General features: G+C 65.9%; 108 protein-coding genes, 4 tRNA genes and 1 other RNA gene (1 of these 113 running past the window's edge). 70 read left to right on the forward strand and 43 right to left on the reverse strand.

What is annotated here, in order from left to right; all coding sequences use genetic code 11:
• Window positions 1–31: 31 nt before the first annotated feature.
• Window positions 32–1,423, reverse strand: a complete 1,392-nt coding sequence (locus QM618_RS00835) for an ABC transporter substrate-binding protein (protein WP_428093490.1) — start codon at window positions 1,421–1,423, stop codon at window positions 32–34.
• A gap of 28 nt (window positions 1,424–1,451) precedes the next feature.
• Entirely contained in the window at window positions 1,452–3,062 is a 1,611-nt protein-coding gene (locus QM618_RS00840) for a glycoside hydrolase family 13 protein (RefSeq protein ID WP_428094474.1), read from the reverse strand.
• Window positions 3,063–3,613: 551 nt separating this feature from the next.
• Here QM618_RS00840 and QM618_RS00845 point away from each other — a divergent pair.
• Window positions 3,614–3,739 carry a pentapeptide repeat-containing protein gene (locus QM618_RS00845; protein WP_428093493.1) on the forward strand — a complete coding sequence of 42 codons (126 nt, stop codon included), beginning with the start codon at window positions 3,614–3,616 and terminating at the stop codon, window positions 3,737–3,739.
• 91 nt (window positions 3,740–3,830) lie between these two features.
• Here QM618_RS00845 and QM618_RS00850 read toward each other — a convergent pair whose 3' ends face one another.
• Both QM618_RS00850 and upp read right to left on the reverse strand, forming a co-directional pair.
• On the reverse strand, window positions 3,831–4,838 hold the full coding sequence (locus QM618_RS00850) for a LacI family DNA-binding transcriptional regulator (protein ID WP_428093497.1): 1,008 nt from the start codon (window positions 4,836–4,838) through the stop codon (window positions 3,831–3,833).
• A 73-nt stretch (window positions 4,839–4,911) separates the two neighbouring features.
• A complete protein-coding gene (gene upp / locus QM618_RS00855; protein ID WP_428093500.1) occupies window positions 4,912–5,547 on the reverse strand; it encodes a uracil phosphoribosyltransferase in 636 nt (211 codons plus the stop codon).
• Between the two features lie 55 nt (window positions 5,548–5,602).
• Here upp and QM618_RS00860 point away from each other — a divergent pair, with 55 nt between their 5' ends.
• Complete coding sequence (locus tag QM618_RS00860; RefSeq protein ID WP_428093503.1) at window positions 5,603–6,055, forward strand: nucleoside deaminase; 453 nt, start codon at window positions 5,603–5,605, stop codon at window positions 6,053–6,055.
• Here QM618_RS00860 and QM618_RS00865 read toward each other — a convergent pair.
• Window positions 6,045–8,315 (reverse strand): glycoside hydrolase family 3 N-terminal domain-containing protein, encoded by a 2,271-nt coding sequence (locus QM618_RS00865; protein ID WP_428093506.1) that lies wholly within the window; start codon window positions 8,313–8,315, stop codon window positions 6,045–6,047. The two genes, QM618_RS00860 and QM618_RS00865, sit on opposite strands and share 11 nt — an antisense overlap.
• Window positions 8,316–8,443: 128 nt before the next feature.
• Between QM618_RS00865 and QM618_RS00870 the strand changes: the two genes are divergently transcribed.
• Window positions 8,444–8,533, forward strand: a tRNA-Ser gene (locus QM618_RS00870).
• Window positions 8,534–8,745: 212 nt separating this feature from the next.
• Here QM618_RS00870 and QM618_RS00875 read toward each other — a convergent pair.
• Window positions 8,746–9,345, reverse strand: coding sequence for a YdeI/OmpD-associated family protein (locus tag QM618_RS00875; protein ID WP_428093509.1), 600 nt, complete (start codon window positions 9,343–9,345; stop codon window positions 8,746–8,748).
• Window positions 9,346–9,402: 57 nt separating this feature from the next.
• Here QM618_RS00875 and QM618_RS00880 point away from each other — a divergent pair, with 57 nt between their 5' ends.
• Window positions 9,403–10,470 (forward strand): hypothetical protein, encoded by a 1,068-nt coding sequence (locus QM618_RS00880; protein WP_428093512.1) that lies wholly within the window; start codon window positions 9,403–9,405, stop codon window positions 10,468–10,470.
• 69 nt (window positions 10,471–10,539) lie between these two features.
• A complete protein-coding gene (locus QM618_RS00885; protein ID WP_428093515.1) occupies window positions 10,540–11,148 on the forward strand; it encodes an FMN-binding negative transcriptional regulator in 609 nt (202 codons plus the stop codon).
• Between the two features lie 8 nt (window positions 11,149–11,156).
• On the opposite strand, the gene QM618_RS00890 is transcribed toward QM618_RS00885, so the two are convergent.
• Window positions 11,157–12,131, reverse strand: coding sequence for a phosphotransferase enzyme family protein (locus QM618_RS00890; RefSeq protein WP_428093518.1), 975 nt, complete (start codon window positions 12,129–12,131; stop codon window positions 11,157–11,159).
• A 78-nt stretch (window positions 12,132–12,209) separates the two neighbouring features.
• Between QM618_RS00890 and QM618_RS00895 the strand changes: the two genes are divergently transcribed.
• Entirely contained in the window at window positions 12,210–13,352 is a 1,143-nt protein-coding gene (locus QM618_RS00895) for a peptidoglycan-binding domain-containing protein (RefSeq protein WP_428093521.1), read from the forward strand.
• Window positions 13,353–13,389: 37 nt separating this feature from the next.
• On the opposite strand, the gene QM618_RS00900 is transcribed toward QM618_RS00895, so the two are convergent.
• Entirely contained in the window at window positions 13,390–14,076 is a 687-nt protein-coding gene (locus QM618_RS00900) for a LytR C-terminal domain-containing protein (RefSeq protein WP_428093524.1), read from the reverse strand.
• A gap of 130 nt (window positions 14,077–14,206) precedes the next feature.
• On the opposite strand from QM618_RS00900, the gene QM618_RS00905 reads away from it, so the two are divergent.
• The 4 genes from QM618_RS00905 (at window position 14,207) to recR (ending at window position 16,894) form a co-directional block, all read left to right on the forward strand.
• Window positions 14,207–14,294: transfer RNA gene (locus QM618_RS00905), tRNA-Ser, on the forward strand.
• 14 nt (window positions 14,295–14,308) lie between these two features.
• Window positions 14,309–14,399: signal recognition particle sRNA small type (gene ffs / locus QM618_RS00910), an RNA gene on the forward strand.
• Window positions 14,400–14,463: 64 nt separating this feature from the next.
• On the forward strand, window positions 14,464–16,272 hold the full coding sequence (locus tag QM618_RS00915) for a DNA polymerase III subunit gamma and tau (RefSeq protein ID WP_428093527.1): 1,809 nt from the start codon (window positions 14,464–14,466) through the stop codon (window positions 16,270–16,272).
• Between the two features lie 25 nt (window positions 16,273–16,297).
• On the forward strand, window positions 16,298–16,894 hold the full coding sequence (recR, locus tag QM618_RS00920) for a recombination mediator RecR (protein ID WP_428093530.1): 597 nt from the start codon (window positions 16,298–16,300) through the stop codon (window positions 16,892–16,894).
• 16 nt (window positions 16,895–16,910) lie between these two features.
• On the opposite strand, the gene QM618_RS00925 is transcribed toward recR, so the two are convergent.
• From QM618_RS00925 to QM618_RS00940, 4 genes are all read right to left on the reverse strand, one after another.
• Window positions 16,911–18,020, reverse strand: coding sequence for an ABC transporter permease (locus QM618_RS00925; RefSeq protein WP_428093533.1), 1,110 nt, complete (start codon window positions 18,018–18,020; stop codon window positions 16,911–16,913).
• A complete protein-coding gene (locus QM618_RS00930; protein ID WP_428093537.1) occupies window positions 18,017–18,958 on the reverse strand; it encodes an ABC transporter ATP-binding protein in 942 nt (313 codons plus the stop codon). Before QM618_RS00930 ends, QM618_RS00925 begins: the two co-directional genes overlap by 4 nt.
• Before the next feature lie 63 nt (window positions 18,959–19,021).
• A complete protein-coding gene (locus QM618_RS00935) occupies window positions 19,022–20,164 on the reverse strand; it encodes an ABC transporter permease (RefSeq protein WP_428093541.1) in 1,143 nt (380 codons plus the stop codon).
• Window positions 20,161–21,090, reverse strand: a complete 930-nt coding sequence (locus QM618_RS00940; RefSeq protein ID WP_428093545.1) for an ABC transporter ATP-binding protein — start codon at window positions 21,088–21,090, stop codon at window positions 20,161–20,163. The genes QM618_RS00935 and QM618_RS00940 overlap by 4 nt, the downstream gene beginning before the upstream one ends.
• Window positions 21,091–21,222: 132 nt before the next feature.
• On the opposite strand from QM618_RS00940, the gene QM618_RS00945 reads away from it, so the two are divergent.
• Window positions 21,223–21,798 carry a TetR/AcrR family transcriptional regulator gene (locus QM618_RS00945; protein ID WP_428093548.1) on the forward strand — a complete coding sequence of 192 codons (576 nt, stop codon included), beginning with the start codon at window positions 21,223–21,225 and terminating at the stop codon, window positions 21,796–21,798.
• Here the strand turns inward: QM618_RS00945 and QM618_RS00950 are convergent.
• Window positions 21,756–23,258 carry a carboxylesterase/lipase family protein gene (locus QM618_RS00950; protein WP_428093551.1) on the reverse strand — a complete coding sequence of 501 codons (1,503 nt, stop codon included), beginning with the start codon at window positions 23,256–23,258 and terminating at the stop codon, window positions 21,756–21,758. The two genes, QM618_RS00945 and QM618_RS00950, sit on opposite strands and share 43 nt — an antisense overlap.
• Window positions 23,259–23,370: 112 nt before the next feature.
• Here QM618_RS00950 and QM618_RS00955 point away from each other — a divergent pair, with 112 nt between their 5' ends.
• From QM618_RS00955 to QM618_RS00980, 6 genes are all read left to right on the forward strand, one after another.
• Complete coding sequence (locus QM618_RS00955; RefSeq protein WP_428093554.1) at window positions 23,371–24,642, forward strand: aspartate kinase; 1,272 nt, start codon at window positions 23,371–23,373, stop codon at window positions 24,640–24,642.
• Window positions 24,639–25,661, forward strand: coding sequence for an aspartate-semialdehyde dehydrogenase (locus tag QM618_RS00960; RefSeq protein ID WP_428093558.1), 1,023 nt, complete (start codon window positions 24,639–24,641; stop codon window positions 25,659–25,661). The genes QM618_RS00955 and QM618_RS00960 overlap by 4 nt, the downstream gene beginning before the upstream one ends.
• Before the next feature lie 400 nt (window positions 25,662–26,061).
• A complete protein-coding gene (locus QM618_RS00965) occupies window positions 26,062–27,159 on the forward strand; it encodes a sugar ABC transporter substrate-binding protein (protein WP_428093563.1) in 1,098 nt (365 codons plus the stop codon).
• A 56-nt stretch (window positions 27,160–27,215) separates the two neighbouring features.
• Window positions 27,216–28,013 (forward strand): ATP-binding cassette domain-containing protein, encoded by a 798-nt coding sequence (locus QM618_RS00970; RefSeq protein ID WP_428093566.1) that lies wholly within the window; start codon window positions 27,216–27,218, stop codon window positions 28,011–28,013.
• Window positions 28,010–29,326 carry a sugar ABC transporter permease gene (locus QM618_RS00975; RefSeq protein WP_428093569.1) on the forward strand — a complete coding sequence of 439 codons (1,317 nt, stop codon included), beginning with the start codon at window positions 28,010–28,012 and terminating at the stop codon, window positions 29,324–29,326. Before QM618_RS00970 ends, QM618_RS00975 begins: the two co-directional genes overlap by 4 nt.
• 419 nt (window positions 29,327–29,745) lie before the next feature.
• Window positions 29,746–30,897, forward strand: a complete 1,152-nt coding sequence (locus tag QM618_RS00980) for an IS481 family transposase (protein ID WP_428093572.1) — start codon at window positions 29,746–29,748, stop codon at window positions 30,895–30,897.
• A gap of 64 nt (window positions 30,898–30,961) precedes the next feature.
• Here QM618_RS00980 and QM618_RS00985 read toward each other — a convergent pair.
• Window positions 30,962–31,035: transfer RNA gene (locus QM618_RS00985), tRNA-Leu, on the reverse strand.
• Between the two features lie 21 nt (window positions 31,036–31,056).
• On the opposite strand from QM618_RS00985, the gene QM618_RS00990 reads away from it, so the two are divergent.
• Window positions 31,057–31,665: an ANTAR domain-containing response regulator gene (locus QM618_RS00990; RefSeq protein WP_428093575.1), complete on the forward strand. Its 609-nt coding sequence runs from the start codon at window positions 31,057–31,059 to the stop codon at window positions 31,663–31,665.
• Window positions 31,666–31,821: 156 nt separating this feature from the next.
• Window positions 31,822–33,093: an ABC transporter substrate-binding protein gene (locus QM618_RS00995; RefSeq protein ID WP_428093580.1), complete on the forward strand. Its 1,272-nt coding sequence runs from the start codon at window positions 31,822–31,824 to the stop codon at window positions 33,091–33,093.
• A gap of 435 nt (window positions 33,094–33,528) precedes the next feature.
• On the opposite strand, the gene QM618_RS01000 is transcribed toward QM618_RS00995, so the two are convergent.
• The 5 genes from QM618_RS01000 to QM618_RS01020 are packed head-to-tail and all read right to left on the reverse strand — an operon-like array spanning window position 33,529 to window position 37,521.
• The gene (locus tag QM618_RS01000) at window positions 33,529–34,257 is read right to left on the reverse strand and encodes an ABC transporter ATP-binding protein (RefSeq protein ID WP_428093583.1); all 729 of its coding nucleotides are present in this window, start codon (window positions 34,255–34,257) and stop codon (window positions 33,529–33,531) included.
• Window positions 34,254–35,096, reverse strand: a complete 843-nt coding sequence (locus QM618_RS01005) for an ABC transporter ATP-binding protein (protein WP_428093586.1) — start codon at window positions 35,094–35,096, stop codon at window positions 34,254–34,256. Before QM618_RS01005 ends, QM618_RS01000 begins: the two co-directional genes overlap by 4 nt.
• On the reverse strand, window positions 35,089–36,054 hold the full coding sequence (locus QM618_RS01010) for a branched-chain amino acid ABC transporter permease (RefSeq protein WP_428093589.1): 966 nt from the start codon (window positions 36,052–36,054) through the stop codon (window positions 35,089–35,091). The genes QM618_RS01005 and QM618_RS01010 overlap by 8 nt, the downstream gene beginning before the upstream one ends.
• Window position 36,055: 1 nt before the next feature.
• Complete coding sequence (locus tag QM618_RS01015) at window positions 36,056–37,081, reverse strand: branched-chain amino acid ABC transporter permease (RefSeq protein WP_428093592.1); 1,026 nt, start codon at window positions 37,079–37,081, stop codon at window positions 36,056–36,058.
• A gap of 44 nt (window positions 37,082–37,125) precedes the next feature.
• The gene (locus QM618_RS01020; RefSeq protein ID WP_428093597.1) at window positions 37,126–37,521 is read right to left on the reverse strand and encodes a PaaI family thioesterase; all 396 of its coding nucleotides are present in this window, start codon (window positions 37,519–37,521) and stop codon (window positions 37,126–37,128) included.
• 18 nt (window positions 37,522–37,539) lie between these two features.
• Between QM618_RS01020 and polA the strand changes: the two genes are divergently transcribed.
• The 18 genes from polA (at window position 37,540) to QM618_RS01110 (ending at window position 59,133) form a co-directional block, all read left to right on the forward strand.
• Window positions 37,540–40,197, forward strand: coding sequence for a DNA polymerase I (gene polA, locus QM618_RS01025; protein WP_428093600.1), 2,658 nt, complete (start codon window positions 37,540–37,542; stop codon window positions 40,195–40,197).
• Window positions 40,198–40,207: 10 nt separating this feature from the next.
• Window positions 40,208–41,230, forward strand: coding sequence for a 6-phosphofructokinase (locus QM618_RS01030; RefSeq protein WP_428093603.1), 1,023 nt, complete (start codon window positions 40,208–40,210; stop codon window positions 41,228–41,230).
• Window positions 41,231–41,497: 267 nt separating this feature from the next.
• On the forward strand, window positions 41,498–42,985 hold the full coding sequence (rpsA, locus tag QM618_RS01035; protein WP_428093606.1) for a 30S ribosomal protein S1: 1,488 nt from the start codon (window positions 41,498–41,500) through the stop codon (window positions 42,983–42,985).
• Window positions 42,986–43,105: 120 nt separating this feature from the next.
• Window positions 43,106–43,699, forward strand: coding sequence for a dephospho-CoA kinase (gene coaE / locus QM618_RS01040; protein ID WP_428093609.1), 594 nt, complete (start codon window positions 43,106–43,108; stop codon window positions 43,697–43,699).
• A gap of 42 nt (window positions 43,700–43,741) precedes the next feature.
• Entirely contained in the window at window positions 43,742–45,796 is a 2,055-nt protein-coding gene (gene uvrB / locus QM618_RS01045) for an excinuclease ABC subunit UvrB (protein WP_428093612.1), read from the forward strand.
• 20 nt (window positions 45,797–45,816) lie between these two features.
• Window positions 45,817–46,812 carry a TerC family protein gene (locus tag QM618_RS01050; protein ID WP_428093615.1) on the forward strand — a complete coding sequence of 332 codons (996 nt, stop codon included), beginning with the start codon at window positions 45,817–45,819 and terminating at the stop codon, window positions 46,810–46,812.
• A 9-nt stretch (window positions 46,813–46,821) separates the two neighbouring features.
• The gene (locus tag QM618_RS01055; RefSeq protein ID WP_428093618.1) at window positions 46,822–47,121 is read left to right on the forward strand and encodes a hypothetical protein; all 300 of its coding nucleotides are present in this window, start codon (window positions 46,822–46,824) and stop codon (window positions 47,119–47,121) included.
• A 58-nt stretch (window positions 47,122–47,179) separates the two neighbouring features.
• Window positions 47,180–50,020: an excinuclease ABC subunit UvrA gene (gene uvrA / locus QM618_RS01060; RefSeq protein WP_428093621.1), complete on the forward strand. Its 2,841-nt coding sequence runs from the start codon at window positions 47,180–47,182 to the stop codon at window positions 50,018–50,020.
• Between the two features lie 101 nt (window positions 50,021–50,121).
• Window positions 50,122–52,017 carry an excinuclease ABC subunit UvrC gene (gene uvrC, locus QM618_RS01065; RefSeq protein WP_428093624.1) on the forward strand — a complete coding sequence of 632 codons (1,896 nt, stop codon included), beginning with the start codon at window positions 50,122–50,124 and terminating at the stop codon, window positions 52,015–52,017.
• A complete protein-coding gene (gene rapZ / locus QM618_RS01070; RefSeq protein WP_428093627.1) occupies window positions 52,014–52,931 on the forward strand; it encodes an RNase adapter RapZ in 918 nt (305 codons plus the stop codon). The genes uvrC and rapZ overlap by 4 nt, the downstream gene beginning before the upstream one ends.
• Window positions 52,931–53,884 carry a gluconeogenesis factor YvcK family protein gene (locus tag QM618_RS01075; RefSeq protein WP_428093630.1) on the forward strand — a complete coding sequence of 318 codons (954 nt, stop codon included), beginning with the start codon at window positions 52,931–52,933 and terminating at the stop codon, window positions 53,882–53,884. The genes rapZ and QM618_RS01075 overlap by 1 nt, the downstream gene beginning before the upstream one ends.
• A 16-nt stretch (window positions 53,885–53,900) precedes the next feature.
• A complete protein-coding gene (whiA, locus tag QM618_RS01080; protein ID WP_428093633.1) occupies window positions 53,901–54,881 on the forward strand; it encodes a DNA-binding protein WhiA in 981 nt (326 codons plus the stop codon).
• Window positions 54,882–55,037: 156 nt separating this feature from the next.
• A complete protein-coding gene (gene gap / locus QM618_RS01085; protein WP_428093637.1) occupies window positions 55,038–56,042 on the forward strand; it encodes a type I glyceraldehyde-3-phosphate dehydrogenase in 1,005 nt (334 codons plus the stop codon).
• Between the two features lie 73 nt (window positions 56,043–56,115).
• The gene (locus QM618_RS01090) at window positions 56,116–57,306 is read left to right on the forward strand and encodes a phosphoglycerate kinase (RefSeq protein WP_428094478.1); all 1,191 of its coding nucleotides are present in this window, start codon (window positions 56,116–56,118) and stop codon (window positions 57,304–57,306) included.
• A gap of 3 nt (window positions 57,307–57,309) precedes the next feature.
• Window positions 57,310–58,101, forward strand: coding sequence for a triose-phosphate isomerase (tpiA, locus tag QM618_RS01095; RefSeq protein ID WP_428093641.1), 792 nt, complete (start codon window positions 57,310–57,312; stop codon window positions 58,099–58,101).
• 79 nt (window positions 58,102–58,180) lie between these two features.
• Complete coding sequence (gene secG, locus QM618_RS01100; protein WP_428093644.1) at window positions 58,181–58,423, forward strand: preprotein translocase subunit SecG; 243 nt, start codon at window positions 58,181–58,183, stop codon at window positions 58,421–58,423.
• Between the two features lie 30 nt (window positions 58,424–58,453).
• Complete coding sequence (locus QM618_RS01105) at window positions 58,454–58,816, forward strand: RNA polymerase-binding protein RbpA (protein ID WP_428093647.1); 363 nt, start codon at window positions 58,454–58,456, stop codon at window positions 58,814–58,816.
• A 20-nt stretch (window positions 58,817–58,836) separates the two neighbouring features.
• The gene (locus QM618_RS01110) at window positions 58,837–59,133 is read left to right on the forward strand and encodes a SelT/SelW/SelH family protein (protein ID WP_428093651.1); all 297 of its coding nucleotides are present in this window, start codon (window positions 58,837–58,839) and stop codon (window positions 59,131–59,133) included.
• Window positions 59,134–59,139: 6 nt separating this feature from the next.
• On the opposite strand, the gene pgl is transcribed toward QM618_RS01110, so the two are convergent.
• Genes pgl through tkt form a run of 5 tightly spaced genes read right to left on the reverse strand, consistent with a single transcriptional unit; the run spans window position 59,140 to window position 65,982 of the window.
• Window positions 59,140–59,871 carry a 6-phosphogluconolactonase gene (gene pgl / locus QM618_RS01115; protein ID WP_428093655.1) on the reverse strand — a complete coding sequence of 244 codons (732 nt, stop codon included), beginning with the start codon at window positions 59,869–59,871 and terminating at the stop codon, window positions 59,140–59,142.
• Window positions 59,871–60,779 carry a glucose-6-phosphate dehydrogenase assembly protein OpcA gene (locus tag QM618_RS01120; protein ID WP_428093659.1) on the reverse strand — a complete coding sequence of 303 codons (909 nt, stop codon included), beginning with the start codon at window positions 60,777–60,779 and terminating at the stop codon, window positions 59,871–59,873. Before QM618_RS01120 ends, pgl begins: the two co-directional genes overlap by 1 nt.
• A complete protein-coding gene (gene zwf / locus QM618_RS01125; protein WP_428093662.1) occupies window positions 60,776–62,293 on the reverse strand; it encodes a glucose-6-phosphate dehydrogenase in 1,518 nt (505 codons plus the stop codon). The genes QM618_RS01120 and zwf overlap by 4 nt, the downstream gene beginning before the upstream one ends.
• Before the next feature lie 3 nt (window positions 62,294–62,296).
• Entirely contained in the window at window positions 62,297–63,925 is a 1,629-nt protein-coding gene (locus QM618_RS01130; protein ID WP_428093666.1) for a glucose-6-phosphate isomerase, read from the reverse strand.
• Complete coding sequence (gene tkt / locus QM618_RS01135; protein WP_428093669.1) at window positions 63,922–65,982, reverse strand: transketolase; 2,061 nt, start codon at window positions 65,980–65,982, stop codon at window positions 63,922–63,924. The genes QM618_RS01130 and tkt overlap by 4 nt, the downstream gene beginning before the upstream one ends.
• Window positions 65,983–66,142: 160 nt before the next feature.
• Between tkt and QM618_RS01140 the strand changes: the two genes are divergently transcribed.
• Together QM618_RS01140 and QM618_RS01145 are read left to right on the forward strand one after the other, a co-directional pair.
• Window positions 66,143–67,114 carry a heme o synthase gene (locus QM618_RS01140; RefSeq protein WP_428093672.1) on the forward strand — a complete coding sequence of 324 codons (972 nt, stop codon included), beginning with the start codon at window positions 66,143–66,145 and terminating at the stop codon, window positions 67,112–67,114.
• A 16-nt stretch (window positions 67,115–67,130) separates the two neighbouring features.
• A complete protein-coding gene (locus tag QM618_RS01145) occupies window positions 67,131–68,117 on the forward strand; it encodes a site-specific tyrosine recombinase XerD (protein WP_428093675.1) in 987 nt (328 codons plus the stop codon).
• Between the two features lie 131 nt (window positions 68,118–68,248).
• On the opposite strand, the gene QM618_RS01150 is transcribed toward QM618_RS01145, so the two are convergent.
• Window positions 68,249–69,583 carry a DUF222 domain-containing protein gene (locus QM618_RS01150; protein WP_428093678.1) on the reverse strand — a complete coding sequence of 445 codons (1,335 nt, stop codon included), beginning with the start codon at window positions 69,581–69,583 and terminating at the stop codon, window positions 68,249–68,251.
• A 210-nt stretch (window positions 69,584–69,793) separates the two neighbouring features.
• Between QM618_RS01150 and QM618_RS01155 the strand changes: the two genes are divergently transcribed.
• The 10 genes from QM618_RS01155 to der all read left to right on the forward strand — a co-directional run bounded on the left by QM618_RS01155 (window position 69,794) and on the right by der (window position 77,493).
• The gene (locus tag QM618_RS01155) at window positions 69,794–70,609 is read left to right on the forward strand and encodes a ParA family protein (protein ID WP_428093681.1); all 816 of its coding nucleotides are present in this window, start codon (window positions 69,794–69,796) and stop codon (window positions 70,607–70,609) included.
• A 5-nt stretch (window positions 70,610–70,614) separates the two neighbouring features.
• Window positions 70,615–71,445: a segregation and condensation protein A gene (locus QM618_RS01160; protein WP_428093684.1), complete on the forward strand. Its 831-nt coding sequence runs from the start codon at window positions 70,615–70,617 to the stop codon at window positions 71,443–71,445.
• Window positions 71,442–71,999 carry an SMC-Scp complex subunit ScpB gene (scpB, locus tag QM618_RS01165; protein ID WP_428093687.1) on the forward strand — a complete coding sequence of 186 codons (558 nt, stop codon included), beginning with the start codon at window positions 71,442–71,444 and terminating at the stop codon, window positions 71,997–71,999. The genes QM618_RS01160 and scpB overlap by 4 nt, the downstream gene beginning before the upstream one ends.
• On the forward strand, window positions 71,999–72,748 hold the full coding sequence (locus QM618_RS01170; protein ID WP_428093690.1) for a pseudouridine synthase: 750 nt from the start codon (window positions 71,999–72,001) through the stop codon (window positions 72,746–72,748). Before scpB ends, QM618_RS01170 begins: the two co-directional genes overlap by 1 nt.
• Before the next feature lie 112 nt (window positions 72,749–72,860).
• A complete protein-coding gene (locus tag QM618_RS01175; RefSeq protein ID WP_428093693.1) occupies window positions 72,861–73,172 on the forward strand; it encodes a hypothetical protein in 312 nt (103 codons plus the stop codon).
• A 71-nt stretch (window positions 73,173–73,243) separates the two neighbouring features.
• Window positions 73,244–73,606, forward strand: a complete 363-nt coding sequence (gene aroH, locus QM618_RS01180; RefSeq protein ID WP_428093697.1) for a chorismate mutase — start codon at window positions 73,244–73,246, stop codon at window positions 73,604–73,606.
• Between the two features lie 2 nt (window positions 73,607–73,608).
• Window positions 73,609–74,652, forward strand: a complete 1,044-nt coding sequence (locus QM618_RS01185; protein WP_428093701.1) for a prephenate dehydrogenase — start codon at window positions 73,609–73,611, stop codon at window positions 74,650–74,652.
• Entirely contained in the window at window positions 74,649–75,326 is a 678-nt protein-coding gene (gene cmk, locus QM618_RS01190) for a (d)CMP kinase (RefSeq protein ID WP_428093704.1), read from the forward strand. Before QM618_RS01185 ends, cmk begins: the two co-directional genes overlap by 4 nt.
• Window positions 75,323–76,018 (forward strand): lysophospholipid acyltransferase family protein, encoded by a 696-nt coding sequence (locus QM618_RS01195; RefSeq protein ID WP_428093708.1) that lies wholly within the window; start codon window positions 75,323–75,325, stop codon window positions 76,016–76,018. The genes cmk and QM618_RS01195 overlap by 4 nt, the downstream gene beginning before the upstream one ends.
• The gene (gene der / locus QM618_RS01200; protein WP_428093711.1) at window positions 76,015–77,493 is read left to right on the forward strand and encodes a ribosome biogenesis GTPase Der; all 1,479 of its coding nucleotides are present in this window, start codon (window positions 76,015–76,017) and stop codon (window positions 77,491–77,493) included. The genes QM618_RS01195 and der overlap by 4 nt, the downstream gene beginning before the upstream one ends.
• Here the strand turns inward: der and QM618_RS01205 are convergent.
• The 3 genes from QM618_RS01205 to pcp are packed head-to-tail and all read right to left on the reverse strand — an operon-like array spanning window position 77,490 to window position 79,095.
• Window positions 77,490–77,906, reverse strand: coding sequence for a DUF1801 domain-containing protein (locus tag QM618_RS01205; RefSeq protein WP_428093714.1), 417 nt, complete (start codon window positions 77,904–77,906; stop codon window positions 77,490–77,492). The two genes, der and QM618_RS01205, sit on opposite strands and share 4 nt — an antisense overlap.
• A gap of 23 nt (window positions 77,907–77,929) precedes the next feature.
• The gene (locus QM618_RS01210) at window positions 77,930–78,490 is read right to left on the reverse strand and encodes a DUF4865 family protein (protein WP_428093717.1); all 561 of its coding nucleotides are present in this window, start codon (window positions 78,488–78,490) and stop codon (window positions 77,930–77,932) included.
• Window positions 78,487–79,095 carry a pyroglutamyl-peptidase I gene (pcp, locus tag QM618_RS01215; protein WP_428093720.1) on the reverse strand — a complete coding sequence of 203 codons (609 nt, stop codon included), beginning with the start codon at window positions 79,093–79,095 and terminating at the stop codon, window positions 78,487–78,489. Before pcp ends, QM618_RS01210 begins: the two co-directional genes overlap by 4 nt.
• Before the next feature lie 42 nt (window positions 79,096–79,137).
• Between pcp and QM618_RS01220 the strand changes: the two genes are divergently transcribed.
• Both QM618_RS01220 and QM618_RS01225 read left to right on the forward strand, forming a co-directional pair.
• A complete protein-coding gene (locus tag QM618_RS01220; protein ID WP_428093723.1) occupies window positions 79,138–80,331 on the forward strand; it encodes a GGDEF domain-containing protein in 1,194 nt (397 codons plus the stop codon).
• A gap of 16 nt (window positions 80,332–80,347) precedes the next feature.
• Window positions 80,348–80,421: transfer RNA gene (locus tag QM618_RS01225), tRNA-Pro, on the forward strand.
• A gap of 49 nt (window positions 80,422–80,470) precedes the next feature.
• On the opposite strand, the gene QM618_RS01230 is transcribed toward QM618_RS01225, so the two are convergent.
• From QM618_RS01230 to QM618_RS01250, 5 genes are read right to left on the reverse strand one after another with little or no spacing between them, the layout of a single operon-like run.
• Window positions 80,471–81,217: an esterase/lipase family protein gene (locus QM618_RS01230; RefSeq protein ID WP_428093726.1), complete on the reverse strand. Its 747-nt coding sequence runs from the start codon at window positions 81,215–81,217 to the stop codon at window positions 80,471–80,473.
• Window positions 81,168–81,383, reverse strand: a complete 216-nt coding sequence (locus QM618_RS01235) for a hypothetical protein (RefSeq protein ID WP_428093730.1) — start codon at window positions 81,381–81,383, stop codon at window positions 81,168–81,170. The genes QM618_RS01230 and QM618_RS01235 overlap by 50 nt, the downstream gene beginning before the upstream one ends.
• A gap of 4 nt (window positions 81,384–81,387) precedes the next feature.
• On the reverse strand, window positions 81,388–82,710 hold the full coding sequence (locus QM618_RS01240; protein ID WP_428093733.1) for a flavin monoamine oxidase family protein: 1,323 nt from the start codon (window positions 82,708–82,710) through the stop codon (window positions 81,388–81,390).
• A complete protein-coding gene (locus QM618_RS01245; RefSeq protein ID WP_428093736.1) occupies window positions 82,707–83,423 on the reverse strand; it encodes a gamma-glutamyl-gamma-aminobutyrate hydrolase family protein in 717 nt (238 codons plus the stop codon). Before QM618_RS01245 ends, QM618_RS01240 begins: the two co-directional genes overlap by 4 nt.
• Window positions 83,420–85,153 carry a DEAD/DEAH box helicase gene (locus tag QM618_RS01250; protein ID WP_428093739.1) on the reverse strand — a complete coding sequence of 578 codons (1,734 nt, stop codon included), beginning with the start codon at window positions 85,151–85,153 and terminating at the stop codon, window positions 83,420–83,422. The genes QM618_RS01245 and QM618_RS01250 overlap by 4 nt, the downstream gene beginning before the upstream one ends.
• A gap of 48 nt (window positions 85,154–85,201) precedes the next feature.
• On the opposite strand from QM618_RS01250, the gene QM618_RS01255 reads away from it, so the two are divergent.
• The 4 genes from QM618_RS01255 to QM618_RS01270 all read left to right on the forward strand — a co-directional run bounded on the left by QM618_RS01255 (window position 85,202) and on the right by QM618_RS01270 (window position 88,957).
• Window positions 85,202–85,999 carry a transglutaminase-like domain-containing protein gene (locus QM618_RS01255; protein ID WP_428093742.1) on the forward strand — a complete coding sequence of 266 codons (798 nt, stop codon included), beginning with the start codon at window positions 85,202–85,204 and terminating at the stop codon, window positions 85,997–85,999.
• A 13-nt stretch (window positions 86,000–86,012) separates the two neighbouring features.
• The gene (locus tag QM618_RS01260) at window positions 86,013–86,606 is read left to right on the forward strand and encodes a thymidine kinase (RefSeq protein ID WP_428093745.1); all 594 of its coding nucleotides are present in this window, start codon (window positions 86,013–86,015) and stop codon (window positions 86,604–86,606) included.
• Window positions 86,607–86,693: 87 nt separating this feature from the next.
• A complete protein-coding gene (locus tag QM618_RS01265; protein ID WP_428093750.1) occupies window positions 86,694–87,245 on the forward strand; it encodes a PadR family transcriptional regulator in 552 nt (183 codons plus the stop codon).
• A gap of 38 nt (window positions 87,246–87,283) precedes the next feature.
• A complete protein-coding gene (locus QM618_RS01270) occupies window positions 87,284–88,957 on the forward strand; it encodes an ABC1 kinase family protein (RefSeq protein WP_428093753.1) in 1,674 nt (557 codons plus the stop codon).
• Here QM618_RS01270 and QM618_RS01275 read toward each other — a convergent pair.
• The 4 genes from QM618_RS01275 to QM618_RS01290 all read right to left on the reverse strand — a co-directional run bounded on the left by QM618_RS01275 (window position 88,954) and on the right by QM618_RS01290 (window position 92,411).
• Complete coding sequence (locus QM618_RS01275) at window positions 88,954–90,135, reverse strand: glycine C-acetyltransferase (RefSeq protein ID WP_428093756.1); 1,182 nt, start codon at window positions 90,133–90,135, stop codon at window positions 88,954–88,956. The two genes, QM618_RS01270 and QM618_RS01275, sit on opposite strands and share 4 nt — an antisense overlap.
• 21 nt (window positions 90,136–90,156) lie before the next feature.
• Window positions 90,157–91,206 (reverse strand): L-threonine 3-dehydrogenase, encoded by a 1,050-nt coding sequence (gene tdh / locus QM618_RS01280; protein WP_428093759.1) that lies wholly within the window; start codon window positions 91,204–91,206, stop codon window positions 90,157–90,159.
• Window positions 91,207–91,271: 65 nt separating this feature from the next.
• The gene (locus QM618_RS01285) at window positions 91,272–91,901 is read right to left on the reverse strand and encodes a Pr6Pr family membrane protein (protein WP_428093762.1); all 630 of its coding nucleotides are present in this window, start codon (window positions 91,899–91,901) and stop codon (window positions 91,272–91,274) included.
• An 81-nt stretch (window positions 91,902–91,982) separates the two neighbouring features.
• Window positions 91,983–92,411 (reverse strand): pyrimidine dimer DNA glycosylase/endonuclease V, encoded by a 429-nt coding sequence (locus QM618_RS01290; protein ID WP_428093765.1) that lies wholly within the window; start codon window positions 92,409–92,411, stop codon window positions 91,983–91,985.
• Window positions 92,412–92,504: 93 nt separating this feature from the next.
• Here QM618_RS01290 and QM618_RS01295 point away from each other — a divergent pair, with 93 nt between their 5' ends.
• A complete protein-coding gene (locus QM618_RS01295) occupies window positions 92,505–93,026 on the forward strand; it encodes a DUF4854 domain-containing protein (RefSeq protein ID WP_428093768.1) in 522 nt (173 codons plus the stop codon).
• A 6-nt stretch (window positions 93,027–93,032) separates the two neighbouring features.
• Here QM618_RS01295 and QM618_RS01300 read toward each other — a convergent pair whose 3' ends face one another.
• Window positions 93,033–94,508 (reverse strand): SDR family NAD(P)-dependent oxidoreductase, encoded by a 1,476-nt coding sequence (locus QM618_RS01300; RefSeq protein WP_428093771.1) that lies wholly within the window; start codon window positions 94,506–94,508, stop codon window positions 93,033–93,035.
• A gap of 98 nt (window positions 94,509–94,606) precedes the next feature.
• On the opposite strand from QM618_RS01300, the gene QM618_RS01305 reads away from it, so the two are divergent.
• Window positions 94,607–95,848, forward strand: coding sequence for a glycoside hydrolase family 32 protein (locus QM618_RS01305; RefSeq protein WP_428093774.1), 1,242 nt, complete (start codon window positions 94,607–94,609; stop codon window positions 95,846–95,848).
• A 6-nt stretch (window positions 95,849–95,854) separates the two neighbouring features.
• Here the strand turns inward: QM618_RS01305 and QM618_RS01310 are convergent, their stop codons facing one another.
• The gene (locus tag QM618_RS01310) at window positions 95,855–96,337 is read right to left on the reverse strand and encodes a glutathione peroxidase (protein ID WP_428093777.1); all 483 of its coding nucleotides are present in this window, start codon (window positions 96,335–96,337) and stop codon (window positions 95,855–95,857) included.
• A gap of 27 nt (window positions 96,338–96,364) precedes the next feature.
• Entirely contained in the window at window positions 96,365–96,985 is a 621-nt protein-coding gene (locus tag QM618_RS01315) for a flavin reductase family protein (RefSeq protein ID WP_428093780.1), read from the reverse strand.
• Between the two features lie 43 nt (window positions 96,986–97,028).
• Here QM618_RS01315 and QM618_RS01320 point away from each other — a divergent pair, with 43 nt between their 5' ends.
• The 3 genes from QM618_RS01320 (at window position 97,029) to QM618_RS01330 (ending at window position 99,404) form a co-directional block, all read left to right on the forward strand.
• Window positions 97,029–97,616, forward strand: coding sequence for a helix-turn-helix domain-containing protein (locus QM618_RS01320; protein WP_428093783.1), 588 nt, complete (start codon window positions 97,029–97,031; stop codon window positions 97,614–97,616).
• 118 nt (window positions 97,617–97,734) lie between these two features.
• Complete coding sequence (locus QM618_RS01325) at window positions 97,735–98,769, forward strand: NAD(P)H-dependent flavin oxidoreductase (RefSeq protein ID WP_428093786.1); 1,035 nt, start codon at window positions 97,735–97,737, stop codon at window positions 98,767–98,769.
• A 17-nt stretch (window positions 98,770–98,786) separates the two neighbouring features.
• On the forward strand, window positions 98,787–99,404 hold the full coding sequence (locus tag QM618_RS01330; RefSeq protein WP_428093789.1) for a YitT family protein: 618 nt from the start codon (window positions 98,787–98,789) through the stop codon (window positions 99,402–99,404).
• 11 nt (window positions 99,405–99,415) lie between these two features.
• Here the strand turns inward: QM618_RS01330 and QM618_RS01335 are convergent, their stop codons facing one another.
• The gene (locus QM618_RS01335) at window positions 99,416–99,799 is read right to left on the reverse strand and encodes a DUF1304 domain-containing protein (protein WP_428093792.1); all 384 of its coding nucleotides are present in this window, start codon (window positions 99,797–99,799) and stop codon (window positions 99,416–99,418) included.
• Between the two features lie 85 nt (window positions 99,800–99,884).
• Here QM618_RS01335 and QM618_RS01340 point away from each other — a divergent pair, with 85 nt between their 5' ends.
• Both QM618_RS01340 and QM618_RS01345 read left to right on the forward strand, forming a co-directional pair.
• Window positions 99,885–100,310, forward strand: a complete 426-nt coding sequence (locus QM618_RS01340; RefSeq protein ID WP_428093795.1) for an OsmC family peroxiredoxin — start codon at window positions 99,885–99,887, stop codon at window positions 100,308–100,310.
• Between the two features lie 9 nt (window positions 100,311–100,319).
• On the forward strand, window positions 100,320–101,108 hold the full coding sequence (locus tag QM618_RS01345) for an EI24 domain-containing protein (protein ID WP_428093798.1): 789 nt from the start codon (window positions 100,320–100,322) through the stop codon (window positions 101,106–101,108).
• Here QM618_RS01345 and QM618_RS01350 read toward each other — a convergent pair.
• A complete protein-coding gene (locus QM618_RS01350) occupies window positions 101,065–101,955 on the reverse strand; it encodes a LysR family transcriptional regulator (RefSeq protein WP_428093802.1) in 891 nt (296 codons plus the stop codon). The genes QM618_RS01345 and QM618_RS01350 overlap by 44 nt on opposite strands.
• Before the next feature lie 82 nt (window positions 101,956–102,037).
• Here QM618_RS01350 and QM618_RS01355 point away from each other — a divergent pair, with 82 nt between their 5' ends.
• Window positions 102,038–105,349: a proline dehydrogenase family protein gene (locus QM618_RS01355; RefSeq protein WP_428093805.1), complete on the forward strand. Its 3,312-nt coding sequence runs from the start codon at window positions 102,038–102,040 to the stop codon at window positions 105,347–105,349.
• Here QM618_RS01355 and QM618_RS01360 read toward each other — a convergent pair.
• The gene (locus QM618_RS01360; RefSeq protein ID WP_428093808.1) at window positions 105,301–106,443 is read right to left on the reverse strand and encodes an NAD(P)-binding domain-containing protein; all 1,143 of its coding nucleotides are present in this window, start codon (window positions 106,441–106,443) and stop codon (window positions 105,301–105,303) included. The two genes, QM618_RS01355 and QM618_RS01360, sit on opposite strands and share 49 nt — an antisense overlap.
• Before the next feature lie 85 nt (window positions 106,444–106,528).
• Here QM618_RS01360 and QM618_RS01365 point away from each other — a divergent pair, with 85 nt between their 5' ends.
• The 7 genes from QM618_RS01365 to QM618_RS01395 form a co-directional block, all read left to right on the forward strand.
• Entirely contained in the window at window positions 106,529–108,202 is a 1,674-nt protein-coding gene (locus QM618_RS01365) for an alpha/beta-hydrolase family protein (protein WP_428093811.1), read from the forward strand.
• 59 nt (window positions 108,203–108,261) lie between these two features.
• Window positions 108,262–108,408, forward strand: coding sequence for a hypothetical protein (locus QM618_RS01370; protein ID WP_428093815.1), 147 nt, complete (start codon window positions 108,262–108,264; stop codon window positions 108,406–108,408).
• A 20-nt stretch (window positions 108,409–108,428) separates the two neighbouring features.
• Window positions 108,429–109,079 (forward strand): CDP-alcohol phosphatidyltransferase family protein, encoded by a 651-nt coding sequence (locus QM618_RS01375; protein WP_428093818.1) that lies wholly within the window; start codon window positions 108,429–108,431, stop codon window positions 109,077–109,079.
• Window positions 109,076–109,495, forward strand: coding sequence for an FHA domain-containing protein (locus QM618_RS01380; RefSeq protein ID WP_428093821.1), 420 nt, complete (start codon window positions 109,076–109,078; stop codon window positions 109,493–109,495). Before QM618_RS01375 ends, QM618_RS01380 begins: the two co-directional genes overlap by 4 nt.
• The gene (locus QM618_RS01385) at window positions 109,492–110,238 is read left to right on the forward strand and encodes a MerR family transcriptional regulator (protein ID WP_428093824.1); all 747 of its coding nucleotides are present in this window, start codon (window positions 109,492–109,494) and stop codon (window positions 110,236–110,238) included. The genes QM618_RS01380 and QM618_RS01385 overlap by 4 nt, the downstream gene beginning before the upstream one ends.
• Window positions 110,239–110,367: 129 nt before the next feature.
• A complete protein-coding gene (locus QM618_RS01390; protein WP_428094482.1) occupies window positions 110,368–110,913 on the forward strand; it encodes a MerR family transcriptional regulator in 546 nt (181 codons plus the stop codon).
• Between the two features lie 156 nt (window positions 110,914–111,069).
• Window positions 111,070–114,026 carry the 5' portion of a pyruvate carboxylase gene (locus QM618_RS01395; protein ID WP_428093827.1) on the forward strand. Its footprint extends 460 nt past the window's final position, so the window shows 2,957 of its 3,417 coding nt (coding positions 1–2,957); its start codon is at window positions 111,070–111,072; its stop codon lies beyond the right edge, outside the window.

Below are 114,026 nucleotides of genomic sequence, written 5' to 3' on the forward strand. Positions count from 1 at the left end.
CGGGGCTCCCCGCGCCGGCCACCGGTGGGTATTACTGATCCAGCAGGGCCTGCGCGTCGGCGTCCGCCTTCGTGAGGAGCGCATCGATGTCTGCGCTCTCGTCGGTCAAGACCGACTGCACTACGGGATCGAGCAGAGCGTAGATCTCCTGAGTCTTGCCCTTGGGCTCACCAACAGGCGTCTGGTCCCAGATGTTGTCCGTGAAGGGCGTCATCTGGTCGCGAGGCACGTTGATGTAGGGCTCGATCCAGGTGAGCGACTGCTCGTAGAGCTCCCGGCTGAGGACGGGGAGCACGGGGGTGCCAACGGCCTGGCCCGCGTCGGACAGCGCCTTGGCGTCGGCCACGGCGGCGTCCTCGTTCATGAGCTTCTGCATGTAGTACCAGTCGATCCACTTGACGGCAGCGGCCTTGGTCGCGTCGTCAACTGTTGGCGAGACCACGGCGACGTCACCGCCACCAAGCGTGCCAGCGTCGGGCCCGTCAAGGGGCACAACGGTGAGACCGTACTGTGCCGAATCCATGCCGAAGTCCCGCACAAGGGCCGTGTAGACGTCGGAACCAGAGGTGTACATGCCGATATTGCCGGCCGCGAACTCCTGGTTGATCGTGCCCCAGTCGAGGTCCACCTTGGAGCCGAACGAGTCGTCAACGAAGCGGAGGTCGTGCAGGAACTGCAGGGCCGCCTTAGTACCGGGGTTGTTGATCGTCGACGTGTAGGTGCCGTCGCCGTTGTCGGTCTGGGTGCGGCCGCCGCGAGCGATCGTCGTTGCCGTGAGCTGCCAGCCTCCGGTGTTGTTGATCGCCATCTGGGCGTAGCCGGCCTTGCCGGTCTTCTCCGAGATGGTCTTGGCCGCCGCGCGAACCTCGTCCCACGTGGTGGGCGGGCTGTTGGGGTCAAGGCCCGCCTGCTCAAACAGGGCGCGGTTGTAGTGCAGACCCATTGCGTAAGCCTGGCGCGGGAAGCCGTAGTAGTGGCCGTCCGTGCCGGTGACGCCGTCGAGGATGATCGGGTTGAACTTGTCGGAGTAGCCCAACTCGTTCATCTCGTCCGTGACGTCCATGAGCTGGCCGTTCTCGAGCAGCGTCTTGGTGTCGGTGAACGGCACGGTGAACACGTCGGGGAGGCTTCCGCCCGCGAGCTGAACGGCGAACGTGGGGCCGGTCCACTCGTACTCGACACCGATGATGTCGATGTCGGGGTTGAGGTCCTCGAACTGCTTCTCCTGCACCGCAAACGCCTCGTAGGCGGCCTTGTCAGCACCGGGCGGGAACGTGGCGACGCGAAGCTCAACCTTCTTGCCGTCGCCCCCGGTTCCGGGGCTTGCGTTGTCGCTCTCGTCGGGCGTGCAGGCCGTCAGGAGCAGCGCCCCAGCGGCGAGCGCAACGCCCGCGATCGCGGTCTTGCGACCAATGGACATCATGGTCTTTCTCCTTTGTGTGGGGGCGCCGTCAGGCGCTTCCGACACCGTGCGGCGCTACCTCGAGCCATACGGTGCAGTCTGGTGGCAGCGCCCCGTCCACGAGCTCGGCACTCGCGGCAAGGACGCCAATGTGATCCGGCAACGCAACTGGAGAGTCGCCGAAGTTGGTGAGGGACACGGTGGTGACGCCACGCCGGAAGGCGAGCACAGCGTCGGGCATATCAAGCCATTCCAAACCGCCGTCCATGAGGTCCTCGCTGGCGCGGCGCGTCGCGAGCGCCGTGCGGTAGAGGCTGAGCATGGACGACGCTGTGGCGGCTTGCGCCTCGACGCTAAGCTCGCGCCACTCGCCTGGCTGGGGGAGCCAGGGGGCGGAGCCGGCGGAGGGGCCAAAGCCGAGGGAGATGCCGGTGGTTGACCAGGGCAGTGGGACGCGGCAGCCGTCGCGGCCGGGGTCCACGCCGCCGGAGCGGAAGTGCATGGGGTCTTCGATGAGGTCGTGGGGGACGTCGGCCTCGGGGAGGCCCAGCTCGTCGCCTTGGTAGATGTACAGGCAGCCGGGGAGAGCGGCGGTGAGGAGTGCGGCGGCGCGTGCTCGCCGGGTGCCCAACTCAAGGTCCGTTGGCGTGCCAAAGCGCTTGCGATCGAAGGCGAAGCTCGAGTCCTCGCGGCCGTACCGCGTCACGGGGCGTGTGATGTCGTGGTTACTCAGCACCCACGTGGCCGGCGCGCCGATGGGCTCATGCTCCGCGAGCGTGCGCTCGATGCTGCTCCGCATGGCGCGCGCGTCCCAGGGTTGGGTCATGAAGTCGAAGTTGAAGGCGGTGTGCATCTCGTCTTGGCGCAAGTACTGAGCGAAGCGGGCCGTGTCCTCGAGCCAGACTTCGCCCACGAGGATTCGCTTGGGCTCGTACTCGTCAGCCACTGCTCGCCAGCCGCGGTAGATGTCGTGGATCTCGTCGCGGTCGATGTGCGGGTGTTGGCCGGGCGCGTGGTTCTCTTGGAGAGGGCCGAGCGCCGGGTCCTTGATGATCATCGCTGCACTATCGATGCGGACGCCGGCCACGCCGCGGTCAAACCAGAAGCGCAAGATGTCCTCGTGCTCCTTGCGGACGTCCGGGTGGTTCCAGTTGAGGTCCGGCTGCTCCGCGGTGAACAGGTGGAGGTACCACTCGCCAGGCGTGCCGTCGGGGTTGGTGGTGCGGGACCAGGTGTCGCCTTGGAAGCTTGACACCCATGCTGTGGGCATCTGGTCGCCGTTCTCGCCCGCGCCCTCGTGGAACCAGAAGCGCTCGCGCTCCTTGCTTCCCGGGCCGGCGGCGAGGGCCGCCTGGAACCACGGGTGCTGGTCCGAGACGTGGTTGGGGACAATGTCCACGATGGTGCGGATGCCCAGCTGCTCCGCCTCGCTGATGAGAAGCTCTGCCTCCTCGAGCGTGCCGAACATGGGGTGGATGGCGCGGTAGTCGCTCACGTCGTAGCCGCCGTCGGCGAGCGGGCTCGCGTACCAAGGGTTGAACCAGATTGCGTCCACGCCCAGGTCCCTGAGGTACGGCAGGCGGCTGCGGACTCCCGCGAGGTCGCCCGTGCCGTCACCGTTGCCGTCCGCGAACGAGCGCACGTACACCTGGTAGATCACGGCCGAGCGCCACCAATCGTGGGTGGGGTGCTGCTGGGTCGCCGCGGGCTCCGGCTGGCCGTGGGCCGGTGTCGCCGCGCCATGCTGGCCTGACGCCGTGGCCTGCTGGCCCGACGCCGTGGTGACCTTCTCCTGCCCGGCCGCCGAAGCGTCGGGCTGGGTGAGGACTTCGCTGTCCACATCGCTCCTTTGATGACTCGATCTGGAGCCACCGTAACTTGCTGACAGTTTGCGCGCAAGTTTTTGCTAAGCGTAGGAAAGATTGCGATTTGGTAACGGGTCAGTTAGTAACGTTTCGACTGCGCCTTGCGCGGTTCGCATCCACCTCCCCGAATGCGCCCTGGCGGCACGTAACAGGTCGTAAGGGGCTTATGCGACGTGGTCTATGCCGCCAGCGCGCTTCCGGGGTGCGGCAGCACCGGGCACCCCCGTCCATCGCAGATTTCTGCGTGGCGCGCGTCCACCTCTGATCGCGGGCAGCGCGCGTCCACCTCCCCGAATGCGTCCTGGCGGCACGCAACAGGTCGTAAGGGGCTTATGCGACCTGGTCTGTGCCGCCAGCGCGCTTCCGGGGTGCGCGCTTCCGGGGTCCGCGCTTCCGGGGTGCGCGCTTCCGGGGTCCGCGCTTCCGGAATGCGACGGTGCCCGGGCGCGTCGACGGCAGACGCGCGAGCTAGCGCATACCCGTAGCCACCGCCCAACGCTGCGGCTCGGCACCGCCCGACGCTGGGGCTGGCTCGATCGCCGCCCTCGCCCTGCCGCGTGGGCTCAGTTCTTTGCGGGACCTGTGGATCCGCGGAGCACCAACTCCGGCTCAAACAGAAGTTCGTCACCAGGTGACATCGTGCCTGCTATTTGGCCCAGAAGAACGTCGATGACGGTGCGTCCCATCGCGTCGATGGGTTGCCGCACCGTGGTGAGAGGCGGCTCCGTGAAGCTCATGAGCACCGAGTCGTCGTAGCCCACGATTGACACATCGCGCGGCACCTCGAGGCCGGCCCGCTTCGCCGCGCGCACCGCGCCAAGCGCCAGCGGGTCAGAGGCACACACGATGCCCGTGGCCCCGGCAGCGAAGAGCCGCGAAGCCCCCGCCTGCCCGGACTCGATTGAGTACAGCCCGTTCACCACGAGCGCAGGATCCAGCGGTGAACCAAGCCGGGCCAACGTCCGCTCCGCCCCCTCACGCTTGCGACGCGAAGGCTGGTGGCCAACGGGCCCCAGTAACAGCCCGATGCGGCGGTGTCCCAACTGGTGCAAGTGGCTCACTGCCTGCTCGGCCGCAGAAGCGTCGTCGGTCGATACCGTCGCGAAGTCCATCCCCGGAATGGGGGCGCTTACCAGGACTGTTGGTAGGTTCACCTTGCGCAGGCGGTCGTAGTGCTCGTGAGGAGCGTCGGTCTCCGTGTAGTTGCCTCCAACGAAGATCACGCCACTCACCTGCTGGGCGAGCATCAGATCCACGTAGTCGGATTCGGTGATGCCGCCAGAGTTCTGCGTACACAGCAAGGGCGTGTAGCCGTTCTGCGTGAGCCCGCCGCTCACGATCTCCGCGAGCGCGGGGAAGATCGGGTTCTGGAGTTCCGGCAGCACAAGCGCCACGAGTCGCGCGCGTCCACCACGCAACTTGGACGGGCGCTCGTAGCCCATGACGTCGAGAGCCGTGAGTACCGCCTGGCGCGTGGCCTCGGAGACGCCGGGCTTACCGTTCAGGACGCGAGAGACAGTCGCTTCGGACACCCCAACCTTGGCAGCAACCTCTGCAAGACGCTTCGACATGGCGGCAATTCTACGCAAACTCTTGCGAGATTGCGCAAGTCCTTACGCAAGCCCGTCCACAGCGTCGGGCCGGCTACACCAGGCCGTACAACCGATCCCCAGCGTCCCCAAGCCCGGGCACGATGTACCCGTGCTCGTTGAGCCGCTCATCCACGCAGGCGACCACAACGGACACCTCGGCGCGATCGCCCACCCGGGAGCGCACGTGATCGATGCCCTCGGGCGCGGCAAGCAGGCACACGCACGTCACGTCGGTGGCACCACGCTCGAGCACGTAGTCGATCGCCGCAACGAGCGATCCACCGGTGGCGAGCATCGGATCCAGGATGAACACCTGCCTCCCGGTCAGATCCTCGGGCAGCCGGTTGGCGTACGTGATCGCCTCGAGAGTCTCCTCGTCGCGTTTGAGGCCCAAGAACCCCACCTCGGCAGACGGCACAACGCGCATGAGGCCCTCAAGCATGCCCAAACCCGCGCGCAGAATCGGCACGATCAGCGGCCGCGGGTCCGCAAGCCGCGTTCCCACCGTGGACGTCAGCGGCGTCTCCACCCGGTGATCCTCGACGCGAATGTGGCGCGTCGCCTCATACGCGAGCAGCGCAACCAGCTCCTCCACCAGCTGACGGAAGATCGGCGAGGTCGTGTTCTTGTCTCGCAGCACGGTGATCTTGTGACGGACGAGCGGGTGGTCGGCGACGTGCAGTTGCATGGCACCAACGTACCGCGCCCGCGGGCCACCCACCCGGCCCTATTAGCCTTGGAACATGAGCCGGTACGACGCTGTGATGGGCAGGGCGCTCGAGCTCGCCTTGGCGGCGGCGCAAGCAGGCGACGTGCCCGTCGGCGCCGTGGTACTCAACCCAGCGGGCGACGTCATCGGCGAGGGCCACAACCGGCGAGAACTTGCCCACGATCCCACCGCCCACGCGGAGGTGCTGGCACTACGCGAGGCGGCCACAGCGTCGGGCAGCTGGCGCCTGGATGGCTGCACGCTTGTGGTGACGCTGGAGCCCTGCCTCATGTGCGCGGGTGCGCTGCTCGCGGCGCGCATCCCGCGCCTCGTGATTGGCGCGTGGGATGAGAAGGCGGGGGCAACCGGGTCCCAGTGGGACGTGGTGCGGGACTCCCGGATCGGCTCCAAGGTTGAGGTGATCTCCGGAGTCAGGGCGGCCGAAGCGACCGCCCTGCTCCAAGAGTTCTTCGCCGCTAAGCGGTGACCTCAAACTCCGCGCCAAGCGATGCGGTCGAGTCGCCGCCCACCCACACATCAAAGGTGCTCGCCTCCTGGACAAAGCCGCGCGTGGCTGCGCTCCAGTAGGTGAGCTCGTCCGGCCCAAGAACAAACGTCACCGTCTGCGTCTCGCCGGGCGCGAACTCCACGCGGCGGAAGCCCTTGAGCTCGCGCACGGGCCGCGCCGTAGAGCCATAGCGCTGGTGGATGTAGAGCTGCACCACCTCATCGGCCTCGATCTGCGAGCGGTTGGTGACGTCCACGCTCACCTCGAGCGACTCGCCCACGCCGATCGACAGCGCAGAGACCCGCACATTCGCGTACTCGAACGTCGCGTACGAGAGCCCAAAGCCGAACGGGAACAGCGGCACCGACGCGTCGTCCCAGTACCGCTGGCTCGCGCCCTGCGGCTGGAACGTCGTGGAGTGCGCGTAGTACACCGGCACCTGGCCCACGTGCTGCGGCCACGAGAACGGCAGGCGCCCGGCAGGGCTGAACTCGCCAAGCAGGGCCGACGCTACCGCCTCGCCTCCGCGCGTGCCCGGGTGCCAGACGTCGACGATTGCGCTCACGTTCTCGCTCGCCCACCTCAAGTCCAAGGGCCGCGCGGACATCACCAAGAGCACCACCCGTGTGCCCGTCGCGGCGATCGCCTTGAGCTGCTCTACTTGCGCGGGCGGCAGCTCCAGGGTGGACCGCGACGCGAGCTCTCCGGACTGTGTCTGACGCTCGCCGACGACCACAATCGCCACGTCCGACTCGGCCGCGAGCGCCACGGCCTTCGCGGCCTCCGCCTCGTCGTCGTAGTCCTCCGGCGTGGTGTCGTTGGGGTGCGTCGAGTCGTCAAAGAAGGACTTGAACTTCTTCTCCGGGATGCTCGCGCCGGGAGCGAAGTTCACCTCAACATCCGGCCCGACGGCCTGGTTCAGGGCCTCAAGGATCGTCACCGTGTCTTCGGTTACGTGGTCGAACGACCACGAGCCGAGCGTGTCGCGTTTGCTCGCCGCAAGCTGGCCGATGACCGCCACCTTGGTGATCGCCGTGCGGTCCAGGGGCAGGACGCCGTCGTTCTTGAGCAGGACGAGCGAGTGCTCCGCCGCGCGGCGGGCGACCTCGCCATGCTCAGGCGCGCCGAGCACCTCGGCGCCAAGACCCTCGTCGGTGTACGGGTTCTCGAACAGGCCAAGGCGGAACTTGGCCGCGAGCACCCTGCGCACTGAAGCATCGAGCACGGCGACGTCCACGCGCCCGTCGGCCACAGCGTCGGGCAGGAAGGAATAGGCGGGGGTGAGCATGGTCATTTCCATGTCGAGGCCAGCGTTGAGGGCGCGCACGCCGGCGTCCGGCTGGTCCTTGGCGAAGTGCTGCGCCTCGAGCGAATGGGCGGCGTTCGCGTCCGAGACGACCCAGCCGGCGAAGCCCCACGTGTCGCGGAGCACCTCGGTGAGGAGCCACTTATTGCCCGTGGCGGGGACGCCGTTGAGTTCCATGTAGGCGCTCATGATGTTTCCCGCGCCCGCGTCGATCGCGGCCTTGAAGGGCGGGAGGTAGACGTTCCAGAGCTCGGAGTCCGAGATCTCCGCCTCCTCGTAGTCGCGGCCGCCAACCGCGGCGCCGTAGCCCGCAAAGTGCTTGGGACCAGCGATGATGTTCTCCGCGCCAAGGTCACCCTGGAAGCCACGGACCTGCGCCGCGGCCACCTTGCCGCCCAGGTAGGGGTCCTCGCCGGCGCCCTCGAACATGCGGCCCCAGCGGGGGTCGCGCGCGATGTCCACCATGGGCGCGAAGGTCCAGTGGATGCCGTTGGCGCGGGCCTCGCGGGCGGCGACGGCCTGAGCGGCCTCGATGGTCTCCGGGTCCCACGAGGCGGCGAGGCCGATGGGCGCGGGGAAGATCGTGCGCATGCCGTGAATGACGTCGAAGCCGAAGATGAGCGGGATGCCGAGGCGGCTCTCTTCAATGGCCCGACGCTGGATTCGGTTGGCATTAGCGGCGTCCCTCACGAAAAGGACAGAACCCGCGCGGCCTGCGGCTACCTCGTTCTCCACGATGTCAGGGGTGCGGATGTGCGCAAAGAAGGGGTTGGGTTCGCCGTCGCCGGTCTGGGGGGCGTCGCCGAACATCGAGCCGAAGTGGAAGTACTGGGTGAGCTGACCGGCCTTCTCCTCGACGGTCATGCGGCCAAGAAGGTCTGCGACGCGCTCCTCGATGGAGAGGGTGGTGTCGCGGTACGGCTCGGTGGTCATGGTGCTCCTTTGCGGTCTGATCCCCTGGTGCGTCCATGGTGACACAAAATCGCCGAGTTTTCTACCGAGTGGTAGGTAGATGCGGCGAGGTTTGGAGGGTGGTGCGCGCAGCGGGTACCCTTGTCGGCGGTGCCGTGTCCGAGCGGCCTAAGGAGCACGCCTCGAAAGCGTGTGTGGGTGAAAGTCCACCGTGGGTTCAAATCCCACCGGCACCGCCAAGAAAACCCCTGGGAGACCAGGGGTTCTCGCGTTTCTGCCTCCTAGGGGTGCATGAGGACCGGCTCAGGACGGCTCTAGCCTCCCATGGGTGCATCAGGTCCGGATGAGCGCGAGCTACGGCCACTCGATGAACACGCAGGTGCTCCGAACCTGATGCACCCATGAGAACCCGGCCCTTCGCGAAACCGGACCTGAGGTACCCGTACCGCGCTCAGCCCCTCGCGCGGCGCCCCTCCGCGGCCGCGGCCACGATCTGCGCAACCCGCTCCGCCCGCGTCTCGTCCCGCACGGCAGTCACCACCCAGTGCAGCATCTGCTTCTTCGCGCTCGCGGGGAACGCATCCCACGCCACCCGCGCAGCCGGCACGGCATCGAGCGCCGCCGCCAACTCCGCCCCCTCGTCAAGATCCTCCACGGAGTCGAGGATGGTCCACCACCCGTTCCCCTTAGCCACCGCGATGGCCGCGCGCCCAGCATCAGTCATCAGACCACGCGACTCCATCTCAGCAGCCCGGCGCCGGTTGAGCCTGGTCCACGAGCTCTTGCCCTTGCGCTTGGCATAGAGCTGCAACCCCCGGTGCTCGTCGAAGACCGTGGTGGTGGAGTCGATCCACCCAAAGCAGATGGCCTCTTCAACCGCTTCCGGATAGGGGCATCGCGGGCCGTGCGCATCGGAGCGCCACGACGCGAGCCACACTCCGCGCTCGCTATCGCCATTCTCGAGCAGCCACGCGCGCCACTCCGTGCGCGATTCAGCGTGCACCACGGGGTAGTCGAACTTCCAGGTTGCCGGGAGCGGAGCGAGTGCCACACCCCAAACAATGCCACCGCCCCCTGACACAGCACACGGTTCACCTACGCTAGAGCAGTGTCCGATGCTGAGCTCCAGTCTCCCCGCCAATTCCGCGGCCGCATGGTACGGACGCTCACGACCACTGCCCGAACCGCGACCGAGACCTTCTGGCTTGATGGCCTGGGCGAAGCAGAGTCGTGGTGGTCGCCCGCGAGCGTGATAGCGGAACGAGACGTCTCCGGTCCAGCAGAGGGTCCGATCCTCCTATGGGACGAAGTCGTCGGCAACGAGCCGCACGTCACCGCGCTCCTCGATGGATACTTCGCTGGCAACCTCGCGGCATGGTGTCCGCCCACGCAAACGGAGCGCGACACCACCGGTCTGAAGCCCGTTGATGACGACGAGTTCTGGGGCGTGATTGAGATCCTCGGCGGCAAGACGTGGGAGAAGACAATCGACGCCGCGGCGCGCTCGCTCGCCACACGCGATGAGGAGTTCGTGCTCCGCTGGCAGGAGACGACCGCGCTCAAGGCGGTGGCCCTCGACGAACAGTTCAGGAAGGTCGACGAGGACCATGCGGGTTTCCCGACGGCGCTGGCGGTGCTCGGCGCCACGATTGCGCGAGGCCCCGAGACGTACGAGTCGGTGCGGGCGGATCCCGATACCTTTGACGCAAAGTGGCTCAACGACGCAGCATCCGGCGTCCTCTTCGTTGGCTCACTGGCATTGAGGCGCAAACTCGGCGAGGACGTGCACGTCACCACATCGTTCACGCCGCTCCACATGCGCCTGCTGCGCGCATGGGAAGCAGAGATAGACGAGCGCGAGGCCGAGTCGCGGCGCCTGAGCCCAGACCCGGAGTCCTTGCGATGGAAGACGTTCCATGCGGGCCGCGCCCTAATCCGCGAGGGCGGCGACGTGCGGCTACGCATCGTCATCGCCGAAGACCTTCCGGGCGCCGGGGACCACCGCAACGGCCTTCGCGAGGCCCTCGAGTCTTTCGGAGGCAGCCTGTGCTCGCCTGTCGAGACCCAAGAAGGCGGCTTGTCGGGAATCGGGAGCGGGCCGGTGTTCGAGGTGAAGCGCAGGTTCACGGGTACCCGCGACGAGTACCTCGGCCGCTTCGTGCGACCCAGGCACTAACCTCAGGCGCGATCGCCGCAAAACCCAACCACAGCGTCGGGCCGCCACAAAACCAGCCACAATGAGCCCATGCGCCACACGCCCCGCTACATCGTCGAGGACCCCAACGAGGTCAAGCGCCTCATCCGCCGCAACGCGTGGGCCACGTTCGTTTCCCCGGCAACTAAGGGCCTGGTCGCAAGCCACTACCCGGTGATCCTCGACGAGCAAGACCAAGACGGCATCACCATCGTCAGCCACTTTGGCCGTCCGGACGAGGTTGCGCACGAGCTCGGCGAGCACGAGATCCTCGTCATCATCCAGGGCCCGCACGACTACATCTCATCCAGTTGGTACGCGGAAGGCGACATCATCCCCACCTGGAATCACGTCACGGCCCACCTGTATGGCACGCCGGAAATCCTCAGCGACGAGGAGAACTACGAGATGCTCAGCCTCCTCACCGACCACTTTGAGCGGCACTACCCCGGCGGCCGCTCCCTCAGCGAAGACGAAGAGGGCACGCGCCGCGTCGCCAAGGGCACGGTGGGGCTGCGCATGCGCGTGGACAGGTTTGATGCGAGGGCCAAGTTGAGTCAAAACAAGCAGCCCGACGTTCTGGACACCATCACCGGTCACCTCGCCACATCGAATCCCCAGTTGGCAGCGGAGATGGAGCGGGCGCGGCCTGCCCAGTAGGCGTGGCCTCAGTACCCAAGCAGGCCGAGCATGCTCGAAGACCAGTCGTGGACAACGTCGAGGCGCGCGGCAAATGCGGGATTTACCTGGGCCGTTCCCGTGTACCAGAGGTCAAACGCCACTTGTCGTACGGCGATGTAGTCGTCAAGCAACGTGTCGTCGATAGGGCGCACGCTGCGGTACCCGTCCAGCAGTGCCTCCCGAACCTGCGCAGACTCCGGCTCGTCCCGCTGCTCCCACAGCGCCACCGCGAGGTCGTAGATACGCGGCCCAAATCCGCTGTCGTCAAAGTCGATCAGCCCCACGGTGGTACCCCGGAACACCGCGTTGCCCATGTGGAGGTCGGCGTGGATGAGGCCGCTGTCGCTTTCGGCCGCCATCACCGCCGACATGCGCGAACCCACGGCCGCGAAGCGATCCCGCAGCGCCGAAGGCAGCAGCTCCCAACACTCCGCAGCGGACACGTTGCCGTAGACCATGGTGTTGCCAAAGAAGGCCTCGTGATCCCAGCGGATACGCGTGAAGTCGGCCGGTGGTGTCCACGAATCCGCATGCTGGTGCAGCACCGCCATCGCGGCCCCGAGGCGCCGGAAGTGCACGGCCCGCGCGGAGTCCTCCATAATCCGGCCATCGATCCACCGCAGCACGGACACCACTCGCGTGAGCCCGGCGGCGGTCGCGGTGACGGTCACGGCCCCATCCCGCGCGAACACCGGCTCCGGCACTGTCAGTGATGTCTCGGCGCGCAATGCCACCAGCCACGCGAGCTCTGACTCGATCGCCGTCACCGGGTCCGCGTCGCGCCCGTGCCGCAACGGCCGGTGCACTCTCACAAGGAACTTTCCGGCGGGGCCATCAAGCCGATACGTGGTGTTCTCGCCGTGCGTGACAAAGGTGAGCGGGCCGTCGGGCAGCGGGTACTCGGCAAGCGCGGCGGCAGCGACGGCGCGAAGCCGCCTGAGCTGCGAGAGCCGAGCCTCCATGTCCCAACTATGTGCGAGAGCCGTCCCGAATGCGCGGCATGCCGCGACAGCGTCGCGATGGCAGGCCAAGATGAACGCATGGAAATTCTTGGTAAGCGCGTAGCCGTCGCCGCGGCCGTCGCGGTGCTTGCCCTCGCTGGCTGCACGCAGAACATGACTGACCTCGAGAAGGCGCAGGCCCAAGTCACCGCCAAGCAGAAGGCGCTCGACGATGCCCAGGATGAGTTCGACGCCTCATCAACCGCCTTCTGCGACGCCACCACCGACTACATCCTCGCGCTCGATACCTACGGCGACGTGCTCACGGACACGGCCCCCACCGTGGGCGACGTGCGCAACGCGGGCGCATACCTCGCGGCGCCCAAAGTCCAGACCATCGATGCGGCCACGGCGGCGACGGACGCACGCGCACAGCTGACCATTGCCACGCAAGAACTGGCCGACGCTGAGGCCGCCTTGGCAGCTATCGAGGCGGGGCCGTCGGGAGGGCCGAGCATCATCGCGAGCGTGAGCGCCTCACCGGCACCTGTGGTGCCTGACGCCACAGTGGACCGCGTCAAGCAGGCCGAGGACGAGTTCGCGGACGTGCAGGGCGACATCAGCGACGACACACCCCTGCGCGAGGCGGCAGAGCCCTTCCACAGCGCCGCGCTCGCCTTGGAGTTGTCATGGATGAGGCTGTTCATGGACGCGGGCTGCGCCACCGACGAGCAGGCGGCCAACGCCAAAGAATCGGTAGCCGGGTACACCAAGGCCCTTCAGCAAGACCTCAAGACGCTTGGCTTCTACAAGGGCGAGATCGACGGCATCTACGGCCCTCAGACCACCCAGGCCGTGAGCGATCTGCAGAAGGATGCGGGACTCGCGCAAACCGGAACCGTGGACATCGCCACCGCGCAAGCGTTGCGTGATGCGATGGTCGCGGCGGAGCTCGCGAGCGCCACCGACCAGATCGCCTCCACGGCGGTGCTGCAGCAGCTGCTCGAGGTCCTTGGCTATTGGGACGGCCCCGTCGACGGTATCTGGACGGACGACCTCACCGACGCGGTCAAGGACTTCCAACGCGATCTAGGCGTGGATCCCAGCGGCGAGGTGGATGCGGCGACTGTCGCGGCCTTCCAGAAGGCCCTCGAGGAGGCCAAGGCAAGCCTTGTGCCCGACGACCAACCCACTGACCAACCGGAGCCTGCGCCAAGCCCCTCAGCCACAGCGTCGGACTAGTCGCGGCGCACCCCCCCCCCCCCCCGAGCCGCGAGCGTTACTCGTCTTCGCTCGGCGACGGCGATGGCGTGGGCGTGCTCTTTGGCGCGAGCGGATCCGCGGGGTAGATGCGCGGCGCGGGCTCGGGCTCGATCTGGCTCATGGGCAGGCACTCCACCGTTGCCGTGAGCGGGACGTCCTCGTCCAGCTGGGGATCGAGCGGATCCACGATGGACGTGAACTCGTCGCCCAGAACCACGTCAACCGTGGCGTTATCCCTGGTGTCGAGCACCATCTCGGTCGCGGGGAACTGGCGCGCAAGGGTGTATGCCTTCTGCAGGCCCGTCTCGCCAAACATGATGCGCGCTGTGCCCTCGTACTCGCGGCTCCAGTTGGTGGCCGCTAGGGGCACAAAGCCGCGGTTTTCCAGGTCATTCAAGGCGGTTCCCGCGAGCCCGGGCGTGTCCGTTCCGTTGAGCACGCGCACGGCCACTTCGCTGTTGTCGAGCGGCATGGATCCGGAGGGCGGGCACGGCGTGGTCACGCTCGAGGTGAACTCCGCTTGCGGCGTCACAAACGACGCGTTGAAGGGGCCGCGAATGGTGCCCTTGTAGACGCCCATGGAGATGAAGACGATGGCCGCGATGATGATCAGGATGATGCCGAAGACGAGCACCTGACGCTCGCGCCGGTGGCGGCGCACGGCCCGACGCCTGCTGTCGTGCGGCGTGCCGGATGCGGTCACGTGCACCCTCCTTGTGAGCGTCGGTCGAGCCTGAAATCGATGTGTAGTCTAACCCGCCTTGCGCCAAGCCCCTGTGGGTCTCGAGACCCCCGCGCGCTCCGGTAAGATATGCGGGTTCGCTCGCGGACAAGGTGACGTACTCAAGTGGCCGAAGAGGCACGCTTGGAAAGCGTGTGTTGTGCAAGCAACCGTGGGTTCGAATCCCACCGTCACCGCCAGCTAGACTTGAGGCAACCCCCCACGTGGCGTTACCTCGCCCAACTCCCCCAGGTCAGGAATGAAGCAAGGGTAAGCGGGCTCTGACGGGTGCGTGGGGGGCCTTTTTATGCCTGCCCGACGCTGTGGACAGCTTGGGCGCTTGTCTCACCTGCCGACTAGGCTCGCCTCGTGACTACCGCCCTGTATCGCCGCTACCGGCCAGACACCTTTGCCGATGTTGTTGGCCAAGAGCACGTCACCGTGCCGCTCATGCAGGCGCTGCGGGCAGACAAGGTCAACCACGCCTATTTGTTCTCGGGCCCGCGCGGGTGCGGAAAGACCACGTCTGCGCGCATCCTCGCGCGGTGCCTCAACTGCGCTGAGGGGCCAACGGACACCCCCTGTGGAACGTGCGACTCATGCGTGGAGCTGGCTCGCGGTGGTGCGGGCTCCGTGGATGTGGTGGAGATTGACGCGGCGTCACACAACGGCGTGGATGACGCGCGCGAGTTGCGGGAGCGCGCGGCGTTCGCGCCCGCGCGCGATCGCTACAAGATCTTCATCCTCGACGAGGCCCACATGGTGACCACCCAGGGCTTCAACGCGCTGCTCAAGTTAGTTGAGGAGCCCCCGCCACACGTGCGCTTCATCTTCGCCACCACGGAGCCGGAGAAGGTCATTGGCACCATCCGTTCCCGCACCCATCACTATCCGTTCCGCCTGGTGCCCCCGCCGGTGCTGCAGGCCTATCTGCAGTCGCTGTGTGACGCCGAGGGTGTGAAGGTCGCGAGCGGAGTGCTGCCGCTGGTGGTGCGGGCGGGTGGCGGCTCGGTGCGCGATTCGCTTTCCGTGCTCGACCAACTCATGGCTGGATCCGGCAAGGACGGCGTCACCTACGACGGCGCCATCGCGCTGTTGGGCTTCACGGACGCCACGCTGCTCGACGACGCCGTTGACGCGATCGCTGCCGGAGACGGCGCATCGCTGTTTGGCGTGGTGTCACGAGTGATCGCCACGGGGCACGAGCCGCGGCGGTACGTCGAGGATCTGCTGGAACGGTTGCGTGATCTGCTGTTGCTCGCCGCGTCTGGCGAGTCCGGCGTCAAGGCGCTTGGCGCCCTTCCAGAGGACCAACTGGCCCGCATGAAGGAGCAGGCCCGCACGCTGGGTCTTGTGCGCGCGTCGCGCGCAGCCGACCTCGTCAACGACGCGCTCACGGCGATGGTTGGCGCGGCGGCGCCACGCCTCCACCTGGAACTACTCTGCGCGCGGCTCATCGCTGCGGACGGTCATGTGGCGGCGGCACCCACCGGTCATGCTGCGGCAGCGCAGCCTATCGCCGAACCCACCCGTCATGCTGCGGCCGCAGAGCGGATCGCAGTACCTTCCCCAGCCCCGGAGACCGAGGCCGTCCCCGTTGCCGTTGCCGCCCCGGCGACTGCGCCGGTCGCCGCCCCCACCGGCGACGTCGCGGGAGGCAGCGAAGACGCGGAACTGGTTCGTCGCCGCTGGCAAGAGGTACTCGGCACCCTCGAACGCCGCCGCGTCACGTGGTCCATGGTGAGCCAGTCGGCAACCGTCGCGAGTATCGACAAGGGCGTGCTTCGCCTCGCCTTCGACAACCCCGCTCTCGTGGCGCGCTTTGGATCAGGCGACCATGCGGAAAACGTCGCGCTGGCGATCCGCGAGACGCTCGGACTGCACGTGAGGGTCGAGGCTGCTGGCGGAGCCGCAGCTGCAGAGCCCACACACGCCATTTCGGCCGGAATCGCCGCGGCCACTGGCATGACGCCCGTGGTGACGCAAGACGCAAAGCCGGCCGCAGCGTCGGGCAGGAGCGCGGCGCCAAGGGCCACTGCTACCGAGCCGCCGCCGCCCGCCGAGCCGCCGCCGTTCGAGGAAGAGATCAGCGACGACGACGCCCGCGACACCGAGGGGCAACTGACCGGTGCGGAGGCCGTGGCGAAGCTGCTCGGCGGCACGGTCGTCGAGAACTGACCGGCCGCCACCTAGGCTGTGACCCATGTACGACGGCGCGGTTCAGGACCTCATTGACGAGTTGGGGCGGCTGCCCGGTGTGGGCCCCAAGAGCGCCCAGCGCATCGCGTTCCACCTGCTCGGCACGGACTCCGCGGACGTCCAACGCCTCGCCGACGCAATCACCACGGTCAAAGAGAAGGTTCGCTTCTGCGAGACGTGCGGAAACGTTGCCGAGTCCGAGCAGTGCCGCATCTGTGCGGACCCGCGCCGCGACCAGACCGTGCTGTGCGTCGTTGAGGAGCCCAAAGACGTGGTCGCGATCGAGCGAACGCGCGAGTTTCGCGGGCGCTATCACGTGCTCGGCGGGGCCATCGATCCGATGAACGGCGTAGGGCCGGAGGAGCTGCGCATTCGACAGCTACTCACGCGGCTCGGCAACGGTGAGGTGCAAGAGGTCATCATCGCCACCGACCCCAATATCGAGGGCGAGGCCACGGCCACGTACCTCACGCGCATGCTGATCCCGGTTGGCGTGACGGTGTCACGCCTGGCATCTGGGCTGCCCGTTGGCGGCGACCTCGAATACGCAGACGAGGTGACGCTCGGGCGCGCGTTCGAGGGACGCAGGACGGTCAGCTAGGCCCAACTTCACGCCTTTACGCGATGCGTGTTGATGCGGCGAGCTTGCCGTGCGGCACTCCCAGCCGGCGCACCGCAAGCCACACCCCGCCGCCAGCGAGGAGCGCGTGGAACGCAAGCCCCCAGGGCCACACCGGCGGCATCGCGGAGAGTTGGTCGTAACGCTCCTGGTCTTCAGGGTGAGAAACAGTGCCGCCAGTGGCGGGATCCCAACACTGGTTCTCGAACCCCGAGGGTCCGAGCCGCGCGGACCGCACTCCGTACTTGATCGTGCCGAGCATGGTCTGGCCACCCGTGTTGCCCACCACGTTGTCGTCCTTGCTCGGCGCCGCATCCGCGACGATCACGAAGGGGTTCATCGCGAGGAGCCACCACACCTGCTCTGTGTGTAACTGCTCGTAGGTTTGCTCGGTGACAGTGCACTCCGTGGGAGAGCCGTCGCTCTCGTAGCTCGTGGGCGCATAGACGCGCACCGTGCTCTGCTGCGACACCACCGGCATGAGCAGACCGAACACGATGAGGCTGATGACGGTAAGGGCCGCCACGGACACGTAGGTCAGCACCGCGGAGGCGGCCGTCCGCACGGTGATCGCAGACCACCCGAGGCCGATACCGCAGACGGCAAGCAGTTCCAGCGCAAGCACGATCACTGTGACCAGCACCGCACCAAAAGGCATGTCCGACTGAACGTAGGCAAACACGATGAAGGGAAGTGCTACTGCGAGGAAAGCGAGAGATGCACACCAAGCGCCGAGCAACTTGCCAAGCGAGATGTCGATCGCGCTCATCGCCGTTGCCTGAACCGGAGCCAGGGTTCCCTCACGGTTGTCGCCGTTGATGGTGGTGGCGCTGAGCGTTGGGGACACGACAAGGCCAAGACCCAACACAAAGTAGACGATGATCCCGAACGGGATGTCGTAGCTTTCGCCAAAGGCAAAGCTCGCCACCGCGCCCGCCGTCAGGAACGTGACCAGCGCAACGATCCCGGCAAAGACGCCAAGCGCCCACTTCCAGCGCGTCGAACGGACGCGCTGGCGCAGTTCAAGCGCGGCGATGAGCGTGATGCCGCTCCACGTCACTCGCCACGTGCCGCGGCCAGCCTTGGGAGGTGTCAACGTGTCCGTCATCGCCGCTCCTCCTCCATCGTCAGGTACACCTGTTCAAGCGCGCTGCCCACCGGCCCAAAGGCGCTGATGCGCAGTCCCTGCCCCACGAGTTGGGCCAGCAACTCTGCCGCGTCGTCCTCATTGGCGACCTGCACCAGAGCCTGAGATGCGTCGTCGGCCAGCGCCGGCGACCAGTCGCGCGTAAGGCCAGAAAGCGCAGCGTGGACATCGGCGCCCGGCCGCCCCGTCACCCGCCATCGCTGCCGTGCGGCGGCAACCAACGCGTCGGCCGAATCCCCAAGCGTCACGCCCTTGGACATGAAGATCGCGTCATCCACCATCTCGTCGAGCTCGCTCAGTACGTGCGAGGAAATCAGCACCGACGCACCCTGGGCGGCTAGGCCGCGCACCAGTTCGCGCAGTTCCACTCGCGATCGCGGGTCAAGGCCCGACGCTGGCTCGTCAAGGATGAGAACGCTCGGCTTGTGCACCAGGGCCCGTGCCAGGGAGAGCCGCTGCTTCTGGCCGCGGCTCAACACGCGCGCGGGCCGCGAGGCGAACTCCTCGAGGTGGACGAGCTGCAGCAACTCCATGCCGCGAGTATTCGCCTGGTCCTTGCTCGCGCCGTACATGCGACCAAAGGTCGCGAGGGTCTCGAGGCACGTGAGCGAGTCCCAGGTGCCGAGCGAATCCGGCATCCATCCCACGTGGGAGCGGGCGAGGGGGCCGTCGACGGAAGGGTCGTGCCCTGCCACGGTGATGGTGCCAGCGTCCGGCGCCAAGAGCCCCGCGAGCATGAGCATGAGCGTGGTCTTGCCACACCCGTTGGGCCCAATGAGCGCGGTGACCGTGCCCGGCGGAAGGCTGACGCTCGCGTCTGCCACCGCTTGCACGGCTCCGAATGCGCGGCGCACTCCGTGCGCCTCAAGTGCGGGCGTCACACCCTCAGGCTCGGTCACCAAACCCCCTCTCGCCAGCGTCGGCTGCCCCCAGCATGCCACTACCTGGGGGCAGCCCGGCGCTTAGGCGACGCGAGTTCCGGTGCGGAGCTTCTTGTAGGGCACGCGCAAGCGGCGCACCACGATCCACATGGCACCGATTCCCAGCACCGCGGCGGTCGCGAGTCCCGGCCACGGATTGGGGGGAAGCAGTGCCTGCTCTTGCTGGTTCTGCGCCCACATGTCGTCCTGCTTGCACCAGTCCACGACCGGATTCACGTCCGGGGCAATCCGCGCGGCACTCACCAACTGGTGGCTCTGGGCGAAGATGCCGGGAGCGGCGCGGCCGTCCTTCTCGTAGGTCTCAGGGTTGACCACCGGTGAGGACTCCACCACCACGACCATCGGGTTGATGAGCACCATCCAGGCGGTCTTCTCTGTGTGGCTGACCGTCTCCTCTTGCGTGTACTCGGTGCACGGCAGCGTCGAGTAGTCGAAGTTGGGATCCATCTGCTGCTCTTCGGTCATCGCGTCGTAGTCGAAGTCGCGATAGGTGACGGTGACCGTCTCGCTGACGAGCGGCAGCGTGAAGGCGAACAGAACCAAGGTGCCGAGCACCATGAAGCCCGTGGTGAGGTGCGCGAGCGACACCGACGCCACCGCGCGCGCCGCGATCGACGACCACGCGAGGCCCACAGCCGTGAACGCGAGCACGATGAAGAGGATCACGCCGATCACGGTGAGTAACTCGCCAAGGTGCCAGCCCGACTTCGTGTACGCGTAGACGATGAACGGCACCAGGGTCAGCAGCGCCGCGAAGCACACGGCCCACGAGGCCAGGAGCTTGCCAAACGCGAGGTCTCCCGCGCTCAGTCGCGTCATCTGCAATGGCGCCAGAACACCCTCGCCGGAGTCGCCATTGATAGAGGTTGCCGACAGCGACGGCCCAATCAGCAGGCCCGCGCCAAGGATCAGCAACAGCACCAGTTCCATGGGTGCGGAGTTGAGCCCGGGCCCGGCAAACACCGCGGAGAGGATGCCGAGGCCAAGAATCCCCAGCAGCACGATGGCGTAGAAGACGTAGCCCTTCTTGCTTGGCCGGCGCCGCAGCAGCTCAATCCAGGTTGCGAGGGCCACGCCGCGGAACGTGGGGTGCCACGGGTTTCCCTTGATCTTGCGCCCGCCCGACGCTGGGGCCAGGGGCCGCTCTTGCGTTTCGGTGGTCATCGCCTCTCCTCATTCATTGCCAGGTACGTCTGTTCAAGCGCCGACCCGGCGCTGCCGAAGGAGTCCACCTGGACGTCGGCCTTGACGAGCGCCGTCAACACCTGCGAGCCGTGCTCCCTGTTGCTGATCTGCAGCGTGACTCCGCCATCGACCTCGTCGAACGCGTAGTCCCAGGCCCGGAGCACCTCGGTGAGGCGATCGGGGTTGAGTGCCGTCACGCGGAACCGCCCGCGCGCCTCGGCCACCATTGCTTGGGCCTCGTCGCCAAGGGTGCGGCCCTTGGACATGAAGATGGCGCCGTCCACCATCTCGTCCAGTTCGCTGAGCACGTGGCTCGAGACCAGCACGGTCTTTCCGCCTGCGGCGAGTTCGCGCACCAGTTGCCTGAGTTCGATGCGCGAGCGCGGGTCTAGACCGTTTGCCGGCTCGTCGAGAAGCAGCACCTGCGGGTCATGAACCAGGGCGCGGGCGAGCGAGAGCCGCTGCTTCTGCCCGCGGGACAGCACGCGTGCAGGGCGGTCGGCGAACTCGCTGAGGTGCACCAGCTGGAGCAGGCCAAGCCCGCGCTGACGAGCGAACTCCTTGCGCTCGCCGTAGGCGCGGCCCATGAGGGTGAGCGTCTGGAGGCACGTGAGGTTGTCCCACGATCCCAGCTGATCTGGCATCCAGCCGATGGCGTTGCGGACGCCTGCCGAATCGTGGACGGGGTCCAACCCGGCAACCGAGATGCTCCCGCCGTCGCTGCGGAGTAGCCCTGCGAGCATGAGCATGAGCGTGGTCTTGCCGCAACCGTTGGGGCCGATCAGGGCGGTGACGGAGCCTTGCGGCACCGTGAGGGTGGCATCGGAGACCGCTTTGACGTCCCCGAAGCTGCGCGTGACCCCGGCGGCCGTGATGGCAGCCGGGGCGAGAGTTGCAGTAGTCATGAAGCCGACCGTAGCGGCGATGGCGCACTCGGCGAAGGGTTGGCGCGCATGTTCAGGGTTCCGGGCCAAAAGTTCAGGGATTACCCCTAGTACCGCGCTATAGTCAGATTACTGACTATCAGGGAGGACCCCATGCCTCGTCCGGCATCCGGCAAGCGCGAGCGCCTCGCGGAGGCGGCCGCAGAACTCGTGAGAACGCGCGGCCTCGATGGCGCAACGATCGCCGTCATTGCCGAGCGCGCCAAGGTGCCGCCCGGTTCGGTCTTCTACTACTTGCCCTCCAAGGAGGCCATCGCGGATGCCGCCGTAGATGCGGTGGCTGCCGCAAGGGCGCAGGGCATCGAGCAGTGGTCAGCAGCCCCCAGTCCGCAAGAGCGCCTGACGGCCTACCTGGACGCTGCCGCCACGAACGCCAAGGACGTGGCCGCTAGCGGAAACGCCGGAACGCTTGCCGCGAGCTTGCGCGCGAGCGCGCCGGATGCCGCTGCGCGCGCCGCCAAGATCGTCACGGACACCGTGGAGTGGGCGGCAGAGCAGTTCGTTGAGGTGGGCTTCTCCGCCCAGGCCGCGAACGCCCGCGCGCTACACCTGGTGACGGGCATCGAGGGTGCGGGCCAACTCGCTCACGCCCTTGCTGACCCCACGCCGCTCGAGCGCGAGGCGGCTCACTTGTCGAGGTGGGTCGCCAACTCTCGTTCGAACGCGTAGGCGCCCACCTGCTCGGCCCGAGAGGCGTCGGCTCCGTAGACGATCGTAGAGAACCGGTCCCGGTGATCCGCGGCCTTCACACCCTCACCGTTGATCACCGCGAGCCAGTCACCGTGCACCGCGTCGGCGAGCGCTGAAGGCGGCGCGTCGCCAACCGCCTCTGCCACGCCCTCGGCGTCCAAGATGTCGAACCCGAAGGGCACATCCACGCAGTGTGCGGCTCCGTGTACGCCGGGCGCGGTGGACTCCCACCGGAAGTCGTAGACCCACGTGGGAGCCGTAGCGCCCCCGCGGAGCACTCCCCAGTTCGCCACATGGCACCGGAAGGTCGCGTCTGTCACCACCTGGCCCACCGCCCAGCCCGTGCCGCGGCTCGCGTCCTGTGCCGCCCGCTGGGCAAGAGACGACGACAGGCCCGCGCGCACCAGCAGGGGCGCCACGTGTTGCCCCGCGAGCAGTGGCGCAAAGGGCAGCGCGGCCTCGTTGAACTCGTGTGCGGTGGATCCCATGTAGAGCGTTTTGTCGCGCCCCACGCCCGCGATGAGCGCGGCGTCCACGCTCTGTGGCACCACGTCGCCGTCGACAACCGGCCCCGGAAGCATCGGCCGATACGAGCGCACTGCGAGCCGAGTCAGCATGTCGGGAGCTTGGGGGCGGAAGTGACCGCGAGCGTCGAACAGCGCGCGGGATGGCACGTCGCGCAACGCCTCGAGGTACGGCGCCGCACCCACCGCCGCGGCCACCCTGCCGGCCGCCCTGCGTGCCCTCGCGAGGGTGACAGACGGGTCCCCCGGAGAGATTGCCATCACGGCGCGGAACAGATGCTGCGCTGCAGGCAGCGTGAGCAGCCTCATCACCGCGGCGCCCCCAGCGCTCTGCCCGGCGATCGTCACGCGGGACGGGTCGCCGCCAAACGCCGCGATGTTCCGCTGCACCCATTCGAGCGCCGCCATCCAGTCACGCACCGCGCGGTTGTTGACCGCGCCCTCGACCCAACCAAAGCCCTCAAAGCCAAGCCGATACGACGCCGTCACCGTCACCACGCCATCGCGCGCGAAAGCCTCGCCCACATACCAAGGGCTCGCCGCGGAGCCCGCCTCGAAGCCACCCCCATGAATCCACACGAGCACCGGCAGCCCGGCATCCGCGGACGGATCCGGCGTCGTCACATTGACGCTCAGCGTGTCCTCGCCAGCGATCGACGGCTCCGGAATCCTCGGCGGGCTATACGGCGAGTACAGCTGCGGGGTGGCGCCAAAGTCGTGCGCCTCGCGCACTCCTTCCCACTCCTCCACGGGACGCGGGGCGTCGAACCTGGCCTCACCAACCGGCGCCTTGGCGTAGGGAATCCCACGGAACGTTGCGTACTGGGTGACCGTAGCGTCGGGCCATTGCCTGCTGCGCCACACGCCTTCCACACGGCCCGACGCTGTGCTCACCACGGGAGGGGGACTCGCCATCCCTCGACCCTAGTAGGCGAAATAGGCCATCCGGGCCCCTGCCCCTAGAATGACTCTCCGTGCGCTCGCGCGCGCGATCCCCTTTTTCACCGGTGAGGCGGAATACCCAGTCATGTCACTCGTGGTCCAGAAGTACGGCGGCTCGTCCGTGTCGGACGCCGACGCGCTGCGTCGCGTGGCGCGCAGGGTTGCCGCCACGGTGCGCGAGGGCAACCAGGTGGTCGTGACCGTATCTGCCATGGGCGACACCACTGACGAGCTGATCGACCTCGCCCACGCCGTCAATGGCAGCCCGGACCCGCGCGAGATGGACCTGCTGCTCACCGCTGGCGAGCGCATCTCGATGTCGCTGCTCGCGATGGCGATCCACGCGGAAGGCATTCCCGCGCAGGCGTTCACGGGTGCCCAGGCGGGCGTGATCACGTCCGAGCATCACGGGCGCGCGCGCATCATCGACGTGGCGCCCGCGCGCCTGCTCACGGCTCTCGAGGCCGGCAAGGTGGCGATCGTCGCCGGTTTCCAGGGCATCAATCCCGTTGCCGATGACGTCACCACTCTTGGCCGCGGCGGCTCCGACACCACGGCCGTTGCGCTTGCGGCGGCGCTCAAGGCCGACGTCTGCGAGATCTACACGGACGTCGACGGCGTGTTCACGGCGGATCCCCGCATCGTGCCCACCGCGCGCAAGCTTGACCGCATCACGTACGACGAGATGCTTGACCTCGCGGCATCCGGCGCCAAGGTGCTCATGCCCCGTTGCGTCGAGTACGCCCGCCGGTTCAGCGTTCCCATTCACGTGCGTTCCTCGTTCTCAGGCCTTGAAGGGACCTGGGTTCGGGACGACACTGGCGAAGGAGACACCATGGAAGATCCGATCATCGCGGGCGTTGCCCACGACCGCTCCGAGGCCAAGATCACGGTCATCGGCCTGCCAGACGTGCCCGGAACGGCCGCGCGCCTGTTCGAGGCGGTGGCAAAGGCAGACGTCAACATCGACATGATCGTGCAGAACGTCTCCGCCGTTCAGACGGGCCTTACAGACATCTCATTCACGCTGCCGTCCACTCGCGTCAACGACGCGCTCGCGGCGATCGAGGCCGACGGTGCCGAAATTGGGTACCAAGAGGTCGTCACCGACGAGCAGATCGGCAAGGTGTCGCTCGTTGGCGCTGGCATGCGCTCCAACGCTGGCGTGTCCGCGAAGTTCTTCGCCGCTTTGCGCGACGCGGGCGTCAACATTGAGATGATTTCCACGTCCGACATCCGCATTTCCGTTGTCACGCGCGCGGAACTCGTGGAGAAGGCCGTGCGCGCGGTCCACACCGCCTTTGACCTGGACTCGATCCAGGGCGAGGCCGTCGTCTATGGAGGTACCGGCCGATGACCACCATCGCCGTTGTTGGCGCCACCGGACAGGTGGGCGCCGTCATGCGTGAGCTCGTTGCCGATCGCTTTCCCGACGCCACGGTTCGCTTCTTCTCTTCCGCTCGCTCGGCCGGTACGACGCTGCCTCACCTGGGTTCGGACGTGGTGGTTGAGGATGTGGCCGCCTCTGATTTCTCTGGCATCGATGTGGCGCTGTTCAGCGCGGGCGGAGGCCCCTCGAAGGAGTACGCGCCGCGCTTTGCGGCTGCGGGCGCGATCGTCGTGGACAACTCGTCCGCGTGGCGCATGGACCCCGACGTCCCGCTCATCGTCTCCGAGGTCAACCCCGGCGAGACCGCGAATGCCGTGAAGGGCATCATCGCCAACCCCAACTGCACCACCATGGCAGCGATGCCTACTCTCAAGGCGCTACACGACGAGGCTGGCCTCAAGCGCATTGTGGTCTCCACTTACCAGGCCGTGTCCGGCTCCGGGCTGGCTGGCGTGCGCGAGCTCGCGATGCAGTTGCGCGCGGGCGTGGAGGGCTCGGAGGCCCTCGCGTACGACGGTTCCGCGGTTTCTCTTCCGGAGCCCGAGGTTTACGTCCAGGACATCGCCTTCAATGTCATCCCGTTGGCTGGCGGACTCGTCGAGGACGACTCCAACGAGACGGTCGAGGAGCGCAAGCTCATCGACGAGTCGCGCAAGATTCTTGGGCTGCCGGATCTGCGGGTGAGCGGCACCTGCGTGCGCGTCCCCGTGTTCAGCGGCCACTCGCTGTCCATCAACGCCGAGTTTGAGCGCCCCATCACCCCGCAGCGCGCGTACGAGATCCTCGGCGCCACGGAGGGCGTGGTCGTCGATGAGGTGCCGTCTCCGCTCAAGGCCGCCGGCACGGACCCCACGTACGTGGGTCGCATCCGTCAGGACGAGTCCGTTGACGGCGGGCGCGGGCTTGCGCTCTTCGTCGTCGGTGACAACCTGCGGAAGGGCGCGGCGCTCAATGCGGTGCAGATCGCTCAACTGTTGGTGAAGTAGAGCGCTCTGCGCCTCGCGAAGCAGCGCACCCGGCTCGTGGTGAACTAGCGCGCCCTTCTGGTGGTGAACTAGCGCCACCGGCTACTCGTGTTGTGGCGCGCGCAACGTGCGCGAAAGTTTCGTAACGCTCCGCGAGGTCTGTATACAGCGTCGGGCATTTCCAACCCCCGCACACGAAACGTGCGCCGGGCGCAAGACCTGTGCACGGTCACAGGAATCCGTGGCGAAGATCGTTATCGCGGCGGCATCTCCGCGTTACTCAATCGTGACCGAAACGCTCCGATTGCCGCGATTATCACTAGTTACCGAAACCTTTCGCGTGCCTAGTCTGAGTGGCGCGCTGGTCACCGGAGACTTCGCGCGGGGGCCCCCGGCCCCGTCCCAACGGAAGGGAAATGTAGTGAAGAAAATCAACATCCTGTCGTTTGCTGCGCTCGCGTCAGCATCGGCACTCGTGCTCGCTGGCTGTTCGTCCGACCCTGACGGCGAGCCCACCGGCGGCGCAACGAGCGGTGCCCCCGAGCCTGGCGCTTCGGGCCGCGCGTGCATCATCCTCCCCGACGCAGCTTCGTCGCCGCGCTGGGAGAACGGCGACCGCCCCGCCCTCGAAGAGGCCATTACGGCCGCTGGCTTCGAGGTGGCCATCGACAACGCACAGGGCGACACCGCCAAGTACGCGACGATCGCCGACCAGATGCTCACCGAGGGCTGCGATGTCATGCTCCTCGTTGACCACCAGGGTGCGGCCGTGACCGTGACCGAGAAGGCCAAGGCGCAGGGCATCCCCGTCATCGCCTACGACCGTCCCATCAGCGGCGCTGACTACTACGTCTCCTTCGACAACTTCGAGGTTGGCGCAATGCAGGGACAGATGGTCGTCGACGGCCTCGCCGCTAACGGCGTGGACGCCGCGTCCGCGGTGGTTGTGTACATCGGTGGTGACCCCGCCGACGGCAACGCGGCCATGTTCCACGACGGTGCTGTCTCCGTGATGGAGGCCGCAGGCATCAAGCCCGCCGCCGAGCCCGATGGCAAGTGGGACGGCGAATGGTCGGCCACGCAGTTCGAGCAGGCTCTGACGGACCTCGGTGGCAAGGTTGACGGCGTCTGGGCCGCCAACGACACCAACGCGGGTGGCGTCATCACGATCCTCGACAAGAACGGCCTTGCTGGCAAGGTTCCGGTCTCTGGTCAGGACGCCTCTGTTGCTGGTCTGCAGAATGTGCTGCTCGGCTTCCAGACCGGAACGGTCTACAAGCCGTTCCAGGTTGAGGCGGAGGCTGCAGCCAACCTCGCGATTCAGCTCCTCAGTGGCGAGACGCCCACCGTGGACAAGAAGCTCGACGACGGCACCCCGTTCATCGCGACCACGCCCATCGACGTCCGCAAGGACGGCGTGCAGCAGGTCATCGACGACGGCAACGCCAGCTACGACGAGATCTGCACGGGCGACGTCAAGGCCGCCTGTGACGAGGCCGGTCTCAAGCCCGCCGCGTAACTCACATTGCACGACGGAGGGGTTCCGTGCCGCTAACGGCGCGGAACCCCTCCCGCATGAGCAAGTATGAGATTACGAACCGGTCAAAGGAGACGGAGACGATGGATACACCGATCATTGAACTGCGGCAGGTGACCAAGAGCTTCGGCCCGGTCAACGTGCTTCGCGGGGTGGACTTCCAGGCACATGCCGGCAAGGTCACCGCGCTCGTCGGCGATAACGGCGCCGGCAAGTCCACACTTATTAAGGGCCTTGCGGGAGTGCAGCCCTACGACGGCGGCCAGGTGCTCTTCAACGGAGAGCCCGTGGATCTGCACCACCCTCGTGAAGCGGCCCGCCACGGCATCGAGGTTGTGTACCAAGACCTCGCGCTGTGTGACAACCTGGACATCGTCCAGAACATGTTCCTTGGCCGTGAGGAGACAGGTGCTGGCACCTTCGACGAGGGTCAGATGGAAGTTGAGGCGGCGCGCGCACTGATGTCACTGTCCGTGAAGACGGTGAAGTCCTTGCGCCAGAAGGTCTCGAGCCTGTCCGGTGGACAGCGCCAAACGGTCGCGATCGCGCGGTCAGTAGTCAAGCAAGCCAAGGTCGTCATCCTCGACGAGCCCACGGCCGCGCTTGGTGTGGCGCAGACGGAGCAGGTGCTGAACCTGGTGCGGCGCCTCGCCGATTCCGGCGTTGCGGTCATCATCATTTCTCACAACCTGCAAGACGTTTTCGAGGTGGCGGATGACATCTCGGTGCTCTACCTGGGGTCCATGACGGCGCGCATCGCCACCAAGGACACCAACCCGCAAGACGTCGTCGGGTACATCACCGGCACCAAGCGGATGGAGGTGGCGCCCGCATGAGCGACAAGACCAAGAAGGGCGCACTGACCTCCGCCCAAGCAGCGGCCGTCGTCGACGCCCCTGTTGGTGTGGTGCCGGACCCCGACACCCCCAACCTGCTCGGCAAGGGCATGGCCACGAACGTGTGGGAGTACTTCCGCGCGTACCTGCAGCGCGTGCGCGGCGGCGAGATGGGGGCCCTGCCCGCTGTCGCCGGCCTCGTGGTGCTGATGGTCATCTTCACGTTTGCCGACAGCCACTTCCTCACGGAGCGCAACATCGCCAACCTGTTCACGCAAGCGGCAGCGCTCGTGACTCTGGGTATGGCACTCGTGTTCGTGCTCCTGCTGGGCGAGATTGACCTGTCAGCCGGCGTGACGTTTGGCGTGTCGATGGCGGTGTTCGTCAGGCTTACGCAGCCCGACGGAATGTCGTGGCCGCTCGCGCTACTGGTGGCGCTTGGCATCGGCCTGTTTATTGGCTTCACGATTGGCTTCTTCGTGGCGAAGGTGGGAGTTCCCTCATTCGTCGTGACGCTAGGCCTGTTCCTTGGTCTCCAAGGCGTCATGCTGATGATCATCGGTGCCGGTGGCACGTGGCGCGTGATCCCCGAGCCCATCAAGGCGATTCAGAACTCCAATATGCCCGTGTGGGCAGGGTGGGTGCTGCTTGTGGTGGTGCTTGCACTGCTGCTTGGTGTCTCGCTGTGGGATAGGTCGCGGCGCGCCAAGTCAGGCGCACCGAACCCGCCCATGGCGGTCACGTGGATCAAGCTGGGTGCAATCGCCGTGGTTGGTGGCGTTGTGGTGTACTTCCTCAACGCGGACCGCGGCACGGCGCTCAAGGAGCTCCGTGGCGTGCCCATCGTGGTGCCGATCGTGTTGGCACTGCTGCTCATCGGCACGTTCGTGCTGGACCGCACCCGCTACGGGCGTTACCTGTACGCGATCGGTGGCAACGCCGAGGCAGCCCGCCGCGCGGGAGTCAACGTCACCCTCATCAAGTGGGCGGCGTTCTGCACGTGTTCGGTGCTGTCCGTGGTCGCGGGCATCTTCTTCGTGGCCAAGGTGGGATCGGCAGACGCCTCGACTGGTAGAGACATCGTGCTCTCCGGTGTGGCGGCAGCCGTCGTGGGTGGTGTCAGCCTGTTTGGTGGCCGCGGCCGCCTGATCCAGGCCGTCATCGGTGCCACGGTGATCGCCGTGATCATCAACGGCCTTGGCCTGCTGAACCTGCCCAACGGCGCCAACCTCGCCGTCAACGGCGTGGTGCTGATCATCGCGGCAACGGTGGACGCGCTGGCGCGCAAGCGCTCCGGCGGTGTTCGCACGTAGTCGCTACTCGCGCGACGAGTTGGGCCCCCTCCGGTTCGCCGGAGGGGGCCTTCGCGTCTCTCCGGGTCCGCAACTTCCGGACCCAGCCACCCAAATGTGTGATGAGGGCTACCAAATGCGCGTTTAGCGGCCCTCATCACACACTCGGAGCTGAGGCGCCGAGGATCCCGGAATGAGAAGAGGGGCCCGCATTCGCGGGCCCCTCTTCTGATTCGCTCTCTCAGTCGGAGTGATCGTCGCGCCTGGGGCGCTCCTCAACCCCTCCTCCGTTCGCTCGGGAGCCGAAGCCTGCAGCTTCGCTCCCTCACTCACTACGTCGGGGTGACAGTGTCTGATTTCAGGACATCGTTCACCCATGTCTCAAGACATCGTTCACCCCTTGACTGTGTCGCATGGGTCAACGGGTCAAGAACGAGGTCATGGTGCTCGCGGTCGTCGAGGGCGGTCTGACGGTCGCTGAGGCGGCACGGAAGTTCGCGGTGTCGAAACGGTGGCTGCGGGTGCTGCTCGCGCGATATCGAGCGCACGGGATTGAGGCGCTGGCACCGCGTTCCCGCGCTCCGAAGACGTCACCAACCCGGGTCGACGACACCGTCAGGGCCGCGATTGTGGCGTTGCGTGACGAGCTGACCGTTGAGGGTTTGGACGCGGGAGCTGAGTCGATCCACGCACGGCTCGAGGTCGCGGGAACGACCCCGCCGTCGCGGGCCACGATCCACCGAATCCTGACCACTGCGGACCGGGTCATCCCCGAACCCCACAAACGTCCACGGTCGTCCTGGATCCGCTTCGAATCGCCCGTTCCCAACGACACGTGGCAGTCCGACATGACCCACTGGCAGCTGGCCGGGGACGCCCCCATCGAGATCATCACCTGGCTTGATGACCACTCCCGCATGATCATGCACCTGTCGGCCCACGAGGTTGTCACCGCCCCCATCGTGGTGTCGACATTCACCACGGCCGCCGAGAGACATGGACTACCAGCATCAACACTGACCGACAACGGCCGGATCTACACCACCAGGCACGCGACCGGCACCCCAGGCTTGGGCCAATTCGAACAACTCATCGCGGACCTGGGCATCACCCAGAAGAACGGCCACCCCTACCATCCACAAACCCAAGGCAAGATCGAACGGTTCCACCAAACCTTGAAGAAATGGCTCCGCGCTAGACCCGCAGCGACCACCCTGAGCGAGCTCCAGACCCAACTCGACGCCTTCACGAAGGTCTATAACCACGACCGGCCCCACCGCGCCCTAGGACGCCGCACCCCAGCCCAGGCCTGGCACGCACTACCCCCAGCAGCACCCACCATCACCATCGCAGGACGGCACCACCGAATCCGGTTCGACACCATCGACGCGTCTGGAGTCATCACCGTCCGCTTCGCCGGACACCTACGCCACCTCGGCATCGGAAGAGCCCACAAACACCGCCCCGTCATGGTCCTCATCGCCGGCCCCAACACCATCATCATCGACCGCGAAACCAGCGAAATCCTCGCCGAACACACCATCAACACCGACAAGGACTACCAACCCAAAAACACCAAAGGCCCTTCCTGACGGAAGGGCCCCAGTGAACGATGTCTCGAGACACCGCGGAACGATGTCTTGAGACATCACACAGTGCCCCGAGTGGGATTCGAACCCACACTGGTACGGGTTTGAGCCGTATGCCTCTGCCGGTTGGGCTATCGGGGCGCGGATACTAGGCTAGCGGTTGTGACAGACACTCCTGATACGCCCACCGCCTCCAAGAGCCGCCGCGCCGTTGTCGCGGAAGACGAGGCACTCATTCGGATGGACATTGTCGAGACGCTCCGGGAGGGCGGCTACGACGTGGTGGGGGAGGCCGCTAACGGTGAAGAGGCCGTGGCGCTCGCCACGGAGCACAAGCCCGACGTTGTGGTGATGGACATCAAGATGCCCGTCATGGACGGCATTACGGCCGCGGAGCACATCGCGAAGGACCGTCTCGCGCCCGTGGTGCTGCTGACGGCCTTCTCCCAGACGGAACTCGTGGAGCGGGCGCGTGATGCCGGCGCGATGGCGTACGTGGTGAAGCCGTTCACGCCTGGCGACCTCCTTCCTGCCGTCGAGATCGCGGCCTCGCGATTCACCGAGATCCGCGCCCTGGAGCTCGAGATTGCGGACATCAACGAGCGCATGGACACGCGCAAGAAGGTGGAGCGCGCCAAGGGCATCCTGATGGAGAAGATGAAGCTCAACGAGCCAGAGTCCTTCCGCTGGATCCAGAAGACGTCCATGGACCGTCGTCTCACCATGCGCGAGGTCGCTGAGGCCGTTATCGAGCAAATGGGCGGTAAGTGACGCCATAATCCCTGGTTGCGCGGGCGGTTTGGTAAAGAAATCGTGACTAAGCCGACGCACCAGCGAAACCTTTGCGCGCTAGCGTGTCACTAACGCGCAGGGGAGGGTCTCCTGAGCGATCGGCCGGCGCTGCGGCGCCGGTATGGAGGAAACAACATGGCACGTTGGAACACCATCGCGCGCGGATCGGCAGTTGCCGCCGTTGCAGCGCTGGCCCTTGCCGCTTGCTCCACCAGCGACGAGCCGGGCACGTCCGGTTCGCCCGCTCCTGGTGGTGACGGCGACGGTTCGGCCCTTACGATCGGCACGCTGCTTCCCCAAACGGGTAGCCTCGCCTTCCTCGGCCCGCCCGAGATTGCGGGTGTTGACCTCGCGATCAAGGACATCAACGAGGCTGGCGGCGTCAACGGCCAGGACGTTTCGGTTGTTCACACCGACTCCTCTGACGCCGACAACCCCACGGTTGCAAGCACGTCCGTTGACAAGCTCATCAGCGACGGCGTCGGCGCCATCATCGGTGCCGCCTCGTCCACGGTGTCGCTCAACGTGGTGGACACCATCGCCGCCGCGTCGATCGTGCAGATCTCCCCGGCCAACACCTCGACGGCGCTGAGCGGCTACTCGCCGTTCTACTTCCGCGTGGCACCGCCGGACACGATCCAGGGCAACGTCATGGGCAAGTTGCTGCTCGCCGACGGCAAGAAGAACATCTCTATCCTGGTGTTCAACGACGACTACGGCACGTCGCTGCGTGACGTCGTCCAGGAGACGGTGGAGCCCGAGGGCGCAACCATCACCTACGGCAAGGCTGGCCAGGAGTTTGACCCCAAGGAGACCGACTTCGACACGATCGTGGCGAACGCTCTCGAGGGCAACCCCGACGCTCTGCTGATCATCGCGTTCGACCAGACCAAGGGCATTGTGCCCAAGGTGATCGAGGCCGGTTACCCCGCCACGAACATCTACATGGTTGACGGCAACACGGCCGACTACTCCAAGGACTTCGACCCCGGCGTGCTCGAGGGTGCCAAGGGCACCATTCCCGGCGCCTTCCCGGCCGAGGACTTCCAGGAGCGCCTCAACTCGGTGGCCCCCGAGCCCCTGACGTCCTTCGCCTACGGTCCTGAGTCCTACGACTCTGCGATCCTCGTGGCGCTGGCCGCTCAGAAGGCTGGTGCCACTGACGGTGCGTCGATCCAGGCCAACATGGCTGCGGTCTCCGGCGCCACCGGCGGCGAAGAGTGCTCCACGTACGCCGACTGCCTCGCCTTGCTCAACGAGGGCAAGGAGATCGCGTACAAGACGATTGCCGGTTCCGGTGCGTTCAACGACGACAACGACCCGTCGAGCGCCTTCATCGGCATCTACACCTTCGACGGAAACAACGTTCCCGTCTGGCAGTCCGCTGAAGAGGGCGTCGTTCAGTAAGGCGACACCCCGAGCGTTAGCTCAACTCAAGAGGCCCCCGGCGCAAGCTGGGGGCCTCTTGGCGTTTGCGCCTGGCGGCGCCTCGCGAGTCCCACCGAGAGGCTCGTCGCTTCGAGCCCGCGTTATGTGCTCCTGCGGGACGAGAGCGCGATTCGTCGCTCGAGAAGGCGGATTTTCACGGTCCTGAAGGACGAATGCGGGGTTCGTCCGTTGGAAGCCTTGCAGCGGAGCGGCTGGAGGCCGAGTTTCTCGCCGTCGGGCTGCCTGCCGCACTGCCCGCCCGACGCTGGCGTCAGTTGGCCAGATTGCCTCAGGTTGGGCTCGCCGCGGTTGCGCTCCACGAACAAGAAGGCGCGTTGCGTTCCCACGGGGGGACAAACAATGCCAGGGCGGTACAGGGCCGCTCAGCGACCGTGAGAGCCCGACAGCGGCGCGTTAGGCGCCCAGCGTGCCCAGGTACAGCTCGATGACCTTGGGGTCGTTGAGAAGATCCTGGCCAGAAGCCGTGTATGCCGAGGTGCCCTGATCGAGAACGTAACCGCGATCGCAAATCTGAAGGCAGCGTCGGGCATTCTGCTCCACCATGATCACGGTGACGCCCGTGCGGTTGATGTCGCGAGTGCGCACAAAGGTCTCGTCTTGGCGAGCGGGGGACAGGCCCGCGCTCGGCTCGTCGAGGAGCAATACCTTGGGGTCCATCATGAGGGCGCGTGCCATGGCGACCATCTGGCGTTCACCGCCAGACAGAGAACCCGCACGCTGCGAACGCCGGTCCTTGAGCACAGGGAACAGCTCAAAGATCCGCTCGCGCTGCTCGCTGAACTTCTTGGGTGCCTGGTAGGCGCCCATCTCGAGGTTCTCCTCGATGGACAGCGACGGGAACACGTTCTGGGTCTGGGGCACAAAGCCGATGCCTCGCGAGACGAGGTCGTTTGCCTTCTTGTTGGTGATGTCCTCGCCGTCGTAGGTGACGATGCCGGAACGGACCGGAACCAGGCCAAACAGCGCCTTGAGGAACGTCGACTTACCGGCGCCGTTGGGGCCGATGATGCCGATCAGTTCACCCTCGCGGACCTCCATAGAGCAGCCGTTGAGGATGTTGACTCCGGGGAGGTATCCCGCGTAGAGGTCGTCGGCGGAAATGATGACGTTGGCGTCGCTCACGAGCGCTCCTCAAAAAGGTTGGTGTCGTGGTGTGCGCCAAGGTAGGCGTCCTGGACTGCGGTGTCTCGCATGACCTCGTGCGGGTCACCCTCCGCGATGATCCGGCCCTCCGCCATGACGACCACCCAGTCGGAAATGCGGCGCACCATGTGCATGTCGTGTTCCACGAAGAGCACCGTCACGCCCTCTTGGCGAAGATCCACGATGTGGTCAAGGAGTGACTCCGTAAGAGCTGGGTTAACGCCAGCCATCGGCTCGTCGAGCATCACCATCGTGGGCTTGGACATCAGGGCTCGCGCCATCTCGAGGAGCTTGCGCTGACCGCCAGAGAGGGAACCTGCGTAGTCATCCTTTTTCTCAATGAGCTTGAAGCGCGTCAGCAGTTCTTCCGCCTGCTCGGTGATCTCCTTCTCGCGGCTCTTCCAGAGGGGAGAGACGAGAGCGCGGGCGAAGTTCTCGCCGCCCTGGTTCTGTGCCCCTAGACGCATGTTCTCGATGACCGTCATGCGGCTGAGCGCCTTGGTCAGCTGGAACGTGCGCACCATGCCCGCGCGTGCGACTTGAGCGGAGGACATGCCGCGCAACTCCCTGCCATCGAACATGCCGTGACCCTCTTGCGCGGTGTCAAAGCCGGTGAGCAGGTTGAAGAATGTGGACTTGCCAGCCCCGTTGGGACCGATCAGCGCCGTGATGGAGTGACGCTGCACCTCGAAGTGCCGCACGTTGACGGCCACGAGTCCGCCGAATGATCGCATCACACCGTCGGCCGTCAGAATGGGGTCGGGCTTGGGCACGCCGGGCTTGGACTCGACGTTCTCGAAAGACGGGATCTCAACCATTGATCGCGATCTCCCTTCTATTTCCGAGGATGCCTTGTGGTCTGAAGACGATCAGCAGGATGAGACCAAGGCCAACAAACGCCAGGGCGAGCGGCTCCACCTGAGTTCCCTGCAGAGAGGGGAACACCATGGGGGCCACCTGCTTGATCAGTACGAACAGCGCCCAGAACAGCGCCGTTCCGAGAATCGGTCCGAACACAGTAGCCGCTCCGCCAAGGAGCAGCATGGTCCAGATCCAGAAGGTCGTTGTGCGGCCCATCGAGTCGGGAGACACCGCGTTCGCGTGCGCCCACACGATGCCGCCGAGCGCACCGATGACGCCACCGATCACGAGCGACTGCATCTTGAACGAGTACACATTCTTGCCGAGCGACCGCACCGCGTCCTCGTCCTCGCGGATGCCGCGCATGACGCGTCCCCATGGGCTGGACTTGAGGCGCCAGAACAGGAGGGCGAAGATCGCAACGAGCGACCAGCCAACGGTGATGAGCCACCACGAGTTCGCGAGCGAACCGTGGAACTGCCACGGGCCAATGCGAATGAGCTGGTCAGGGAAGGGCGACAGCGCCTCAAACGGCCCCTTGAAGTCCTTTCCTCGAATACCCGTGTTGCCGCCGGTCCATTCCTTGAGCCACTGGCTGCGCCCAACGATGCGCACAATTTCTGCGGCGGCGATTGTCACGATGGCGAGGTAGTCGCCTCGCAGGCGCAGCGTCGGCCATCCAAGGAGAAGGGCGAACAGGACCGCGCCAAGAATGGCGATGAGGAGGCCGGCCCACGCGGGCAGCCCGTGGGACACGGAGATGCCGTAGCCGTACATGCCGATGAGCATGAATCCGGCGTGACCCATGTTGAGCAGGCCCGTGAGTCCGTAGTGGAAGTTGAGGCCGATCGCGGCAAGGGCAAAGGCCGCCGTGGTGGGCGAAATGATGATCTGCAGGATGTCGTTGAAGTCCATGTCAGCCCACCCGCTCCTTTCGTCCAAGGATGCCTTGTGGTCTCACCAGCAACGTGATGATGAGGATTGCCAGCACGGCGGCGTACTTGAGGTCTGGCGTTGGTGCGTAGACCGTCGTGACCTGCGCGACGATGCCGATGACGAGCGCGCCAACAAGGGCACCGAACGGGTGACCAAGGCCACCGAGCGTGACCGCGGCGAACATCAGCAACAGGATGTTGGCGCCGAGCATGAAGTCAAGCGTGTCGTTGTAGAGCGCAAGCAGCGGTCCGGCGAGCGCCGCAAGCGCGCCGGCGAGCATCCACACGATGCGGATCACCCTATTCACGGAAATTCCAGTGGCCGACGCTAGGGCTGGGTTGTCGCTCACCGCACGGGTTGCTCGTCCTAGGCGCGTGCGCTGCAAGAAGAAGCCGACGGCCCCGAGTGCCGCGATGCAGATAGCCATCGACACCATGTCCGCGGTGCTGAGCTGCACCGGGCCGATGCGATGGATGACAGAGGTGGAGGACACCAGCCGCAGGCGGTCGGGGCCAATCCAGATCTGGATCATGTTGACGAGGATGAGCGCCAAGCCGATCGACACGATCATCTGTTGCATCGTGGGGACTCCGCGGCGCCGCAACTGCTTCCACAACACCACGTCTTGCAACCACCCTGAGGCCGCTCCGCAGGCGATCGCGATGAGGATCGCGGCCCACAGGGGAGCTCCGGCGCCAACGGCAACGAATGCCACGGCAGCTCCGAACGTGACGGCCTCACCGTGAGCGAAGTTGCTCAGTCCGGTGGTGCCGTAGATCAGCGACAGTCCCACTGACGCGAGCGCCAGCAGCAGGCCGTAAATGGTGCCTTGGAGGATTGTCTGCAAGAAGCGATTGGCGCCGGGAGCGGCCTCAACCTCACCGTCGCCAGCCGCCGCAGCGGACTGTACGAACAGGAAGACGAGAACTCCAAGTACCAGTGCAATTGCCAGAATCCGCCACAGCACGGGGTTGCGCGTTAAGAATGCGCCAGCTACCCGCGTCACATGCTCCTCCTCAGTGCAGTTGAGGCCACAGTAGACCCCAACTGTTACGGCTGTGTTTTCAGCAAGCACGTGAGTCGCGCCGTTGCGACTCTTCGCTGTTGTGTGTCGGTAATCGTAATGTCATACGTGGCGATCGTCCGGCCGCGATGCACTGAAGTGGCCGTAGCCGTGACGAAATCGTTAGTTACGGCGCGGTGGTGGGTGATGTTGAGATCCACTCCCACCGCGATGTTGCCGGGCCCGGCATGCGCCATCGCGCCCAGCGAGCCGACGGTCTCAGCGAGGGCGGCGGACGCGCCTCCGTGGAGCAATCCGTAGGGCTGGGTGTTGCCCGCGACGGGCATCGTCGCAACCACCGTGTCAGGGGCAACTGAGATGATCTCGATACCGAGCCGCTCGATGAGCGTGCCGGGGAACTGAAGGGCGGCTTCGTCGGTCATGAGGATAGGTTGGCACCTGTGAGCGAAACCACCAAAGGCAAACTCCTGCTGGTTGACGGCCTGTCAATGGCCTTCAGGGCGTTCTTTGGCTTGCCAGTGGAGAACTTCACCACTCCCAATGGCACGGCCACCAATGCGGTCTACGGCTTCACCACCATGTTGTCCACCCTCATGCGTGACCATCAGCCAACGCACATCGCCGTCGCGTTCGATCTTCCAGGCGGCACGTTCCGCACGGAGAAGCTGCCGTCGTACAAGGGCACAAGGGACGCCACGCCTCCGGACTTCGAGCCCCAAGTGCCGCTCATCAGGGAAGTGCTTGCCGCTCTGGGCGTCGCCGCCGTGGACAAGCCAAATTACGAGGCAGATGACCTGCTCGCCACGTACGCGCGGCTTGGCCGAGAGGCGGGCATGGAGGTGCTCGTTGTCTCAGGGGACAGGGACACAATCCAACTCGTGACGGACACCGTCACGCTCCTGTATCCCCGCAAGGGCGTCTCCGACCTTGTCCACTACACGCCGGATGCCGTCTTCGAGAAGTACGAGGTGCGGCCAGAGCAATACCCGGATCTCGCCGCTCTTGTGGGGGAGACGAGCGACAACCTTCCAGGCGTCCCCGGCGTCGGGCCCAAGACGGCCGCGAAGTGGGTCGCAACGTACGGAGGGCTCCCGCAGATCCTCGACGCCGCGGATGACGTGCCTGGCAAAGCGGGGGAGAGCCTGCGCGCCCACATCGATCAGGTGCGGCTTAACCGCGAGCTCAACCACTTGCTCACCGACCTCGACGTGACCGTGCCCGTCGAGGGGCTTGAGTACGAGGGCGGCGATGCTGCCGCGATTCACGCAGTCTGTGACGCGCTGCAGTTCCGCACCTTGCGAGACAAGTTGCTTCCGTTCGCCTCTGGCGCCGCGGAGACTCCTGCGGAGCAGGCAGTAGAGCTGGACATCATCACGGACGGCGCGCTCGACGGCATCGTCGCCCAGGCATGCCGGTGCGCCATCCACGTGGAGGGCAGGCAAGGGCCCGATGCTGACGCGTGGGCGATTGGCGTGGCGGGGGCGCCTGGGGTTGCGTTTGGCTTGGATCTGGCGGATCTCACGCCAGATCAGGACGCCGCTCTCGGCGCGTGGCTTGCCAACGACGCGGTTCCTAAGGTGCTGCACGCCTCGAAGGACGCGTGGCACGCGCTCGCTGCGCGCGGCTACGAACTGGCTGGGGTCGTTGGCGATACCCAGATCGCGGCGTTCCTCGTCAATCCAGATCAGCGCGGTTTCGACGTCGAGTCGATTGTGCAGCGCTACCTTGGCGTGACGCTCGAGACGGGCGGCGACTCCGGTGAGCTCGATCTTGGCCTCGGCACGCCCCATGCCGAGCGCGCGGCCCGTGGCGCGGCAACCGTGTGGGCGCTTGCTGAGGTGCTCGAGCCCGAGGTTGAAGAGCGCGGGATGATCGAGCTCTACGGGGACCTTGAATTGCCACTCGTGGCGGTGCTTGCGGGCATGGAGGCCGCGGGAATGGCGGTGGACGCCGACCACCTCAAACTCTTGGCGGAAGAGGCGCGCTCGCGCGCCGATCGCGCGGCGGAGGATGCTTACGCCGCCCTGGATGGCGACCGCGTGAATCTTGGCAGTCCCAAGCAGCTGCAGGAGGTGCTGTTCGAGCGGCTCGGAATGCCAAAGACCAAGAAGATCAAGACGGGCTACACCACGGACGCCGCGGCTCTCTCCGAGTTGTTCGAGAAGACGCAGCACCCCTTCCTTGCGGCGCTACTTGCGCACCGAGACGCGGCAAAGCTGGGTCAGATCATCGAGACGTTGGCTCAATCCGTTCGTTCCGACGGGCGCATCCACACCACGTTCTCCCAGGTAGTTGCGTCTACCGGGCGTCTCAGTTCCAAGGACCCGAACCTGCAGAACATCCCCATCCGCACCGAAGAGGGGCACCGCCTTCGTGAGGCCTTCGTCGTTGGCGAGGGTTTTGAGACGCTCGTCACGGCGGACTACTCGCAGATTGAGATGCGCATCATGGCGCACTTGAGCGGCGATGAGGCGCTCATCGAGGCGTTTAGGTCAGGCGAGGACCTGCACCGCTTCGTGGGCTCGCGCGTGTATGGCGTCGAACCGGCGGACGTCACGCCAACGATGCGCTCCCACGTCAAGGCGATGTCCTACGGACTCGCGTACGGGCTGTCCGCGTTTGGGCTGTCGAAGCAGCTGTCGCTCGATGTGCCAGCAGCGCAGAAGCTCATGGATGAGTACTTCGAGCGCTTCGGCGGCGTGCGCGACTACTTGCGCGCCTCCGTCAAGAAGGCGGCGTCGGTCGGCTACACCGAGACCATCTTCGGTAGGCGCCGCTACATGCCGGATCTGACCTCCACCAATCGTCAGCGACGTGAGATCGCGGAACGTGTTGCGCTCAACGCGCCCATCCAGGGAAGTGCGGCGGACCTCATCAAACGCGCTATGTTGGCCGTCGACGCCCGGATTCGGGACGAAGGCCTCTCGTCACGGCAGGTCTTGCAGGTGCATGATGAACTCGTGGTCGAGGCCGCGCCCGGTGAACGGGAGGCGGTGGAGGCCATTCTCAGGGACGAGATGAGCGGCGCAGCACAGCTCTCCGTGCCGCTCGATGTGAACGTAGGAATCGGTGCCAACTGGCGCACCGCTGGACACTAAAGGCAGGCACATGCGCATCGGCATCCTCACTGGCGGCGGGGACTGCCCCGGGCTCAACGCGGCGATTCGCGCGGTGGTCAAGCGGGGTACGGCGGAGCACGGCTGTTCAATCGTCGGATTTAAGAACGGTTGGGAAGGCGTCATCAACGGCGACGCCATCCCGTTGTCGCGCAACGACGTGTCCGGAATCCTGGTGGCCGGCGGCACCATGCTCGGCACCGCGCGGTGCCACCCGCACAAGGTTCCTGGTGGCATGGACGCGGTCAAGGAGACCGCCGAGAACGAGAAACTCGATGGATTCATCTGCATCGGCGGCGACGGCACGCTCAAGGCCGCGGGAAAGGTCTCCCAGGCCACGGGGCTGCCCGTGATCGGCATCCCCAAGACCATCGACAACGACGTGGTCGGCACGGACGCCGCCATCGGGTTCGACACTGCCGTGACAATCGCCACGGAGGCCATTGACCGCTTGCACTCCACCGCCGAATCCCACAACCGCGTGATGGTGGTGGAACTCATGGGCCGGCACTCTGGCTGGATCTCCGTCACGGCTGGTATCGCGGGCGGTGCGGACATCATCCTGGCCCCAGAAGAGCCGTTCGATATTGACGTGATTTCCAAGAAGATTAAGCACCGTCACCGCTACAAGAACTTCTCGATCGTCGCCGTTGCCGAGGGGGCGATTCCCGCGGAAGGCTCGCACTGGACCGGCAAGGCCACGATCGACGAGAAGGGCAATCCCATCGCCGGTTCCATCGGTCACGAGGTGACGAAGGCGATTGAAGAGGCAACGGGCTTCCCCACGCGGCTCACGGTGCTCGGCTACGTCCAGCGTGGCGGCATCCCCACCGCCGCTGACCGCCTACTTGCCACGCGTTTCGGCGTGGCCGCAATCGATGGCATCGTCGCGGGCGCGGGCGGCAAGTTCACGGCGCTGCAGGGCGACCAAGTGGTGCTCATGCCCTTCGAAGAGATGATGGGCAAGACCAAGTGGGTGCCCGAAGAGCTCCTGGCCACTGCACGCGATCTGTAGCCAGCGTCGGGCCTGCGGTTTGGCGGGCGCTCAACGCCACGGGAAACGACGGACCGCACCCTCGCCGTTCCGTTGGAGTCCGCGAAGCCACGGAATCTGACGGAACGCCGAGGTTGAGGACCGTCCGTTCGGTCCGCACGCTCGGTGACATTGTGCGTAGGTACCCGCACAAGGTATGATTTTCGATGGCCTGTTGCGCCTTTGCGCGCCTGGAGGTCATTCCATATCCATACGATTCACCAAACCATCCATCGGAGCTACTCCTTAATGTCCGTATCCACCCCCGAGACCACCCAGATTGCTGTCAACGACATCGGCTCGAGCGAAGACTTCCTCGCCGCGATTGACGCAACGATCAAGAACTTCGACGACGGCGACCTTGTGGAAGGCGTCATCGTCAAGGTCGACCGTGACGAGGTTCTCCTCGACATCGGCTACAAGACCGAGGGCGTCATCCCCGCCCGCGAGCTGTCCATCCGCCACGACGCTGACCCCGACGAGGTTGTCAACGTCGGCGACACCATCGAGGCCCTCGTTCTCACCAAGGAGGACAAGGAAGGCCGCCTCATCCTCTCCAAGAAGCGTGCTCAGTACGAGCGTGCCTGGGGCTCGATCGAGAAGGTGAAGGAAGAGGACGGCATCGTCTCGGGTACGGTCATCGAGGTCGTCAAGGGCGGCCTCATCGTGGACATCGGCCTCCGTGGCTTCCTCCCCGCCTCGCTCGTCGAGATGCGTCGCGTTCGCGACCTCGGCCCCTACATCGGTCAGCAGATCGAGGCGAAGATCATCGAGCTCGACAAGAACCGCAACAACGTGGTCCTGTCGCGCCGTGCGTTCCTCGAGCAGACCCAGTCCGAGGTGCGTTCCACGTTCCTCACCGCGCTGGCTCCCGGCCAGGTCCGCAAGGGTGTCGTGTCCTCGATCGTCAACTTCGGTGCGTTCGTTGACCTCGGCGGCGTTGACGGCCTCGTGCACGTGTCTGAGCTGTCGTGGAAGCACATCGACCACCCCACCGAGGTTGTCAACGTGGGCCAGGAGGTCGAGGTCGAGGTGCTCGAGATCGACATGGACCGCGAGCGCGTTTCGCTGTCGCTCAAGGCCACGCAGGAAGACCCGTGGGCCGTGTACGCACGCACCCACGCGATCGGCCAGATTGTGCCCGGCAAGGTCACCAAGCTCGTTCCCTTCGGCGCGTTTGTTCGCGTCTTCGAGGGCATCGAGGGCCTCGTGCACATCTCCGAACTGTCCGTGCGCCACGTCGAGCTGCCCGAGCAGGTCGTTTCCGCCGATGAAGAGGTCTTCGTCAAGATCATCGACATCGACCTCGAGCGTCGCCGCATCTCGCTGTCCATCAAGCAGGCGAACGAGGGCGTTGACCCCAACGGCGAGGACTTCGACCCCGCGCTGTACGGCATGACGGCCGAGTACGACGCTCAGGGCAACTACAAGTACCCCGAGGGCTTCGACGCCGAGACCCAGGAATGGCGCGAGGGCTTCGACGCCGAGCGCGAGGCCTGGGAGGCGGACTACGCCAAGGCTCACGAGCGCTGGGAAGCCCACAAGGCATTCGTTGCCAAGCAGGACGCCGCTGCCGCCGAGGCAGAGGCTGCCGCTCCGGCCGCCAAGAAGCGTGCGGGCAAGGGCGAGGGCGCTTCGGCCACCTCGTACTCCTCGCACGACGACGAGGCGTCCGAGGGCACTCTCGCGTCCGACGAGCGCCTCGCCGCTCTGCGCGAGAAGCTCACCGGCAACTAAGCCTGTTCCAAGCATCGGGGCCCGTCACCACATGGTGGCGGGCCCTTTGCTATGCCCGACGCTGGGGCGGCTTGCGTACGTAACTTGCCCAGGCCGTCGGGCCGTGTGAAGATTCCCAGCATGCTGAGAATCGGCCTTACGGGGGGAATTGGCGCGGGCAAGTCCACGGCCGCGCGGCGGTTTGAGCTGCTTGGCGCGCGCGTGATCGATCACGACGTGCTGGCGAGGCGCGTGGTGGAACCGGGGTCCGCGGCGCTCGTTGACATTGTCGCGGCATTCGGGGACCGCGTGCTCGTTGATGGTCAGCTGGATAGGGCGGCGCTGGCGAAGGTGGTGTTTGCGAGCGATGCGGAACGTCAGCGGCTCAATGACATCGTGCACCCTTATGTGTTGGCGGCGGGTCTTGCGGCGGATCGGCAGGCTCGGCTCGATGGCGTGGACGTGGTGGTGCACGACATTCCGCTGCTTCAGGAGACGGGCCAAGGCGGAGACTTTGACCTGGTAGTGACCATTGCGGCGCCCGCGGAGGTGCGGGTGGAGAGGCTCGTGGCTTCGCGAGGCATGACGCCAGCGGATGCGGCTGCGCGCATCGCGGCGCAGGCAACGGATGAGGCTCGCGCGGCGATCGCAGATGTGGTGCTCGACGGCTCTGGCGAGCCGGAGCATCTTGCGGCGCAGGTCGATGCGTTCTGGCTGGAGCGCGTGCCTCACTGACCCAGGGTGGGCCGTGTCAGTGCCACCGCGTACGGTTGAGGCATGTCCTTTGACCTGCGTCGCGCCGAGAACCCCTTTCAGGTCATCTCGGAGTACAAGCCCTCTGGCGACCAGCCGGCCGCGATCGACGACCTCGCTGCGCGCATCGAGGCGGGGGAGAAGAACGTGGTGCTCCTTGGCGCCACTGGTACCGGAAAGTCGGCGACTACCGCGTGGCTCGTTGAGCGGCTACAGCGGCCAACGCTTGTCATGGCGCACAACAAGACGCTTGCCGCGCAGCTCACCAATGAGTTCCACGAGTTGCTTCCCAACAATGCCGTCGAGTACTTCGTGAGCTATTACGACTACTACCAGCCAGAGGCCTATGTGCCGCAGACGGACACCTACATCGAGAAGGACTCGTCCATCAACGAAGAGGTGGAGCGCTTGCGCTATTCGGCCACTAACTCGCTGTTGACGAGGCGCGATGTCGTTGTGGTGTCGTCCGTGAGTTGCATCTACGGCCTTGGCACTCCGGAGGAGTACATCAACGGTATGGTCACGCTCGCCGTAGGCGACACCCTGGATAGGGACTCCCTCCTTCGCGAGTTTGTGCAGATGCAGTATTCGCGCAATGACCTCGCGTTCACGCGCGGCACGTTCCGCGTGCGCGGAGACACTGTGGAGATCATTCCCGTCTACGAGGAACTGGCAATCCGCATTGAGTTCTTTGGTGACGACATCGAGGCGCTGTACTCGCTGCATCCGCTCACGGGGGACGTCGTAGAGCGCCGTGAGCAGGTCCACATCTTCCCCGCGTCGCACTATGTGGCGAGCGAGCAGCGCATGAACAGGGCCATCGCCACCATTGAGCAAGAGCTTGGCGAACGCCTCATCGAACTCGAGGGGCAGGGCAAGCTCCTTGAGGCGCAGCGGCTGAAGATGCGCACCACCTTTGATCTCGAGATGATGCGTTCAGTTGGCACGTGCTCCGGCATCGAAAACTATTCGCGGCACATCGAGCAGCGAGAGACCGGAACGCCTCCCCACACGCTCCTCGATTACTTCCCCGACGACTTCCTGCTCGTCATCGACGAGTCCCACGTGACGGTTCCCCAGATTGGCGCGATGTACCACGGTGACCAGTCACGGAAGAGGACCCTGGTAGATCACGGCTTCCGTCTGCCCTCTGCTCTCGACAACCGCCCGCTCAAGTGGGAGGAGTTCCAAGACCGCATCGGGCAGACCGTGTATCTGTCCGCGACGCCCGGTCAGTACGAACTCGAACGGGCCGACGGCGTGGTTCAGCAGATCATTCGGCCCACCGGGCTTGTAGACCCGCTCGTGGTGGTGAAGCCCACGGAGGGTCAGATCGACGACCTCCTGGAGCAAGTGCGCCTTCGCGTTGAACGCGACGAGCGCGTGCTCGTGACCACGCTCACCAAGAAGATGGCAGAAGATCTCACCGATTACCTGGCAGAGCGGGGCGTGCGAGTGGAGTATCTGCACTCGGACGTGGACACTCTGCGCCGCGTGGAGTTGCTGCGAGAGCTGCGCATGGGACGGTTCGACGTCCTGGTTGGTATCAACCTGTTGCGTGAGGGACTCGACCTGCCAGAGGTGTCTCTGGTGAGCATCCTCGATGCGGACAAGGAGGGCTTCTTGCGCTCCGGCACGTCGCTTATCCAGACCATTGGTCGCGCGGCTCGCAACGTGTCGGGCGAGGTGCACATGTATGCGGACACCATTACCGACTCCATGAAGTCCGCCATCGACGAGACCAACCGCCGTCGTGACCTGCAGATCGCGTTCAACACCGCGAACGGCATCGACCCCACGCCCTTGCGCAAGCGCATCGGCGACATCACCGAGATGCTTGCGCGCGAGGAAGCCGACACCGCGGCCACCCTCAAGGATGCGAAGAAGGCGCCCACGCCGTCGGGCGCCCGCACACCTATGGCGGATCGCCCTGCAGACGAGCTCACGCAGCTCATCGAGGACCTGTCCGCTCAGATGCGCGGCGCGGCCGCCGAACTCCAGTTTGAGTTGGCGGCGCGGCTCAGGGACGAAATTGGGGAACTGAAGAAGGAACTGCGGCAGATGCTTGGAGCGCAGTAGCCGACCCCTAGGATGAGACGGTGGAATCGACGGCCGTCTGGGTGATCACGGTCGCCGCCATTGTTGGTCTGTTCGTCTTTGACTTCTACGTGGTGGTGCGCAACCCCCACGAGCCGACCTTCCGCGAGTCCACGAGGTGGACGCTGTTCTACATCTCGCTCGCTGTGCTCTTTGGCCTCAGCATGATCGCGTGGAACTCGGCCCAAAAGGCCACGGAGTTCTTCGCCGGCTACATCACCGAGTGGTCGCTCAGCGTCGACAACCTCTTCGTGTTCCTGGTGATTCTCACCCGATTCGCCGTGCCAACGCTGTATCGCCAGCGCGTGCTGCTCGTGGGAGTGGCGATCGCGCTCGTGCTGCGAGGTGTATTCATCGCGGTGGGAGCGGCCGCGCTCGCGGCGTTTACGTGGGTGTTCTACCTCTTTGGCATCTTCCTCATCTGGACGGCCTTCTCCGTTGCCCGCGAGGGCGGCGCAGAGGAGGGCGACGTGGAGTACGAGGAAAATCGCGTCACCCGATGGGTGCGCAGGGTGTTCCCCTCGACGGACGGGTACCGGGGAGCGGCGCTGTGGGTGCGCGAGAACGGCAAGCGGCTCATCACGCCGATGCTCATCGTGATGATCGCGATCGGCACTACGGACGTGTTGTTTGCGCTGGACTCGATCCCGGCAATCTTCGGTCTCACCCAAGACCCCTACATCGTGTTCACCGCGAACGCCTTCGCGCTGATGGGCCTGCGCCAATTGTTCTTCGTGGTGCAGGGACTGCTGACGCGACTCGTGTACCTCTCGTATGGCCTCGCGGTCATTCTGGGTTTCATCGGCGTCAAGCTCATTCTTGAGGCATTGCGCGAGAACCAGCTGCCCTTCATCCATGGCGGAGAGCCGATCCACGCGATCCCAGAGATGCCAACCTGGGTCTCGCTCGTGGTGATCGTGGTGGTCATCGGCACGGCGGCGATCGCTAGCCTCGTCGCCACACGGGGTGCCTCCAAGGGCGAGAAGTACGAGATCTAGGAGCACATCATGGCGCGCTACGCTGGCTGGGTTCCACGGCCATTTGCCGAGGTGTGGCCAACGCTTGACGCCATCGCGATGGAGCAAGGCTGGACGGTGGGGCCGTCCTCGACCATGGAGCGTAGGCATTACTCCAAGAGCATGTCGGCATGGTCGTGGGGATCCGATGTGATCGTGACCCTGCAAGACGTGGGCACGCACACCCGGCTCACGTTCGACACCATGAGCACAAGCCTCGTCGACTACGCGAAGGCACGGGGAGTGATGGAGAAACTGATGTCCGCTATCGGTGGAACGCTCGACGCCTGAGCGCAACGTTCGGCGATTCGAACATGCGTTCGAACGATTTTCCACGTAGCATTGCCGTGTGAATGACCGGCTGATCGTCCGCGGCGCGCGCGAGCATAACCTCAAAGGCATCGACCTCGACCTCCCGCGCGATGCGCTGATTGTCTTCAGTGGTCTCAGCGGCTCTGGCAAGTCGTCGCTCGCGTTCGACACCATCTTTGCGGAGGGGCAGCGGCGGTATGTGGAGTCGCTGAGCGCGTATGCGCGCCAGTTCCTCGGCCAGATGGACAAGCCAGACGTGGATTTCATCGAGGGGCTCTCGCCCGCGGTCTCCATCGACCAGAAGTCCACGAACCGCAACCCGCGGTCCACGGTGGGCACCATCACCGAGGTCTACGACTACTTGCGCCTGCTGTACGCGCGTGTTGGCATTCAGCACTGTCCGGTGTGTGGGGAAGAAATCCGCTCGCAGACGCCGCAACAGATCGTCGATTCGGTGCTCGCGCTCCCTGAGGGCACTCGTTACCAGGTGCTCGCGCCGGTGGTGCGCGGCCGCAAGGGCGAGTACCAGGATCTCTTCGAGGACCTGCAGTCGCAGGGCTTCGCTCGGGCCCGCGTGGACGGCGAGACCATCCAGCTCAGCGAGGCCCCGCAACTCGAGAAGAAGCTCAAGCACGACATCGAGGTGGTCGTGGATCGCCTCGTAGCGCGCGATGGGATCAGGCAGCGCCTCACCGATTCGGTGGAGACCGCACTGCGCATTGCCGACGGCTTGGTCGTCATCGATCCCGTCGACGATGACGCTCCTGCCCGACGCTATAGCGAGAAGCGCGCATGCCCCAACGACCATGTGCTCACCTTGGAAGAGATGGAGCCGCGCACTTTCTCCTTCAACGCTCCGTATGGCGCATGCCCGGAATGTACGGGAATCGGCGTGAAGCTCGAGGTGGATCCCGATCTCGTGGTACCGGATGCCGAACTGAGCCTTGCTCAGGGAGCCGTCGCGCCGTGGGCGGGAGTGTCGTCTGACTACTTCAGTCGCACGCTTGAGGCTCTGTCGCATGAGGTGGGCTTCGACATGCACGCTCCGTGGCGCGAGATCAGCGCCGAAGCGAAGAAGGCCGTGCTGTACGGCAACAACTATCAAGTGCATGTGCGCTTCAAGAACCGGTACGGGCGTGAGCGTCAGTACACCACCGGCTTTGAGGGAGCGATCACGTGGATCGAGCGCCTCCATGGACAGACGGAGTCGGAGTGGAGCCGCGAAAAGTATGAGGCGTATATGCGGGAGATCCCGTGCCCGCGTTGCGACGGCACTCGCCTCAAGCCAGAGGTGCTCGCGGTCACGGTGGGAGGCAAGTCGATCGCTGAGGTGTGCAACCTCTCGATTCGCGATGCGCGGGAGTTCCTCGTAGGCGCCGAGCTCGACGAACGCGGGCGGCACATCGCCGTTCAGGTGCTCAAGGAGATCGACGCCCGGCTCGGGTTCCTGCTTGACGTTGGTCTTGACTACCTGACGATGTCGAGGGCCGCGGCCACGCTCTCTGGCGGTGAGGCCCAGCGCATTCGTCTCGCCACTCAGATCGGATCCGGACTCGTCGGCGTGCTCTATGTGCTCGACGAGCCAAGCATCGGCCTGCACCAGCGAGACAACCGTCGCCTCATCGAGACTCTGACGAGGCTTCGCGACCTCGGCAACACCCTCATCGTGGTGGAGCACGACGAGGACACCATCCGCACCGCCGACTGGGTTGTCGACATCGGTCCCGGTGCGGGCGAACACGGTGGCGAAGTGGTGCACTCCGGTTCGGTTGAGGCGCTCCTCAAGAACGACAAGTCGCTCACGGGTCTGTACGTTTCTGGGAAGCGCGAGATCGCGCTTCCCGACGCGCGGCGGGCTGTGGATGCCGACAAGACCTTGACCGTGGTGGGGGCTCGCGAGAACAACCTGCAAGACATCGACGTGGAGTTCCCCCTTGGGGTGCTCACGGCGGTGACGGGCGTCTCCGGTTCCGGCAAGTCGACGCTCGTGAACTCGATCCTCTACACCTCCCTCGCGAAAACGCTCAACGGAGCACGACAGGTGCCCGGACGCCACTCGCGCATCACTGGCACCGAGCACCTCGACAAGATCGTGCACGTGGATCAGGGGCCCATTGGGCGCACGCCGCGCTCAAACCCGGCCACCTACACGGGGGTGTGGGACCGCATCCGCAAGCTCTTTTCAGAGACCAACGAGGCCAAGGTGCGCGGCTACGGACCGGGCCGGTTCTCGTTCAACGTGAAGGGCGGGCGCTGCGAGGCGTGCTCCGGTGATGGCACGCTCAAGATCGAGATGAACTTCTTGCCCGATGTCTATGTGCCGTGTGAGGTGTGCAAGGGCGCGCGGTACAACCGCGAGACGCTTGAGGTGCACTTCAAGGGCAAGAACGTTGCGGATGTGCTTGACATGCCGATCTCGGAAGCCGCGGTCTTCTTTGAGGCCATCCCCGCGATCTCGCGCCATCTCAGCACCCTCGTTGACGTGGGGCTCGGCTATGTGCGGCTTGGTCAGCCGGCGCCTACCCTCTCGGGTGGTGAGGCGCAACGCGTCAAACTCGCGTCCGAGCTGCAGCGTCGTTCTACGGGCCGCACCATCTACGTGCTCGACGAACCCACAACGGGATTGCACTTTGAAGACGTGCGCAAGCTCTTGGGCGTGCTTCAAGGGCTTGTGGAGAAGGGCAACACGGTCATCGTCATCGAACACAACCTCGACGTCATCAAGTCGGCCGACTGGGTGGTGGACATGGGGCCCGAGGGTGGCTCTGGCGGGGGGCTCGTGGTCGCGGAGGGCACCCCAGAGGATGTTGCGGCTAACGCAAAGAGTCACACGGGCAAGTTCCTCGCGGAACTGCTCGACGATACGGCCGCGGCGTAGGCGGGGTCGGTCATTCTGCGGCCGCGCAGGGGATCGCGGGACCCTGCGACTTCGCGCAGGGTGACGCCAATGGCGTCGTGCCCCGCGCGTAGGCTGGCGACGTGACCCACCCGGCCGACTACCGCCCCAAGCCGGGGACCATTCCCACCCAGCCTGGCGTGTATAGGTTCCGCGACCCGTCGGGCAGGGTTGTGTACGTGGGCAAGGCGGTGAACCTGCGCCAACGCCTGCAGAACTATTTCCAGCCCCTCACGTCGCTGCACCCACGCACGCGCCTTATGGTGACCACCGCGGCGTCGGTCGAGTGGACCGTCGTGCGCAACGAGGTTGAGGCGCTGATTCTTGAGCACACGTGGATCAAGCGCTACGACCCCCGGTTCAACGTGGTCTTCAAGGACGACAAGTCGTACCCGTACCTTGCGGTGACCATGAACGAGAAGTTCCCCCGCATGCTCGTGATGCGCGGAGAACGCAAGCCCGGCGTGCGGTACTTCGGCCCATACGCGCGCGCGTGGGCCATCCGCGAGACGGTGGACACGCTCGTCAGCGCACTCCCCATGCGCACGTGCTCGCCCGCGACGTTCAAGAAGGCGGAGAAGCAGGGACGCCCGTGCCTGCTTGGGTACATCGGAAAGTGTGCGGCGCCGTGCGTGGGACGCATCTCCGAACAGGATCACCGGCAGCTCGCGGAGCGCGTGTGCGAGGTGCTCGCGGGCGACGCCAAAGGCATCATCAGGGACGTCACGGAGCAGATGACGTCGGCTGCTGAGCGGGAGGACTTTGAATCCGCGGCGCGCGCCAGAGACCGACTCACCGCGTTGCGGTCCGTCCTGGAACGCAACGCCGTGGTGCTCGGCGCGGGCAGCGACGCCGATGTCTTCACGGTTGTTGACGAAGAGATGGAGGCCGCGGCGCATGTTTTCGTGGTGCGCGACGGCCGCATCGCGGGCCAACGCGGCTGGGTGGTGGAGAAGCCCGATCCGTTGACCACCGCAGAGCTCACCGAGCAGTTGTTGCAAGAGGCGTACGCGGATGCCGACGCGGCCGACATTCCCACGGAGATCATCGTGCCCGTGGCGATTGGCTCGGGAGTTGGCGAGTGGCTCACGGGGGTCAGGGGAGCGCGGGTTGAGGTCAAGACGGCCCAACGCGGCAAGAAGGCGGAGCTCGCCGCGCTTGGCAGGCGCAACGCTCAAGAGGTGTTGCAGCAGCACCGCATGCGCAGGGCCTCAGACCTCACGGCGCGCTCTGCGGCCTTGCAAGAGTTGCAGGAGGGCCTCAACCTGCCCCAAGCGCCGCTACGCATCGAGTGCTACGACATTTCCCATATCCAGGGCACCAACCAGGTGGGGTCGATGGTGGTGTTCGAGGACGCGCTTCCCAAGAAGGCCCACTACCGCCAGTTCTCGATCGCGGACGGCCTCGACGATCTGAGTGCGATGCGCGAGGTGATCCGCAGGAGGTTCACGCGCTACCTCGAGGAGTCAGCGCTCCCACTAGACGAACGCGAATCGGCGAAGTTCGCGTACCCTCCCCAGCTCATCGTGATCGACGGCGCCTTGCCGCAGGCAAAGGCGGCCCAAGAGGTGCTCGACGACCTGGGGATTCGCGATGTCAACGTGGTGGGCCTTGCGAAGCGCCTCGAAGAGGTGTGGGTGCCGGGCGATGAGTTCCCGGTGATCTTGCCGCGTGGCTCGGAGGCCCTTTTCTTGCTGCAGCGGGTACGCGACGAGGCGCACCGATTCGCGATCTCGAAACACCGCAAGAAGCGCACCAAGGCGATGAAGGCGTCCGCGGTCGATGAACTTCCCGGAGTTGGTCCCACGCGCGCGAAGGCCCTGATCACCCACTTCGGATCGCTCGCGCAGGTCAAGGCGGCATCCGTGGAGCAGTTGGCGCTCGTCCCAGGCATCGGCGCCGGCACCGCGCGCAGCATCTTCTCAGCGCTGCACGGCGCTGTTGAAGACAACGGAACACCTGGCATGCTGGAGACATGACGGACGAGGTCCCCCCAGTCACGTATCCCTCGGGCATCCCACGTCCCGATTTCGACGCTCCCGATGCCGCCGCAGAAGTGGTGATTCTCACCGGAATGTCCGGAGCAGGACGCACACGCGCGGCCGCCGCATTGGCCGATCAGGGCTGGTATGTGGTCGATAACCTGCCACCACAGATGCTCGGCGGATTGGTGCAGATGGTCGGCTCCAGCGCGGATGACCGCCTTGCCGCCGTGGTGGACGTGCGGGCGAGGGGGCTCTTTGGCGACATCGAGGCGGTCATCGACGACCTCGAGGCGCGTGGCGTGCCCGTGAAGCTCATTTTCCTCGATGCCTCAGACGAGACGCTCGTCCAGCGGTTCGAGGAGGCCCGCCGCCCACACCCCCTCCAGAAGGACGGGACCATCCTCGAAGGGATCACGCGAGAGCGCGCACTGCTGGACGCGGTGAGGGAGCGCGCGGACACGGTCATCGACACCAGTTCGCTGAACGTGCACGAACTCCGCGACGTGATTACCGCGCAACTGGGGGAGGAGGACATCCCCCTCACGGTCAACATCGTGACGTTTGGCTTCAAGAACGGGCTGCCCGCCGATGCGGACTTCGTGGCTGATGTGCGCTTCTTGCACAACCCTCACTGGGTTCCGGATCTGCGGCCACTCACGGGCCTCGACCCAGCGGTCCGTGACTACGTCCTGGCCTCGGAGGGGGCCGCGGAGTTTGTCGCGGATTACGCCAAGTTGCTCGACTCGGTGCTCAGTCACTACCGGGCCCACGACAAGCACTCCGTCACCATTGCGGTGGGATGCACGGGCGGGAAGCACCGTTCCGTTGCCATTGCCGAGGCGCTCGCCGTGAGTCTGAGGGAGCACGGGCGCCCGGTGCGCGTGACGCATCGCGACAGGGAGCGCTGATGGGCCTTCCGCACGTCGCGGCGCTGGGTGGCGGGCATGGTCTCTACGCGAGCCTCCGAGCGCTCCGTCCGGTCACCGAAACGCTCACGGCGATCGTCACCGTCGCCGACGACGGGGGATCTTCCGGCAGGTTGCGCGAGGAGTTCGGCGTGGTCCCGCCTGGGGACCTGCGGATGGCGCTAAGTGCGCTGTGTGAGGACACCGATTGGGGCACTACCTGGCGGGATGTCTTGCAGTCCCGGTTCGCATCAGACGGTCCACTGGACGGCCACGCGGTGGGCAACCTGCTCATCACGGCGTTGTGGGAGCACACGGGGGACGTCGTCGGCGGCCTCGATTGGGTGGCGCGGCTTCTGCGCGCGCAGGGGCGCGTGCTTCCCGTGTGCGAGGAGCCGGTGGAGATCACCGCTCGCGTCGCTGGGCCCGACGGGGAGCGCACCGTTACCGGTCAGGTCGCCGTGGCGTCGGCTGGCGGGAGCATCGTTGACCTTTCCCTGCAGCCCACCAACCCGCGAGTTCCGGCCGCAACGCTCGAGGCCATAGCAACGGCTGACGTCGTGGTGCTTGGCCCGGGCAGTTGGTACACATCGGTGCTCACGCACTTCCTTGTGCCCGACGTTCGCAAGGCTCTCGGGGTGGCGTCGCCGCGAGCGGTACTCACCCTGAATATCTCGGACGAGGACATCGAAACCCGCGGCATGCATCGCGCAGACGAGGTGCTCGCCGTGCGCGCCTTGGCGCCCGAGTTCTGCCCGGCGATCGTGCTGGCCGACGCCGCGGAGGCCGCGGATGGCAGGCTCGGCGACGCCGTGGCTGACTGGGGTTCCACACTCCTCGTGGCCCCGTTGCGGGCGGGTGGCGCGATTGACAGGCACGATGAGACGCTACTCGCCGCGCAGTACGCCCGGGCGTTTGAGTGGATGACGCTAAGCGGCACCCGGCAGCCCAGATGAGTGGCAGGATATCCGCATGGCGTTGACCGCACAGGTGAAGGACGAGCTCGCCCGAGTAGCCGTGGAAAAGGTGTCGGCGCGCAAGGCAGAGGTGGCAACGACCCTGCGTTTCGCGGGCGGCCTCCACATTGTTTCCGGACGCATCGTGATCGAGGCGGAACTCGACACTGCCGCTGGCGCACGGAGGCTGAGGGGCTTCATCCAGGAGTGCTACAACCTTGGCTCCGACATCATCGTGGTCTCCGGTGGCCTCAAAAAGGGCAACCGCTACCTGGTCCGCGTGGTCAAAGAGGGCGAGTCGCTTGCGCGCCAGACGGGCCTGCTCGATCACAGGGGACGCCCGGTACGCGGACTGCCCCCGCAGGTCGTTGGCGGCGCCATCGATGACACCATCGGCGCATGGCGCGGCGCGTTCATTGCGCACGGCTCGCTCACCGAGCCCGGCCGCTCCTCCGCCCTTGAGGTGACCTCTCCTGGCCCCGAGGCCGCGCTCGCGCTTGTGGGCGCCGCGCGCCGGCTCGGCGTCACCGCAAAGTCGCGAGAGGTCCGCGGTGTTGACCGCGTGGTCATCCGCGATGGCGACGCGATCGCGCACCTGCTGACGCGCCTCGGCGCGCACGACTCGGTGCTCGAGTGGGAAGAGAAGCGCACGCGGCGAGAGGTGCGGGGAACTGCCAACCGTCTTGCCAACTTTGACGACGCCAACCTGCGCCGTTCCGCGCGAGCCGCGGTAGCAGCGTCGGCCCGTGTGCAGCGAGCGTTTGACATCCTTGGCGACGAGGTCCCAGAGCACCTGCGGGAGGCGGGGGAGTTGCGGCTCGCGCACAAGGAGGCGTCGCTCGAGGAACTCGGCAAGTACGCCGAGGTTCCGCTCACCAAAGACGCAGTTGCCGGCCGAATCCGTCGCCTGCTCGCTACCGCGGATAAGCGGGCAGAGGAACTCGGCATCCCTGATACCGAAGCCTTCCTCACCGCTGACATGCTCGTTGAGGAGTAGCCCCTTACCCGGGACTATCGTCGCGCCGCGACGCGTTGGGCTAGGTAGTAGGCTTCACGTAGTGGCCCGCCCAAGCGGAGTCCCCCGGCGCACGGAGATGTGCGCAAGCATCCAACACCAAGCGTGCCAGTGATGGCACGAGTCGAGGAGACAACAGTGACCATCAAGGTCGGCATCAACGGCTTTGGCCGTATCGGACGCAACTTCTTCCGCGCAATCATCGCGGAGGGCGCAGACATCGAGATCGTCGGTGTCAACGACCTCACGGACAACCACACGCTTGCGCACCTGCTCAAGTACGACACCGTGCTGGGCAAGTTCCCCAAGGAAGTGACCTACGACGACGAGAACATCTACGTCGACGGCAAGGCGATCCGCGCCCTTGAAGAGCGTGACCCTGCCAACCTTCCCTGGGCCGAGCTTGGCGCGGACATCGTCATCGAGTCCACGGGCTTCTTCACGGACGCCACCAAGGCCAAGGCGCACATCGAGGCCGGAGCCAAGAAGGTCATCATCTCCGCCCCCGCGTCGAACGAGGACGGCACGTTCGTTGTTGGTGTGAACCACACGGACTACGACCCCGCCACGCAGCACATCATCTCGAACGCCTCGTGCACCACCAACTGCCTTGCCCCCGTTGCCAAGGTCCTCAACGACGCCTTCGGCATCGAGCGTGGCCTCATGACCACGATCCACGCGTACACGGGTGACCAGAACCTGCAGGACGGCCCGCACCGCGACCTCCGCCGTGCACGTGCCGCCGCGCAGAACATCGTTCCCACCTCGACCGGCGCCGCCAAGGCCGTTGCCCTGGTGCTCCCCGAGCTCAAGGGCAAGCTCGATGGCTTCGCGCTCCGCGTTCCCACGATCACCGGCTCTGCCACGGACCTCACGTTCGTTGCCGGCCGCGAGGTCACCGTCGACGAGGTCAACGCCGCCGTCAAGGCCGCCGCTGAGGGTGACCTCAAGGGCACGCTTGAGTACACCGAGGACGAGATTGTGTCGTCGGACATCGTGACCAACCCGCACCAGTCGATCTTCGACGCCAAGCTCACCAAGGTGAGCGGCAACCTCGTGAAGATCATCGCGTGGTACGACAACGAGTGGGGTTACTCCACGAGCCTCGTGAAGCTGACGTCGTACGTCGGCGAGCGCCTCTAACTACAGACCATGTGAATACGGCCGCGCACGTGAGTGTGCGGCCGTACTCATGTCAAGACAGGATCAGATCATGTTGAAGACCATTGACTCGCTCGGCGATCTCGCCGGCAAGAAGGTGCTCGTTCGCTCGGACCTCAACGTTCCGCTCGATGGCACCACGATTACGGATGACGGCCGCGTGCGCGCATCCGTTCCCACCATCCAAAAGCTGCTCGACGCTGGTGCCGCTGTCATCGTTACGGCTCACCTTGGGCGTCCGGCCGGCGCGCCGGAGGCGAAGTACTCGCTCGCGCCCGCGGCTGCGAGGCTCTCCGAACTGCTCGGCAAGCCCGTGACGCTCGCCGACGACCTGGTTGGGGAGTCTGCAGCGGCCACCGTTGCGGCACTTGAGCCGGGCGACGTTGCGATGCTCGAGAACGTGCGCTTCGACGCGCGTGAGACGAGCAAGGTGGACGCCGACCGCGAGGCGCTTGCCGCCGAGCTTGCTGCGTTCGCGGACGCCTTCGTCTCGGACGGCTTTGGTGTGGTGCACCGCAAGCAGGCGTCGGTCTACGACGTTGCGAAGCTGCTTCCCGCCGCGGCGGGCCTGCTGGTGCAGAAGGAGGTCGAGTCGCTCAGCAAGGCGGTCACGGACCCCGAGCGCCCGTACGCCGTGGTGCTTGGTGGATCCAAGGTCTCCGACAAGCTTGGTGTCATCGCTAACCTCCTGACCAAGGCGGACCGCCTGCTGATCGGCGGCGGCATGGTCTTCACGTTCCTCGCGGCCAAGGGCTACGGTGTTGGCTCATCGCTCCTCGAAGAGGACCAGATCGATACCGTTAAGGGTTACCTCGCCACTGCGGAAGAGACCGGCGTAGAGATCGTGCTTCCCACGGACATCGTTGCCGCCACCGCGTTCGCGGCTGACGCCGACGCCGTCGTGGTGTCCGCGGACGAGATCCCCGCGGACCGCATGGGCCTCGACATCGGCCCCGAGTCCGCGGCGCTGTTCGCGTCCAAGATTGCCGACGCCAAGACGATCGTGTGGAACGGCCCCATGGGCGTGTTCGAGTTCCCCGCGTTCGCTGAGGGCACCAAGGCCGTTGCGCAAGCGATGATCGACTCCGACGGCTTCTCCGTGGTGGGTGGCGGCGACTCGGCTGCGGCCGTTCGCCTGCTGGGGTTTGACGAGGCCGCATTCGGCCACATCTCGACGGGTGGCGGTGCGTCGCTCGAACTGCTCGAAGGCAAGGCACTTCCCGGTCTTGACGTACTGGAGGACTAACTCATGACACGCACTCCGCTCATTGCGGGCAACTGGAAGCTCAACCTCGACCACCTCGAGGCCACCCACACCGTGCAGAAGCTCGCGTGGCTCCTGCAGGACGCCAAGCACAACTTTGGCGACGTGGAGGTGGTGGTGCTGCCATCCTTCACCTCCATTCGTTCGGTGCAGACACTCATTGACGCCGACAAGCTCGACGTCAAGGTGGGCGCCCAAGACATCTCCGCTCAGACGTCCGGCGCCTTCACCGGCGAGGTCTCTGGCGCTCAGCTCGCCAAACTCAACGTCTCGTACGTTGCGGTTGGTCACTCGGAGCGTCGTGAGTACCACGGTGAGTCGGACGCGGTCGTCGGCGCCAAGGTGAAGGCCGCCTTCGATCACGGCATTACGCCGATCCTGTGCGTCGGTGAGGGCCTCGATATCCGCAAGGCGGGGGAGCAGGTCTCGTACACGCTCGCCCAGCTCGACGGCGCGCTCGAGGGCCTTCCCGCAGACCGCGCCAAGGAGATCGTGGTCGCGTACGAGCCCGTGTGGGCCATCGGTACGGGAGAGGTCGCCACGCCCGCGGACGCGCAGGAGGTGTGCGGAGCGATCCGTGCGCGCCTCGCGGAACTCTACAGTCAGGACGTCGCCGACGCCGTGCGCGTTCTCTACGGAGGATCCGTGAAGTCCGGCAACATCGCCGCGATCATGGCGGAGGCCGACGTTGACGGCGTGCTGGTGGGCGGCGCAAGCCTCGATGCGGAGGAGTTTGCGAAGATTGCCCGGTTCCGCGAGCACACGATCGCACTCTAGCTAGGGACGCCTTGCGCCGCGCGCCAAAGGTGCGTGCGGCGCAAGGTATCCTTGTAGCCGTTCCAAACAAGGGAGAGATGTGGACGTCCTCGAGAACACCCTGTGGGTGCTGCTGGCGATTTCGAGCCTGCTGCTCATTGGCCTCGTGCTCATCCACCGCGGTCGCGGTGGCGGTATCACCGACATGTTCGGTGGTGGCCTCGCATCCGGAATCCAGTCGTCGGCCGTTGGTGAGCGCAACCTCACGCGTATTACCTGGGGCGTCGCGATCTTCTGGGCCCTTGTGGTCGTCTTGCTAGGACTCATTTCGCGGTTCGGTTAATCGCGTCGAGAAAGACTGAGGAAGTACGCCGTGGCAGGTGGCAATGCAATTAGGGGGTCGCGCGTAGGCGCTGGCCCCATGGGGGAAGACGAGCGGGGAGAATCCGCTCCGCGTCAGACAGTTTCGTACTATTGCGCGCGCGGGCACGTCACGAGCCCTAGCTTCGCGATTGGCGAGGATTCCGAGATTCCGGTGGAGTGGGACTGCCCCAAGTGCGGCCTTCCTGCAGGCCTCGACGCCGACAATCCGCCGGAGCCGCTGCGTAACGAGCCCTACAAGACGCACCTCGCGTACGTGAAGGAGCGTCGCACGGACAAGGAGGGCGAGGCCCTTCTTGACGAGGCCCTCGAGGCTCTCCGCGCTCGCCGTACCGCCGTCGTCGCCGCTGACTAGTTTCTTTTGAGGAGACACCCATGAACATCGAGATCGAATACTGCGTGCCCTGCGGTTACTTGCCGCGCGCAACCGACGCCCAGACCAAGTTGCTCGAGACCTTCGGCAACCGCATCGAGTCCGTGTCTCTCAAGACCGGTCGCAAGGGCGTCTTCACGTTCCGCGCCGACGGCGAGACCATTTACGAGAAGCCGGAGCTGTTCAACATCGACGCGATCGTGCGTCGCGTAGAGGAGCTGCTTCCCGAGGTTGAGTTCCCCGAGGGCGCTGGCGTACAGGCAGAAGGTCGTGACCTTCTCGCCGGCAAGCTCTCCTAAGAGCCGCTAGGCCTGCGCCGCCGCTGCGGCGTCAATCAGCCACAGCGTGGCGTCGGTACCACATACGGCCGACGCTGGGATCGCCTTATCGCCCTTGAGCGCCTTGGCAATGGCTTCCGCTTTCTCGTCGCCTGCGGCGACGATCCACACCTGGTGCGCGCGATTGATGAGGTCAACGCTAAGCGTCACGCGCGTTGACGGGGGCTTTGGCGAGTCGTGGACGGCACTGACCGCCTCCGAACCTGTCACGAAGACTGGGTGACTTGGGAACAGGGAGGCGACGTGGCCGTCGGGCCCCATGCCGAACATGGCGACGTCCCACACGGGTTCGCCTTGCGCCTCAAAGTCAGCGAGGTAGGCGGCTGCGGCGTCTTCTGCCGTCTCGAACTCGGTGGTTGATCCCATGCGGTGAATGTTCTCCTCCGGCACGGGCAGGTGGGCCAAGAGCGCCTCTTGGGCCTGGCCCTCATTCCGATCAGGGTCGCCGGCGGCTACAAAGCGCTCGTCGCCCCACCACACGTGCACGGCGGTCCAGTCGACGGTGTCTCGAAGCGGGCTCGCCGCGACCTCGCTGAGCGTGCGGATGCCAACGGTGCCGCCCGTCAGGATGATGTCGGCGCGTTCCTTGACGGTGAGCGTGTCCACGAGGTGCGTCAACAACCGCGCAGCCGTGGCCGTCGCGACAGTTGCGGCATCGGGGTAGACGACCACGCGCCGGTTCTTAGCAGGCGCAGTCATCACGCACCCGCCGCAAACGCCGCGAGCACCTCGCCGTAGACCTCGTCGTCATCGAGTCTGCGCAACTCCTCCGCAAGGCACTCGTTGAGCGAGCGGGCGGGGAGCGCAATGGTGTGTGACGGCTGGTCAGGCTGCTCAATGGTGGCGTTGTGGCCGTCGGGGCGGAAGATGCCGATTTCGCCGCTCTCGGTCTCCAAGACGATGTGCTGAAGGCCCTTCACGGCGTCGTCGTACGTCGCTTCGATCTCGCACCCGAGGCGATCCCGCAGCCAGGCGCCAAGCAGCAGAATCGATGGGCTATTGGTGTCGCCGTGAATCCTGGCCTTCGTCACGTGCTGATCCGGCACCTGCTCCAAAGCGGACGCAAGAAGTGCCCGCCAGCTGGTCACGCGAGACCACGCGAGATCCGTGTCGCCTGCCCGGTAGCACGCGGCGAGGCCACGCAACGTGTCTGCGGGGCTCGGCTCGCCCTTGGTGTCGGTGATGCGACGCTGGGCGATCTTGCCAAGGCCCGTGCGCGAGGTGTCGGAGGGCACTCCCGCCGGCCACCACACCACGATGGGCGCGTCGGGAAGCAGCAGGGGAGTGACGAGGGTGTCCTCGTGCTTCGCCTGCTGGCCGGAGGGACGCAGCACCACCACTTCGGAGGCACCGGCGTCGCCGCCAACCCGAATCTCTGCGTCGAGGCGAGCCTCCTCGGCAGAGCCGGGTGAAATCACGATGATGCGGCACGGGTGTTCTCGCGACGCCACGTTCGCGGTGGCGATCGCGTCCTCCGCGTCGGCTCCCGTCGCGTCGATCACGAGCGTCATGACGCGACCGAGAGTGACCACGCCGCCCTCCTTGCGGGATTCAACGAGCGCGCGCTGGATCTCGGACGTGGTGGTTCCTGGAAGGTCGATAATCATGGCCGCCTCCACACGCGTCCGTCGCGAGCGAGCATCTCGTCAGCGCCCGCGGGCCCCCACGTACCGGAGCGATACTGCTCCGGCTGGCCCTGAGTGGCCCAGAAATCGGTGATGGGGTCCAGGATCTGCCACGACAGCGCCACCTCCTCATGACGAGGGAAGAGCGGCGGGTCGCCCAACAGCACGTCGAGGATGAGGCGCTCATACGCCTCCGGTGAGGACTCGGTGAACGCGTTGCCGTACGCGAAGTCCATCGTGACGTCGCGCACCTCCATCGTGGTGCCGGGCACCTTAGAGCCGAACTTGAGGGTCACGCCCTCGTCCGGCTGCACGCGGATGACGAGGGCGTTCGCGCCAACATCGGAGCCCTCGATCTGCTGGAAGTAGGGCATCGGCACCTTCTTGAAGACGAGCGCGATCTCTGTCACGCGTCGACCAAGGCGTTTCCCTGCCCGCAAGTAGAAGGGCGTGCCTGCCCAGCGGCGGTTGGGAACGTCAAGGCGGATCGCGGCGTACGTCTCGGTGATCGAATCGGGAGCGATGCCGTCCTCGTCGAGGAAGCCTCCCACCTTCTCGCCGCCTCGCCAGCCAGCGGCGTACTGGCCACGAGCGGTGCCCTCAGCCAGGTCGTGGGGCAGGCGAACCTGACCGAGCACCTTTTCCTTCTCGGCGCGAAGGTCCGCGGCGTCAAAGGACGCCGGCTCCTCCATTGCGGTGAGCGCGAAGAGCTGCAGCAGGTGGTTCTGGATGACGTCACGCGCGGTGCCGATGCCGTCGAAGTAGCCGGCACGAGACCCGATCCCGATGTCCTCCGCCATGGTGATCTGCACGTGATCGATGTACTGAGAGTTCCAGATCGGCTCAAACAGCTGGTTAGCGAAGCGCAGCGCCAGCAGATTCTGCACCGTCTCCTTGCCCAGATAGTGGTCGATGCGGAACACCGAGTCAGGAGGGAAGACCTCACTCACCACGGCGTCGAGTTCGTTGGCCGACTCGAGGTTGTGGCCGAATGGCTTCTCGATGACCACGCGTCGCCACGTGCCCTCTTTGGGGTCACTGAGGCCGCTGTCCCTCAGCTGCTGAATGACCTGGGGGAATGCGGAGGGCGGGATCGACAGGTAGAACGCGTGGTTGCCGTGCGTGCCGCGCTCCGCGTCGAGTTCCTCAACGGTGCGGCGCAGCTCGGCGAAGGCCTCCGGATCGTCGAAGGTTCCCTGCACAAAGCGGATGCCCTCGGCGAGCTGCTTCCAGGTCTCCTCGCGGAACGGGGTGCGCGCGTACTGCTTGACGGAGTCGTGCACCACCTTGGCGAAGTCCTGCTCGTCCCAATCGCGACGAGCAAAGCCGGTGAGCGCGAACGCGGGGGGAAGGAGACCTCGGTTCGCGAGGTCGTAGACGGCCGGCATGAGCTTCTTGCGGGCCAGGTCACCGGTCACGCCGAACATCACCAGACCGCAGGATCCAGCGATCCTAGGCAGGCGACGATCGCGGGGATCACGCAACGGGTTGGACACGTATCAGCCCTTCAAGATGGCGGCAACGGCGTCGATTTGCGCCGCGTCCGTCAGGTTGAGACGCAAAACGGGCCGCGAATGTTCCGCGAGCACCGCCGCATCTCCCTGAGCCTGGGCCGAGATCAGCTGACCAAACGTGAATGGCCGTGCAGGAATCTCGAGGTCCTCCTCAAAGCTCGACGTGATCTGCAGGAACACGCCAATGGGCGCGCCGCCCTTGTGAAGTTGACCGGTCGAGTGCAAGAAACGCGGCCCCCACCCAAACGTCACGGGACGCTGTGTGCGTGCGGCGATCGCGCCACGGACCGACGCTAGGGCCGGGTTCGCCTGACGGTCCAGATAGGCCATAACCGCCACGTAACCGCGCTCGCCAAGCTGTGCCTCGAGGGCCGCGACGGCGCCCGCGACGGTGGTCACGCCATCGAGTGGAATGTCGGTGGCGCGCACCTCGATGCCGTTGTCGACGAACAGGGGCGCCTCCGGCTCGGGAAGAGCGTCAAGCAGTTTTCGCGAGGCGGCCTTCGCCGACTCGACGTTTGGCTGGTCAAAGGGGCTGATGTGCAGCAGACGGCTCGCGATGGACGTGGCGTACTCCCACAGCAGGAATTGGCCGCCGAGCGTCCCGGCAACGATGATGCCGTTCTCAGGGCCGTCGATCTCCTCGTCAAGAGGCGCGAGGCGCACATCAAGAACATCGTGGAGGCCGGCATCGGGGGCGTCTGCCTCGGCGACGACGGGAAGGATGCCAACGCCGCTTTTGCCCGTGGACTCGGCGATGAGCTGTTCCGCCCAGTCGGCGAAGCCGACGAGGCCGCTGCCGACGTCAGAGAACACGAGCTTGTCGCGAGACGTGCCGCCCATCGCGGCGCCAAGGACGATCGCAGGGTTGGCCTCGTTGTCCTCCGCGAAGGAATCGGCAACGGCTGCGGCCTCGTCGAGCAACTCGACAACCGGCACACCGGCAAGCGCGGACGGCACAATCCCGAATGCGCTGAGCACTGAGAAGCGGCCACCAACGTTCGGGTCCGCGAGGAACACGGCGCGGTACCCGGCGTCAACGGATGCCTTGTGTAACGGCGAGCCGGGGTCGGTGACCACCACGATGTGCTGGCGCGGATCCAGACCCGACTGCTCGAAGGCGTACTCGAACGCCCTGCGCTGCGAGTCAGTTTCAACGGTGCCGCCAGACTTGCTGGAAACCACCAAGACGGTCGACTCGAGGTCTCCGTCGAGCGCGTCGCGCACCTGGTCGGGGTCCGTCGAGTCGAGCGTCACGAGCGGCACGTCATAGGTGGCGCAGATGACCTCTGGCCCGAGCGAGGAGCCGCCCATGCCGGCGAGGACAATGCGGTCCTTGCCCTCCGCGCGGATCGCTGCCACGAGCTCGTCGAGTTGCGGGAGAATCCCTCGCGCGGTCTCGAAGAGCTCGGTCCACCCAAGGCGAATCTTGGACTCGGCCTCTGCCTCCTCGCCCCACAACGTGAAGTCCTTGGCGGCGATGCGGCTGGCCACAGCGTCGGCCACAAGGGCGGGGGAGTGCGAACCGACCGCCTCGGCGGCCTCACCGGTAACGGTGACGGCGACGTGGGCGGTGTCGTCCACGCCTACCCAGGTGCTGAGGAAAGTACTCACTTGGCGGCCTCCAGGCTTTCGATGGCCAACTTGGCCACGTTCTCGGCCGTGAAGCCGAACTTCTTCATCAGCAGGGCGCCGTCAGCGCTCTCGCCGAAGTGGTCGATGGACACGATGCGGCCGGCGTCGCCAACGAACTCGCGCCAGCCCAGCTTGGAGCCGGCCTCGACGGAGACGCGCGCCTTGATAGCGGCGGGGAGCACCGACTCGCGGTACTTGTCGCTCTGGCGCTCGAACCGATCGACGGACGGCATCGAGATGACGCGGGCCTTGATCCCCTTCTCGGCGAGCAGATCGCGCGCACCGAGCGCCCACTGCACCTCGGAACCCGTGCCGATAAGGAGCACGTCGGCCTCGTCGTCGCCACCCGCAAGCACGTAGCCGCCCTTTGCCACGCCGTCGGCGCTGGTACCAGGCAGAACGGGGAGGTTTTGGCGAGACAGGATCAGCGCGGAGGGCCGGTCAGTGGTCTCGAGGATGACCTTCCACGCGGCGGCGGTCTCATTGGCGTCGGCGGGGCGCACCACGTCGAGGCCGGGAATCGCGCGCAGAGCGGCGAGGTGCTCGATGGGCTGGTGGGTGGGGCCGTCCTCGCCAACGCCGATCGAGTCGTGCGACCACACGAACGTGGTGGGGATGCCCATGACCGCTGCAAGGCGCACCGAGCCGCGCATGTAGTCGGAGAACACGAGGAACGTGCCGCCGTAGGCGCGAGTGAGGCCGTGGAGGACGATGCCGTTGAGGATCGCGCCCATGCCGTGCTCGCGGATGCCGAAGTGCAGCGTGCGGCCGTACCAGTCGCCTGTCCACGACTTGGTGGAGCGGTGAGGAGGCAGGAACGACGGCTCGCCGTCCATCGTGGTGTTGTTGGAGCCTGCGAGGTCGGCAGAGCCGCCCCACAGCTCGGGAAGCACGGGCGCCAGCGCGGTGAGCACCTTGCCCGACGCGGCGCGCGTGGCGATTGAGGCGCCCTCCTCAAACGTGGGAAGGGCGTTGTCCCAGCCCTGGGGGAGTTCATGGTTGCGCAGGCGGTTCAGGAGCGCGGCCCCCTCGGGGTTTGCGGCCTCCCAGCCGGCGAAGCGCTCCTCCCACTCCGCGTGGGCCTCGGCGCCACGCTCACGTGCCTTCAAAGTGTGCTCGAGCACCTCGGGCTCCACCGCGAAGTCTTGCTCGGGGTCAAAGCCCAATGCCACCTTGGTGGCGGCCACCTCATCGGCGCCAAGGGCGGAGCCGTGCACGCCGCCCGTGCCCTGCTTGGTGGGGGCCGGCCAGCCGATGATCGTGGACAGCGCGATGATCGACGGCTTGCCGGTCTCCGCCTTAGCGGCCTCGATCGCGTCAAAGAGGGCCTGCGGGTTCTCGTGGTATCCCTCCGGGGTCACCCAGTCAACGCGCTGGGTGTGCCAGCCGTACGCGGCGTAGCGGCCAAGGACGTCTTCGTCGAACGAAATGGGGGTCTCGTGCTCGATCGAGATCTTGTTGTCGTCCCAGATCACGATGAGGTTGCCGAGCTCCTGCACGCCTGCGATGGAGCTCGCCTCTGCGGACACGCCCTCCTGCAGGTCGCCGTCAGAGCAAAGCACGTAGACGTGGTGGTCGAACACCGAGGCGCCAGGGGCGGCATTGGGGTCAAGGAGGCCGCGCTCACGTCGCGCGGCCATAGCCATGCCCACTGCGGAGGCGATACCCGAGCCGAGCGGACCGGTAGTGATCTCCACGCCAGGCGTGTGGTGGACCTCGGGGTGGCCAGGCGTCTGCGAGCCTTCGGTGCGCAGCGCCTTGATGTCGTCGAGCGTCATCGGGTAACCGGACGAGAACAACTGCAGATACAGCGTCAAAGACGAGTGACCACAGCTCAGCACAAAGCGGTCGCGACCAAGCCACTGTGGGTCAGCGGGGTCGTGCTTCATGACGTTCTGGAAGAGCAAGTACGCGGCAGGCGCGAGCGACATTGCAGTGCCGGGGTGGCCGTTGCCCACCTTCTGCACGGCATCGGCGGCGAGCACGCGCAGGGTGTCGACGGCGCGGCGGTCAGTATCGTTCCAAGCGAAGGTCACAGGAGGCTCCCAATGGCAGGTTCGGGTATACCTCTCAAGCCTAGCGAAGCGCGCGGGTCCCGTATTCCCCAAAGGTCCCCAAGGATAGGCAGGCCCGACGCTGTGGCGAGCGGAGCGTCGGGCCTCCTTGTGCCCTTTCCAGGCTTTCTAGCCGCGTAGAATGGTTGCCGTGTCCGCCCCTTTGCTTGCCCCTGAGTCCGCTATGCCGCGGACCCGCGGCTGGGCGGCGGTTCGCAGCACCGTTGGTGCGTATGTAGCGCTGACCAAGCCACGCATTATCGAACTCTTGCTCGTCACGACGATTCCGACCATGGTGCTCGCCGCGGACGGGTGGCCGCGCACGTGGCTCGTGATCACCACTCTTGTTGGTGGCGCACTGTCCGCGGGTGGCGCGAACGCCTTCAACTCGTACCTCGATCGCGATATTGACGCGATCATGAAGCGCACCAAGCGCCGCCCGCTCGTGACGGGTGCCGTGTCTACGCGGGGAGCGTTGACGTTCGCGTGGGCGCTGTCGGTGATCTCCACGGCGTGGTTCTGGGTAGTGGTGGACTCGCCGCTTGCGGCCGTGCTGTCCGTGCTGGCGATCCTTGGCTACGTCGTTGGCTACACGATGCTGCTCAAGCGCCGCACACCGCAGAACATCGTGTGGGGCGGGGCCGCGGGATGCATGCCCGTGCTCATTGGGTGGGCCGCGGTGACGCAGTCGCTCGCCTGGACGCCGGTGCTGCTGTTCCTCATCATCTTCTTCTGGACGCCGCCTCACTATTGGCCGTTGTCGATGAAGTTCACGGGCGACTACCGCGAGGCACACGTGCCGATGCTGCCGGTGGTGGCATCACGGCGCCGCGTGGCGGTGGAGATGGTGGCTTACACGATCGCGATGATTGCCACCACGCTGGTGCTTGTGCCTGTGGCTGGCATGACGTGGGTGTACTTGGCGGTCGCGGCAGGTTCTGGAGCGTGGTTCCTTGCGGGCACGGTGCGGCTCTTGGCACGGGCGCGTCGTGGCGAGAAGAAACTGCACGAGATGCGGCTGTTCCGCGACTCCATCACGTATCTCACGCTGGTGTTCGCGGCGATCCTCGTGGACCCCTTCCTGCCCGACGCGTTGACCGTCTGGCACTTCTAGCCCGCACACGCGCCCCATGGACTCCTCCCAGCGGCTGCGAGCCACGGATCTCACACGGCAGCGCGACGCGTACCTGGCTCACGTCACGGTTGAGCGCGGACTGTCCGCGAACACGGTTGCCGCCTATCGACGGGATCTAGCTCGGTACCTTGATTTTCTCGCGTCCCTTGGGCGAGGGTCGCTCGCCGATGTCACGCGCGAGGACATCGCCGGGTTCGCTCAGTCGCTTGGTGAGCCGCCGGTGGGTCCCGATGGTTCACCGCTGCTTGACGCCGACGGATCGCCCCTGCCCGCGCTGGCGCCGTCGTCCGCGTCCCGCATCGTGATCTCGGTGCGTGGCCTTCACCGTTTTGCGGCGCTCGAGGGATGGACCCCGTCCGATACGTCGGCCTCAGTGCGCCCCCGCGCCATTCCCAAGAAGTTGCCGCATCCCGTCTCGACGTCCGAGGTGGCCGCCATCCTCGAGCATGCCTCGGTGGGGGACGGACCAGCGCCCTTGCGCGACCGCGCCCTGCTCGAGTTTCTCTACGGCAGCGGCGCCCGCATCTCCGAGGCAACGGGCCTCGACATCGATGACATCTCGCTCGAGCCTGGCGCAGAGGCCGTGCTGTTGCGCGGCAAGGGCCGCAAGGAAAGAGTGGTTCCGCTCGGTTCCTATGCTGCCGAGGCGCTCAGCGCCTACCTGGTGCGCGGGCGCGAAGCTTTGGCAGCGTCGGGCCGTGGCACGCCGGCCGTGTTCCTGAACTCGCGGGGTGGGCGGCTGTCGCGTCAGAGCGCGTGGAACATCCTCCATGCGGCCGCCGAGCGGGCCGGAGTCCCCAATGTGTCGCCGCACACGCTGCGCCACTCGTTTGCGACGCACCTGCTCAATGGTGGCGCCGACGTGCGTGTGGTTCAGGAACTGCTCGGCCACGCCAATGTCACCACGACGCAGATCTACACGGCTGTCACTCAGGACACCTTGCGAGAGGTCTACGACACGGCGCATCCCCGGTCTCGCTGAGCGTCGCAGACGGGCGGGGGCGCCGAGCATGGTGGCCGTTGTGGGGGAACCTGCGACGACGCGCTGGATGACGGGAGTTGCGTAGGATGACCAGCCGCTTGTCGACCACCGAGTGCAGGCTTCCGCACCGCTCACCCGGTTGGTGCGGGGGAGCGGGTGGAGCAGGCTGGTATTCGTTGTCGTTTGGGGTCCACGGATGCGGGTGGGATGAACCACACTTCGCCGGCGATGATTTCGATTTCCCATCCGAAGTCGTGTAACCGATGGTGACAGACACTGCAGAGAAGTACCCCGTTGTCGACGTCCGTTGGGCCGTCGTTTGACCAGAACTTGATGTGGTGCACGTCGCAGTGCGACACGGGGGCGCCACACCGTGCGCAGCCTTTGTCTCGGAGCGCGATCGCGAGTTTCTGCGCGGGAGTGAAGAACCTGGTGGCATCTCCTAAGAACAACGCCAGCCCGCCCTTCCCGGTCACCGCGGGCACCACCTGGAGACCAAACGCAATCTGGGAGAGCATTTCGAGGCAGATGGGGCCCGCGTAGCCGTGGCAATACGCCGCGCCTGTGCCTTTGACGATGTCTTCCACTGCGGCGTGGACCACCACGGTGGTCTGTGCGGATTTGGGTCCTTTCTGGCAGCCCATTCGGTGCACGGCTAGATCGGCCAGGGCGTCGGCGGCGAGTTCTGAGGGTTCGCGGCGCTCGCTGGGGTGGACGTCGCGTTGGCTGTGCATCGCGGCCCTAGTGCGGTCGTCGATCCATTGGCGCAGCGCGATGCCGCGAATGGGGTCCAGTTCCCCGTGGAATCCGATCATGCCGTCGTCGGCTTCCCAGAACTTCACATACGCCTTGGACCGCAACGACTTCAGGTGGGTGAGATACCCGTCATGGTCGACGCGTTCAAACTCGGCGCGGCACATCGCGCGCACGCGTTGCGGTGGGCGGGTGCGGGCGCGATCCACCAAGGACCGCTCAATCTCCGGGGTAGCACGGGCCATCTTCACGAGCCAATTGCGCACGATCGCAGCCTTCTCCGCCGAGAACCCACGCTTGCCTGTTTGCTGCACCAAGTACCCATAGAGCGGTAGCTCGCCGTCCACCGAAGGGGACGCGGCACCCACGGTGAGCGGAGCGCTGGAGCCAGCATCAGCGTCGGACACCGCTTGGGACAACGTCACCAACTGGCTTGCCGCACCGCGCGGCACCTGAGCCACCTCCGCGACGAGCGAACCCACGTCACTGAAGCCCTTCTGACGCGCCAACCTCTTGGTGCGGTCCTCACCTGACGACAGCTCCCCAACCCGCGACGTGAGCGCCGACATGATGGTGTTCGCGGACTGCACCACCTCGCCCACAGACCCCAACCACGCAACCGCCTCATCCCCCGTGAGCGCACGAGAGTCAACGCCCTCAAGACTGGCCAGTTGAGCCACCTGAGACCGAAGCACCTCGAGCGAAATCCGCATGCCTCCACTCCACCAGGGGGGTGTGACAAAGATGGCCCCTCAGAGCACACCCACGATCAACCGTTACCAAAACGTTGCCAAATGTGGAAAGCCTCGCAAAACACCCAACCTGGGGACGCAGGTTGATACCCCAGGCAAACCCACGAAAAAGGCGACCAAGCCCGCTGAGCCAACACCAGCGTCGGGCCTGCCGCGCGCTAAGGTTGCCACGTGACCGACTTCCCCGTGCCAGCAGCCCTCGATGGACACGGCCCCGCGCGGATCGTGGCGCTGTGCAACCAGAAGGGGGGCGTGGGAAAGACCACCACCTCGGTCAATCTCGCGGCAGCTCTCGCGGAGTATGGCCGCAAGGTCTTGTTGGTGGACTTTGACCCGCAGGGTGCCGCTTCGGCCGGCCTCGGCGTGCAGTCCAACGACCTGGAGACGACGGTCTACGACCTCCTCATGCGCTCGGGCGTCAACACCAAGGACGTTATCGTCGAGACTCAAGTCCAGGGGCTTGATTTGTTGCCCGCAAACATCGATCTCAGTGCCGCAGAGGTCCAGTTGGTAGGCGAGGTTGCCCGCGAGAGCGCCCTGGCACGTGCCCTAAGGACCGTCGAGGACGACTACGACACCATCCTCATCGACTGCCAGCCCTCCCTGGGCCTGCTCACGGTAAACGGCCTGGTAGCCGCCCACGGCGTACTCATCCCTCTCGCCGCCGAGTTCTTCGCCATGCGCGGTGTGGCGTTGCTCGTGGACACGATCACCAAGGTCCAGGACCGCCTCAACCCTCGCCTCACCATCGACGCCATCATCCCCACGATGTACGACGGCCGCACCCTCCACAGCCACGAGGTGGTGGAGCGCGTGCGGGACGGCTTTGGCGACAAGGTCACCGAGACGATGATTCACCGCACGGTGAAATTTCCCGACGCTACGGTCGCCGCAGAGCCGATTACCTCCTACGCGCCCAATCACCAAGGCGCCAAGGCGTACCGCGAACTCGCGCGCGAGCTCATCGCGCGCGGCGTCTTCGCTTGAGCCAGATGACCGCAGAACTCGTCGAGGAGGGCGGTTCTTCCCGCGCCTTTCAGGTGCACCTCGACAACTTCGAGGGCCCGTTTGACCTGCTGCTGTCGCTCATCAGCAGGCACCAGATGGAGATCACCGAGGTCTCGCTCGCAGCCGTCACCGATGAGTTCCTCGCCATGATCACCGCGCACGAGGACGAGTGGGACCTCAGCCAAGCCAGCGAGTTCCTCGTCGTCGCCGCGACCCTCCTCGACCTCAAGGCCGCCCGACTCCTCCCGCAGGGTGAGGTCGAGGACTACGAGGACCTCGAGCTTCTCGAGGCACGAGACCTGCTCTTCGCCAAGCTGCTCCAGTATCGCGCCTTCAAGGAGGTCGCTGGCGAGCTCGACAAGCGCCTCGGCGCTCCCGCAAGGACCCCGCGCGACGTCACGCTTGAGCCGCACTTCGCGATGGTGCTTCCCGAACTCATCTGGGTGACCACCCCCGACATCCTCGCGACCCTCGCCGCCCGAGCCCTCCAACCCAAGCCGGACGCTCACCACGTGTCCACCGCCCACCTTCACGGAGCGGTCGTGAGCGTGCGCGAGCAGGCGACTATCATTGTTGGTCGGCTTCAGCGGGACGGGGCAGTGAGCTTCCGCGAGCTTGTGGCCGACGCTGAGCACGTCAACGTTGTCGTCGCCCGGTTCTTGGCTCTCCTTGAGCTATTCAGGGAGGCGGCGGTTGCCTTTGAGCAGGCACGCTCGCTTGGCGAGTTGACGATCCGCTGGACCGGAAGCGGCGATGTGGACGTCTCGGCGGAGTTTGACGAGGTTGATCTGGTGGAGGAAGCACAGCGTCCATGAACGACAGTGTGAGTAGCGACACCCACGTGCGGGGCGCGATCGAGGCCATTCTCATGGTCGTCGACGAGCCTGTTGCCCCCGCGGACCTGGCGGCGGCGCTCGACGTGCCGGAGCCGTCGGTCATTTCTGTGCTTGAAGGCCTGCGGGACGAATTCGCGAACCCCGACCACCCGCGCGGCTTTGAACTGCGCGCCACGGACGGGCGGTGGCGGTTCTATTCGAGCCCCCTCTACGCCGACGCTGTGGGCGCCTTCCTCGTAGAGGGCCAGTCCGCGCGGCTTTCGCAGGCGGCCCTGGAAACGTTGGCCGTGATCGCCTACCGGCAGCCGGTGACGCGCGGCCAGGTGTCGCAGATTCGTGGCGTGAACGTGGACACGGTAGTCAAGACGCTCAGCGCGCGCGGGCTCATTACAGAAGTGGGGGAACAGGGCGGCGCCGTGCTGTTTGGCACCACCACGCAGTTCCTGGAGCGCCTTGGGCTCTCGTCGCTCGACGAACTGCCGCCGCTCGCGCCCTTCCTGCCTGACCTCGCGGCTATTGACGAGGCATCGTGATGGAAGAACTAGAGATTCACCGGCCCGAGGGCGTGCGCCTGCAGAAGGTGCTCGCCTCCGCTGGCGTGGGCTCGCGACGCGCGTGCGAGGACCTCATCGAGGCCGGGCGCGTTCGCGTCAATGGCGAGGTCGTGACGCAGCTTGGCGTGCGAGTGGACCCCGACCAGGTGGCGATCGACGTGGATGGCGAGCGCGTGTGCGTGGACTCGACGGCGCTGACGATCGTGCTGAACAAGCCGCGCGGAGTGGTCTCCACGATGAGCGATCCCGAGGGCCGGCCCTCGCTGGACAAGTTCGTCTCTGCGTACAGCGAGCGACTCTTCCACGTGGGGCGCCTGGATGCAGACACCACTGGCGTGCTGTTGCTGACCAATGACGGCGAGCTGGCGAACCGCCTCGCTCACCCGTCGTTCGGAGTGAACAAGATCTACGTGGCCAAGGTGAAGGGCCAGGTTCCACGGTCTTTGGGGACGACGCTGCGAGCTGGGGTCGATCTCGACGACGGCCCGGTGCGCTGCACCGGTGCCGCGGTGCTGGACATCGGCAAGGACGCCTCGCTAGTGCAGGTGGAACTGCACGAGGGTCGCAATCGCATTGTGCGCCGCATGCTCGACGCGGTGGGATTCCCCGTGATTGACCTGGTGCGGACGCAGTTTGGGCCGATTCGGCTGGGCACGCTGGCGCCGGGGGAGACGCGCGAACTCAGCCCCGCCGAGATCGGCAAGCTGCAGCAGGCTGCTGGGCTCTGATGACTGGCTCTAGCCTGCGGGCGGGGTGAAGCTCTTGGGCCACCCGCGTTGGACAAGGCGAGCAACGAATCTAGACGGTGCCGACACCAACGACATTCAGCTGAGATCAACGTTGAGTTGGATTGCACCTGGCAAAGAAGCGGACCTGCTTCACGCGAGCGATCTCATGCGGTCCGCGGACGAGCGGCATGGCGTTGCGTCCCTCTGCTCTTTCGTCGGAGGAACTGTCGTCACGATAGGCGCTTATTTCTACTTCTCCGACGGTGCCGCGGAGCTTCGCAAGATCGCCGGACTGTGCCTCATCGGGATCGGCATTGTGATCGTCGCAGTTGGCATCGGCAACAGTGTTGTGGCATCGCGGCGTTCCCGGGCGGCTAAGCGACTGGCGCAACTGCATGGCGTGTCCGTCGACGAGCTGAGCTAACGCAAGGACATGCGCCGTCTCGCCTCGTTGGCGGGCCAACGCCGCAACGCCACCCCGATACGATTATCCCCATGACCATCCGCGCTATCCGTGGTGCCACCACGCTCGTTGCCGACGAACGCGACCACCTCCACGAGCGCACCCAAGAGCTCATCGAAGCGATCGTCGCGGCCAACAATCTTGACATCGACGATGTCATTTCTGTCTTCTTCACGTGCACGCCGGATATCGTCAGCGACTTCCCGGCCGCCGCCGCCCGCGAGCTCGGCTTTGGCGCCGTCCCGCTCATGTGCGCGCAAGAGATGGCCGTACCCGGCGCCCTGCCCAAGGTGGTTCGCGTCATGATGCACGCTCACCTCGACACGCCCCGCGACGAGATCAGTCACGTGTACCTCCACGAAGCCGCATCGCTCCGCCGGGACCTCGCCCAGTAGCCATGACTCGCGTACACATCGTCGGCGCTGGGTTGATCGGCGCGAGCCTCGGCATCGGCCTCACCGCCGAAGGCTGGGACGTCACCATCGACGACCTCGATCCCGAGACCGCCCGCCTTGCCCGCGCGCTCGGAGCCGGCAGCGAACTAGGCCAAGAACAACCGGACGTCATCATCGTTGCCGCCCCTCCGTCGGCCGCCCCGGAAGTAGTGGCAAGGGCCCTCACAACATGGCCCGACGCCGTGGTCACCGATGTGGCAAGCGTCAAGTCCTCGATCGCCAAGGCTGCGCACGAGACCGGGCAGGGGCACCGCTACGTGGGCTCGCACCCGATGGCCGGGCGGGAGATCAGCGGCTCGCTTGCAGCGCAAGGTGACCTGTTCAAGGCGCGCCCGTGGGTGATCTGCCGCAACGGCGCCACCGATGACGCCGTTGCACGAGTCCAGGCCATCGCCCAAGCCCTCCAGGCCGACGTCGTCTTCATGGAGGCCGTAGCCCACGACGCCGCCGTCGCCCGCGTCTCGCACGCCCCCCAGGTAGCCGCGAGCGCCGTTGCCGCCGCCCTCGGCACGCTCCACCCCGACGACATCGCCCTCGCGGGCCAGGGCCTTCGCGACGTCACGCGCATCGCAGCGAGCCAGCCCGGCATGTGGGCGGATATTGCCCGCCTGAACAGGCACAACATCGTCGCCACGCTGGATCACATCATTGGTGATCTGGAAGATGTCAGAGAAGCAGACGACATCGGCGAGGCCGTCACCGACCTCATCGAACGCGGCCGGCTGGAAGTCGCAAGAATCCCCGGCAAGCACGGCGGAGCACCCCGTGACTGGGCCGGCGTTACGGTCATCGTCCCCGACAAGCCCGGCCACTTGGTCCGTCTGCTGCAGGACGCCGCTGCGGTAGACGTTAACGTTGAAGACATCGGCATCGAGCACTCGCCCCGCCAGAGCGTGGGCCTCACCACCCTCTACGTGCTGCCCGGCAGCGCGCAGCGGCTCGTGGACGCGCTCGAATCGAACAACTGGGAGGTGGTCCGCTCGTGACCGGCATCGTCATCGCTATCGACGGCCCCGCGGGAACGGGCAAGTCCACCGTGTCTCGGGAGGTGGCGCGTCGCCTCAAGCTCGCGTATTTCGACACTGGCGCCACCTACCGTGTGGGCACCCTGTACTGCCTGCGCGAAGGCGTTGACCTCTCCAACGAGGCCGACGTCGCCGCCATGGTGGACACCATGAACGTGGAACTCCGCCTTGACCCCGGCAACCCGCGTGTCATCCTCGACGACGAGGACGTCTCGTCCCTGATTCGCACGGACTCCGTCGCGCTGAGCGTCTCGAGCATCGCCACCAACCTCGAGGCGCGCAACATCCTTGGCCACATGCAGCGCGACGTCATCGCCGCCGAGCTCGAAGGTGGCTTCAGCGAAGGCCGTGGCATCGTCGCCGAAGGCCGCGACATCACCACGGTGATCGCTCCCGACGCTCCCGTACGCATCCTCCTCACCGCGGATGAAGAAACGCGCATTGCCCGACGCTCGGGCGAGGGGGCCGATCAAGCCACCGTCCGCGAAGCGGTGCTTGGGCGTGACGCCAAGGATTCGACGGTGGTCAACTTTCACACGGCGGCTGACGGCGTGCACTTCATCGACACGAGCGACCTCACGATCGACGAGGTGGTCGCTGCAGTCATCAAACTTGCCGAAGAAGCGCGAGCGTGAGTACCAAGGCTCCCACTCACTGGGGCCCTCGCTGGTCGCGCTGGGTAGGCAGGGGGCTCGCGCGTGGCTACTGGAACACCGAGGTGCGTGGGCGCACAAACATCCCCAAGAAGGGCCCCGGGATCGTCGTGGTCAACCATGTTGGCTTCATCGACGGACCCGTTGTCCACGGCGTCATCCCGCGCCTCAACTACTTTCTGATCCGCGCAGACATGTTCAAGGGGCCGCTCAAGCCGCTCCTCCACGGCGCAGCTCAGATCCCCGTGGAAGGCGACGGCCGCAGCGCACTCGCCAAGGGTCTCGCCGTGCTGAGACGTGGCGACATCGTCGGCGTGTTCCCCGAGGGCACACGCGGCGGCGGCACCGCCGAGTCCGTGCACGGGGGAGCGGCGTGGCTCGCGGTCCAGTCGGGCGCACCGATCATTCCCACCGCCCTCCTTGGAACGCGCCTCCCAGGGGAGAGCGTCAACCTCTGGCCCAAACCCCGCCGCAAGCTCCTCGTCGAGTTCGGCGAGCCCATCCACCTGGACCTCGCGCCAGAACTTAAGGGCCGCGCCCGCCAAGCCGCAGCGTCGGAGCACGTAGCGGCGGCCTTGCGTGCCCAACTCGACAAGACCCTGGCGACCACCACCTTGGTGTTGCCTAAAGACGATCCGATTCGCGAGCGTCGGGCAGCTACGGAGAAGCCATGAGCGACGAAACCCCCCTGCCAGCGCCCCACGAGAGCGATCCGGAGGAGACCCTCGAGGAGAAGCGCGAGGCCGCGCTGCGCGCGGGCCTCGAGGCGTATGAACTCACGGAGGAGGATCTCGCGACCCTCACCGACGACTACCAAGACACGCAAGAGCGCCTACCCATCATTGCGATCGTTGGCCGCCCGAACGTGGGTAAGTCAACCCTGGTAAACCGCATCATTGGCAAGCGACTCGCGGTGGTCGAGGACACGCCTGGCGTCACGAGGGACCGCGTGACCTATCCCGCCGAGTGGGCAGGCGTGGACTTCCTGCTCATGGACACTGGCGGATGGGAGCGCAACGTCACGGGCCTGGACCTGTCTGTAGCGCAGGCCGCTGAGGCCGCTATCGACATGGCGGACGCGATCATCTTCGTCGTGGACGCCACGGTGGGCGCCACGAGCTCCGATGAGCACGTGGTGCGGTTGCTGCGTAAGGCGCAGAAGCCCGTGGTGCTGTGTGCCAACAAGGTGGACGGCCCGCAAGGCGAGCTCGAGGCGGCCGCGCTGTGGAACCTGGGTTTGGGCGAGCCGTACCCGGTTTCCGCACTGCATGGCCGCGGCACGGGCGACCTTCTTGACGCGGCGATCAACGCGCTGCCTGAGGAGCTCGAGGACGAGGTCATCGACGAGGGCGCGCCGCGGCGAGTGGCCCTCGTTGGCCGTCCCAACGTGGGAAAGTCCTCTCTTCTGAACCAGCTCGCGGGCTCCAACCGCGTGGTGGTCAACGAGGTGGCGGGCACCACGCGTGATCCCGTGGACGAGATCGTGGAGATCGGCGGCCGCAACTGGACGCTTGTTGACACCGCCGGCATCCGTAGGCGCGTGCACCAGACCTCCGGCGCGGACTTTTACGCGTCGCTGCGCACCGGCGCGGCCATCGAGCGCGCCGAGGTGGCCCTCGTGCTGATCGACGGCTCCGTGCCGCTCACCGAGCAGGACACGCGTGTCATCGGTCAGGTTGTGGAGGCCGGCCGCGCCCTCGTGCTCGTGGTCAACAAGTGGGACCTCGTGGGCGAGGATGAGCGGTTCCTCCTGGAGCGGTCCATCGAGCAAGACCTGGTTCGCCTTCCCTGGGCGCCGCGCGTCAACCTCAGCGCCAAGACCGGCTGGCACACCAATCGTCTGCTTCCCGCGCTGGATCTGGCGCTGTCCAGCTGGGATCAGCGCATCTCAACGGGCAAGCTCAACGCGTTCCTTGGCGAACTCGTGGCCGAGCACCCGCACCCCGTTCGCGGTGGTCGTCAGCCCAAGATCCTCTTCGCCACCCAAGCGGCGACGCGCCCGCCGCGGTTCGTCATCTTCGCGTCGATGTTCCTTGACCCGCAGTACCGGCGCTTCATCGAGCGTCGCCTGCGCGAGAAGTTTGGGTTCGAGGGCACGCCCATTCAGGTGTCTGTGCGCGTGCGCGAGAAGCGCGGCAAGAAGCGCTAATAGCGCCAGATGGGTCCCGTGGCCCACGCCAGGGCCACCAGCTCTCTCAACACGCCCTCGTCGAGAGCGTCGAGCCGGTTCGCGTACACGCACCCCGCACCCTCAGTAGTTGGCCCAAGCCGCGGCAGCAGTACGCGCTGCTCGTCAGTGTCCTTGAGGCCGTATAGAGACAACTTCGCCTTGCGCGGGGAGAAGCCCACCTTGAACCAGTCGCCCTCGCGGCCCGCGGAGGAGATGTAGTGCATGTCCCCGTAGCCCACCATGGTGGGCCCCCACATCACGCCTGGATCGCCCGTGACGTCCTGGAAGATGGCGTGCAGGCGTTCGCCCTCGAGGCGGCGCTTCTCCGGCTGAACGGTTGCAAGGAACGCGGCAACCGGAACGTCCGTTTTCTGGGTCTTATTCTCTGCCATCCAGCCAGTGTGGCATCGACGCTCTAGGGGCGCTCGGGCAGCACCGCGCGCACCACGTTGAACACCTGGCCATCGTAGCGCCGCGGGCGCCCTTGCCACGCGTCGATGCTCACGTCTTCCCACGTATTGGGGTCAAGTCCGCGGCACGCGAGCGCGGTTGACCGGCCCGCGAGCGACTTCGCCGCCGCTTGACGCTGCATCTCTACCACGGCGCCAATCGGCTCCCACGACATGCGCGGCCGCACCCACAGCCCCACGTGCGTGATGGCAGGGAAGCGGGGACGCTCGAGTTGGATGGAGCCCACGGTCCACATACGGGCCGACGGCCGAGCCAGGTGCTGCTCGATTCTCGCCGTCGCGTCTCCCCACAAGAACTCGGCCATTCGCGAGGTGTTCGCCCAGATGGTCAGCATCGCGATGGAATTGCGGGTTGCCTCGTCGAAGCCCGCAGTGGAGACCGCGGTCACGCCCGCGAGCAACCCAGCGGTCTGGGAGAGCGCTTCTCCGGTGCTTGCCGCGGTGTTGCGGACCGCGTTCATGTCCATCGCGAGGGGCACGTCGATGACCCAGGTCATGGCAATCATTGCTTCGCCTCCAATGCCACGGTGATGGCGATTTCGAGGGCCTTCGCGATGCGTCCGAGTGGCATCGTCGGCACGTCTTCCCCAAGGCCCATTTGCGGAGTTGCCGGCACATGGATGAATCCCGAGGACACTCCAAGCCCCACCAGTGAGTGCTGCAGCGCGTAGAAGGCGTCGTTGCACACGTAAGCGCCCGCGGTAAGCGAGGCCTCCGCGGAAATGCCGGCACCGGCGATCGCATCCACGATGGCCGTGACGGGGAGCGTGGAGAAGTACGCGGCGGGGCCACCCCCCACACATGGCACGTCAACCGGCTGACGCCCCGCATTGTCAGGGATCCGCGCATCGCGCAGATTGATGGCAAGCCGCTCAGGGGTGACCGACGATCGGCCCTCGGCAACGCCAACCGCAACCACAACGTCGGGCGTATGAGCGGCGACATGCTCAACGAGCCGCCGCCCACCAGAGCCAAAGACAACGGGCAGCCTGCGAATGACCAGCTCGTCGTCGCGAGACCACGCATCCGCGAGCATTTCTACAGCGTCCCACGACGGGTTGATGGTGGCCTCGGCGAAGGGTTCAAATCCGGTAAGGAGCACGCGTGCCATGGCACGAGAATACGGTCTTGACGCTGCCTGTAGCCTCTTCCTGTGTTCGACATCGAGACGCTGAGGCTGATGTTGGCCGTCGTGTCGCTCGCGGTGCTCGCTTTGTTCTTTTTGGGTGTTTACCGGCCAACTCACTCGCCGTTTTCCGGCTGGTGGACCCTCGCCCTCGTCTGCGCGGCGTCGAGCGCCGTGTTCTTGCTTGGCAACGGCACCCCAACCCAGGTGTACCTCAACCCTGCGTCCACCGGCGTCTCCGCGATGGGTGCCGTGTGCGTGTGGTTCGCGACGCGTTCCCTCAGAAAGCGCGCCAACCGCGTGTGGGTGCTCGTGGTGATTCCCGCATCCTGCGTCGGCGTGGCTCTGCTCGACAGCCCCTCCAGCAACGAGTGGGCCGGCAACGGCGTGCTGTTCGCGGTCATGGCGGCAGGCTTCACGGCGGGCGCCTATGAGGTGTGGGGCGCCTGGGCACAACGACGCGGGGAGCCCGACGCTGCGGAGAGCGGGGAGGCCATCACGGCTCTCGCGGTGAGCGGCATCGCGGCCAGCGTGCTGAGTTTGCTGTACCTCTCGCGCTTTGTTCTTTACATGGTTCTTGGCAAGGACGATCCGGTTTTCACGGGCGTTGTCGGCAGCGCGACCACGTCGATTGTGTTGCTCATCTGCCTTGTGGCGGTGACGTTCTCGGTGTCCGCGATCGGGTGGGATCAGCGCACCCGTGCGTTGCGCAGGCGTGCCACGGAGGACGACCTCACGGGCTTGCTTGGAAGGTCGTCCTTCCTTGCGCGAGCGCAAGACGCCATCTCGAGTGCGGGCGGCCGCCGCGCGCGTCAGGCGTGGCTCGTCATCGCGGACCTCGACAACTTCAAACCCATCAACGACGAGTTTGGGCACCAAGCGGGCGACCGCTCGCTGCAGGCGTTCGCCGAGGTTGCGCGGGGTGCCCTGCGGGCCACGGATGCAATCGGTCGCCTTGGCGGTGACGAGTTTGGGATCGTGCTGGAGAACGTGGGGGAGGACGCGGTCAGGGCTCGACTCGACGAGATCAGGCGACGGCTGGCTCTGGAACCCGATGCTGCGGGGCACGAACTGCCTACTGTGAGCTTTGGCGTTGCGGAGTGCAACGACCAACTCACGCTCAGCGAGGTGCTTGGCAGGGCGGACGCGGCGCTGTACGACGCCAAGGCCGCGGGGCGCGACCGCGTGGCGGTGTACTCGGAGGCGCCGGGCGTCCGGTAGCATTATCTGGCTGTCACGGGCTGTGGCGCAGTTTGGTAGCGCACTTGACTGGGGGTCAAGGGGTCGCAGGTTCAAATCCTGTCAGCCCGACGTTGTGCAGGCCGTTTACCAGGGGTTTTCCTGGTAAACGGCCTGTTGTCTATTCCGCCGTAGCCGCGGATCCCGCGAGGCGCTCCACCTCTTCGAGGACTTCCGGCCGCGCCAGGATCCGGAAGTGCCCACCCGTGGTCAGCTCGACGTTGCGTGCCCCGTGGAGCGCGCTCCGCGCCGGAATGTGGGGATCGAACGAGCCGTAGATCGACACGATTCGGGAGTTCACCTGCTCGTCTTGTGCGAGCGCGCGGATGGTCTCGTCATGCGGCGAGAAGATGCGCAAGCTACGGGCCAGCATGTACCGCGCGTACATCGAGCCGCCAAACGGGGTGGCGATCGCGACCATGCCCTTGACCCTCCGGATCCCTTCCGGCTGCACCATCACCTGTTTGCCAATGAGGCCGCCTTTGCTGTGCGCCACGATGATGACGCCGTGGAGGTCATGGAGCTCCAGGTGACGCGTCACGATTGCCGCTGACTCTGGCACGTGCCGCAGGTTCATCTTCAGTTTGGGCATGACATGGACGGGGTGACCCTGCGAGTGGAGTTTGGCCACGAGGGGTTCGAGGAACTTCCACGACTCATAGACACCGGGGAGCACCACCACGGGGGCTTTAGCACCGGACTGAAAGGTCCATGGATCCGAGGCGTTGAACGCCGCTCGCACCTGCCACGCGGCGACGAACGCGTAGTCCGCGACCCACCAGCCCGCCGCGCGTGCCCATAGCGCGCCTCTAGTGCGGTCAGGTGAGCCAGACGTGCGCTTCTCCAGCGAACTGGTGCACAAAGCCACAGCTCACACAAATGGCGCCATCGGCCGCGCGGTTGAACGCATCGAAGTCGAAGAACGTGGCGCCTGCCGTGTTCATGAGGATCTCGCGTTGTTCGAAACGATCCCCGCCGCACACCAAACACGCGAAGAACTTGTCGTGCACCTGCAGCCGATTCCCGTATGCCATGGCGCTAAGCCTGCCACGCGAGCCCTATTGGCACCGGGAGGCCGAGCACATTGCATGCCGCTCGGTGTCCCGAGAGCATTGCGGCGGGAACGGTGGCAGGGTCGTCCGTCCACGTGGCCTCGCCAGCAAGGTGCAGCACGCCACCAATGGGAGTCGCGAGTAGGTCGTGGTCTTCGGTGCTGGATCCCACGGTCATGTAGGCGTAGGACCCCAGCGCAAACGGATCATCTTGCCAATGGGAGATGGCGGTGGAGGACGGCTCGACGGCGGTGGTGGGGTAGAGCCGACGAAGCTGCTCCATCACCGATGTCACCACATCGGCATCGGACCAGCCACGAATCTGTTGACCCGCGGGGCCTGCGGCGAAGGTCAGCAGCGTCGGCTCACCATGCAAGGCCGTGAGGTCGTACCACGAGTGCCACCAGCGGCCGTGTGGACCCTGCTGGCGAATCGCGTAGACGTTGTCGTCCCAGAACTTCACGGGGAAGCGCAAGAACACCTTCTCGAAGGCATTCATCGTCAGCCGCGACAAGGCGCCGGCCACGGGCACTGGCAGCTCTGGTTCAATCAAGAATCCGGAAGACTGCAGCACCCCAACAGGAACGGTGACAATCGCAGAGCGACCCTCGAAGGTGCCCTGCGAGGACACGGCGACCACGCCGTCGGGCCCCCACTGGATGTGGGAAACCACCGCACCTAGCCGGACGTCCGCGCCTTCGGCGAGGCGCTCCGGCAACCGGCCGTAGCCGTCGGGGAACACCACCTCATCGCCGTCGATGGAATCGTCGTCAAGGCCGTGCGCCGCGAGGTCCTCAATCCACGCGCCGTACTGCTCCTCGCTGCGGTGCTCGAGGTACTCGCGAACCCGTTGCGTGCGCTCGGTGTCCCACCCCATGGAGGCGAGGGCATCTTCCGTGACGTCGCGATACGAGGCGTGCGGGGCGGACGCGGCGACAATGGGCGCGAGCGCGGCATCGAGGGCGTGAACGTCACTAGCAAACGTGCTGGCGGCCTCATCCGTGAGCCGCACGCCGTCCGGCCCGTAGTTAGCGATGGGCCTGCTATCCACCTGATAGCCGCCCACGGTGAACTCGACCATCGACATGCCGAACGCGCGCGCGGCAGCGGCCACAGGGCTGCCTGTGACGCCGTGGATCCACGACGCGCCCATGTCGGTGGGGTGCGTTCCGGAACGGTCGGTCCACACGCGCCCACCGACCCGATCGCGTGCCTCAAGCACCACCACCGACCGCCCCTGGCTCGCGAGGAGGCGTGCCGCGGTGAGCCCGGACACTCCCGCGCCAACGACGATGGTGTCGAACGTCATCTGGCCCTGTACGCGGCCGCGGCGGCCACGAACGCCTCGAAGAGCGCCGGCCTGTCATCTTGCTCAGGGTGCCACTGCACGGCGAGGCAAAACGCGGGGCCAGGACGCTCAATCGCCTCGACGATCCCGTAATCGCTGTGCGCACTCGCCACGAGTCCGTCGCCAAGGGTGCCCACCGCCTGGTGGTGATAGACGGGCACGATGGACGTCTCAGGATGAAGCGTTGAAACCACCGTCCCCGGCACCGTCGTGACCCCCATGAGTGCGAACTTCGCGTCCTCGCCTTGGTGATCCTTGTTGCCCACCACGTCCGGAACGTGCTGAATGAGCTCGCCGCCCAACACCACGTTGAGCACCTGCGCCCCGCGGCAGATGCCAAAGAACGGCATGCCACGTTCCAGCGCGCCGCGCGTCAGCGCCAACTCCCACTCATCGCGAACGGGACGCGGCTCGTCATTCTCGGGATGCGGTTCGGCTCCGTAGTGCACCGGGTCTAGGTCGGCGCCACCGGTGACCACAAGCCCATCGATCGCGTCGAGGGCGGCCGCCACAGCGTCGGGCGTTGCAGGCTGGGGTGGCAGGATGGCAACGGCCGCACCCGCGTTCGTGAACGACGACCCGTACTGCCAGGGCAGAAACACTGCCTCGAGGTCCCACACGCCCGATTGAGCGCGGTCAAGGTAACTCGTGAGGCCAACGACGGGAGCCGTCATCCGCGGCCGTGCCTTGGCTTGCGGTCCTTGCGCGCCGCGCCGCCCTTTGGCCCTCCCTTGCCCCCGCCGCGCGGCCCGCCGGGGCCGGTGTCGAGGCGCAATTCGATGAGCTTGCCGCCGATGCGGGTGCCGGACAGCTTGCGGAATGTGTCGGGGGACAGCTGGGCGGGGAGCTCCACGAGCGAGAAGTCGGGGTGAATCTTGATGGCACCAAAGTCGCTGCGCGCGAGCCCACCCTCGTTGGCGAGCGCTCCCACGATCTGGCGGGGCTCCACCTTGTGCCGCTTGCCCACGGCGATGCGGTAGGTGGCGAAGCCGTTTGCAGGTGCCCGACGCTCCCTCGGCTCTCGCGTTCCCGTCCCCTTGTCGGGGGCAAAGGTTTGGGGCTTTGGCACGTCTTGCGGATCGAGGAGCAGAGGAGTGTCGCCTTGGGCGACCACGGCGAGGGCCGCGGCGACGTCCGCCTCCGGTACGTCGTGGTGCTCCACGTAGTGCGCGATGATGTCGCGGAAGCGAGCGATGCGGTCTTGCTGCTCAAGGGCGTCAGTGATGGATGCGTCAAAGCGCGCAAGGCGAGTGGCGTTCACGTCATCGACGCTCGGCCAGTGCATCTCCGTGAGCGGCTGGCGCGTGGCCTTTTCGATCGCGCCAAGCATGCGCCGCTCGCGGGGGGTCACGAAGCTGATGGCGTCTCCCGTGCGGCCGGCGCGTCCGGTGCGGCCAATCCTGTGCACGTAGCTCTCGGTGTCGATGGGGATGTCGAAGTTCACCACGTGGCTGATGCGGTCAACATCGAGGCCGCGCGCGGCAACATCCGTGGCCACGAGGATGTCGAGCTTGCCTTCCTTGAGCTGCTTGATGGTGCGTTCGCGCTGCACCTGGGCAACATCACCGTTGATGGCCATGGCGGCGAAGCCACGGGCGCGGAGTTTCTCGGCGACCGTCTCCGTGTCGTTCTTGGTACGCGTGAAGACGATCATCGCCTCGAAGTTCTCCACCTCGAGGATGCGCGTGAGCGCGTCCACCTTCTGCGCGTAGCTCACGATGAGGTACCGCTGCGTGATGTTCGCCGCCGTGGTGGTCTTGCGCTCGATCGTGATCTCTTGCGGATCGCGAAGGTACTTGGCAGACAGGCGCCGGATCTGCGCGGGCATGGTCGCTGAGAACAGCGCCACCTGCTTGTCCTCGGGTGTGGCGCCAAGGATGGTCTCCACGTCCTCCGCGAAGCCCATCTTGAGCATCTCGTCCGCCTCGTCGAGCACCAGGTACTTGAGTTCCGACAGATCGAGCGTGCCTTTGTCGAGGTGGTCCATGATGCGTCCCGGCGTGCCAACGACGATGTGGACGCCGCGTCGCAGGGCAGAGAGTTGCACACCGTAGCCCTGGCCGCCGTAGACGGGCAGCACGTGCACGCCCTTGTGATGCGAGGCGTAGCGCTCGAAGGCCTCACACACTTGCAGCGCTAGTTCACGCGTTGGCGCGAGCACAAGCGCCTGGGGTGCTTTCTGGTGCAGATCAAGCCGCGAAATGATGGGCAACGCGAAGGCAGCGGTCTTGCCTGTGCCCGTCTGCGCGAGCCCCACCACGTCCCTTCCGGCAAGCAGCGGGGGAATGGTCTGCGTCTGAATGGCGGACGGCGTCTCGTACCCCACGTCGCTCAACGACTTGAGGATGGCGCCCTCCAGACCAAGGTCGGCGAATGTGGTTTGGGTCTCATCCTCGGAAGTCATGTACTAACGGTAGGCGCTCCGGGCCCCGTACATGCGACGATTGGCCCCGTGCATCGCTCTGTTGGGTCAACTCTCACCCTCGACGTCCTGGAACCGGCTCACCTGATCCTGTCGGTTGCGGTGGCATCGGCGGAGGGTTTGGAGATTGACGAGAGCCTCGTCGTCGAACTCGATGGCCGCGCCCTTGAGGTCAAAGAACTGGCCGACGGCCATGGCACCCGGTTACACACGCTCGACTCTCACGCTGGCCGGCTTACGGTACGCTATGAGGCCGAGGTGGACGGCAGGGCAGAGGCTCCCGCCTTCGACGAGCTCGACATTGTGCGCAATCTTCGCCCTAGCCGGTACTGCGAGTCGGACACGCTCTTCCCCACGGCAGCCAAGGAGTTCGAGGGCCTGACGGGCCGCGACCTGTTCGCGGCCGTGACGTCGTGGGTGGGAACGCATCTGGAGTACATCCCTGGTTCGAGCCAGCCAACAGACGGCGCCGTGCAGACGCTGCTTGCTCGCCAAGGCGTGTGCAGGGACTTCGCACATCTCTCCGTTGCGCTCTTGCGGGCCCGCGACGTTCCCGCGCGCTTGGTGTCCGTCTACGCGCCAGGGCTGGACCCCATGGACTTTCACGCGGTCTGCGAGGCCAATATCGACGGCCAGTGGTACGTCGTCGACGCGACCACGCTCGCGCCGCGGCAGTCGCTCTTGCGCATCGCCACCGGTCGCGATGCCTCCGACACGGCATTCGTCAGCACCCACCATGGGCACGTGCAACTCGCGGAGATGGACGTCCGAGCAACGGTGGACGCACTCCCAACAGACGACGTCACCTCCCTGGTGACCCTTGGCTAGGAAAGATTGAGGAATGGCGAAGCTGTACTTCCGTTATGGGGCGATGAACTCGTCGAAGTCGGCCTTGCTGCTGACCGCCGCCTACAACTACGAGGAGCGTGACCAGCGCCCGGTGCTCGTGAAGCCCGGCGTCGACACGAAGGCCGGAAAGGCGGTGTCGTCTCGTATCGGCATCACGCGAGAGGTGGACGTGCTGCTTGGCGCGGAGGACTCGCTCGTGGAGCGATTGAAGCAGGTAGCGCCCTTGGAGGACATCGACGCGGTGTTCGTCGACGAGGCGCAGTTCCTCACTCCCGCCCAGGCCGATGAGGCGTTCACCCTGGCCGTCACCACGGGCATCCCGGTGCTCTGCTACGGCCTGCGCGGCGACTTCATGACCGTGTCTTTCCCCGGATCGCGCAGGCTCATGGAGATTGCCCACTCGATTGAGGAACTCAAGACCATCTGCCGGTGCGGTTCCAAGGCCATCTTCAATGCGCGCATCGTTGACGGAGAGTTCGTCAGCCACGGCGCCCAGGTGGCGATCGATGGCCAGCAGGCCAGCTACGAGTCCCTGTGCGGAAGGTGCTATATCGAAAAGGTGGGGCCGATTAGCGGCCAGCCATAGCGTCGGGCTTGCGCTTCTCACCTGTCGGTGCCACGATAGCGATATGTCGTTCACTATCGTTCGACTGTCGGTGAGAAGAGGTACGCCATGAACACGCAATCAATCCCCGAGCAGGCGGGCAACTACACCAAGCTCGCGGCGGAAACGATGATGGACGCAATGAGCCAACTGCGCACCGCCTTCGAGGGCAAGGTGAGTACGCGCGTGAGCAGGGGAGACGTGCGCACCGCGATCCTCGCTCTGCTCGCGGAGCAACCCATGCACGGCTATCAACTCATCCGTGAGATCGAAGAACGCACCGATGGCCGCTGGAAGCCAAGCGCGGGCTCGGTTTACCCCACGCTCCAACTGCTCGCCGACGAGGGCCTCGTGACCGCAGAGATGTCGCAAGACCGCAAGACGTACTCGCTCACCGAAGCGGGCGCGGAGCTGGCCAAGGAGGCCGCTGCGGAAACACCTTGGGCCAAGGAAGAGGCGGAGCAGGCCGCTCCCGCGAGCCTGCTTCCCAAGGCCGGCATGGAACTTGCGCAGGCCGTGGCGCAGATCAACCGTTCCGGCACCCCTGAGCAGAAGCAGCAGGCCAAAGACCTGCTCGACGAGACCCGCCGTAAGATTTACTCGATTCTGGCGCAGTCCTAGCCGAGGCCCGGCATGACCGTTGGGGTTCAGGAGACGTCATGCCCCGCACAGTGACCGGTCGCGCGCGCTACCGGCGCATTCTGCGGTTCGCGGCGTGGCACATCGCCGTTACCTGGTGGTTCGACATCGTGTTGCCGCGCGTGGGGCTTCGCAGAGTCTCTGAGCGCAATCGCGGCGACCGCATGGTCGAGTTCGCGCGCCGCTTCCGGGTGCTTGCGGTGGAGCTTGGTGGCCTCATGATCAAGGTGGGCCAATACATGAGCTCTCGCCTCGACGTGCTTCCCGAAGAGATCACCAAGGAGCTCGAGGGGCTTCAGGACGAGGTTCCGGCGGTTCCGTTCGCGGACATTAAGGCCCTGGTTCAGACGGAACTTGGGTTGTCGTTCGAGCGGGTATACGCGGAGGTGGACACCGCGCCGGTGGCGGCCGCGTCGCTCGGCCAGGTATACCGGGTGCGGCTCAGTACGGCCGACGCTGTGGAGGCCGGGTTTGAGGCGGCAGTGGTCAAGGTGCAGCGGCCCGGCATCGACGCCATCGTTGATGTTGATCTCGCCGCGCTGCGCAGGATTGCCCGTTGGATTTCGCGCCTCAAGGCGGTGTCAAAGCGGGCCGACGTTCCCGCGCTCATTGAAGAGTTCGCCACCACAAGCCTCGAGGAGATCGACTATCTCCACGAGGGCCAAAGTGCGGAGCGCTTCGCATCGCTCTTCGCCGACGACCCCACGGTTACGGTGCCACGCGTTGCGTGGGAACGCACCACGCGCCGGGTGTTGACACTTGAGGACGTGACCGCGATCAAGGTCAGTGATACCGATGCGCTCCGCGCCGCTGGTATCAGCCCCGCTGATGTCGCGAATCGCTTCGCCGAGGTGATGTTCGACCAGTTCTTCATCCATGGCTTCTTCCACGCCGACCCGCATCCAGGGAACATCTTTGTGTCGCCCGGCCCTCTCGGAGCGGACGGACCGCCCTGGTCTCTCGTCTTCGTCGACTTCGGGATGATGGGTGAGGTGCCCGCCACGCTGCGGGCGAACCTGCGGAAGCTGCTCGTCTCCGCCGCCGCCCGCGATGGCAAGGGAATCGTTGCCGCGATGCGGGACGCAGAGGTGCTGCTGCCCGGCGCGGACGTCCACGAGCTCGAAGTCATGATGACCAAGCTCTTCGCCAGGTTTGGAGGGATGGGCTTCGCCGAACTGCGGGATGTGGATCCCAAGGAGTTCGTGCACTTCGCCGACGAGTTCGGGGATCTGTTGCTCTCGCAGCCGTTCCAGCTGCCAGAGAACTTCCTGCTCATCGGGCGCGCCGCCTCGTTGACCTCTGGCCTGTGCAGTTCGCTCGATCCGTCCTACAACCTGTGGGACTCCGTTGAGCCGTACGCTCAGCAGCTGCTCAAGAGCGAGAGCGGCAACCTTGTCATGGACTTTGTGAAGCAAGCCGTTGACGTTGCACAGATCGCCTGGGGGCTTCCGAGCCGCGTGGACTCCGTCATCTCCCGACTCGAGGACGGCACGCTTCCCGTGTCCGTTCCCAAGGTCGAGGCGGCCGTGGTGCGGATTGAACGCATAGCCAAGCGGGCAGTTGGCGCGTTGCTGTTTGTGGGGCTACTTGTTGCCGGCGCCGTCATCTATGACAGCAACCACCCTCTCGGCATCACGTTCATGGCGGCCTCCGCAGTGCCGTTCCTCTACGCGCTGTTCGGCGCGCGCCGCTAGGCGGCCTCGGCGTCGCGCGCAGCCGTGAACGCGGCAACGCACGCGCGAATCTCCTCCTCCGTGTGGGCTGCGGAAAGTTGCACGCGAATGCGCGCCTTGCCCATCGGCACCACGGGGTAGGAGAACGCCACCACGTAGACGCCGAGCTCAAGCATGCGCTCGGCGATGCGGGCGGCGAGTGCCGCGTCGCCGAACATCACCGGCACGATCGCGTGCTCACCGTCGAGCAGGTCAAAGCCCGCTTCCGTCATGAGCCTGCGGAACAGCTGGGCGTTCGCCTCGAGTTGCTCGCGCAGCTCGCCGCTACCGGCGACGAGGTCGAGCGCCGCGAGCGTGCCAGCAACGACGGCGGGCGCCACGGTGTTGGAGAACAGGTAGGGACGAGCGCGCTGGCGCAAGAGCGCGATGATCTCGGCGTGGCCCGACACGTAGCCGCCCGAGGCGCCCCCAAGCGCCTTGCCAAACGTGCCCGTGTAGATGTCCACGCGCCGCTCAACGCCACACAGTTCGGGCGTGCCGCGGCCATGTTCTCCGATGAAACCCACGGCGTGCGAGTCGTCCACGAGCACAAGCGCGTCGTACCGCTCCGCGAGATCGCAGATACCTTCGAGCGGCGCAAAGTATCCGTCCATCGAGAACACGCCGTCGGTGACGATGACGCGGTGGCGGGCGCCCGACGCTGCCTGCAGTTGCGCTTCGAGGTCGCCGAGGTCACGGTTGCGATAGCGATACCGCTGTGCCTTTGAGAGCCGAATGCCGTCGATGAGCGAGGCGTGGTTGAGCTCGTCCGAGATGATCGCGTCATCTGCGCCAAAGAGCGCCTCAAACACGCCCCCGTTGGCGTCGAAGCACGACGAGAACAGAATCGTGTCCTCCGTGCCAAGAAACGCTGACACGGCGCGCTCAAGGCGCACGTGCAGCTCTTGAGTTCCGCATATGAACCGCACACTCGCGAGTCCAAACCCCCAGTCGTCCATCGCGCTCTGTGCCGCCGCGATCAGGCGTGGGTCGTTGGCAAGCCCCAAGTAGTTGTTGGCGCAGAAGTTCAGCACCTCCGCTCCGCCCGTGCTGACAAGCGCGGACTGGGCGCCCGCGAGCGGCCGCTCACCTTTGAGCGTGCCTGCCTCGCGAATGTCCTCGAGAGTTGCGGCGAGATGCTCTTGCATTGCTCCGTACATGGTGTTCCCTTCGGGACGTCGTCAGGTGAGGGGCTGGGTCCAGTCGAGCACGACCTTTCCCGCCTGTGCGGTGCGCGCCGTGTCAAAGGCGTCACGCCACTCGCGAGCAGGGAAGCGGTCCGTGATGACGGCATCGAGCGCGGAGCGCAGTTCTGCGCTCGTTTGCAGCATCGCGCTCATCGCGTTCCACGTCTCGAACATCTCGCGGCCATAGATGCCCGTGATCGTGAGCATGTGGGTGACCACCTTGGCCCAGTCCACCTCAATGGGGGCGGTGGGCAGGCCAAGCATGGCCACACGGCCACCGTGGGTGAGGTTGTCGATCATCTCCGGCAGTGCCGATGGTTGCCCGCACATCTCGAGGCCAACATCGAAGCCTTCGCGCATACCCAGTTCGCGTTGGGCGTCGGCAACGCGCTGCACGGAGACGTCTATCGCGAGGTCCGCGCCAACCCGGCGAGCGAGTTCGAGCCGCGGCGCCGAGACGTCGGTGACCACCACAAACCGGGCGCCCACGTGCCGCGCAACCGCGGCCGCCATCAGCCCAATGGGACCGGCGCCCGTGATCAGCACGTCCTCCCCAACGAGCGGAAACTTGAGAGCCGTGTGGACGGCGTTGCCAAGCGGGTCAAAGATCGCCGCGAGGTCCAGGTCGATGGGATCGTGGTGCACCCACACGTTTGATTCGGGAAGCACAACGTACTCGGCAAAGGCGCCGTTGCGGTTGACGCCGAGGCCAGACGTCCGATTGCACATGTGCCTGCGTCCCGCGCGGCAGTTGCGGCACGTGCCGCACACGATGTGGCCCTCGCCGGAGACGATCGCGCCCACGTGCACGTCCCGCACCGCGCTGCCAATAGCCACAACCTCGCCAGAGAACTCGTGACCGGGAATGATGGGCGGTACCAGCGTGGACGCGGCCCAAGGATCCCAACCGTCAATGTGCAGGTCGGTGCCGCAGATGCCGGTTCGCAGCACCCGAATGGTGACGTCCGTGTCTCCGGCAGGAGGCTCGGGGACGTCCACGAACTCCAGTCCGGGACCAGCAGACTGCTTCACGAGTGCGCGCACGGCAAGCCTTTCATTGCAGCCAACCACAGCGTCGGCCAGGTACTTCAGTATTGCGCGCTTGGACCCTAGTCAGAGGCCACTGCGTGCTCGTGAGCGCTCGGCAGCACGCGCAGTCCGGTGCACAGTCTGAGGACGCTCACCACGCCCACACCGGCCACGATCAGCATGGCGACCGTGGCGGTGAGCCGTCCAGCTCCACGCGACGGGTCAAGGAACTCGTAGGGGATCCGGCCCCCAATGCGTTCCGTTGCGGCGATGTAGCCAAGCCACACCGCCGGCACCGCGAACACCGTCCACAGCGTGTGCCACGGGAGCCGCTCGCGCTTTCCCACGAGCACCCAATCGGCGACGAGAATCACGCCGGTGCCGCCGTGGATCATCGCGTTCGCCCACGGGAACGTTGGTTGACCGTAGTGGGGGAGCACCGCCCAATAGACCACGCCCGTGATCACGGCGTAGGTGGCGGCATTGACTCTGAGGAGCGCAACCCAGCGGGGCTCTGTTTCGCCGGCACAGGCGGACGCGACGAGCGCTGCGATAGCTGCGACGGCGGCAATGGGAGTGAAGTACACCGGAAGTTGGGCCCACGTGAAGGTGCCATACGTGAGATCCGCCCAGGCTTGAAAGCCCAGGCACGTGACGATGGCAAGTGCTGCTCCGAGGCGAAGCCCGGCAATCATGGCGCCTTTGCTCATAATTGATCAACCTACCTGCGTCATGGTGAAGTCTTTACCAAAACACACCCCGTGTGATGCACTACACAGAAATCGTCACCGCTACGCGCGCTCCCACGTTTCAACCCCTCCCTCAACCACCGTGAAGAGGGGGTGAGGTTGGGGCGCTGAGCCCGCCAAGCGTCGGGCATCGTCAGGGGAGCGCACGGCAAGCTTGGCAGCAAGGTGCGCCCATTCGTGTGCCACTTGGCCCGACGTTACGGTCAGGTCTCCCGCAGGCTCCCCAGGGACGTCGATACGGCCACGGTCAAAGCGATAGCCCCGTGCATCGGCCTCCGTAGCGAGAGCGGTGAGGTACTTCCCGATGAGTGCTGCGGAGTCGTCACCGGCACGAAAGCGGTCCAGCTGAGGATGCCGCGTGTAGCCGCGCGTCCTTCCCGCAAGAACTGCTTGCGCGAGCAGCGCCTCTCGCCAACACGCAACGAGCGCGGCTCTGTCCAGTTGACTTGGGTGGAGTGACCACAGACGCATGGCGCCCAGTCTGGCTCATGGTCAGGGGCAACGCGGGACCCGGCTATCGTGTGGACAGGCATTCAGGCACATCACGACGATGAGGGGACTCACATGACTCTGACGAAGACCGCGCGGGGTGCAGGAATGGCAATCGCGCTTGGCGCCGTGTTGGCGTTGTCCGCGTGTTCGAGCGGACCCTCCACGTCTCCCGTTGAAGAAGACACAACGCTTCCGCAGGCCACGCCTGTGGCGCCCTCGGCGACCCCGGAGCAGACCACTGCTGAGGCGAACCCCGATGCCAACGCCGCTCTCGACGCGTACGTGGCGCTCGAGGCCGCGCAGGCGGACACGATCATGGAGGCGTACGGGGACATCTACTCCGCGTACTCAGTGGAGCCGGAGTACCCCAACACGGTTGTGTTCACCTACACGTTCAAGGAGGCGTTGGACCCTGAGGCGGCCGCGGAGGCGCTCGAGAGCCAGGTGGACACCGTCGACAGCACGTGCCAGAGCGTGGTGTTCCCCGCTATGGAGGCTCAGGGCGTGACGCCAACCCAGCAAGCTATGTTCGTCTACCTCAACCCCGATGGCTCCGAGCTCTGGTCCCACTCCGTGTCGAGCGAAGACGCCTAACGCAGCTCACCAGGCCGACGGCTTGTAGTCCTTGAGGAACACGCCGAATAGGTCTTCGCCCGCCTCTCCCCGCACCACGGGGTCGTAAACACGCGCTGCTCCGTCCACGAGATCCAGTGGGGCGTGGAAGCCCTCCTCGGCGAGCCGCACTTTGGTGGGGTGGGGGCGCTCATCGGTGATCCAGCCGGTGTCCACGGACGTCATGAGGATCCGGTCCTCCTCAAACAGTTCGCGGGCGCTTGTGCGGGTGAGCATGTTGACGGCGGCCTTGGCCATGTTCGTGTGCGGGTGCCCGGGTCCCTTGTATCCGCGGTTGAACACGCCTTCCATCGCGGACACGTTGACGACGTAGCTGCGGCCGCCGCGTGCGCCCCTGGCGGCCGTCGCCAACTGCGGTCGCAGAGCGTTGACGAGAATGAAGGGCGCGGTGCTGTTGCACAGCTGCACCTCGAGCAACTCAAGCGGGTCCACGTCACCAACGGCGTGGACCCAGGAGTTGGTGTGGTGCAGGTCAGGGATAAGGCCGCCGGCATCGATGGCCGTGCCGTCGGCCAGCTTGGCGAGCGACGAGGAACCGGGTGAGAGAGCAAGCGCGGTGAGGCGCTGCGCATTCGCCGAAGCCAAGAGGGGGTGGACGGTGACGGCCTCCTCGAGGCTGTGGGGGTGGAGGTCATGGGTGCGGCCAAGAGTCAGCAGCTCCGGTCCGCGGCCGTCGGGCCACAGCCCCGCCTCGAGCGGCACCAGTTCGGCGTCCGCGAGTGGCGAATACGCGCCGGGGGAGCGTCGCACCGTCTGCGCCGCGTTGTTGATGAGGATGTCGAGCGGACCGTCTGCGGCCACCGACTCGGCGAGTGCCACCACTTGCGACGGATCTCGCAGATCGATGCCAACCACGCGCAAGCGGTGCAGCCAGTCGCCCGCGTCATCCATGGCGCTGAAGCGGCGCACCGCATCCCGTGGGAAGCGTGTGGTGATCGTGGTGTAGGCGCCGTCCCTCAAGAGCCGCAGCGCAATGTGCATGCCGATCTTGGCGCGCCCACCGGTGAGCAGGGCGCGCTTTCCCGACAGGTCAGCACGAGCGGTGCGCTTGGCATGGCTCATGGCGGCACAGTCCGGGCACAGCTGGTGATAAAACGCATCGACAACCGTGTACTTGCGCTTGCAGATGTAGCAGGGACGCGCCTTGGCGAACGTGCCAACGGTTGGCACCGCGGCTTGGGCGGTGAGAGTGAGCCCGCGCGTCTCATCGTCAATGCGGTCCGGGGCGCCCGTTGCCGTCGCCTCGACCATCGCCTTGTCCGCCTCAAAGATGGCGGCGCGGCGATCGCTGCGCCGCTGCTGCTTGACCGCCTTGATTATGTGCGCCGTGGCGTTGCGCACCGTCACGAAGTCAGGGTGGTCCTCGCCAAGGTCACGTAGCGACGAGAGCACCCGCAACGTCACCTCGAGGTCGTTGGGGTCGATTCCTTGCTCATCGCGCATTCGGACAAGTCTACGGAGGGCGCGATGACGCCAGCGCGGCGCCCCTTGCCCGCGCCGCGGGGAAGTCCCTGGGAGAATGCTGGGAGTTAGGAGCTCGCATGGATCACGAGGTCGCTCGCCCGCGCTTCCACTTCACTCCCGCGCGGCACTGGATGAATGACCCCAACGGGCTCATTTGGGTCGACGGTCGCTTCCACGTCTTCTTCCAGCACAATCCGGAAGGCATTGACTGGGACCACATGAGTTGGGGGCACGCAGTGTCCGGCGACTTGCTGACGTGGGAAGAACTCCCGGTGGCGATTCCCTGGATTGAGGGGGAGAACGCCTTCTCTGGATCCGTGGTGAACCCTGGCGATGGGCGGCTGGTTGCGGTGTACACCGCCAACACGTGGGACGGAAATCAAGCCCAGGCCCTTGCAACGTCGAATGACGGTGGCGTGACGTGGACCCGCTTCCCAGGCAACCCCGTGCTGGACCGCCAATCCACCGAGTTCCGCGACCCGCACGTGTTTTGGCACAAGGACCGCTGGGTCATGCTTGCGGTGCTCGCAGAAGAGCGGCAGGTGCTCATCTACTCCTCGAGCGATCTGGTGCAGTGGGAGCACCTCAGCACCTTCGGGCCTTCGGGTCCCGAGAATCTCATCTGGGAGTGCCCCGCCTTCGCGCGCCTGCACCTTGAGGACGGAACGGTGCGGTGGGTTCTGCTGCTGAGCGCCAATCCTCGCGTTCCCGATGGCATCGGCTCGCGGATGGTCTACCTCGTTGGCATGTTTGATGGCCGCACCTTCGCGCCTGACGATGCCCGACGCTGGGATTCGGTTGACCTTGGAGCGGATTTCTACGCGGGGGTCACGTTCGGTGACGTCCCTGGGGACAGGGCGATCGCGCTCGCGTGGGCGGCCAATTGGCAATACGCGGCGACGGTGCCTACGGCGCCGTGGCGCGGCGTTATGACCCTCCCGCGAGAGCTCGGCCTGCGCACGTCGCCAGCTGGCCCCGTGCTTACCCAAGCTCTTCCCGCCGAACTTGTCGCAGCGTCGGGCCTGTGCACGGAGATCTGTGCTGGCACCAACGAAGTGGTGCGCGTGGACGTGCTTGGCGGGGCGGTGGTGGTGACGATTGGCGACGGGTCAATCACCGTGGTGCGGGCGGCGCATGAGGTGACGGGGTCGGCGCGCTCAACGACCCGTCCGCTGCCACGCGGCGAGCAGCGGGTGACAATATGCGTCGATTCCTACGTCGTGGAGGTATTCGCTGATGGCGGGGCCGCGGTGTGGACGTTCCTTGCCTTTGGCGATGCGAGCGAGCCGCTGGTGATCACCCGGAAGCAGGTGCCCTAACGGACGCTAGGACGCGAGCGCCTTCTCGATGTCCGCGGCGATGTCGGCGGGCTCGTGGGTGGGGGCGTAGCGCTCGATCACCGCTCCGTCGCGACCAACGAGGAATTTGGTGAAGTTCCACTTGATCGCCTTGCCAAGGGGGTCCTTCTTCTCGCTCTTGAGCCACTTGTACAGCGGGTGCGCGTGCTTGCCGTTGACGTCGATCTTGGCGAACATCGGGAAGCTGACGCCGTAGTTGGCTTGGCAGAATTCGCCGATCTCGTCCGCGGTGTCGTGCTCTTGGCCGGCAAACTGGCCGCACGGAAAGCCAAGCACGACGAGGCCGTCGCCTTCGTACTTCGTGTAGAGGTCCTGGAGGCCCTCAAACTGCGGCGCGAGGCCGCACTTGCTGGCGGTATTCACGACGAGCACCACCTTGCCAAGGTATTGCGCGAGGTCTTGATCCTTGCCTGCAAGCGAGTCGGCGTGAAAGTCAGCGAGAGTCGTCATATCAGCCACAACGCTACTCGCGCGCGGTCATTCCCTGACCAGCGCGTTCTCGCCCGCGGTGTCGCTCGTTGGGCGGTGCCCATGCTCCTGGCCAATGCCGAAGTAGTGCCGAAAGCTGTAGATTGTCGGCTCCCATGCGCGAGGGTCGATGTGCTGCGTGCCTGGCGCCACGATTGCCGGATCCGCATGAACCCGTACCACCTCCGCCTCCACGAGGTGGTAGTCCTCGAGGCCGTCGGTGATGCGGAGGACCTTTGCTTCAAGCTGCAGTTTGCACTCGCGCACGAGCGGCGGTGCTACGAGGTCTGCCGGCTCCGCGGTGAGACCCGCAAGCGCGAACTTGTCTGCAACGTGGCGGTAGCGCGCCATCTTGGCTTTGGGCACCGGGTGTGCGCCGGTCGTGTCGGCGATACGTTCGATCGCCTCCCACAGCTCTGGGCCGGGGAAGTTGACGGTGATCTCTCCGCGCTCGCTCACGTTGGCGATGGTCTGCCCGCCTGCCTCGAGCCCAATGACGAGCATCTGGCCCAACGCCCAGTACGACGAGGCCGGGGCAAGGTTGGCGGTGCCGTTGGGGTTGACGCTGCCGAGCAGCATGACGGGTGTGCCCACGTAGAGCACCGACGGGCGAATCACTTGATGAGGCATCGGCGTCCTGTCGATTAAACCGGAAGATGTTACGGTCAATCCTATGCAGGAATCGGTCGCTGAGGCATTGCGCAGACGCGGCGCGCCCGCGACCGCCCAGGAGCTAGCGTTCAGCATGGGCCTGCACGTCACCACGGTCCGCTATCACCTCGACAAGCTCGTGGCGGCGGGTGCCGCGGTACGCGGGCGAACAGCGACCGCGGGGCGCAGGGGCCGGCCCCAGTTTGAGTACACGATCGTCGACAAGATTGGCGCGCGCGATGAAATGCTTGCGGCCCTTGTGGGCCTCGTAGAACGCGGGGAGGGCAGCGCGGGAGCCGTCGCGGCAGGCGCTCGGTGGGCCGACGCTGTGGGCCCCTTGGCGGGAGACGCGCCACTGGTCATCGAAAGAGAGCTGGCGGAGCGGGGCTTCTCGCCGCGCGTGACCCCTGAGGGCCTGGAACTGCACGATTGCCCGTTCAGGGACGAGGCTCGCGAGGCACCAGGCGTGGTGTGCGCAATGCACCTTGGCCTCACCCAGCGGCTTGCGGACAGGGCGGACGGGGAAAGGGTGTGGGCGGTGGACCTCCGGCCCTTTGTGACGCCGACGCTCTGCACGGTCTCCCTCAGGCGAACCGCGAGCGCAGCGTGAGACATGCCAGGTAGCGACGCGTGCTGGCTGTCCGAGGTGTGCGAGTGCGGCGCCATCAACGACATTTCCGCTCGCGCCTGTTGGCGGTGCAGCAAGCCCATTCGTGACGAGGAGGACCATGACGCGGCTGACGCGCCTGATGCGAACTGACGTGCCGATCGTGCTCGGCCCCTTTGGGGGTGCATCGAGCGTCGAACTTGCGGGGGTAGTCGCCGACTCCGGCGGCCTCGGTTCATACGGCCTCTATGGCTATGACCGCGAGCGGATACGTGAGGTCACCGCGGCGCTCCGTGCACGCACCCAAGGCGCAATTGCCCTCAATCTGTGGCTGCCAACCGGCGATGAGGCGCTCCCTGGTGACGTTGACTTGGAACCCGGCCATGGCGTGGGGCGACTGCTTGACGAAATGGGCGCTGAACTCAGCGTTCCTGCGCGGTTTCTGCCGCCATTCGAGGAGCAACTCGAGGCGGCCCTTGAGGGAAGGCCAGCGGTGCTGAGCCTCGTCTACGGGGCGCCAGCGCTGCACGTGGTCGAAGCGGCTCACGCCGCTGGCGCCGCCGTAATCGCCACTGCCACGACCGTTCCAGAGGCTGTTGCTCTTGAGGCGGCTGGAGTGGACGCGATCGTGGCCAGTGGTGCGGAGGCGGCAGGGCACAGGGTCTCGTTCTTGCACGATCCGGAGGACGCCCTGGTGGGTACGTTTGCACTGGTACCGCAGGTAGTGGACGCCGTTCGCGTGCCCGTTCTGGCCGCGGGAGGGATAGCGGACCGCAGGGGTGTTGCGGCCGCGTTCGCGCTTGGCGCGGAGGGAGTGGTGGTTGGCACCGCGTTCTTGCGCACGCGCCAATCGGCGATCTGCGCCTCGTATCGCAGGGCGATACTGGGCGCCGCCGCCCACGACTCGGTGCTGACGACCGCGATGAGCGGGCGCCTTGCGCGCGGCCTGCGCAACCGGGCAATGTCGGTGCTCGAGGACGAGCCGATACTGCCTTTCCCCGCCCAGAACTGGCTCACGGGGAAGTTCAGGGCGGAAGCGGCGCGTAGGGACCAAGCGGATCTGTTGTCGCTATGGATTGGGCAGGCGGCTCCGCTCGCGATAATGGCGGAGGCGGACGACGTCTTCAGGGAGCTCGCGCACGGCGTACCCAGCTAGCGCGGCATGATGGGCGCGTGGACGCGATCGAGATTCCGGCCCCAACGCAGAAGCATGCGTTGTGGGAGGACGCGATTGCGCTCGTGACTGGAGCATTTCTGGTCTCGTGGGGAATCTTCTTGCTCCACCAGATTGCCGGAGTCTCTGGCGGTATCGCAGGTGTTGCCCTGCTGGTGAACTATGCCACCGGCTGGAACCTCAGTTGGGTGCTCTTTGTGCTCAACCTGCCGTTCCTCGTGCTGGCGTGGCGGCAACTGGGCGTGGGGTTCACCGTCAAGACGCTCGTCACGGTGGCGCTCGTGTCTGTGGGGGCGGGTCTGCATCCGCTGTACGTGGATGTCTCGACCATTTCCGTTCCGTACGCGGCGATCTTTGCCGGGCTGTCCGTTGGCATGGGCATGCTGATCCTGTTTCGCCATGGTGCGAGCGCCGGTGGGTTTGGGGTCTTTGCCGCGTTCATGCAAGAGAAGCGGGGCATCAGAGCGGGTTACGTGCAGGGAGCCCTCGACGTGTGCGTGGCCATCGCCTCTTTCGCCCTGGTGGACCTCTGGACGCTGCTGTGGTCCGTTGTGGGCGCCGTGGTGCTCAACCTCGTGCTGGCCATCAACCATCGTCCGGGCCGCTACTACGGCTGAGGCACTTGCCCCTAGAGCGCGCTGATGAGCAGGAAGAGCAGCGCGAACGCGGGAGTGATGAGTTGCGTCACCGCGGCCTTCGCCTTTGACGGAGATGAGATGAGCAGCACCGCGCCCGCCGCGACCATCGAGCCGCACCCCGCAATGAGCAGGGCCGCACCAACTGCGTGGTGGCCCAATGCCATGGTGATCACGCCTCCAATCGTCACGAGCGCGAGGAACAGGTTGTAGAACCCCTGGTTGAATGCGAGCTCCTTGGTTGCCTGCGCCTGTCCCTCAGTCATGCCAAACGTCGCTAGACCGCGCGGCGTGGCCCACGCGAAGGCCTCGAGCCAGAAAATGTAGACGTGGATGAGCGCGGCCACGGCCGCGACAACAAGAGCGAGAACGAGCACTGGACACACCTTCCGTTGGAGCCAATCTAGTGTGCCGGGTTACGGTGGGCCTGGCGCGGACCATCCCGCCGGTTTGGGAGGAATCATGATCAGCACTGCACGTACCGAGTGGTCCGGCGGCCTCAAGGACGGCTCCGGCACCACCACCCTTGCCTCCGGCGTCGCCTCGTTCGGCGTCAACTGGAAGGCCCGCTCGGAGGGCGTGGACGCCACCACCACGCCAGAGGAGCTCCTGGCCGCCGCGCACGCCTCGTGCTACTCCATGGCACTGTCCAACGGCCTCGCCAATTCCGACCACCCGCCAACCGCCGTCACCACAGATGTGCGCGTGACGTTTGTGCCAGGGGAGGGCATCACCCTCATCGAAATTGCGGTCGAGGCCGCCGTTCCCGGCATCGACCACGAGACGTTTGCCGCGGCCGCCCTCGACGCCAAGGCGAACTGCCCCGTGTCGCAAGCCCTGCGTGCCGTGCCGATCGAACTCGTTGAGGCCACGCTGACCTCGTCGTAGGCTTCTGGCGTGCGGCGCCGTCTACGAGAGTTCTTCGGCGGTGTGCGCCTTGTTGGTTCCGGCTTTGGAGTGTGGCGTTCCTCGCCACGCCTCATGGTGCTCGGCCTCATCCCCGGCGCCATCACCGCCGCGCTGCTGGTGGGGGTTTTCATCGCTATTGCCGTGTGGGTGGATGACTGGGCACAAGGCATCACGAGCGCCGTGACCAATGACGACACCCCCAACGGCCTGCTCGTCGCGCTCGTCGCGATAGCGATCGTTGGGGGCGGGGTGTTGCTCGCCATCTACACGTTCACGGCAATCACGTTGCTCATTGGCCAACCCTTCTTCGAGCGGATTTCCACCGAGGTAGCGCCCTCAGCCGGGCTCACGTTCACGGCAGAAGAAGAGTCCGTGTGGCGCGCCACCCTTCGCGGCGTTGGGGAGGGAGCGCGGCTGCTGCTGTTCGGAACTGTGGTTGGCGTTGGCACGTTTGCGCTTGGCCTCATCCCGTTCATCGGCTCGGCGTCTGCGTTCGTGGTGTCGGCGGCCGTTGGTGGCTCGCTCTTGAGCCTCGAGCTCACCGCGTATCCGCTATCAAGGATGGGGGTGCCCGGCCTCAGCGATCGGCGTCGCCTCCACAAGGCCCGACGCTCGCTCACCTTGGGCTTCGGTGTCGCCTGCTACTTGCTGTGCTTGGTACCCCTTGGCGCGGTGATCTCGATGCCCGCCCTGGTTGCCGGCGGCACCTTGCTTGCGGCACGAGTAGCCCCGGCTACGGCGTCAGGTCTTGAGCTGCCTGCAACAGCGCAGCCCTGACCGCGCTCACGGCGGCCGATCGCCGCGATGAGGTGCGCGCGGCCGTGAACACGGTCCTGTGAGGCCGCTCTGGAAGGCGGCGGGCCGCGGCGTCGATGCCGCGCCCCCTCCACATCAACCCGGGGATGAGAGCCACCGCGAGCCCGCTTTCCACCAACTGAGCGTGAGTCTGCAGGTCCGTGGTCTCAAACCGCACGTCAGGCTCAAAGCCGGCGAGCCTGCATTGCTGCTCCGCGAAGTGCCGTGAGGCCGCGCCGCGCGGCTCCATGACCCACGGCATGTTGGCTGCTTGGGAGAGCGCATCGATGCCAAGTCCGTGACCAACGCCTAGAAGGATCTCGTCGTGGGTCAGGGGCACCCGTTCAATCCCCGGGTAGTGCGGCGCGGAGTGGTGCGGATACTCCTCGGCCACCACGAGGTCCACGTCCCTGGCCCATGTGTCGTCGAGGGCCGCTGCGGGCTCGCGTTGGGTCGCGACCACGCGCACGTCAGGGTGCCGAGACCGCAAGTGCAGCAACGCGCCGGGCAGTAGCGCCAGAGATGCCGACTGGAAGATTGCCAGGCGAACCGTGCCGTGAGCGCGGCCGGTCGCGTCCGCGAGTTCCGCTTCCGCGCGTTCCATCGTGGCGAGGAGCTCTTCGGTGCGGTGCACCAGGCGCTCCGCCGCCGGAGTGAGGGTGAGCACGCGCCCCGAACGGCGCAAGAGCGTCACTCCCGCCTCGCGCTCCAGAGTCGAGAGGTGCTGCGAGATTGCCGATGCGGACAGCCCTGTGGTGGACGCGACGGCCGTGATGGTTCCACGCAAACTGAGTTCGCGCAGCAGCGATAAGCGGTGAAGATCCAGCACGAGGCCATATTAAGTATTGCCGCATGAAAATGTTAAGCAACCATCGCTTCTATTTCACGATCGCACGGCGCACACTGGCCACATGACCGTTGCCGCCGACAACGCCGTCGAGCAGGCCGCCATTGACCAGGTCCATGACTGGTTGGCACGCTCGCAGGCTCGCCACGACTCCGCATCCACCAAGCGCCTCGCCCGCCTTGTCGCCGACCCCCAAGGCTTAGCGTTCACCGTGGCGTTTGTCGACGGCATCATTCGTCCGCAAGACATGCGCGTGGCCGCGCGGAATCTCGCGCGCGCGGCGCGAACCCCCGCCCCATTCTTGGATCCATTCATGCGCACGGCGCTCAAGGTTGGGGGACGTCTGGCACCGCTCGCTCCATGGCTTGCCGTGCCTGTCACCCGACGCGTGTTGCGGGGCCTCGTTGGCCACCTTGTGCTCGACTCTCGGCCCCACAAGCTGAGGAGGGGCCTCACGCGCCTCCACGCGCAAGGCGTCAAGCTCAACGTCAACCTGCTCGGCGAGGCGGTGCTGGGCGCGGATTCCGCACGGCAGCGACGCGACGGCACCATTGCGCTCATTGAGCGGCCCGACGTCGACTACGTCTCGCTCAAGGTGTCCTCTGTGGTGGCGCCCCACTCAGCGTGGGGCTTTGACGAGGCCGCCGCGGCCATCGCGCAGCAACTACTTCCCGTCTACGACGCAGCCCTTCGTTCGCAAACCTTCGTCAATCTCGACATGGAGGAGTACCGCGACCTCGACCTCACGATCGAGGTCTTCACGCGCGTGCTATCCCTCCCGCAATACTCCCAACTGCAGGCCGGGATCGTGCTCCAGGCCTACTTGCCCGACGCCATAGGCGCCTATGACCGCCTGCTCGCTTGGGCGTCGGGCCGTGTGCGCTCTGGCGGGGCGCCCATCAAGGTGCGCGTCGTTAAGGGCGCCAACCTTTCCATGGAGCGAGTGGATGCGGAGTGGCATGGCTGGCCGCTCGCCACGTGGCATTCCAAGGAGGAGACGGACGCCAACTACAAGCGGCTGCTGGGCCACGCGCTCACGCCCGCCAACACCACGGCGGTTCACATCGGCGTCGCGGGCCACAACCTTTTCGATCTCGCCTACGCGTGGCTCTTGGCGTCCCAGCGGGGCGTCGCGGAGGCGATGGACGTGGAGATGCTGCTTGGCATGGCCGAGCGCATTGGTCCCGTGGTGGCTGACGACGTTGGCGCCATTCGGCTCTACACGCCCGTTGTGCCACCGGCGGAGTTTGACGTGGCGATCGCGTATCTGGTGCGGCGTCTTGAGGAGGTCGCCAACCCAAGCAACTTCCTCAGCTCGGCGTTCCGCTTCGACGACCACCCCGATGCCCTCGCGTTGGAGGAGGCGCGCTTTCGCGCCTCGCTCGCGCGGATGAGCGATGACGTTCCACATCGCCACCGCGGGCTGCCCGTCGCTTCGCGCGAGGACTTCGCGAATCAGCCAGACACCGATCCCTCGACCCCTGACGCGCGCGAATGGGCCGCCAAGATCTTGGCTCGAGTACCACGCAGTCGCCTTGGCGTTGCCACCGTGACGTCCGCCCACGTTCCGGACGTCGAGGCGGCCGACGGCGTGGTTACCAGAGCGGTTGCGGCAGGGGAGAAGTGGGGCAAGGTGGCACCCGCGGAGAGGGCACGCTTGCTCGAGGCGGCGGCGAGCGCCCTTGAGGGCGCGCGCGGAGAACTGCTGGAGGTGATGGCGTCCGAGGCTGGAAAGACGATAGACCAGGGCGATCCCGAGGTCTCCGAGGTAGTCGACTTCGCCCGCTACTACGCCCAGAGCGCTCGCGCGCTTGAGACGGTCGAGGGCGCGCGCCCCGTGCCGCGCGCTGTCACGCTCGTGACCCCGCCGTGGAACTTCCCCGTTGCAATCCCTGGTGGCTCCACTCTTGCCGCACTTGCGGCGGGAAGCGCGGTGGTCCTCAAACCGGCTCCGGCGACCAAACGCTGCGCTGCCGTGCTCGCAGAGGCACTGTGGAGTGCCGGCATCCCGCAGGACGTGCTCCAACTTGTGGATTGCGAAGAGGACCCGGTGGGAACCGCGCTCGTGAGCGACGAGCGCGTCGATCAGATCGTGCTCACGGGCGCTTACGAGACGGCCCAACTCTTCACGCGCATCCGGCCAACGGCGCGGTTGCTCGCGGAGACCAGCGGCAAGAACGCGATCATCGTTACCCCAAGCGCGGATCTGGATCTCGCGGTGCGTGATGTGGTGCAGTCCGCGTTTGGACACGCGGGCCAGAAGTGTTCGGCGGCCTCGCTCGTGGTGCTAGTGGGCTCGGTTGCGCGCTCCACGCGGTTCCGCACCCAGCTGCTTGACGCGGCGCGCTCAATCGCTGTCGGTACACCGGAGTCTCCAACCGCGCAGATGGGCCCCGTCATCGAGGCGCCCCGCGGCAAGCTGCTTGACGGGCTCACTCGCCTCGACGGGCGAGAGAGGTGGCTATTGCAACCGGAACCTCTCAACGACGAGGGCACCCTGTGGTCGCCCGGCATCCGCGGGGGCGTGGAGTTCGGCGCCCCGTCGCACCTCACCGAGTACTTCGGCCCCGTGCTCTCCGTCATGACGGCACCCACCCTCGAGACGGCCATCGAAACGGTGAACGCCGTGGACTACGGCCTCACCTCCGGGCTGCACAGCCTTGACGAGAGTGAGATTGCTCTGTGGCTAGCTCAGATCGATGCGGGGAATCTCTACGTGAATCGCGGGATCACCGGCGCCATCGTGCGTCGGCAGCCCTTTGGTGGCTGGAAGCGTTCCGCAGTGGGCCCAAGCGCCAAGGCAGGTGGGCCGCACTACGTGGAGCGCCTCACCGGGTGGCAATCCACTGCCTCCGGCCAGGATTGGGACGCGGCGTTGCGCACCGCCCTTGACCGTGACTACGGCGCCACGGATCCCAGCGGCCTAGCGTGCGAACGCAACGTGCTGCGCTTTGTGCCAGCAGTCACCGAGGTGCGTGTTGGCGCCGGGGCGGACCAGGCGGACGTCGAGCGGGTGGTCGCCGCCGCGGCCGCCGCCTCACCGGGCTCTCTCGTCACCTTCGCGCACACGCCCGACGCTGCGGTTGCCGAGGCTGTCACCACACGTGGGTTGGTACTAGTCGTGGAAGACGACGAGGCCTGGGCGGAGCGCGTCACCTCCGCGCGGTGGTCGCGAGTACGGGCCGTGGGAGAGCTGCCACAGGCGGCGAGAAGCGCCTCCGTGGCCATCTACGCGGACCCGGTCACAGCGTCGGCCCGGCTTGAGCTGTTTCCGTTCCTCAGAGAGCAGGCCATCTCGATGACCGCCCACCGCTTTGGGACGCTGAATCAGTTGGCAGCAGGAGTGGAGTTCGCGGCCGCGCGTTCCGCGAGCTGAGCGAGGATGAGCTTGGCGGTGGTGCGGCCAGCCCTGTTCGACGACACGGTGCTTGCTTGCGGACCGTAGCCGGCCATGTAGATCGTTGGCTCGTCGACGACTTGGCCCCGCTGCACCGTGATCGCACCAGAAGGCCCCGCGAGATTGAGCCCGTCTAGATGGCGCAGTTCTGCGCGGAATCCCGTGGCCCACACCACCGCGTCGACGTATGTAAACGTGCCGTCCTGCTCGATAATGCCGTCGGTGACGAGCCGGCGGAACATGGGCCGACGCTGCAGCTGGCCGCGAGCGTCGAGCCGCTCCACGAGGGGGCTCCGCGCGAGGCCGGTGACGGACACGATGGAGGGCAATATTGAGCCGGAACGCGCTGCGGCGTCTTGCAGCGACACGGCTCTCGCGCCGCGAGTCTCCGAGAGCCAGGGCTCGTCGTCGACGAACACCGGATCCCTGCGCGTGTACCAGAGCGTGCTTGCTCCCACATTGGCGAGGTCATCGAGGAAGCCAAGCGCAGAGGTTCCGCCACCAACCACCGCGACCTGGCGGCCCGCGAACTGTTGCGCGCTGATCCACTGCGGGGTGGCGACTTGGGTTCCCGTGAACTCGCTCCGGCCCGCGATAGCGGGGATGCGCGGGTTGGTCCAGGTGCCGGTGGCGTTGACGATCACCTGCGTGGCGACCTGATCAAACGGACCTCCTGGGTACAGCGTGAGCGTGTAGCCATCCTCCGTGCGCTCCACCCAGGAGACGGTCGCGGGGCGCACCACCTGGAGGTCAAAGTGGCGCTCGTAACGGGAGTAGTACGCGGCGACGACATCGCGGGCGGGCCGATCCCGTGGTGCGTCGTCAAACGTGAGGCCCATCTCGTGCATGCCGGGTAGGTCATGCACCTTGTGGGTGTCGCCAAGGCGAAGCGACTCCCACCGGTGTTGCCACGCACCTCCGGAACGCGGGCCTGGGTCCAGCACCAAGAAGTCGCGCCCTGGTTGCAGACCGGCGCGGCGCAAGAAGTAGGCCACCGCCAGACCCGCCTGGCCCGCACCGATGATGACGACGCGCGTGGACGCGGTCGCTTCGTCGTGATTGGCCTCGGACATGGCTACCAGCCTAGGCCGGGTTGCTCGGGTCGCGTGGCAGGCCGCGCGCTAGCCTGGATGACGACCTACCTCACAGGAGTCGCGAATGACCTACCCGCGTTGGGCACGCCTTGACTATGGCGGTGTTCTCGTGGGGCTTGTCTTCGTTGCACTGTCGATGACGCCGTCGATGCTTCCTCGTCCGTGGTACTACCAGGGCGCCGTATCCGGAATGAGCTTCGCCGGTGGTTACGCGCTAGGGGTGGCGCTGTGGCAGGTGGTGCGGTGGGCGATTCGCTGGCGGAATGAGTGGCTCACCGTTTGGGGTTGGGCCATCATCACGGGCGTGTGGGCGGTGCTATTCGTAGTGCTCGTGCGCCTGGCGACGGAGTGGCAGAACGGCGTGCGGGAGGCGGTTGGTTGGGAGCCGCTCGATTCCGTTCAAGGGTGGCTGCTGCTCGGCGTTGCCGTTGTGGTTGCCGCGGTGTGTGTAGCTATCGGACGCGCGATTGCGCGCGTGTACCGGCACATTCGGATTCGCACTGGACACCTCTTCGACCGACGCGGTTGGCGGGGGAGTGGAGCGCTCGCCACGCTCTCCGCCACGGGCGTCACGGCATTTGGCCTCGTACTTGCGTGGCTCGTGCTGTCGACGGGCGTGGTGCTCTTCTTGGATTCGCGCTGGGAGGTGCGCAACAACGCCATGGATGCCGAGTACCCACGGCCGACGTCGGAGCTTCGCAGCGGGGGTCCAGGCTCGCTCGTGGCGTGGGAGGACGTTGGGTCGAAAGGGCGGTCCGTCGTTGCATCAGGCCCGAGCGCACAGCAGATCTCCCAGGTGACCGGGGCGGCCGCGATAGAGCCCATCCGGATCTACGTTGGCCTCAACTCCGCTCCCAGCTACGAGGCTCGCGCCGAACTTGCCGTCAAGGAACTTGAGCGGACCCATGCGGAAGAGCGCGCCGTGCTGGTGCTCCCGGGATTGACCGGAACGGGGTGGCTAGAGCCGCAGGCGATCGACTCGCTCGAGTACCTCCATGGCGGCGACACCGCGATGGTGGCGGCGCAGTACTCCGTCTCGCCATCCTGGGTGAGTTCCGTGTTTCACCCAGAGCAGTCCATCGCGGGCACGAGTGCGCTCTACACGGCAGTAAAGGCGTGGTGGGACGCGCTTCCGGCCGGGACCCGTCCGCAGCTCGTGGTGTACGGCGTGAGTTTGGGCGCGCAAGCGCTTCAGGAATCCTTTGGCACCGTCGACGCTCTCGTCGATGGGGTGGATGGCGCGGTCTTCGCGGGGACGCCAGCGATCACAGACCTGTCCACGGAACTGCGGGCCGAGCGGGACCCCGGCTCCCCAGTCACCTGGCCCGTTGTGTCCTCTCAACCGCACGTGCAGTTCTTTCCCACGGCGGATGCCGTGCAGAGCTTCGACGGGACGTGGGCAGCTCCGCGCATCGCCTACTTGGAACACGGAAACGATCCGGTGGTCTGGATGGACTGGTCCATCTTCTACAAGAAGCCGGAGTGGCTCTCCGCCGGCCAGCGATCACCAGATATCGCGGACCAGATGGTGTTCATCCCGCTCATTACGGGCCTGCAGGGGCTCGCGGACATGGCGATGGCGGAGGGCGTCCCCGACGACGCCGGCCATCGCTACGGAGACGCGACCTTCCTCTCCTGGGTGCAGATCACGGGCTCGAGCGGCCTGGACCAGGCGGCACTCGACCGCATCCAAGCGGTGATCGACAGCTACGACGCAGAGGCCCCCATCAGTCAGTGACCTCGCGGTTGCCGCGCCGCGACCGGCGGCGTAGCGTCGGAGTGAGAAAGGGGGTTGTCATGACCGACAACGACGAGAAGCGCCACAAGACGTACGAGCAGATTCGCGCCAACGAGATAGCTCGCGGTGCCAGCGAAGACGAGGCGTCGCAGATCGCTGCAGCAACAGTGGACAAGGTGCTCGCCGCGCAGGACGGTTCCGACTAACGTCACCCTAGACTTGCGGCGTGACCCCATCCGCGCCTCAGGACGCTGTGCCTATCGGTGACGCGCCAAGTGGCGCCGTGTGGACGGTTCCCAACGTCATCTCGATGGTGCGGATCGTCCTCATTTTCGTGTTCACGTGGTTGCTCATCGTGGAGAGCGACGGCTGGGCTATCGCTGCACTCGCCGCTGCGGGCATCAGCGATTTTCTCGACGGCTACCTTGCCCGACGCTGGAATCAGGTCACCGTCTTGGGTCGCCTCCTCGATCCCACGGCAGATCGGCTTCTGACGATCGCGGTGGTGCTCGGCCTCGGAATACGCGGAATCATCCCGTGGTGGCTCGTCGGCGTGCTGTTCGCTCGCGACATCGTCGTGGGAATCGCCTTGCTTTGGGCGCGGTCACGGCACGTGGACTCGCCCCAGGTCACGATGACGGGGAAGTGGGCAACCGCCCTGTTGTACTTCTTCTTGCCGCTCGCCTACCTCGCCGACGTCGCGTTCCCCACCGCGACCTGGTTGCACACTGTCGCGATCATCGGCGCCGTGGCAGCCGCGGTGCTGTACTGGCTCGCGGGATTGGGCTACGTGCGCGATGTCCGCGTTCGCGCGGCGAGCCACCCACGCGGCGCCGAAGCGCCCTACACTGGCACCACTGAAGGGAGCACACCATGACATTTGATGAGTCCCCGCTTGAGCGCACGATGTCCATCGATGCCGCCACGGACGAGTCAACCCCCGGCCGTCTCTCTTCAGCGGACCAGTCCGCGATTGACGCGCTTGGCGCCGATCACGCGCTGCTCATCGTTCACTACGGCCCTAACCAAGGCGCCCGGTTCCTTCTCGATGTGGACTCGACCACGGCTGGACGCTCGGTGAACTCCGACATCTTCCTCGATGACGTCACCGTGAGCCGCCAGCACGTGGTGTTCGAGCGCAACGGCACCGAGTTCTCGATCAAGGACGCCGGCTCGCTCAACGGCACCTACGTCAACCACCAGTCGGTCACAGACGCCGTGCTCGCCGATGGCGACGAGGTGCAGATCGGCAAGTACCGCCTGACGTTCCACGCCGGCCACGCGTCTTCATGACCGCAGCGGCAGAGCAGGCAACGGGGGGCGCCGTCGCGCCCGGCGCGGGTGGCACCGAGGCGTGCGAGCCGCTGACCGGCCGGTGGCCGCACGCGCTTTCGCACGAGCCCCTGCTGCGCGTCAGCGACGTTCTGTCGCTGATCAAGAGCGAGTTCCCCGCCCTGACACTGTCGAAGCTCCGCTTCTACGACGCGCAGGGTCTTGTCTGTCCCCAGCGCACGTCATCCGGGTACCGGCAGTACTCCGCGGCCGACGTTGAGCGGGTGCGCTTCGTCTTGCGCCAGCAGCGCGATCACTTCCGCCCGCTGACGGTCATTGCTCAGCACCTCGACGCCCTCGACAAGGGCACCATGCACGAGCGCATCTCTCCGCAAGCGGTCAATGTCGAGGACGACGACTATCTGACCGCGCCGCAGCTCGCCGACCGCGCCGGTGTGACAGTCAGCGTTGTCGACGATCTCGCGGAGGCGCGGATCATTGAGCAGGCGGTACCCGGGGCCTTCGACAGGGAGATCGTCGACCTTGTGGTTGCGTGCGGTGCGTACCTCGCCGCCGGGGGAGACGTGCGCTCATTGCGGTCGCTGTGCCTCGCCGGAAATCGGGAAGCGGATAGGGCCGACGCCGTGGTGGCGCCGCTTCGAGGCAAGGGTTCGCACGGGGAGGCTGAGGAGCGCGCGCGCGAGCTTGGGGAATCGGCTATTGCCGTTTTTGGCGCTTGTGTGCGCGGAAGTCTGAGCCGATAACACAAGCGGCGCGACACGCGGTACCGTGAAAGCCCGTGGTCGTTGACCCGGGGCATCGCGAGCCATAACGTTAAACCACAACGTGAAGGAGGGGCAGTGACTGATACGGCGGGCATCGACCTCTCGGGCATGGGCGACCAGGGCATCCTGTTCGACGACGGCCTCACGCACCTCGATGAGAACGTCGGCTACCGCGGTCCCACCGCCTGTAAGGCCGCCGGAATCACGTACCGCCAGTTGGACTACTGGGCCCGTACGGGTCTCGTGGAGCCCACGGTGCGCTCGGCCACCGGCTCCGGTACGCAGCGCCTCTACGGCTTCAAGGACATCCTTGTGCTGCGCGTCGTGAAGCGACTTCTGGACTCCGGGGTGTCCTTGCAGCAGATCCGCACCGCTGTTGAGCACTTGCGTGAGCGGGGCGTTGAAGACCTTTCCCGCATCACCCTCATGTCCGACGGCGCATCCGTGTACGAATGCACCTCCAATGATGAGGTCATCGACCTCGTCCAGGGAGGGCAGGGCGTGTTCGGCATCGCGCTTGGCAAAGTGTGGCGCGAGCTCGAGGGTTCGCTGTCCCAGCTGCCCGCCGATCGCGGCGAGGCGGAGCTCGCAAGCGACCCCGGCGTGGTCGACGAACTGGCCGAGCGCCGCGCTCGCCGTTCGAACGCTTCCTGAAGCGCAGTGCCTACGTAACTGCACCGCCTACGTAACTGCAGCGCCCAACCGGCGACAGCGTCGGGCATACTTACGTCACTACCCGTGACGGTGCGGGCCCCATTTAGTTGGTGCGCCGAAACCTGGCAGGATGAAGCCACCGTCGAAGGGAAGTAAATGTTCTCCAAAGTCCTCGTGGCGAACCGTGCCGAAATCGCCGTGCGTGCCTTCCGCGCGGCGTATGAACTCGGCGCCAAGACCGTGGCCGTCTTCCCGCGCGAGGACCGCATGTCCGAGCACCGCGTCAAGGCCGACGAGGCGTACCAGATTGGCGTTGAGGGTCACCCCATCAAGGCCTACCTGGACATCGACGAGATCATCCGTGTCGCCAAGCTGTCCGGTGCTGACGCGATCTACCCCGGCTACGGGTTCCTGAGCGAGAACGTTGAGCTGGCGAAGCGCTGCGCCGCAGAGGGAATCACGTTCATTGGTCCGCCCCCAGAGGTGCTTGCGAAGGCCGGCGACAAGGTGGCCGCGCTCAAGGCGGCGCGCGACGCGGGTGTGCCGGTACTGCACTCATCGGAGCCCTCTCGCGACGTCGACGCGCTGATCCGCGCCGCGGACGAGATTGGATTCCCCATCTTTGTGAAGGCGGTAGCCGGCGGCGGCGGGCGCGGCATGCGACGCGTAGAGACGCGGCCCGAACTGCCCGACGCTTTGGCCTCGGCGATGCGCGAGGCAGAGAACGCCTTTGGCGACCCCACGGTCTTCCTCGAGCAGGCCGTCCTGGGGCCGCGCCACATAGAGGTGCAGATTCTTGCGGATGCCTCTGGCACCACCGTGCACCTCTTTGAGCGCGACTGCTCCGTGCAGCGCCGCCACCAGAAGGTCATCGAGATTGCGCCGGCGCCCGCTCTGGATCCCGCGATTCGCGACGCGCTGTGTGCCGACGCGGTTAAGTTCGCCACGTCGCTTGGGTATGTGAACGCTGGAACCGTCGAGTTTCTGCTCGCTACCGAGGGCGAGCGAGCCGGTCAGCACGTGTTCATCGAGATGAACCCGCGCATCCAGGTGGAGCACACCGTGACCGAAGAGGTCACGGGCATCGACATCGTGTGCGCACAGATGCGCATCGCCTCGGGCGAGACGCTTGAGGACATCGGCATCCGCCAGGAAGAGGTCGAGGTCAACGGCTTCGCCGTGCAGACCCGCATCACCACCGAAGACCCCACCAACGGCTTCTTGCCTGATACGGGCCGCATCCTTGCCTACCGCTCGCCGGGTGGCGCTGGTGTGCGCCTCGATGGTGCCACGGCTATGGCGGGCAACTCGGTCACGGGCCACTTCGACTCGATGCTCGTGAAGCTCACGTGTCGCGGCCGCGACTTTGAGACCGCGGTGAACCGCGCTGCTCGCGCCCTCGCGGAGTTCCGCATCCGCGGCGTCACCAACAACATCCGGTTCTTGCGGGCCGTGCTCGAGAACCCGGAGTTCCGCGCCGGGGGAGTGACCACCGCCTTCATCGAGCAGCACCCAGAACTGCTGCAAGTGCCGGAGAGCGCGGAGACCTCCACCAAACTGCTGACGTTCCTTGGCCACACCACGGTGAACCGCCCCAACGGTGAGCACGCAGACGCGATCCTCAACCCGTGGGAGAAGCTGCCTCAGATTGACCTCAAGGCGGAGCCGCCTGCGGGCACGCGCCAGCAGCTGCTCGAGTTGGGGCCGGAGGGCTTTGCCCGCGCGTTGCGCGAACGCGAGTCGCTTGCCGTCACCGAGACCACGATGCGCGACGCCCACCAGTCGTTGCTCGCCACCCGTGTGCGCACGTATGACCTGCTGAAGGCGGCCGGTCACGTGTCCCGCATGACGCCCGAGCTGTTCTCCGTGGAGTGTTGGGGAGGCGCCACCTACGACGTGGCCTTGCGCTTCCTCAGCGAGGATCCGTGGCTGCGCCTTGCGCGGCTGCGTGAGGCGATGCCGAACATCGCGCTCCAGATGCTGCTGCGCGGCCGCAACACCGTTGGCTACACGCCGTATCCCGACGAGGTGGCGGTGGCCTTTGTGCAAGAGGCCACGGAGACCGGCATCGACATCTTCCGCATCTTCGACGCGCTCAACGATGTTGACCAGATGCGCCCCGCGATCGAGGCCGTGCGGGCAACGGGCCAATCCGTGGCAGAGGCTACCCTGTGCTACACGGGCAACATGGTCTCTCCGGACGAGGACCTCTACACGCTCGACTACTACCTGAAGCTCGCGGATTCGCTCGTGGAGGCCGGTGCGCACATCCTGGCGATCAAGGACATGGCCGGCCTGCTGCGTCCTGCCGCTGCATACACCCTGGTATCTGCCCTGCGCGATCGCTTTGATCTCCCGGTGCACCTGCACACGCACGACACAGCCGGGGGGCAGATCGGCACATTGCTCGCCGCCGCGGAGGCAGGCGTAGACGCGGTGGACGTCGCAAACTCGGCGATGGCAGGCACCACGTCGCAGCCGCCGATGAGCGCGCTCATCGCGGCGCTGGAGCACACCACGCGGGACACGGGCATCTCTCTCGAATCCGCGGAAGCCCTCGAACCCTATTGGGAGGCCGTGCGCCGCCTGTACGCGCCGTTCGAGTCCGGGCTCCCGGGCCCCACGGGCCGCGTCTATCACCACGAGATTCCCGGTGGCCAGCTCTCCAACCTTCGTCAGCAGGCCATCTCGCTTGGGCTCGCCGAGAAGTTCGAACAGATCGAGGACATGTACGCCGCGGCGGACCGGATCCTCGGCCGCCTCGTCAAGGTCACGCCGTCCTCGAAGGTGGTTGGCGACCTCGCCCTGCACCTGGTTGGCATTGGTGCGGATCCCAAGGACTTCGCTGACAACCCTGGTAAGTACGACATTCCCGATTCCGTGATCGGCTTCCTGCAGGGAGAACTGGGCGATCCTCCCGGCGGCTGGCCGGAGCCCTTCCGTACCAAGGCGCTTGCCGGCCGCTCCTTTGAGCGCAAGGTTGCGGAGATCACGGAAGACGACCGCGAAGTCTTGTCAGCGTCGGGCCCTGAACGCCAACGGCGACTCAACCACTTGCTGTTCCCTGGCCCCGCCAAGGACTTTGACGAAGCTGTGGAGAGGTACGGCGACAT

It is taken from the genome of Demequina sp., from assembly GCF_049841215.1.
In the GTDB taxonomy this organism is placed as follows: Bacteria; Actinomycetota; Actinomycetes; order Actinomycetales; family Demequinaceae; genus Demequina.

Excerpts from the sequence above, each read along its gene's own strand:
- pcp (WP_428093720.1), bottom strand. The coding sequence starts at position 79,095 with ATGGCACGCGTGCTCCTTACCGGATTTGAACCCTTCGCCGAGGCCACC.
- QM618_RS00975 (WP_428093569.1), top strand. The coding sequence starts at position 28,010 with ATGAGCGACAAGACCAAGAAGGGCGCACTGACCTCCGCCCAAGCAGCG.
- QM618_RS00835 (WP_428093490.1), bottom strand. The coding sequence starts at position 1,423 with ATGATGTCCATTGGTCGCAAGACCGCGATCGCGGGCGTTGCGCTCGCC.
- QM618_RS00885 (WP_428093515.1), top strand. The coding sequence starts at position 10,540 with ATGCGCCACACGCCCCGCTACATCGTCGAGGACCCCAACGAGGTCAAG.
- QM618_RS01145 (WP_428093675.1), top strand. The coding sequence starts at position 67,131 with ATGGACTCCTCCCAGCGGCTGCGAGCCACGGATCTCACACGGCAGCGC.
- QM618_RS01170 (WP_428093690.1), top strand. The coding sequence starts at position 71,999 with ATGGAAGAACTAGAGATTCACCGGCCCGAGGGCGTGCGCCTGCAGAAG.
- scpB (WP_428093687.1), top strand. The coding sequence starts at position 71,442 with ATGAACGACAGTGTGAGTAGCGACACCCACGTGCGGGGCGCGATCGAG.
- QM618_RS01310 (WP_428093777.1), bottom strand. The coding sequence starts at position 96,337 with ATGACGACTCTCGCTGACTTTCACGCCGACTCGCTTGCAGGCAAGGAT.
- QM618_RS01385 (WP_428093824.1), top strand. The coding sequence starts at position 109,492 with ATGACCGCAGCGGCAGAGCAGGCAACGGGGGGCGCCGTCGCGCCCGGC.
- coaE (WP_428093609.1), top strand. The coding sequence starts at position 43,106 with ATGCTGAGAATCGGCCTTACGGGGGGAATTGGCGCGGGCAAGTCCACG.
- QM618_RS01245 (WP_428093736.1), bottom strand. The coding sequence starts at position 83,423 with ATGACGGCTCCCGTCGTTGGCCTCACGAGTTACCTTGACCGCGCTCAA.
- upp (WP_428093500.1), bottom strand. The coding sequence starts at position 5,547 with ATGCAACTGCACGTCGCCGACCACCCGCTCGTCCGTCACAAGATCACC.
- QM618_RS01160 (WP_428093684.1), top strand. The coding sequence starts at position 70,615 with ATGACCGCAGAACTCGTCGAGGAGGGCGGTTCTTCCCGCGCCTTTCAG.
- rapZ (WP_428093627.1), top strand. The coding sequence starts at position 52,014 with ATGACGGACGAGGTCCCCCCAGTCACGTATCCCTCGGGCATCCCACGT.
- QM618_RS01355 (WP_428093805.1), top strand. The coding sequence starts at position 102,038 with ATGACCGTTGCCGCCGACAACGCCGTCGAGCAGGCCGCCATTGACCAG.
- QM618_RS01030 (WP_428093603.1), top strand. The coding sequence starts at position 40,208 with ATGCGCATCGGCATCCTCACTGGCGGCGGGGACTGCCCCGGGCTCAAC.
- QM618_RS01075 (WP_428093630.1), top strand. The coding sequence starts at position 52,931 with ATGGGCCTTCCGCACGTCGCGGCGCTGGGTGGCGGGCATGGTCTCTAC.
- QM618_RS00865 (WP_428093506.1), bottom strand. The coding sequence starts at position 8,315 with ATGACCACCGAGCCGTACCGCGACACCACCCTCTCCATCGAGGAGCGC.
- QM618_RS00935 (WP_428093541.1), bottom strand. The coding sequence starts at position 20,164 with ATGACCACCGAAACGCAAGAGCGGCCCCTGGCCCCAGCGTCGGGCGGG.
- QM618_RS00980 (WP_428093572.1), top strand. The coding sequence starts at position 29,746 with ATGGTGCTCGCGGTCGTCGAGGGCGGTCTGACGGTCGCTGAGGCGGCA.
- QM618_RS01270 (WP_428093753.1), top strand. The coding sequence starts at position 87,284 with ATGCCCCGCACAGTGACCGGTCGCGCGCGCTACCGGCGCATTCTGCGG.
- QM618_RS00955 (WP_428093554.1), top strand. The coding sequence starts at position 23,371 with ATGTCACTCGTGGTCCAGAAGTACGGCGGCTCGTCCGTGTCGGACGCC.
- QM618_RS00945 (WP_428093548.1), top strand. The coding sequence starts at position 21,223 with ATGCCTCGTCCGGCATCCGGCAAGCGCGAGCGCCTCGCGGAGGCGGCC.
- QM618_RS01210 (WP_428093717.1), bottom strand. The coding sequence starts at position 78,490 with ATGATTGCCATGACCTGGGTCATCGACGTGCCCCTCGCGATGGACATG.
- rpsA (WP_428093606.1), top strand. The coding sequence starts at position 41,498 with ATGTCCGTATCCACCCCCGAGACCACCCAGATTGCTGTCAACGACATC.
- QM618_RS01325 (WP_428093786.1), top strand. The coding sequence starts at position 97,735 with ATGACGCGGCTGACGCGCCTGATGCGAACTGACGTGCCGATCGTGCTC.
- QM618_RS00995 (WP_428093580.1), top strand. The coding sequence starts at position 31,822 with ATGGCACGTTGGAACACCATCGCGCGCGGATCGGCAGTTGCCGCCGTT.
- QM618_RS01005 (WP_428093586.1), bottom strand. The coding sequence starts at position 35,096 with ATGGTTGAGATCCCGTCTTTCGAGAACGTCGAGTCCAAGCCCGGCGTG.
- QM618_RS01240 (WP_428093733.1), bottom strand. The coding sequence starts at position 82,710 with ATGACGTTCGACACCATCGTCGTTGGCGCGGGAGTGTCCGGGCTCACC.
- QM618_RS01140 (WP_428093672.1), top strand. The coding sequence starts at position 66,143 with ATGGTTGCCGTGTCCGCCCCTTTGCTTGCCCCTGAGTCCGCTATGCCG.
- uvrB (WP_428093612.1), top strand. The coding sequence starts at position 43,742 with ATGTCCTTTGACCTGCGTCGCGCCGAGAACCCCTTTCAGGTCATCTCG.
- QM618_RS01235 (WP_428093730.1), bottom strand. The coding sequence starts at position 81,383 with ATGGCATACGGGAATCGGCTGCAGGTGCACGACAAGTTCTTCGCGTGT.
- QM618_RS00950 (WP_428093551.1), bottom strand. The coding sequence starts at position 23,258 with ATGGCGAGTCCCCCTCCCGTGGTGAGCACAGCGTCGGGCCGTGTGGAA.
- QM618_RS01120 (WP_428093659.1), bottom strand. The coding sequence starts at position 60,779 with ATGATTATCGACCTTCCAGGAACCACCACGTCCGAGATCCAGCGCGCG.
- QM618_RS01150 (WP_428093678.1), bottom strand. The coding sequence starts at position 69,583 with ATGCGGATTTCGCTCGAGGTGCTTCGGTCTCAGGTGGCTCAACTGGCC.
- QM618_RS01110 (WP_428093651.1), top strand. The coding sequence starts at position 58,837 with ATGAACATCGAGATCGAATACTGCGTGCCCTGCGGTTACTTGCCGCGC.
- QM618_RS00940 (WP_428093545.1), bottom strand. The coding sequence starts at position 21,090 with ATGACTACTGCAACTCTCGCCCCGGCTGCCATCACGGCCGCCGGGGTC.
- QM618_RS01315 (WP_428093780.1), bottom strand. The coding sequence starts at position 96,985 with ATGCCTCATCAAGTGATTCGCCCGTCGGTGCTCTACGTGGGCACACCC.
- pgl (WP_428093655.1), bottom strand. The coding sequence starts at position 59,871 with ATGACTGCGCCTGCTAAGAACCGGCGCGTGGTCGTCTACCCCGATGCC.
- QM618_RS00960 (WP_428093558.1), top strand. The coding sequence starts at position 24,639 with ATGACCACCATCGCCGTTGTTGGCGCCACCGGACAGGTGGGCGCCGTC.
- QM618_RS01370 (WP_428093815.1), top strand. The coding sequence starts at position 108,262 with ATGACCGACAACGACGAGAAGCGCCACAAGACGTACGAGCAGATTCGC.
- QM618_RS01205 (WP_428093714.1), bottom strand. The coding sequence starts at position 77,906 with ATGGCAGAGAATAAGACCCAGAAAACGGACGTTCCGGTTGCCGCGTTC.
- QM618_RS01250 (WP_428093739.1), bottom strand. The coding sequence starts at position 85,153 with ATGACTTCCGAGGATGAGACCCAAACCACATTCGCCGACCTTGGTCTG.
- QM618_RS00850 (WP_428093497.1), bottom strand. The coding sequence starts at position 4,838 with ATGTCGAAGCGTCTTGCAGAGGTTGCTGCCAAGGTTGGGGTGTCCGAA.
- QM618_RS01275 (WP_428093756.1), bottom strand. The coding sequence starts at position 90,135 with ATGTACGGAGCAATGCAAGAGCATCTCGCCGCAACTCTCGAGGACATT.
- QM618_RS01185 (WP_428093701.1), top strand. The coding sequence starts at position 73,609 with ATGACTCGCGTACACATCGTCGGCGCTGGGTTGATCGGCGCGAGCCTC.
- tpiA (WP_428093641.1), top strand. The coding sequence starts at position 57,310 with ATGACACGCACTCCGCTCATTGCGGGCAACTGGAAGCTCAACCTCGAC.
- QM618_RS01265 (WP_428093750.1), top strand. The coding sequence starts at position 86,694 with ATGAACACGCAATCAATCCCCGAGCAGGCGGGCAACTACACCAAGCTC.
- aroH (WP_428093697.1), top strand. The coding sequence starts at position 73,244 with ATGACCATCCGCGCTATCCGTGGTGCCACCACGCTCGTTGCCGACGAA.
- whiA (WP_428093633.1), top strand. The coding sequence starts at position 53,901 with ATGGCGTTGACCGCACAGGTGAAGGACGAGCTCGCCCGAGTAGCCGTG.
- QM618_RS01320 (WP_428093783.1), top strand. The coding sequence starts at position 97,029 with ATGCAGGAATCGGTCGCTGAGGCATTGCGCAGACGCGGCGCGCCCGCG.
- QM618_RS01300 (WP_428093771.1), bottom strand. The coding sequence starts at position 94,508 with ATGCGCGATGAGCAAGGAATCGACCCCAACGACCTCGAGGTGACGTTG.
- QM618_RS01010 (WP_428093589.1), bottom strand. The coding sequence starts at position 36,054 with ATGGACTTCAACGACATCCTGCAGATCATCATTTCGCCCACCACGGCG.
- QM618_RS01365 (WP_428093811.1), top strand. The coding sequence starts at position 106,529 with ATGACCTACCCGCGTTGGGCACGCCTTGACTATGGCGGTGTTCTCGTG.
- QM618_RS01390 (WP_428094482.1), top strand. The coding sequence starts at position 110,368 with ATGGGCGACCAGGGCATCCTGTTCGACGACGGCCTCACGCACCTCGAT.
- QM618_RS01020 (WP_428093597.1), bottom strand. The coding sequence starts at position 37,521 with ATGACCGACGAAGCCGCCCTTCAGTTCCCCGGCACGCTCATCGAGCGG.
- QM618_RS01295 (WP_428093768.1), top strand. The coding sequence starts at position 92,505 with ATGACTCTGACGAAGACCGCGCGGGGTGCAGGAATGGCAATCGCGCTT.
- QM618_RS00860 (WP_428093503.1), top strand. The coding sequence starts at position 5,603 with ATGAGCCGGTACGACGCTGTGATGGGCAGGGCGCTCGAGCTCGCCTTG.
- QM618_RS01260 (WP_428093745.1), top strand. The coding sequence starts at position 86,013 with ATGGCGAAGCTGTACTTCCGTTATGGGGCGATGAACTCGTCGAAGTCG.
- QM618_RS00925 (WP_428093533.1), bottom strand. The coding sequence starts at position 18,020 with ATGACGGACACGTTGACACCTCCCAAGGCTGGCCGCGGCACGTGGCGA.
- QM618_RS01360 (WP_428093808.1), bottom strand. The coding sequence starts at position 106,443 with ATGTCCGAGGCCAATCACGACGAAGCGACCGCGTCCACGCGCGTCGTC.
- QM618_RS01290 (WP_428093765.1), bottom strand. The coding sequence starts at position 92,411 with ATGCGTCTGTGGTCACTCCACCCAAGTCAACTGGACAGAGCCGCGCTC.
- recR (WP_428093530.1), top strand. The coding sequence starts at position 16,298 with ATGTACGACGGCGCGGTTCAGGACCTCATTGACGAGTTGGGGCGGCTG.
- der (WP_428093711.1), top strand. The coding sequence starts at position 76,015 with ATGAGCGACGAAACCCCCCTGCCAGCGCCCCACGAGAGCGATCCGGAG.
- QM618_RS01285 (WP_428093762.1), bottom strand. The coding sequence starts at position 91,901 with ATGAGCAAAGGCGCCATGATTGCCGGGCTTCGCCTCGGAGCAGCACTT.
- QM618_RS01340 (WP_428093795.1), top strand. The coding sequence starts at position 99,885 with ATGATCAGCACTGCACGTACCGAGTGGTCCGGCGGCCTCAAGGACGGC.
- QM618_RS01305 (WP_428093774.1), top strand. The coding sequence starts at position 94,607 with ATGGATCACGAGGTCGCTCGCCCGCGCTTCCACTTCACTCCCGCGCGG.
- QM618_RS00895 (WP_428093521.1), top strand. The coding sequence starts at position 12,210 with ATGGAAATTCTTGGTAAGCGCGTAGCCGTCGCCGCGGCCGTCGCGGTG.
- QM618_RS01380 (WP_428093821.1), top strand. The coding sequence starts at position 109,076 with ATGACATTTGATGAGTCCCCGCTTGAGCGCACGATGTCCATCGATGCC.
- QM618_RS00890 (WP_428093518.1), bottom strand. The coding sequence starts at position 12,131 with ATGGAGGCTCGGCTCTCGCAGCTCAGGCGGCTTCGCGCCGTCGCTGCC.
- QM618_RS00970 (WP_428093566.1), top strand. The coding sequence starts at position 27,216 with ATGAGCAAGTATGAGATTACGAACCGGTCAAAGGAGACGGAGACGATG.
- QM618_RS01055 (WP_428093618.1), top strand. The coding sequence starts at position 46,822 with ATGGCGCGCTACGCTGGCTGGGTTCCACGGCCATTTGCCGAGGTGTGG.